Annotated in this window: 110 protein-coding genes, 4 tRNA genes and 1 pseudogene (2 of these 115 cut by a window edge); 27 read left to right on the top strand and 88 right to left on the bottom strand. The window is 70.2% G+C overall.

Translation table 11 applies throughout. The features are described from left to right. Positions 1-459: the 3' portion of a type I pantothenate kinase gene (gene coaA / locus ACGF2V_RS19145; RefSeq protein ID WP_362619258.1), read on the top strand. It extends 537 nt beyond the left edge of the window; the window shows 459 of its 996 coding nt (coding positions 538-996); the start codon falls outside the window, past its left edge; the stop codon is at positions 457-459. A 60-nt stretch (positions 460-519) separates the two neighbouring features. Further along, positions 520-1,473 (top strand): DUF389 domain-containing protein, encoded by a 954-nt coding sequence (locus tag ACGF2V_RS19140; protein ID WP_362619255.1) that lies wholly within the window; start codon positions 520-522, stop codon positions 1,471-1,473. Positions 1,474-1,617: 144 nt separating this feature from the next. On the opposite strand, the gene glmM is transcribed toward ACGF2V_RS19140, so the two are convergent. The 4 genes from glmM to ACGF2V_RS19120 form a co-directional block, all read right to left on the bottom strand. Beyond that, on the bottom strand, positions 1,618-2,976 hold the full coding sequence (gene glmM / locus ACGF2V_RS19135; RefSeq protein WP_362619252.1) for a phosphoglucosamine mutase: 1,359 nt from the start codon (positions 2,974-2,976) through the stop codon (positions 1,618-1,620). Between the two features lie 300 nt (positions 2,977-3,276). Continuing rightward, on the bottom strand, positions 3,277-3,804 hold the full coding sequence (gene rpsI / locus ACGF2V_RS19130) for a 30S ribosomal protein S9 (RefSeq protein ID WP_362619250.1): 528 nt from the start codon (positions 3,802-3,804) through the stop codon (positions 3,277-3,279). Between the two features lie 44 nt (positions 3,805-3,848). Next, on the bottom strand, positions 3,849-4,292 hold the full coding sequence (rplM, locus tag ACGF2V_RS19125) for a 50S ribosomal protein L13 (RefSeq protein WP_362619247.1): 444 nt from the start codon (positions 4,290-4,292) through the stop codon (positions 3,849-3,851). Positions 4,293-4,643: 351 nt separating this feature from the next. After that, positions 4,644-6,263, bottom strand: coding sequence for an ATP-binding cassette domain-containing protein (locus ACGF2V_RS19120; protein ID WP_362619244.1), 1,620 nt, complete (start codon positions 6,261-6,263; stop codon positions 4,644-4,646). Between the two features lie 67 nt (positions 6,264-6,330). Here ACGF2V_RS19120 and ACGF2V_RS19115 point away from each other — a divergent pair, with 67 nt between their 5' ends. Continuing rightward, positions 6,331-7,185: a hypothetical protein gene (locus ACGF2V_RS19115; protein WP_362707129.1), complete on the top strand. Its 855-nt coding sequence runs from the start codon at positions 6,331-6,333 to the stop codon at positions 7,183-7,185. Positions 7,186-7,226: 41 nt separating this feature from the next. On the opposite strand, the gene truA is transcribed toward ACGF2V_RS19115, so the two are convergent. From truA to rpsJ, 31 genes are all read right to left on the bottom strand, one after another. Beyond that, positions 7,227-8,114 carry a tRNA pseudouridine(38-40) synthase TruA gene (gene truA, locus ACGF2V_RS19110; RefSeq protein WP_362707228.1) on the bottom strand — a complete coding sequence of 296 codons (888 nt, stop codon included), beginning with the start codon at positions 8,112-8,114 and terminating at the stop codon, positions 7,227-7,229. 129 nt (positions 8,115-8,243) lie between these two features. Next, on the bottom strand, positions 8,244-8,750 hold the full coding sequence (gene rplQ / locus ACGF2V_RS19105) for a 50S ribosomal protein L17 (RefSeq protein WP_362619240.1): 507 nt from the start codon (positions 8,748-8,750) through the stop codon (positions 8,244-8,246). 167 nt (positions 8,751-8,917) lie between these two features. Further along, positions 8,918-9,940, bottom strand: a complete 1,023-nt coding sequence (locus ACGF2V_RS19100; protein ID WP_073786804.1) for a DNA-directed RNA polymerase subunit alpha — start codon at positions 9,938-9,940, stop codon at positions 8,918-8,920. Between the two features lie 122 nt (positions 9,941-10,062). Continuing rightward, complete coding sequence (gene rpsK / locus ACGF2V_RS19095) at positions 10,063-10,467, bottom strand: 30S ribosomal protein S11 (protein ID WP_125496499.1); 405 nt, start codon at positions 10,465-10,467, stop codon at positions 10,063-10,065. 104 nt (positions 10,468-10,571) lie between these two features. Beyond that, a complete protein-coding gene (gene rpsM / locus ACGF2V_RS19090; RefSeq protein WP_148838713.1) occupies positions 10,572-10,952 on the bottom strand; it encodes a 30S ribosomal protein S13 in 381 nt (126 codons plus the stop codon). 194 nt (positions 10,953-11,146) lie between these two features. Next, positions 11,147-11,260 carry a 50S ribosomal protein L36 gene (rpmJ, locus tag ACGF2V_RS19085; RefSeq protein ID WP_003956441.1) on the bottom strand — a complete coding sequence of 38 codons (114 nt, stop codon included), beginning with the start codon at positions 11,258-11,260 and terminating at the stop codon, positions 11,147-11,149. Positions 11,261-11,320: 60 nt separating this feature from the next. After that, positions 11,321-11,542, bottom strand: coding sequence for a translation initiation factor IF-1 (infA, locus tag ACGF2V_RS19080; RefSeq protein WP_003956442.1), 222 nt, complete (start codon positions 11,540-11,542; stop codon positions 11,321-11,323). A gap of 339 nt (positions 11,543-11,881) precedes the next feature. Beyond that, on the bottom strand, positions 11,882-12,718 hold the full coding sequence (gene map, locus ACGF2V_RS19075; RefSeq protein WP_362619237.1) for a type I methionyl aminopeptidase: 837 nt from the start codon (positions 12,716-12,718) through the stop codon (positions 11,882-11,884). A gap of 130 nt (positions 12,719-12,848) precedes the next feature. After that, the gene (locus tag ACGF2V_RS19070; protein ID WP_362707132.1) at positions 12,849-13,505 is read right to left on the bottom strand and encodes an adenylate kinase; all 657 of its coding nucleotides are present in this window, start codon (positions 13,503-13,505) and stop codon (positions 12,849-12,851) included. Next, positions 13,505-14,824, bottom strand: coding sequence for a preprotein translocase subunit SecY (gene secY / locus ACGF2V_RS19065; RefSeq protein WP_362619233.1), 1,320 nt, complete (start codon positions 14,822-14,824; stop codon positions 13,505-13,507). Before secY ends, ACGF2V_RS19070 begins: the two co-directional genes overlap by 1 nt. 216 nt (positions 14,825-15,040) lie before the next feature. Then, the gene (rplO, locus tag ACGF2V_RS19060) at positions 15,041-15,496 is read right to left on the bottom strand and encodes a 50S ribosomal protein L15 (RefSeq protein WP_362619230.1); all 456 of its coding nucleotides are present in this window, start codon (positions 15,494-15,496) and stop codon (positions 15,041-15,043) included. A 1-nt stretch (position 15,497) separates the two neighbouring features. Next, entirely contained in the window at positions 15,498-15,680 is a 183-nt protein-coding gene (rpmD, locus tag ACGF2V_RS19055) for a 50S ribosomal protein L30 (RefSeq protein WP_055632353.1), read from the bottom strand. Beyond that, positions 15,680-16,285, bottom strand: coding sequence for a 30S ribosomal protein S5 (gene rpsE / locus ACGF2V_RS19050; protein ID WP_073786792.1), 606 nt, complete (start codon positions 16,283-16,285; stop codon positions 15,680-15,682). The genes rpmD and rpsE overlap by 1 nt, the downstream gene beginning before the upstream one ends. Before the next feature lie 47 nt (positions 16,286-16,332). Beyond that, entirely contained in the window at positions 16,333-16,716 is a 384-nt protein-coding gene (rplR, locus tag ACGF2V_RS19045; RefSeq protein WP_335934428.1) for a 50S ribosomal protein L18, read from the bottom strand. A gap of 2 nt (positions 16,717-16,718) precedes the next feature. Beyond that, the gene (rplF, locus tag ACGF2V_RS19040) at positions 16,719-17,258 is read right to left on the bottom strand and encodes a 50S ribosomal protein L6 (protein WP_362619226.1); all 540 of its coding nucleotides are present in this window, start codon (positions 17,256-17,258) and stop codon (positions 16,719-16,721) included. A 21-nt stretch (positions 17,259-17,279) separates the two neighbouring features. Beyond that, positions 17,280-17,678 carry a 30S ribosomal protein S8 gene (rpsH, locus tag ACGF2V_RS19035; protein WP_019888762.1) on the bottom strand — a complete coding sequence of 133 codons (399 nt, stop codon included), beginning with the start codon at positions 17,676-17,678 and terminating at the stop codon, positions 17,280-17,282. Positions 17,679-17,903: 225 nt separating this feature from the next. Further along, positions 17,904-18,089 carry a type Z 30S ribosomal protein S14 gene (locus ACGF2V_RS19030; RefSeq protein WP_003956452.1) on the bottom strand — a complete coding sequence of 62 codons (186 nt, stop codon included), beginning with the start codon at positions 18,087-18,089 and terminating at the stop codon, positions 17,904-17,906. A 2-nt stretch (positions 18,090-18,091) separates the two neighbouring features. Next, positions 18,092-18,649, bottom strand: a complete 558-nt coding sequence (rplE, locus tag ACGF2V_RS19025) for a 50S ribosomal protein L5 (RefSeq protein ID WP_006126888.1) — start codon at positions 18,647-18,649, stop codon at positions 18,092-18,094. Then, positions 18,649-18,972 carry a 50S ribosomal protein L24 gene (gene rplX / locus ACGF2V_RS19020; RefSeq protein ID WP_073786786.1) on the bottom strand — a complete coding sequence of 108 codons (324 nt, stop codon included), beginning with the start codon at positions 18,970-18,972 and terminating at the stop codon, positions 18,649-18,651. Before rplX ends, rplE begins: the two co-directional genes overlap by 1 nt. A gap of 2 nt (positions 18,973-18,974) precedes the next feature. Continuing rightward, on the bottom strand, positions 18,975-19,343 hold the full coding sequence (rplN, locus tag ACGF2V_RS19015; protein ID WP_003966950.1) for a 50S ribosomal protein L14: 369 nt from the start codon (positions 19,341-19,343) through the stop codon (positions 18,975-18,977). 106 nt (positions 19,344-19,449) lie between these two features. After that, positions 19,450-19,734, bottom strand: a complete 285-nt coding sequence (gene rpsQ, locus ACGF2V_RS19010; RefSeq protein ID WP_030977953.1) for a 30S ribosomal protein S17 — start codon at positions 19,732-19,734, stop codon at positions 19,450-19,452. Further along, complete coding sequence (rpmC, locus tag ACGF2V_RS19005; RefSeq protein ID WP_015035581.1) at positions 19,734-19,958, bottom strand: 50S ribosomal protein L29; 225 nt, start codon at positions 19,956-19,958, stop codon at positions 19,734-19,736. The genes rpsQ and rpmC overlap by 1 nt, the downstream gene beginning before the upstream one ends. After that, on the bottom strand, positions 19,958-20,377 hold the full coding sequence (gene rplP, locus ACGF2V_RS19000; RefSeq protein ID WP_362619220.1) for a 50S ribosomal protein L16: 420 nt from the start codon (positions 20,375-20,377) through the stop codon (positions 19,958-19,960). Before rplP ends, rpmC begins: the two co-directional genes overlap by 1 nt. A gap of 5 nt (positions 20,378-20,382) precedes the next feature. Beyond that, positions 20,383-21,219, bottom strand: a complete 837-nt coding sequence (gene rpsC / locus ACGF2V_RS18995; protein ID WP_073786782.1) for a 30S ribosomal protein S3 — start codon at positions 21,217-21,219, stop codon at positions 20,383-20,385. Then, on the bottom strand, positions 21,219-21,566 hold the full coding sequence (gene rplV, locus ACGF2V_RS18990) for a 50S ribosomal protein L22 (protein ID WP_004571827.1): 348 nt from the start codon (positions 21,564-21,566) through the stop codon (positions 21,219-21,221). Before rplV ends, rpsC begins: the two co-directional genes overlap by 1 nt. Before the next feature lie 41 nt (positions 21,567-21,607). Beyond that, entirely contained in the window at positions 21,608-21,889 is a 282-nt protein-coding gene (gene rpsS, locus ACGF2V_RS18985) for a 30S ribosomal protein S19 (RefSeq protein ID WP_283853425.1), read from the bottom strand. Positions 21,890-21,901: 12 nt separating this feature from the next. After that, a complete protein-coding gene (gene rplB, locus ACGF2V_RS18980; RefSeq protein ID WP_073786778.1) occupies positions 21,902-22,738 on the bottom strand; it encodes a 50S ribosomal protein L2 in 837 nt (278 codons plus the stop codon). Positions 22,739-22,778: 40 nt separating this feature from the next. After that, on the bottom strand, positions 22,779-23,102 hold the full coding sequence (gene rplW / locus ACGF2V_RS18975) for a 50S ribosomal protein L23 (RefSeq protein WP_335934456.1): 324 nt from the start codon (positions 23,100-23,102) through the stop codon (positions 22,779-22,781). Beyond that, entirely contained in the window at positions 23,102-23,752 is a 651-nt protein-coding gene (gene rplD / locus ACGF2V_RS18970) for a 50S ribosomal protein L4 (protein ID WP_362619216.1), read from the bottom strand. The genes rplW and rplD overlap by 1 nt, the downstream gene beginning before the upstream one ends. A 7-nt stretch (positions 23,753-23,759) precedes the next feature. After that, positions 23,760-24,404, bottom strand: coding sequence for a 50S ribosomal protein L3 (gene rplC, locus ACGF2V_RS18965; protein ID WP_362619213.1), 645 nt, complete (start codon positions 24,402-24,404; stop codon positions 23,760-23,762). Positions 24,405-24,417: 13 nt separating this feature from the next. Further along, the gene (gene rpsJ / locus ACGF2V_RS18960; protein WP_003948644.1) at positions 24,418-24,726 is read right to left on the bottom strand and encodes a 30S ribosomal protein S10; all 309 of its coding nucleotides are present in this window, start codon (positions 24,724-24,726) and stop codon (positions 24,418-24,420) included. An 825-nt stretch (positions 24,727-25,551) separates the two neighbouring features. On the opposite strand from rpsJ, the gene ACGF2V_RS18955 reads away from it, so the two are divergent. Then, positions 25,552-27,339, top strand: a complete 1,788-nt coding sequence (locus tag ACGF2V_RS18955; protein ID WP_362707136.1) for an RNA ligase family protein — start codon at positions 25,552-25,554, stop codon at positions 27,337-27,339. An 82-nt stretch (positions 27,340-27,421) separates the two neighbouring features. Then, positions 27,422-29,785 carry a poly(A) polymerase gene (locus ACGF2V_RS18950; protein ID WP_362707139.1) on the top strand — a complete coding sequence of 788 codons (2,364 nt, stop codon included), beginning with the start codon at positions 27,422-27,424 and terminating at the stop codon, positions 29,783-29,785. A gap of 177 nt (positions 29,786-29,962) precedes the next feature. Here ACGF2V_RS18950 and ACGF2V_RS18945 read toward each other — a convergent pair whose 3' ends face one another. From ACGF2V_RS18945 to ACGF2V_RS18935, 3 genes are all read right to left on the bottom strand, one after another. Beyond that, positions 29,963-31,861: a LamG-like jellyroll fold domain-containing protein gene (locus ACGF2V_RS18945; protein WP_362619208.1), complete on the bottom strand. Its 1,899-nt coding sequence runs from the start codon at positions 31,859-31,861 to the stop codon at positions 29,963-29,965. Between the two features lie 317 nt (positions 31,862-32,178). Continuing rightward, on the bottom strand, positions 32,179-33,531 hold the full coding sequence (locus ACGF2V_RS18940) for an MFS transporter (RefSeq protein ID WP_362619339.1): 1,353 nt from the start codon (positions 33,529-33,531) through the stop codon (positions 32,179-32,181). Positions 33,532-33,859: 328 nt separating this feature from the next. Beyond that, the gene (locus tag ACGF2V_RS18935) at positions 33,860-34,150 is read right to left on the bottom strand and encodes a Scr1 family TA system antitoxin-like transcriptional regulator (RefSeq protein WP_389044274.1); all 291 of its coding nucleotides are present in this window, start codon (positions 34,148-34,150) and stop codon (positions 33,860-33,862) included. A 582-nt stretch (positions 34,151-34,732) separates the two neighbouring features. Here ACGF2V_RS18935 and ACGF2V_RS18930 point away from each other — a divergent pair. Both ACGF2V_RS18930 and ACGF2V_RS18925 read left to right on the top strand, forming a co-directional pair. Then, entirely contained in the window at positions 34,733-35,743 is a 1,011-nt protein-coding gene (locus ACGF2V_RS18930; protein WP_362707142.1) for a helix-turn-helix domain-containing protein, read from the top strand. Positions 35,744-36,095: 352 nt separating this feature from the next. Then, a complete protein-coding gene (locus ACGF2V_RS18925) occupies positions 36,096-38,297 on the top strand; it encodes a PIG-L family deacetylase (RefSeq protein ID WP_362707232.1) in 2,202 nt (733 codons plus the stop codon). Between the two features lie 199 nt (positions 38,298-38,496). Here ACGF2V_RS18925 and tuf read toward each other — a convergent pair whose 3' ends face one another. The 16 genes from tuf to ACGF2V_RS18845 all read right to left on the bottom strand — a co-directional run bounded on the left by tuf (position 38,497) and on the right by ACGF2V_RS18845 (position 57,833). Continuing rightward, positions 38,497-39,690 (bottom strand): elongation factor Tu, encoded by a 1,194-nt coding sequence (tuf, locus tag ACGF2V_RS18920; protein ID WP_362619203.1) that lies wholly within the window; start codon positions 39,688-39,690, stop codon positions 38,497-38,499. A gap of 160 nt (positions 39,691-39,850) precedes the next feature. Beyond that, complete coding sequence (gene fusA, locus ACGF2V_RS18915; RefSeq protein ID WP_362619200.1) at positions 39,851-41,977, bottom strand: elongation factor G; 2,127 nt, start codon at positions 41,975-41,977, stop codon at positions 39,851-39,853. Positions 41,978-42,015: 38 nt separating this feature from the next. Further along, entirely contained in the window at positions 42,016-42,486 is a 471-nt protein-coding gene (gene rpsG / locus ACGF2V_RS18910) for a 30S ribosomal protein S7 (protein ID WP_072485550.1), read from the bottom strand. A 2-nt stretch (positions 42,487-42,488) separates the two neighbouring features. Beyond that, positions 42,489-42,860, bottom strand: a complete 372-nt coding sequence (gene rpsL, locus ACGF2V_RS18905; protein WP_003948652.1) for a 30S ribosomal protein S12 — start codon at positions 42,858-42,860, stop codon at positions 42,489-42,491. A gap of 302 nt (positions 42,861-43,162) precedes the next feature. Next, positions 43,163-43,498 carry a hypothetical protein gene (locus ACGF2V_RS18900; RefSeq protein WP_362619198.1) on the bottom strand — a complete coding sequence of 112 codons (336 nt, stop codon included), beginning with the start codon at positions 43,496-43,498 and terminating at the stop codon, positions 43,163-43,165. A gap of 126 nt (positions 43,499-43,624) precedes the next feature. Next, complete coding sequence (locus ACGF2V_RS18895) at positions 43,625-44,284, bottom strand: hypothetical protein (RefSeq protein WP_362619196.1); 660 nt, start codon at positions 44,282-44,284, stop codon at positions 43,625-43,627. A gap of 262 nt (positions 44,285-44,546) precedes the next feature. After that, a complete protein-coding gene (locus ACGF2V_RS18890; protein ID WP_362707144.1) occupies positions 44,547-48,461 on the bottom strand; it encodes a DNA-directed RNA polymerase subunit beta' in 3,915 nt (1,304 codons plus the stop codon). A 130-nt stretch (positions 48,462-48,591) separates the two neighbouring features. Then, on the bottom strand, positions 48,592-52,077 hold the full coding sequence (rpoB, locus tag ACGF2V_RS18885; RefSeq protein WP_362619193.1) for a DNA-directed RNA polymerase subunit beta: 3,486 nt from the start codon (positions 52,075-52,077) through the stop codon (positions 48,592-48,594). 601 nt (positions 52,078-52,678) lie between these two features. Next, a complete protein-coding gene (rplL, locus tag ACGF2V_RS18880) occupies positions 52,679-53,065 on the bottom strand; it encodes a 50S ribosomal protein L7/L12 (protein WP_362619190.1) in 387 nt (128 codons plus the stop codon). A gap of 110 nt (positions 53,066-53,175) precedes the next feature. Further along, positions 53,176-53,706, bottom strand: coding sequence for a 50S ribosomal protein L10 (gene rplJ, locus ACGF2V_RS18875; protein ID WP_360112075.1), 531 nt, complete (start codon positions 53,704-53,706; stop codon positions 53,176-53,178). 274 nt (positions 53,707-53,980) lie between these two features. After that, positions 53,981-54,847, bottom strand: coding sequence for a hypothetical protein (locus ACGF2V_RS18870; protein ID WP_362619188.1), 867 nt, complete (start codon positions 54,845-54,847; stop codon positions 53,981-53,983). Between the two features lie 179 nt (positions 54,848-55,026). After that, a complete protein-coding gene (gene rplA, locus ACGF2V_RS18865; protein WP_362619186.1) occupies positions 55,027-55,749 on the bottom strand; it encodes a 50S ribosomal protein L1 in 723 nt (240 codons plus the stop codon). Between the two features lie 81 nt (positions 55,750-55,830). Further along, entirely contained in the window at positions 55,831-56,265 is a 435-nt protein-coding gene (gene rplK, locus ACGF2V_RS18860; RefSeq protein ID WP_073786749.1) for a 50S ribosomal protein L11, read from the bottom strand. A gap of 176 nt (positions 56,266-56,441) precedes the next feature. Further along, a complete protein-coding gene (gene nusG / locus ACGF2V_RS18855) occupies positions 56,442-57,293 on the bottom strand; it encodes a transcription termination/antitermination protein NusG (protein ID WP_362619184.1) in 852 nt (283 codons plus the stop codon). Between the two features lie 73 nt (positions 57,294-57,366). Then, positions 57,367-57,654, bottom strand: coding sequence for a preprotein translocase subunit SecE (gene secE, locus ACGF2V_RS18850; RefSeq protein WP_073786747.1), 288 nt, complete (start codon positions 57,652-57,654; stop codon positions 57,367-57,369). Positions 57,655-57,760: 106 nt separating this feature from the next. After that, positions 57,761-57,833: transfer RNA gene (locus ACGF2V_RS18845), tRNA-Trp, on the bottom strand. A gap of 235 nt (positions 57,834-58,068) precedes the next feature. Between ACGF2V_RS18845 and ACGF2V_RS18840 the strand changes: the two genes are divergently transcribed. Both ACGF2V_RS18840 and ACGF2V_RS18835 read left to right on the top strand, forming a co-directional pair. Beyond that, positions 58,069-59,295 (top strand): pyridoxal phosphate-dependent aminotransferase, encoded by a 1,227-nt coding sequence (locus ACGF2V_RS18840; RefSeq protein WP_362619183.1) that lies wholly within the window; start codon positions 58,069-58,071, stop codon positions 59,293-59,295. A 121-nt stretch (positions 59,296-59,416) separates the two neighbouring features. Beyond that, complete coding sequence (locus ACGF2V_RS18835) at positions 59,417-60,439, top strand: adenosine deaminase (protein WP_362619181.1); 1,023 nt, start codon at positions 59,417-59,419, stop codon at positions 60,437-60,439. A 339-nt stretch (positions 60,440-60,778) separates the two neighbouring features. Here the strand turns inward: ACGF2V_RS18835 and ACGF2V_RS18830 are convergent, their stop codons facing one another. The 7 genes from ACGF2V_RS18830 to ACGF2V_RS18800 all read right to left on the bottom strand — a co-directional run bounded on the left by ACGF2V_RS18830 (position 60,779) and on the right by ACGF2V_RS18800 (position 63,654). Then, the gene (locus ACGF2V_RS18830; protein WP_362619178.1) at positions 60,779-61,834 is read right to left on the bottom strand and encodes a UDP-N-acetylmuramate dehydrogenase; all 1,056 of its coding nucleotides are present in this window, start codon (positions 61,832-61,834) and stop codon (positions 60,779-60,781) included. A 100-nt stretch (positions 61,835-61,934) separates the two neighbouring features. Beyond that, on the bottom strand, positions 61,935-62,168 hold the full coding sequence (locus ACGF2V_RS18825) for a hypothetical protein (RefSeq protein WP_362619176.1): 234 nt from the start codon (positions 62,166-62,168) through the stop codon (positions 61,935-61,937). Between the two features lie 52 nt (positions 62,169-62,220). Next, complete coding sequence (locus ACGF2V_RS18820; RefSeq protein WP_362619174.1) at positions 62,221-62,649, bottom strand: MaoC family dehydratase; 429 nt, start codon at positions 62,647-62,649, stop codon at positions 62,221-62,223. Next, complete coding sequence (locus tag ACGF2V_RS18815; protein WP_362619171.1) at positions 62,649-63,101, bottom strand: MaoC family dehydratase N-terminal domain-containing protein; 453 nt, start codon at positions 63,099-63,101, stop codon at positions 62,649-62,651. The genes ACGF2V_RS18820 and ACGF2V_RS18815 overlap by 1 nt, the downstream gene beginning before the upstream one ends. 109 nt (positions 63,102-63,210) lie before the next feature. Next, entirely contained in the window at positions 63,211-63,375 is a 165-nt protein-coding gene (gene rpmG, locus ACGF2V_RS18810) for a 50S ribosomal protein L33 (RefSeq protein ID WP_003956487.1), read from the bottom strand. A gap of 88 nt (positions 63,376-63,463) precedes the next feature. Continuing rightward, positions 63,464-63,536 (bottom strand) — tRNA-Met (locus tag ACGF2V_RS18805). A 45-nt stretch (positions 63,537-63,581) separates the two neighbouring features. Beyond that, positions 63,582-63,654, bottom strand: a tRNA-Thr gene (locus ACGF2V_RS18800). Positions 63,655-64,180: 526 nt separating this feature from the next. Here ACGF2V_RS18800 and ACGF2V_RS18795 point away from each other — a divergent pair. Both ACGF2V_RS18795 and ACGF2V_RS18790 read left to right on the top strand, forming a co-directional pair. Continuing rightward, positions 64,181-65,479 (top strand): amidohydrolase family protein, encoded by a 1,299-nt coding sequence (locus ACGF2V_RS18795; protein WP_362619168.1) that lies wholly within the window; start codon positions 64,181-64,183, stop codon positions 65,477-65,479. 34 nt (positions 65,480-65,513) lie between these two features. Next, complete coding sequence (locus tag ACGF2V_RS18790; RefSeq protein WP_362707147.1) at positions 65,514-66,170, top strand: SDR family oxidoreductase; 657 nt, start codon at positions 65,514-65,516, stop codon at positions 66,168-66,170. Between the two features lie 182 nt (positions 66,171-66,352). Here the strand turns inward: ACGF2V_RS18790 and ACGF2V_RS18785 are convergent, their stop codons facing one another. Together ACGF2V_RS18785 and ACGF2V_RS18780 are read right to left on the bottom strand one after the other, a co-directional pair. After that, the gene (locus ACGF2V_RS18785) at positions 66,353-66,832 is read right to left on the bottom strand and encodes a DUF523 domain-containing protein (protein ID WP_362707150.1); all 480 of its coding nucleotides are present in this window, start codon (positions 66,830-66,832) and stop codon (positions 66,353-66,355) included. Between the two features lie 91 nt (positions 66,833-66,923). Beyond that, positions 66,924-67,005, bottom strand: a tRNA-Tyr gene (locus ACGF2V_RS18780). Positions 67,006-67,398: 393 nt separating this feature from the next. Here ACGF2V_RS18780 and ACGF2V_RS18775 point away from each other — a divergent pair. The 4 genes from ACGF2V_RS18775 to ACGF2V_RS18760 all read left to right on the top strand — a co-directional run bounded on the left by ACGF2V_RS18775 (position 67,399) and on the right by ACGF2V_RS18760 (position 70,114). Beyond that, positions 67,399-67,887, top strand: coding sequence for a YajQ family cyclic di-GMP-binding protein (locus ACGF2V_RS18775; RefSeq protein ID WP_362619159.1), 489 nt, complete (start codon positions 67,399-67,401; stop codon positions 67,885-67,887). Positions 67,888-68,124: 237 nt separating this feature from the next. Next, positions 68,125-68,769, top strand: coding sequence for a hypothetical protein (locus tag ACGF2V_RS18770; RefSeq protein WP_362707153.1), 645 nt, complete (start codon positions 68,125-68,127; stop codon positions 68,767-68,769). Between the two features lie 135 nt (positions 68,770-68,904). Next, on the top strand, positions 68,905-69,414 hold the full coding sequence (locus ACGF2V_RS18765; protein WP_362707155.1) for a methylated-DNA--[protein]-cysteine S-methyltransferase: 510 nt from the start codon (positions 68,905-68,907) through the stop codon (positions 69,412-69,414). Position 69,415: 1 nt separating this feature from the next. After that, positions 69,416-70,114 carry an alpha-ketoglutarate-dependent dioxygenase AlkB gene (locus ACGF2V_RS18760; RefSeq protein WP_362619153.1) on the top strand — a complete coding sequence of 233 codons (699 nt, stop codon included), beginning with the start codon at positions 69,416-69,418 and terminating at the stop codon, positions 70,112-70,114. On the opposite strand, the gene ACGF2V_RS18755 is transcribed toward ACGF2V_RS18760, so the two are convergent. Then, complete coding sequence (locus ACGF2V_RS18755; protein ID WP_362707158.1) at positions 70,103-70,732, bottom strand: SMI1/KNR4 family protein; 630 nt, start codon at positions 70,730-70,732, stop codon at positions 70,103-70,105. The genes ACGF2V_RS18760 and ACGF2V_RS18755 overlap by 12 nt on opposite strands. Before the next feature lie 98 nt (positions 70,733-70,830). Between ACGF2V_RS18755 and ACGF2V_RS18750 the strand changes: the two genes are divergently transcribed. After that, entirely contained in the window at positions 70,831-71,232 is a 402-nt protein-coding gene (locus tag ACGF2V_RS18750; protein WP_362619148.1) for a YccF domain-containing protein, read from the top strand. 126 nt (positions 71,233-71,358) lie between these two features. On the opposite strand, the gene htpX is transcribed toward ACGF2V_RS18750, so the two are convergent. The 12 genes from htpX to ACGF2V_RS18690 all read right to left on the bottom strand — a co-directional run bounded on the left by htpX (position 71,359) and on the right by ACGF2V_RS18690 (position 83,473). Continuing rightward, on the bottom strand, positions 71,359-72,222 hold the full coding sequence (gene htpX / locus ACGF2V_RS18745) for a zinc metalloprotease HtpX (protein ID WP_362619146.1): 864 nt from the start codon (positions 72,220-72,222) through the stop codon (positions 71,359-71,361). A gap of 329 nt (positions 72,223-72,551) precedes the next feature. Continuing rightward, complete coding sequence (locus ACGF2V_RS18740; protein WP_362707161.1) at positions 72,552-73,010, bottom strand: MscL family protein; 459 nt, start codon at positions 73,008-73,010, stop codon at positions 72,552-72,554. Between the two features lie 97 nt (positions 73,011-73,107). After that, the gene (locus ACGF2V_RS18735) at positions 73,108-74,790 is read right to left on the bottom strand and encodes an NADH-quinone oxidoreductase subunit N (RefSeq protein WP_389044598.1); all 1,683 of its coding nucleotides are present in this window, start codon (positions 74,788-74,790) and stop codon (positions 73,108-73,110) included. Positions 74,791-74,837: 47 nt separating this feature from the next. Further along, a complete protein-coding gene (locus ACGF2V_RS18730) occupies positions 74,838-76,394 on the bottom strand; it encodes an NADH-quinone oxidoreductase subunit M (protein ID WP_362707235.1) in 1,557 nt (518 codons plus the stop codon). A gap of 27 nt (positions 76,395-76,421) precedes the next feature. Then, the gene (locus ACGF2V_RS18725; RefSeq protein ID WP_362619140.1) at positions 76,422-78,422 is read right to left on the bottom strand and encodes an NADH-quinone oxidoreductase subunit L; all 2,001 of its coding nucleotides are present in this window, start codon (positions 78,420-78,422) and stop codon (positions 76,422-76,424) included. Further along, positions 78,419-78,841, bottom strand: a complete 423-nt coding sequence (nuoK, locus tag ACGF2V_RS18720; RefSeq protein ID WP_362619139.1) for an NADH-quinone oxidoreductase subunit NuoK — start codon at positions 78,839-78,841, stop codon at positions 78,419-78,421. The genes ACGF2V_RS18725 and nuoK overlap by 4 nt, the downstream gene beginning before the upstream one ends. Further along, the gene (locus tag ACGF2V_RS18715) at positions 78,841-79,434 is read right to left on the bottom strand and encodes an NADH-quinone oxidoreductase subunit J (protein WP_362619136.1); all 594 of its coding nucleotides are present in this window, start codon (positions 79,432-79,434) and stop codon (positions 78,841-78,843) included. The genes nuoK and ACGF2V_RS18715 overlap by 1 nt, the downstream gene beginning before the upstream one ends. Then, a complete protein-coding gene (locus ACGF2V_RS18710) occupies positions 79,431-80,114 on the bottom strand; it encodes a 4Fe-4S binding protein (RefSeq protein ID WP_362619331.1) in 684 nt (227 codons plus the stop codon). Before ACGF2V_RS18710 ends, ACGF2V_RS18715 begins: the two co-directional genes overlap by 4 nt. Continuing rightward, positions 80,111-81,079, bottom strand: coding sequence for a complex I subunit 1 family protein (locus tag ACGF2V_RS18705; RefSeq protein ID WP_362619134.1), 969 nt, complete (start codon positions 81,077-81,079; stop codon positions 80,111-80,113). The genes ACGF2V_RS18710 and ACGF2V_RS18705 overlap by 4 nt, the downstream gene beginning before the upstream one ends. After that, positions 81,076-82,239 carry an NADH-quinone oxidoreductase subunit C gene (locus ACGF2V_RS18700; RefSeq protein ID WP_362707238.1) on the bottom strand — a complete coding sequence of 388 codons (1,164 nt, stop codon included), beginning with the start codon at positions 82,237-82,239 and terminating at the stop codon, positions 81,076-81,078. Before ACGF2V_RS18700 ends, ACGF2V_RS18705 begins: the two co-directional genes overlap by 4 nt. A gap of 101 nt (positions 82,240-82,340) precedes the next feature. After that, positions 82,341-83,081, bottom strand: a complete 741-nt coding sequence (locus tag ACGF2V_RS18695; protein WP_362707167.1) for an NADH-quinone oxidoreductase subunit B family protein — start codon at positions 83,079-83,081, stop codon at positions 82,341-82,343. Further along, the gene (locus tag ACGF2V_RS18690) at positions 83,072-83,473 is read right to left on the bottom strand and encodes an NADH-quinone oxidoreductase subunit A (RefSeq protein WP_362619128.1); all 402 of its coding nucleotides are present in this window, start codon (positions 83,471-83,473) and stop codon (positions 83,072-83,074) included. The genes ACGF2V_RS18695 and ACGF2V_RS18690 overlap by 10 nt, the downstream gene beginning before the upstream one ends. Before the next feature lie 217 nt (positions 83,474-83,690). Here ACGF2V_RS18690 and ACGF2V_RS18685 point away from each other — a divergent pair, with 217 nt between their 5' ends. The 8 genes from ACGF2V_RS18685 (at position 83,691) to ACGF2V_RS18650 (ending at position 95,745) form a co-directional block, all read left to right on the top strand. Further along, positions 83,691-84,995, top strand: coding sequence for a sensor domain-containing protein (locus ACGF2V_RS18685; RefSeq protein WP_362707169.1), 1,305 nt, complete (start codon positions 83,691-83,693; stop codon positions 84,993-84,995). A gap of 468 nt (positions 84,996-85,463) precedes the next feature. Further along, complete coding sequence (locus ACGF2V_RS18680) at positions 85,464-86,819, top strand: sensor domain-containing protein (RefSeq protein ID WP_362619123.1); 1,356 nt, start codon at positions 85,464-85,466, stop codon at positions 86,817-86,819. Positions 86,820-87,133: 314 nt separating this feature from the next. Then, on the top strand, positions 87,134-87,808 hold the full coding sequence (locus tag ACGF2V_RS18675; protein WP_362619121.1) for a response regulator transcription factor: 675 nt from the start codon (positions 87,134-87,136) through the stop codon (positions 87,806-87,808). Positions 87,809-88,166: 358 nt separating this feature from the next. Continuing rightward, positions 88,167-90,122, top strand: a complete 1,956-nt coding sequence (locus ACGF2V_RS18670) for a 2-oxoacid:acceptor oxidoreductase subunit alpha (RefSeq protein ID WP_362619118.1) — start codon at positions 88,167-88,169, stop codon at positions 90,120-90,122. Continuing rightward, positions 90,115-91,188, top strand: a complete 1,074-nt coding sequence (locus ACGF2V_RS18665; protein ID WP_362619116.1) for a 2-oxoacid:ferredoxin oxidoreductase subunit beta — start codon at positions 90,115-90,117, stop codon at positions 91,186-91,188. The genes ACGF2V_RS18670 and ACGF2V_RS18665 overlap by 8 nt, the downstream gene beginning before the upstream one ends. A 103-nt stretch (positions 91,189-91,291) precedes the next feature. Continuing rightward, positions 91,292-93,262 carry an APC family permease gene (locus ACGF2V_RS18660; protein ID WP_362707171.1) on the top strand — a complete coding sequence of 657 codons (1,971 nt, stop codon included), beginning with the start codon at positions 91,292-91,294 and terminating at the stop codon, positions 93,260-93,262. A gap of 237 nt (positions 93,263-93,499) precedes the next feature. Then, positions 93,500-94,525, top strand: coding sequence for an EamA family transporter RarD (rarD, locus tag ACGF2V_RS18655; protein ID WP_362619111.1), 1,026 nt, complete (start codon positions 93,500-93,502; stop codon positions 94,523-94,525). 623 nt (positions 94,526-95,148) lie between these two features. Then, positions 95,149-95,745, top strand: a complete 597-nt coding sequence (locus ACGF2V_RS18650) for a hypothetical protein (RefSeq protein ID WP_362619109.1) — start codon at positions 95,149-95,151, stop codon at positions 95,743-95,745. A 246-nt stretch (positions 95,746-95,991) separates the two neighbouring features. Here the strand turns inward: ACGF2V_RS18650 and ACGF2V_RS18645 are convergent, their stop codons facing one another. From ACGF2V_RS18645 to ACGF2V_RS18610, 8 genes and pseudogenes are all read right to left on the bottom strand, one after another. After that, positions 95,992-96,603, bottom strand: coding sequence for an ABATE domain-containing protein (locus tag ACGF2V_RS18645; protein WP_362707175.1), 612 nt, complete (start codon positions 96,601-96,603; stop codon positions 95,992-95,994). A gap of 108 nt (positions 96,604-96,711) precedes the next feature. Continuing rightward, on the bottom strand, positions 96,712-97,131 hold the full coding sequence (locus ACGF2V_RS18640; protein WP_362619103.1) for a VOC family protein: 420 nt from the start codon (positions 97,129-97,131) through the stop codon (positions 96,712-96,714). After that, positions 97,124-97,474 (bottom strand): hemerythrin domain-containing protein, encoded by a 351-nt coding sequence (locus ACGF2V_RS18635; protein WP_392912697.1) that lies wholly within the window; start codon positions 97,472-97,474, stop codon positions 97,124-97,126. Before ACGF2V_RS18635 ends, ACGF2V_RS18640 begins: the two co-directional genes overlap by 8 nt. A gap of 220 nt (positions 97,475-97,694) precedes the next feature. Beyond that, positions 97,695-98,273, bottom strand: a pseudogene (locus ACGF2V_RS18630) (TetR/AcrR family transcriptional regulator); the annotation flags it as partial. Between the two features lie 214 nt (positions 98,274-98,487). Further along, positions 98,488-99,426, bottom strand: a complete 939-nt coding sequence (locus ACGF2V_RS18625; RefSeq protein ID WP_362619100.1) for an ABC transporter permease — start codon at positions 99,424-99,426, stop codon at positions 98,488-98,490. Next, the gene (locus tag ACGF2V_RS18620) at positions 99,413-100,378 is read right to left on the bottom strand and encodes an ABC transporter ATP-binding protein (protein WP_362619097.1); all 966 of its coding nucleotides are present in this window, start codon (positions 100,376-100,378) and stop codon (positions 99,413-99,415) included. Before ACGF2V_RS18620 ends, ACGF2V_RS18625 begins: the two co-directional genes overlap by 14 nt. A gap of 169 nt (positions 100,379-100,547) precedes the next feature. Next, entirely contained in the window at positions 100,548-101,846 is a 1,299-nt protein-coding gene (locus ACGF2V_RS18615; RefSeq protein WP_362619094.1) for a DUF2092 domain-containing protein, read from the bottom strand. A 310-nt stretch (positions 101,847-102,156) separates the two neighbouring features. Continuing rightward, positions 102,157-103,164: a polyprenyl synthetase family protein gene (locus ACGF2V_RS18610; protein ID WP_362619092.1), complete on the bottom strand. Its 1,008-nt coding sequence runs from the start codon at positions 103,162-103,164 to the stop codon at positions 102,157-102,159. Between the two features lie 156 nt (positions 103,165-103,320). Between ACGF2V_RS18610 and ACGF2V_RS18605 the strand changes: the two genes are divergently transcribed. The 3 genes from ACGF2V_RS18605 to fahA all read left to right on the top strand — a co-directional run bounded on the left by ACGF2V_RS18605 (position 103,321) and on the right by fahA (position 108,358). After that, on the top strand, positions 103,321-104,820 hold the full coding sequence (locus ACGF2V_RS18605; protein ID WP_362619090.1) for a peptide MFS transporter: 1,500 nt from the start codon (positions 103,321-103,323) through the stop codon (positions 104,818-104,820). Positions 104,821-104,879: 59 nt separating this feature from the next. Continuing rightward, positions 104,880-106,877 (top strand): CocE/NonD family hydrolase, encoded by a 1,998-nt coding sequence (locus ACGF2V_RS18600; protein ID WP_362707179.1) that lies wholly within the window; start codon positions 104,880-104,882, stop codon positions 106,875-106,877. Positions 106,878-107,128: 251 nt separating this feature from the next. After that, complete coding sequence (gene fahA, locus ACGF2V_RS18595) at positions 107,129-108,358, top strand: fumarylacetoacetase (RefSeq protein WP_362707182.1); 1,230 nt, start codon at positions 107,129-107,131, stop codon at positions 108,356-108,358. A gap of 149 nt (positions 108,359-108,507) precedes the next feature. Here the strand turns inward: fahA and recQ are convergent, their stop codons facing one another. The 4 genes from recQ to nuoL form a co-directional block, all read right to left on the bottom strand. Further along, positions 108,508-110,607 (bottom strand): DNA helicase RecQ, encoded by a 2,100-nt coding sequence (gene recQ, locus ACGF2V_RS18590; RefSeq protein ID WP_362707185.1) that lies wholly within the window; start codon positions 110,605-110,607, stop codon positions 108,508-108,510. A 143-nt stretch (positions 110,608-110,750) separates the two neighbouring features. After that, entirely contained in the window at positions 110,751-112,415 is a 1,665-nt protein-coding gene (nuoN, locus tag ACGF2V_RS18585) for an NADH-quinone oxidoreductase subunit NuoN (RefSeq protein ID WP_362619080.1), read from the bottom strand. Then, positions 112,412-113,983 carry an NADH-quinone oxidoreductase subunit M gene (locus tag ACGF2V_RS18580; protein ID WP_362707188.1) on the bottom strand — a complete coding sequence of 524 codons (1,572 nt, stop codon included), beginning with the start codon at positions 113,981-113,983 and terminating at the stop codon, positions 112,412-112,414. Before ACGF2V_RS18580 ends, nuoN begins: the two co-directional genes overlap by 4 nt. 5 nt (positions 113,984-113,988) lie before the next feature. Further along, positions 113,989-114,066, bottom strand: the 3' portion of a protein-coding gene (gene nuoL / locus ACGF2V_RS18575; protein ID WP_362619076.1) for an NADH-quinone oxidoreductase subunit L. 1,818 nt of this gene lie beyond the right edge of the window; the window shows 78 of its 1,896 coding nt (coding positions 1,819-1,896); its start codon lies beyond the right edge, outside the window — the gene reads right to left on this strand; it ends in the stop codon at positions 113,989-113,991.

Below are 114,066 nucleotides of genomic sequence, written 5' to 3'. Positions count from 1 at the left end.
GGCAAGGACGAGGTGACGGCGCCCGTCTACTCGCATCTGATCTACGACATCGTGCCGGGCGAGCGGCTCACCGTGCGCCGTCCCGACATCCTGATCGTGGAGGGGCTGAACGTGCTCCAGCCCGCGCTGCCCGGCAAGGACGGACGGACCAGGGTCGGGCTCGCCGACTACTTCGACTTCAGCGTGTACGTGGACGCCCGCACCGAGGACATCGAGACGTGGTACCTCGACCGGTTCCGCAAACTGCGCGCAACCGCGTTCCAGGACCCGTCCTCGTACTTCCGCAGGTACACCCAGGTCTCCGAGGAGGAGGCCATGACGTACGCGGCGACGACGTGGCGGACCATCAACCGGCCGAATCTCGTGGAGAACGTCGCCCCCACCCGAGGCCGTGCCACCCTGGTGCTGCGCAAAGGGCCGGACCACAAGGTCAGGCGGCTGTCCCTGCGCAAGCTCTGACGGCCCGCCGCCTCCGCCCTCGCCCGCTTCGCCGTCCGCCCTCACCAAGGAGCCCGTCGCGTGCTGCATCTGCGCCTGATCGTCCCGGCCGACCGTACGGACGAGGTGGTGCGCCTGATGGAGGGCACCACCGGTACGGCGCATCTCGTGGTGATGCCCGGGGTGGCCCGTGACCCGGCCGGTGACGTGGTGATGTGCGACGTGGCGCGCGAGGCGGGCGACGACCTGATCGGCGCGCTGCGCGGGCTCCGGATCGACGAACAGGGGTCGATCAGCCTGGAGAACCTCGACCTCTCCCTCTCGGCACACGCCGACAGGGCGGAGAAGGAGGCGCCGGGCGAGGGCGCGGACGCGGTGCTGTGGGAGGAGCTGACGGAGGCGACCCACGAGGAGTCCACGTTCAGCGTGACGTACGTGGCGTTCCTCGCGGTCGCGACGATGCTCGCGGCCTGCGGTGTGATGCTCGACAACGCGATCCTGATCGTGGGCGCCATGGCGGTCGGCCCGGAGTTCGGGCCGCTGGCCGGGATCTCCACGGCCCTGGTGCAGCGCGCCCCGCGGCTCGCACTGCGCTCGCTGTACGCGCTGATCGGCGGCTTCGCCGTCGCGATGGTGGTGACCGCCGGGTTCGTCTGGCTGATGGACGCCCTCGGGCAGTTCACCTACGCGATGATCGAGGCGGACCGGCCCAACACCTCGTTCATCTGGAAGCCGGACCCGATGTCGTTCGTGGTGGCGTTCCTGGCCGGGATCGCCGGGACGCTCTCACTCACGTCGGCGAAGTCCGGGGCGCTGATCGGGGTCGCCATCTCCGTGACGACCGTACCGGCCGCCGCCAACGCGGCGGTGGCGTTCAGCTACGGCGACTACGGCCAGACATGGGGTTCGGCGGCCCAGCTGATGGCGAACCTCGGCGGGATCGTGGTCGCGGGAGCCCTGACACTGCTGGTCCAGAAGGCCCTGTGGGCGGTCCACCGCCGCCGGGCGGGTCGCCCGTCCGGCGGCCGGCACTGAGAACCCGTCGGCCGCGCGCGGTTGACCACGCACACGCCCGACCGGGCACGCCGCACGGTTCACCACGCGCCCGCCCGACCGGGCACGCCGCGCGGCTCGCCGCGCACACACCCGACCGGGCACGGCCTCGTGCCAGGAGAGGGACTATCCCAGCGCCGACTTCACCACATCGGCCAGACGCTCGGCGACCGCCCGCGCCTGCTCGATGTCGGCCGCCTCGACCATGACCCGGACCAGCGGCTCCGTGCCCGACTGGCGCAGCAGGACGCGACCGGAGGAGCCCAGCTCGCGCTCGGCCCCGGCGACGGCGGCGGCGATCTCCGGAGAGGTGCCCACCCGGGACTTGTCCACGTCGGGAACGTTGATCAGCAGCTGCGGCAGCCTCTGCATCACGCCCGCCAGGTCGGCCAGCGTACGACCGGTCGCGGCGACCCGGGCCGCCAGGAGCAGGCCGGTCAGCGTGCCGTCGCCGGTCGTCGCGTGGTCCAGGACGATGACGTGGCCGGACTGCTCGCCGCCCAGGGCGTACCCCTCGGCCTTCATCGACTCCAGCACGTAACGGTCGCCGACGGCTGTCTGGACGAGTTCGATGCCCTCGCGCTCCATGGCCATCTTGAAGCCGAGGTTGGACATGACCGTGCCGACCACGGTGTCCTTGCGCAGCTTCCCGGCCTCGCGCAGGGCGAGGGCGAGCACGGCCAGGATCTGGTCGCCGTCGACCTCCTCGCCCGCGGCGTCCACGGCGAGGCAGCGGTCGGCGTCGCCGTCGTGCGCGATGCCGAAGTCGGCGCCGTGCTCGACGACGGCGGCCTTCAGCAGGTCCAGGTGGGTGGATCCGCAGCCGTCGTTGATGTTCAGGCCGTCCGGGTCGGCACCGATCGTGACGACCTGCGCGCCGGCCCGCGCGAACGCCTCGGGCGAGACCCGTGAGGCCGCGCCGTGCGCCTCGTCGAGCACGACCTTCAGCCCGTCGAGCCGGTTCGGAAGGACGTCGACGAGGTGGTTCACGTAGCGGTCGAAGCCCTCGGCGTAGTCCGTGACCCGGCCCACCCCGGCACCCGTCGGACGCGTCCAGGGCTCACCGGTGCGGTGCTGCTCGTAGACGGCCTCGATCCGGTCCTCCAGCTCGTCGGCGAGCTTGTGCCCGCCGCGGGCGAAGAACTTGATGCCGTTGTCCGGCATGGCGTTGTGGCTGGCGGAGAGCATCACGCCGAGGTCGGCGCCGAGCGCACCGGTCAGATGCGCCACCGCGGGTGTCGGCAGCACTCCGACCCGCAGCACGTCCACGCCCGCGCTGGCGAGCCCGGCGACGACGGCGGCCTCCAGGAACTCACCGGACGCACGCGGGTCACGCCCCACCACGGCTGTCGGCCGATGCCCCTCGAAGGTGCCCGCCTCGGCGAGCACATGCGCCGCAGCGACCGACAGACCGAGCGCGAGCTCGGCCGTCAGGTCCGCATTGGCGACACCGCGCACACCGTCCGTGCCGAAGAGTCGTCCCACTGGTGTCCTCCGAAGATGCTTCGAAACCGCACAACAAACCAAGACAAACCAAAGCAATACAGCCGCCCCCTGCGCACCACACGGTGCCCAGAACGCCGAGCACCGCACGGGGCCGGCATCCGGAGCACCGCGTCGAAACGGCACATGGAGCACGCGGGCCGCAACAGCACCACACCCGCACGCTTAAAAGCGTATGAACGCCTTATGCCGTTATACGCCCGGGGGTGCCAATAAACGAACGCCCCGGCCAGCACGAAGTGTGCCGCCGGGGCGAACGTGTAAAGCAGGCGAGCAGGCGATTTAGCGCTTGCTGTACTGCGGCGCCTTGCGGGCCTTCTTGAGACCGGCCTTCTTGCGCTCGACCGCACGGTCGTCGCGGGAGAGGAAACCGGCCTTCTTCAGCGTCGGGCGGTTGTTGTCGACGTCCGCCTCGTTCAGCGCACGGGCCACGCCGAGGCGCAGGGCACCGGCCTGACCCGAGACGCCGCCGCCCGAGATGCGGGCGATGACGTCGTAGCGGTTGTCGAGCTCGAGCACCTTGAAGGGCTCGTTGACTTCCTGCTGGTGCACCTTGTTGGGGAAGTAGTCCTCAAGGGTGCGACCGTTGATCTTCCACTTGCCGGTGCCCGGAACGATCCGGACGCGGGCGATGGCGTTCTTCCGACGGCCCAGGCCGGCGGCGGGCTGCGGGTCACCGAAGCGGGACGCCAGCGACTCGCTGGTGTACTCGCCCTCGACGGGAACCTCCGACTCGAAGGTGGTCACCTCGGCGAAGATCTCTTCGCCCTCGGTGCCCTCGACAGGGTTCTCAACAGTGGTCTCGGCCACGATTCTCCTCAGATCTTTCTCTTGGTCTTAGGGGGAGGCCGGAACTACTGCGCGACCTGGCTGATCTCGTACGGGACCGGCTGCTGAGCAGCATGCGGGTGCTGGTCGCCCGCGTAGACCTTGAGCTTCGAGAGAACCTGTCGGCCCAGGCTGTTCTTGGGGATCATGCCCTTGATGGCCTTCTCGACGGCCTTCTCGGGGCTCTTCGCGAGCAGCTCGTCGTAACGGACGGAGCGCAGACCGCCCGGGAACCCGGAGTGGCGGTACGCCATCTTCTGGGTCTTCTTGTTGCCGGACAGGTGGACCTTGTCGGCGTTGATGATGATGACGAAGTCGCCCATGTCCATGTGGGGGGCGTAGATCGCCTTGTGCTTGCCGCGGAGGAGATTCGCGGCCGTGGTGGCCAGACGGCCCAGGACGACGTCCTGGGCGTCGATGACGTGCCACTGGCGCGTCACATCTCCGGGCTTGGGGCTGTACGTACGCACGGTCGTAGCCTTCGCTTCTTCAGTGAGTGGGTCCTGACAAGGCCACCCGGCCGATCACACCAGCCCTGGCGGCTCCACGGGGACGCAACCCGAGTGCCTGCCGCTGGTCATCGGCCCGGTGGACCGGCGTAAGGGCCCCTCGCGTGAGAACGACCAAGCCAATACGCATAACAAAGCAGCAGACTACCGTCGCCCCCTGCGCGGGTCAAAATCACCGCCCGGCCCACCGAGGCACACCACCCGCCGGGGAAGCCGCCGAGCCCCGCCGGAGCGCGCCGGCGACGCCCCCGCCCGGCGGGCCCTGCGACGCGCCGCTCACCGCGCAGGCTCTCACCGCGCGAACGGCCCCGCTCAGCGCGCCCGCTCGACCCTCCGCTCGTCCCAGACCGGCTCCTTCGACTCCCGTACGACACCGTCCGAGCCGAACACCAGATACCGGTCGAAGGACTTCGCGAACCACCGGTCGTGCGTGACGGCCAGCACCGTCCCTTCGTACGCCTCCAGACCGTCCTGCAGGGCCTCGGCCGATTCCAGGTCGAGGTTGTCCGTCGGCTCGTCCAGCAGCAGCGCGGTCGTCCCGGCCAGCTCCAGCAGCAGGATCTGGAACCGGGCCTGCTGCCCGCCGGACAGCTTCTCGAACGGCTGGTCGCCCTGCCGTTCCAGCTCGTAGCGGCGCAGCACCGACATCGCCCCGCCCCGGTCCTTGGCGTGCTCCTTCCACAGGATCTCGACGAGCGTGTGCCCCAGCAGCTCCGGGTGCGCGTGGGTCTGCGCGAAGTGCCCCGGCACCACCCGGGCCCCCAGCTTCCACGTCCCCGTGTGCGCCACCGGCTCGCCCGCGAGCAGCCGCAGGAAGTGCGACTTCCCGGAACCGTTCGAACCGAGGACGGCGACCCGTTCCCCGTAGAAGATCTCCAGGTCGAACGGCTTCATCAGCCCGGTCAGCTCCAGCCCCTCGCAGGTCACCGCCCGCACGCCGGTCCGCCCGCCGCGCAGCCGCATCCTGATGTCCTGCTCACGCGGCGGCTCCGGCGGCGGGCCCGCCTCCTCGAACTTCTTGAAACGGGACTGCATCGCCCGGTACCGGGACGCCATGGCGTCGCTGTTCGCCGCCTGCTGCCGCAGCCGCAGGACCAGCGCCTTCAGCCGGGCGTACTCCTCCTCCCAGCGCCGCAGCAGCTCCTCGAACCGGGCGAACCGGTCCTTGCGGGCCTGGTGGTACGTGTCGAAGCCGCCGCCGTGCACCCACACGTCACTGCCCGCCGGGCTCGGCTCCACGCTGACGATCTTCTCGGCGGCGCGGGCGAGCAGTTCGCGGTCGTGGGAGACGAAGAGGACCGTCTTGCGGGTCTCCTTCAGCTTCTCCTCCAGCCAGCGCTTGCCGGGGACGTCGAGATAGTTGTCGGGCTCGTCGAGCAGCAGCACCTCGTCCGGCCCGCGCAGCAGCGCCTCCAGCACCAGCCGCTTCTGCTCCCCGCCGGACAGCGTGCGCACCTCGCGCCACTGCGCCTTCTCGTACGGGACGCCGAGCGCGGCCGTGGTGCACATGTCCCACACCGTCTCGGCCTCGTACCCGCGCGCCTCCGCCCAGTCGCTCAGGGCCTGCGCGTACGCCATCTGCGCGGCCTCGTCGTCGACGGTGAGGATCAGCTCCTCGGCCCGGTCGACGGCCAGGGCGGCCTCCCGGATACGGGGCTGGGCCACGGAGACCAGCAGGTCCCGGACCGTGCGCTCGTCTTGGACCGACCCCACGAACTGCGGCATCACCCCGAGCCCGCCGCTCACCGACACGGAGCCGCCATGCGGCTGGAGCTCCCCGGAGAGCAGCTTCAGCAGCGTGGTCTTCCCCGCGCCGTTGGCGCCGACCAGGGCGACCACGGCCCCGTCCGCCACCCGGAACGAGGCATCACCGAGCAGCACCCGCCCGTCCGGTAGGTAGTACTCCAGGTGGCCCGCTTCGAGATGTCCCATGCGCAGCATTGTCACGGCCCGTGCGGTACCGGCCCAACTGTTTTCGGTTCCGTCTAGGATGCGCCGCATGAGCTATGGGCAAGGGGGGCCCTCCTGGGGGCCCGGAGGCACACCGACTCCGGACTGGGCAGCGCTCGCCGACGCGTCCTCGGCACGGGGTCGCCGCAAGAAGTGGCTGCTGATCGGCGGCGGGGTGCTCGCCACCGCCGCGGTGGGCGCCATCGTGGCCACCGCGGTCGTCACGACGGGCAAGGGCGACAACGGCGCGGGCTCCGGCAAGAACGCGCGCCATCTCCCTGAACCGGCCGACCTGCCCGACGAGACCACCGGCCCGGAGCCGTCCTTCTCCTCGGTGGCCCCGCCGCCCCCGCCGGACCCGAAGGACTACGTGTCCGACGCCGAGAAGGACAAGGCACCGATCACCGTCGACGCGTTCTTCCCCGGCAGGAAGCTGACGATGGGCGATCGCGTCTACGCCAAGGGCGCGACCCATCGCACGGAGAACTGCGCCGCCCCCACCAAGAGCGGACTGGGGCAGGTCCTCACCGCCAACGGCTGCGAACAGGTCATCCGGGCCACCTACGGCAAGGACGGCGTCGCCGTCACCGTCGGCATCGCCGTCTTCCCCACCGAGGCCCGGGCCCGACGGGCGGCCCAGCAGTCCACCGGCGGCATCGCCGCGCTCGGCGGTGCCGGCGTACCGGCCTTCTGCCCCGCCGGCACGGTCTGCCGTCGTACCGCCAACTCCTACGGCCGCTACGCCTACTTCTCCATCAGCGGCTTCACCGACGGCAAGAACGTCACCACGGACGACAAGAACGTCTACGCCACCGGCAACGACCTGACGAACTTCACGTTCCGCCAGATCCACCGCCGCGGCGAACTCCAGGCATCCGCCGCCGCCACCGCCCAGACCGGCTGACGCCCCGGGCCGCCCCGCAGCACCGGCCCGGTGCCCCGGCCTCAGCAGCAGCCCGCGTCGTCCCGGTCGCCGCCGTCGCCGCCGCCCGTCCCGGGGAGCGTGCGCACATTGCGCGCCTCCACGGCTCGGGCGGCCAGCAACGCGTCGGCCGGGTAGGCGACCTCCTCCAGCGTCAGGCCGTGCGGGCGCACCACGTGCACCCCCGGGTTCCGTACCCGCGCCGCCAGCACCCGGGCAGGCCACTCCGGCGCCCGGCGCCCGTCCCCGACGAACAGCGCCGCACCGATCAGCGCCCGCACCATGTTGTGGCAGAACGCGTCGGCCTGCACGGTCGCCGTCAGGATGCCCGACGCCTCGTCCCGTACCCAGCTCAGCTTCTGGAGCGTGCGGATGGTCGTGGCGCCGTCGCGCTTCTTGCAGTACGCCGCGAAGTCGTGCTCGCCGGTCATCCGCGCCGCCGCGTCGTTCATGGCGTCGACGTCCAACGGCCGGTCGTGCCACAGGACATGACCGCGCAACAGCGGATCCACCCCGCCCAGGCGGTCGCAGACCCGGTACGCGTAACGACGCCACAGCGCCGAGAAGCGGGCGTTGAACCCGGGCGGGGCCTCGGCGATCCGCCAGATCCGCACATCGGGCGCCATCCGTCCGGCCATCCGGCGCAGCAGCTTGTCGCCGTGCTCGGCCCACACCTCGTCCGGCAGGTCCACATGGGCGACCTGCCCCCGCGCGTGCACGCCCGCGTCCGTGCGCCCGGCCACGGTCAGGTCGTACGTCCGCACCGAACGAGTCACGGTCCGCAGCGCGTCCTCGATCTCGCCCTGGACGGTCCGCCGCCCGGTCTGCTTCGCCCAGCCGGAGAATTCCTTGCCGTCGTACGCCAGGTCCAGCCGCAGCCGTACGAACCCGGCCTCCACCTCGTCACCCACCGTCACTCACCACAGATCTCTTTCTGCCCGTGCCTACGGAACGGGCCCGCACCGCCCCGAAGGGTGATGCGGGCCCGTCCAGCGGTCTCGGAACGCTCAGGCGTCCTCGGACTCAGGTGTCCCCAGGACTCAGGCGTCCTTGGACTCCGCCTCGGCGGCCTCGGCCGGCTTGGCGTCCTCGACGGCCTCGGCCTCGGCGGCGTCCTTCTTCAGGGCGTCCTCCTTGACCGCACGCTTCGTGGCGGCCTCGGCCTCACCGGTGGCCTGCTGGGCCACGGTCAGCGCCTCGACCAGCTCGATCACGGCCATCGGGGCGTTGTCGCCACGACGGTTGCCGATCTTGGTGATGCGGGTGTAACCACCGGGGCGGTTCTCGTACCGCGGGGCGATCTCGGTGAAGAGCGTGTGGACGACGCTCTTGTCCGTGATCGACTGCAGCACCAGGCGACGGTTGTGGATGTCGCCCTTCTTCGCCTTGGTGATGAAGCGCTCGGCGACCGGACGCAGGCGGCGGGCCTTGGCCTCGGTCGTCGTGATGCGGCCGTGCTCGAACAGCGCCTTCGCGAGGTTGTTCAGAAGCAGCTTCTCGTGCGCGGCGCTGCCACCCAGACGGGCACCCTTGGCGGGCTTCGGCATGGTTCTTCTCCTTGTGTGCTGCACCGGCCGTGTCAGGTACCGGTGTCAGTTCCCCCGTGGCGGACGCCACGCGGGAGATCCGGATCGGGCCCGTCCGACGATGGGGACAGAACCCGAACCCCGGTCCGGGGCGCCCGGAAATCCCGGGCGCCCCGGACGGAGGCGGTTCAGTACTGCTCGGTCTCCGCGAAACCGGCATCCGCGTCGTCGTCGGCGCCGAAGGCGTCGGCGGCGGCGGTCGGGTCGAATCCGGGCGGGCTGTCCTTGAGCGCCAGGCCCATGCCGGCCAGCTTCGCCTTGACCTCGTCGATCGACTTCGCACCGAAGTTGCGGATGTCGAGCAGGTCGGCCTCGGACCGGGCCACCAGCTCGCCCACCGAGTGGATGCCCTCGCGCTTGAGGCAGTTGTACGAGCGGACCGTGAGCTCCAGCTCCTCGATCGGCAGCGCCAGATCGGCGGCGAGCGCGGCGTCCGTCGGGGACGGGCCCATGTCGATGCCCTCGGCGTCGATGTTGAGCTCGCGCGCCAGACCGAACAGCTCGACCAGGGTCTTGCCCGCCGACGCCATGGCGTCACGCGGCCGCATGGCCTGCTTGGTCTCGACGTCGACGATCAGCTTGTCGAAGTCGGTGCGCTGCTCGACACGGGTCGCCTCGACCTTGTAGGTGACCTTGAGCACCGGCGAGTAGATGGAGTCGACCGGGATACGGCCGATCTCCTGGCCCACCTGCTTGTTCTGGACGGCGGAGACATAGCCGCGACCGCGCTCGACGGTCAGCTCCATCTCCAGCTTGCCCTTGCCGTTCAGCGTGGCCAGGACCAGGTCCGGGTTGTGGACCTCGACACCGGCCGGCGGGGCGATGTCCGCGGCGGTGACCAGGCCGGGGCCCTGCTTGCGCAGGTACATCACGACCGGCTCGTCGTGCTCCGAGGAGACGACCAGCTGCTTGATGTTGAGGATGAGGTCGGTCACGTCCTCCTTGACGCCCGGCACGGTGGTGAACTCGTGCAGGACACCGTCGATCCGGATGCTGGTGACGGCGGCACCGGGGATCGAGGAGAGGAGCGTGCGGCGGAGGGAGTTGCCGAGGGTGTAGCCGAAGCCCGGCTCCAGCGGCTCGATCACGAACCGGGAGCGGAACTCGTCAACGACCTCTTCGGTCAGCGACGGACGCTGAGCGATAAGCATGTTGCGTTCCTTCAGTCGTGGGCGCCCACTATTTGACGCCCCCAGGTACTGACAAGGGTACGGGCGGTACGACCCGAAGAGGGCCGTACCGCCCGGACCTGCGGTGCTCTACCGCGCAGAAGTCAGACGCGGCGGCGCTTGGGCGGCCGGCATCCGTTGTGCGGGGTGGGGGTGACGTCCTGGATCGAACCGACCTCCAGGCCGGTGGCCTGGAGCGAACGGATCGCGGTCTCGCGGCCGGAGCCCGGACCCTTGACGAAGACGTCGACCTTGCGCATGCCGTGCTCCTGCGCGCGGCGGGCGGCCGACTCGGCGGCCATCTGCGCGGCGAAGGGGGTGGACTTGCGCGAGCCCTTGAAGCCGACGTGGCCGGCCGAGGCCCAGGAGATCACGTTGCCCGAGGGGTCCGTGATCGAGACGATCGTGTTGTTGAACGTGCTCTTGATGTGCGCGTGGCCGTGAGCGACGTTCTTCTTTTCCTTGCGACGCACCTTCTTGGTTGCGCCCTGACGTCCCTTGGGGGGCATGTCTTGACTCCAGATGGAGAGGGGAGGTGATCGGTCCTACAGCGAAGACCGCTGGTTGCTGCGGGTTCCGGTGGTCCGGACGGCCGCAGTGCGTCCGCTGAGGACTACTTCTTGCCCGGCTTCTTCTTACCGGCGATCGCGCGACGCGGGCCCTTGCGGGTACGAGCGTTCGTGCTGGTGCGCTGGCCGTGGACCGGCAGGCCGCGGCGGTGACGCAGACCCTGGTAGCAGCCGATCTCGACCTTGCGGCGGATGTCGGCCTGGATCTCGCGGCGGAGGTCACCCTCGGTGCGGAGGTTGGCGTCCACGTACTCGCGGATCTTGACCAGGTCCTCTTCCGCCAGGTCGCGAACGCGGGTGTTCGGGTTCACGTCGGTGGCGGCGAGGATCTCCTTGGACCGGGTGCGCCCGATGCCGAAGACGTAGGTGAGGGCGACCTCCACGCGCTTTTCGCGCGGGATGTCAACACCTGAAACGCGTGCCATGCAATGGCTCCAGTTGTCATGTCGGGGGTCTTCCGCAGTGCCGCTCCCGACCGCCGACCCCTCGTCCGAGAGGTGGTACGTCCGGGTCCCCGGCCCCCGCCGGAGGTGTCGTCAGCCGAAGCTTGGACGGACTCTGCGTATGTACGGTGTTACGTGCGTCGCGCGAAGTGCTGCGAGATGCAGGTGGTCGTGCGTCAGCCCTGGCGCTGCTTGTGGCGCAGGTTGTCGCAGATGACCATGACCCGGCCGTGGCGGCGGATCACCTTGCACTTGTCGCAGATCTTCTTGACGCTCGGCTTGACCTTCATGGGATGTCAGGTTCTCCGGGTCAGTGCCATCACCGCGGCGGAGCGCGGTGCGGGCAAGATCTACTTGTAGCGGTAGACGATCCGGCCACGCGTCAGGTCGTACGGAGAGAGCTCCACGACGACCCGGTCATCCGGAAGGATACGGATGTAGTGCATCCGCATCTTGCCGCTGATGTGCGCGAGGACCTTGTGACCGTTCTGGAGCTCCACCTTGAACATGGCGTTCGGGAGGGACTCGATCACGGTGCCCTCAATTTCGATGGCACCTTGCTTCTTGGCCACGCTTCGCCCTTCGAATCGGCTACCTTGATCGGCTTCCCGCATCGGATGTGGATATGTGGACACACGGATGCACGAGAGCCGACGCGTCAGTCTACGCCAGCGAACCCCAAAAGACGAATCCGTCAAGTTTGCCCGGCGGAGTAGATCCTTAGACCTCCGCAAGGCGGTCACATCATCCCGTCGCCCCTGCCCCGTCGCCCCCGAGGAGCCCGACGGATCCGCTCCGGCCGTACGGGGCCGGCTCGGCCGAACGGGTCGGCCCGGGGTCCGGCCTCCCCGCGGCCCTCGCGGGCTCGGCGCCGGACTCCGTCCGTCGGATCCCCTGGGCTGACCCGGGCGTCAGCCCAGGGGATCCGGCGCCGCCTCGATGCCGTACTGGGCCAGCTTCGCCCGCCCGCAGTCGGGGGCGGTCAGGACCAGCGGGCCCTGCTCGGTCAGGGCGATCGAGTGCTCCCAGTGCGAGGACCAGGTGCCGTCCGTCGTGATCACGGTCCAGTCGTCCTGGAGCACCTCGGTCTTCGCCGTGCCGAGCGAGACCATCGGCTCGATCGCCAGGCAGACGCCGGGGACCAGCCGGATACCCTTGCCGCGCCCCCGCGAGACGTAGTTCAGCAGGTGCGGGTCCATGTGCATCTCGGTGCCGATGCCGTGGCCGCCGTAGTCCTCGATGATCCCGTACTTGCCGGTCGCCGGACGGGGCTGGCGGCGGATGTAGGACTCGATCGCCTTCGAGATGTCGACGAGGCGGTTGTTCACCTTCATGGCCGCGATACCGGCCCACATGGACTCCTCGGTCACCCGGGAGAGCTCGACCAGCTCGGGTGCGTGCCCGGTGCCGACGAAGGCGGTGTACGCGGCGTCGCCGTGCCAGCCGTCCACGATCGCGCCGGCGTCGATGGAGATGATGTCGCCGTCCTTGAGGACGGTCTTGTCGTCCGGGATGCCGTGGACGACGACCTCGTTGACCGACGTGCAGATCGTCGCGGGGAAGCCGCCATACCCCAAGAAGTTCGACTTCGCGCCGTGGTCGGCGATCACCTTGCGGGCGGCCCGGTCCAGGTCCGCCGTCGTGGCGCCGGGGACCGCCGCCTCCCGGGTGGCCGCGTGAATGGCAGCGACCACCAGGCCCGCCTCACGCATCTTGGCGATCTGCTCGGGGGTCTTGATCTGCACCATGCTGCGGCGCCTCTCTGCATCGTTGGGTGACGGGTGCGGCGTACTCAACGATACGGCGCACGCAGTCGGCCGCGGCGCCCGAGGACGCCGCGGCCGACTGCACGAGTACTGCTTGTTCAGCTCTTGCTGTTCAGCCCTCGTCGGACTTCAGGGCGTCCATCGCCCGCTCGGTCACGTCCGTGACCTTGCCGAGCGCGGAAATGGTGACCACCAGGTTCTGCGCCCGGTAGTAGTCGATGATCGGCTCGGTCTGCGTGTGGTAGACCTCCAGCCGGGTACGCACCGTCTCCTCGCTGTCGTCGTCGCGCTGGTACAGCTCGCCGCCGCAGACGTCGCAGACGTCCTCGGCCTTCGGCGGGTGGTACGTGACGTGGAAGACGTGCGCACCGTCGTTCCGGCAGATACGGCGGCCTGCGATGCGCTTGACCACCTCGTCCTCGGGGACCTCCAGGTCCAGGACCGCGTCCAGCTTGGTGCCCTCGTCCTTGAGCATGGCGTCGAGGGCCTCGGCCTGGCCCACGTTGCGCGGGAAGCCGTCCAGCAGGAAACCGTTCTCGGCGTCCGGCTGGGACATGCGGTCCTTGGCCATCCCGATGGTGACCTCGTCCGGAACCAACTGTCCCGCGTCCATGTAGGCACGGGCCTGCTTGCCAAGGTCCGTGCCCTGGCTGATGTTGGCGCGGAAGAGATCGCCCGTGGAGATCTGCGGAATCGACAGGTTCTCGGCAAGGTACGCAGCCTGCGTTCCCTTGCCGGCACCGGGCGGCCCGACGAGGACGATTCGCATCAGCGGAGGAACCCTTCGTAATTGCGCTGCTGGAGCTGACTCTCGATCTGCTTCACGGTCTCCAGACCCACACCCACGATGATCAGGATGCTCGTCCCGCCGAACGGGAAGTTCTGATTTGCACCGCCGAAGCCTGCCAACGCCATTGTCGGCACCAGAGCGATCAGGCCCAGATACAGCGAGCCCGGCCAAGTGATCCTGTTGAGCACATAGCTCAGATACTCGGCAGTAGGTCGACCAGCCCGGATACCCGGGATGAAGCCACCATACTTCTTCATGTTGTCGGCGACTTCCTCGGGGTTGAACGAGATCGCCACGTAGAAGAAGGCGAAGAAGACGATCAGGAGGAAGTACGCGGTGATGTAGTACGGGTGGTCGCCGGTGACGAAGTTGTCCCGGATCCAGGTCGCCCAGCCCGCGGTCGAGTTGGAGAACTGCACGATCAGAGCGGGAATGTAGAGCAACGAAGAAGCGAAGATGACGGGGATCACACCCGCCTGGTTCACCTTCAGCGGGATGTACGTCGAGGTGCCGCCATACGACCTGCGGCCGATCATCCGCTTCGCGTACTGCACCGGGATGCGACGCTGGGCCTGCTCGACGAAGACGACGAGCCCGACCATCACGAAACCGATCAGGATGACGGTACCGAACTCGATCCAGCCGTCGGCCAGCTTGCCGCTGGTCTTGATGGCCCACAGGGAGCCCGGGAAGCTGGCGGCGATCGAGATGAACATCAGGATCGACATGCCGTTGCCGATGCCGCGGTCGGTGATGAGCTCACCGAGCCACATCACGGCCGCGGTGCCCGCGGTCATCGTGATCACCATGACGATGGTGGTGAAGATCGACTGGTTCGGCACGATCTGGTCGGCGACCGGGCAGCCGCTGAACAGCGCGCCGCTGGTGGCGGTGGCCACCAGGCCGGTGCCCTGAAGGATGGCGAGCGCGACGGTCAGATAACGCGTGTACTGCGTGATCTTGGCCTGGCCCGACTGACCCTCCTTCTTGAGCGCCTCGAGTCGGGGAATCACCACGGTCAGCAGCTGGAGAATGATGCTGGCCGTAATGTACGGCATGATGCCGAGAGCGAAGATCGTGACCTGCAGCAGCGCGCCGCCGCTGAACATGTTCACCAGGCCGAAGAGGCTGTTGTTGCCCTTACTGGCCTGATCCACACAGATCTGGACATTCTCGTAGCTCACTCCCGGAACCGGGACGTGGGCCCCGAGCCGGTAGACCACGATGATGCCGAGCGTGAAGAGCAGCTTCTTGCGCAGGTCGGGCGTCTTGAACGCCCGGGCGAACGCGGTGAGCACGGTGCCTCCTGCGACCCCCGCGCAATGCGAAGAGGTGACGGTCTTGAGGTTCGACGAATACGAAACAAATCAATGGGTCCCCGGGCCGGGACCCAGGGGTTACCACACAACAACGCACGCCACCTTACCGGCGACCATGCCCCCCTAGGAACGACCAACCGGGGATGCCCCTTATAAGAGGCATCCCCGGTCGGGTGTTCAGGCCATCGAGTCGTCTCAGACGAGCTCGGTGACGGTGCCGCCGGCGGCGGTGATCTTCTCCTTGGCGGAGCCGGAGACGGCGTCGACCGTCACCTGCAGCGCCACGGAGATCTCGCCCTGGCCAAGGACCTTGACGAGGTGGTTGTCACGCACGGCACCCTTGGCGACCAGGTCGGCCACGGTGACCTCGCCACCCTCGGGGTAGAGGGTCGCGAGCCGGTCCAGGTTCACGACCTGGTACTCGGTGCGGAACGGGTTCTTGAAGCCCTTGAGCTTCGGGAGGCGCATGTGGAGGGGCATCTGCCCACCCTCGAAGCGCTCCGGAACCTGGTAGCGGGCCTTGGTGCCCTTGGTGCCACGACCGGCGGTCTTACCCTTGGACGCCTCACCACGACCCACACGGGTCTTGGCGGTCTTGGCGCCCGGGGCGGGCCGGAGGTCATGGGCCTTCAGCGGCTTGTTCTCCGCCATGTCAGTCGACCTCCTCGACCGTCACGAGGTGGCGGACGGTGTGCACCATGCCGCGGAACTCGGGGCGGTCCTCCTTGACGACCACGTCGTTCAGGCGCTTGAGCCCGAGCGAACGCAGGGTCTCGCGGTGGTTCTGCTTGCTGCCGATGTACGACTTCGTCTGCGTGATCTTGAGACGGGCCATCACACACCCGCCCCAGCACGCGCACGGAGCAGGGCGGCGGGGGCGACGTCCTCGAGCGGCAGACCGCGGCGGGCCGCGATCTCCTCGGGACGCTGCAGGCCCTTGAGGGCCGCCACAGTCGCGTGCACGATGTTGATCTGGTTGTCGGAGCCGAGCGACTTCGACAGGATGTCGTGAACGCCGGCGCACTCCAGGACGGCGCGCACCGGACCACCGGCGATCACACCGGTACCGGGGGAAGCCGGCTTGAGCAGGACGACGCCCGCGGCCTTCTCGCCCTGGATCGGGTGCGGGATGGTGCCCTGGATGCGGGGGACCTTGAAGAAGTTCTTCTTGGCCTCCTCGACGCCCTTGGCGATGGCCGCGGGAACTTCCTTGGCCTTGCCGTAGCCGACACCGACGGTGCCGTCACCGTCGCCCACCACGACCAGCGCGGTGAAGCTGAAGCGACGACCACCCTTCACAACCTTGGCGACACGGTTGATCGCGACGACGCGTTCGACGTACGCGGTCTTCTCGGCGGCAGCTGCGCCGCCGTCACGGCCCTTCCGGTCCCGCCGCTCGCCGCCACCGGCACCGCTGCCGCGGCGCTGGGGTCCAGCCATTGGATTTACCTCTCTCTGTTACGTCCGCTGTGCGTAGGAACCGGGGCTCAGAACTTCAGCCCGGCTTCACGGGCGGCGTCAGCCAGAGCGGCAATCCGCCCGGCGTACTGGTTACCGCCGCGGTCGAACACGACGGCCTCGACGCCTGCGGCCTTGGCGCGCTCAGCGACCAGCGCGCCGACCTGCTTGGCCTGGGTGCTCTTGTCGCCCTCGCCACCACGGATGGAGACGTCCAGGGTGGACGCGGACGCGAGCGTGTGACCCGCGACGTCGTCGATGACCTGGGCCACCATGTGGCGGTTGGACCGCGTCACGACCAGACGGGGACGCTCCGGCGTACCCGAGACGTACTTGCGGACACGGATGTGGCGACGCTTGCGGGCGGCGCGCTTGTAGGCGTCGCCCTTGGCGATCTTCACGCCGTATGCCATGGCTACTTACCAGCCTTTCCGACCTTGCGGCGGATGACCTCGCCGGCGTACTTGACGCCCTTCGCCTTGTACGGGTCGGGCTTCCGCAGCTTGCGGATGTTGGCCGCCACCTCGCCGACCTTCTGCTTGTCGATGCCCTCGACCGACAGCTTGGTCGGGGACTCGACCTTGAAGGTGATGCCTTCCGGCGCCTCGACGACGATCGGGTGGCTGTAGCCCAGGGCGAACTCCAGGTTGGAGCCCTTCGCCTGGACGCGGTAACCGACACCGCTGATCTCGAGCGCCTTGCTGTAACCCTGGGTCACACCGGTGATCATGTTCGCCACCAGCGTGCGGGACAGGCCGTGCAGGGCCTTGTTCTGACGCTCGTCGTTCGGGCGGGTGACGTTCACGACGCCGTCCTCACCCTTGGTGACCTCGATCGGCGACGCGACGGTGTGCGTGAGGGTGCCCTTGGGGCCCTTCACGGCGACCGTACGGCCGTCGATGGTGACGTCCACACCGGCGGGAACCTGGATGGGGAGCTTGCCGATTCGCGACATGAGCTTTTCCTCCGTTCCCGACTACCAGACGTAGGCGAGGACTTCCCCACCTACGCCCTTCTTCTGCGCCTGCTGGCCGGTCAGGAGACCGTGGGACGTGGAGATGATCGCCACGCCCAGGCCGCCGAGGACCTTCGGCAGGTTGGTGGACTTTGCGTAGACACGCAGACCCGGCTTGGAGATGCGCTTGATGCCGGCGATCGAACGCTCGCGGTTCGGGCCGAACTTCAGCTCCAGGACGAGGTTCTTGCCGACCTCGGCGTCCTCGACCTTCCAGCCGGTGATGAAGCCCTCCTGCTGGAGGATCTCCGCGATGTGCGACTTGATCTTGCTGTGCGGCATCGACACGGAGTCGTGGTATGCCGAGTTCGCGTTACGCAGACGCGTGAGCATGTCTGCGATCGGATCAGTCATGGTCATGAATTGGCCTTCGGCCTCTCTCGCCGGGGTTTCCTGTATGCGCCATCCCTCTCCCCGCTCAGAGGCGGGACGGGTGCGGTGCGGGGACCTACGGCGTAGTAAGTCGGTCATGGGCGGCAGGCGCCCAACCCCGCAAGCCTACGGCATGCGAGGCGGGGCTCCCGCCGACCAGATGCTTACCGAGAGCTTCCGGGTGATTCCCAACGCCCAGGGGGCGGAGGGTAATTACCAGGAGCTCTTGGTCACGCCCGGCAGCTCGCCGCGGTGAGCCATCTCACGGAGGCACACACGGCACAGGCCGAACTTGCGGTAGACGGAGTGGGGCCGGCCGCAGCGCTGGCACCGCGTGTACGCGCGGACGCCGAACTTCGGCTTGCGGGCGGCCTTAGCGATCAGAGCCTTCTTCGCCACGGTCAGTTCTCCTTGAACGGGAAGCCGAGGTGACGAAGGAGGGCACGACCCTCGTCGTCGTTGGTCGCCGTGGTCACCACGGTGATGTCCATGCCCCGGACCCGGTCGATCTTGTCCTGGTCGATCTCGTGGAACATGACCTGCTCCGTGAGACCGAAGGTGTAGTTGCCACGGCCGTCGAACTGCTTCGGCGACAGACCGCGGAAGTCACGGATACGCGGCAGCGCGAGCGACAGCGTACGGTCCAGGAACTCCCACATCCGGTCACCGCGGAGGGTGACGTGGCAGCCGATCGGCTGACCCTCGCGCAGCTTGAACTGCGCGATGGACTTGCGGGCCTTGGTGACGGCCGGCTTCTGGCCGGTGATCGTGGTGAGGTCGCGCACGGCGCCGTCGATCAGCTTGGAGTCGCGGGCGGCGTCGCCCACACCCATGTTGACCACGATCTTGACCAGGCCGGGAACCTGCATGACGTTCTCGTAGGAGAACTCCTCACGCAGCTTGCCGGCGATTTCCTCGCGGTAGCGCGTCTTGAGACGCGGCGCAGTGGTGGCAGTCATCAGATGTCCTCACCGGTCCGCTTGGCAACGCGGATCTTGTTGCCCTCGTCGTCGAAGCGGTAGCCGACGCGAGTGACGACCTTCTTGCCGTCCTTCTCCACGACCAGCTGCACGTTGCTGACGTGAATCGGGGCCTCGGTGGTGACGATGCCGCCGGTCTGCGAACCGCGAGCCGTCTGACCGGCCTTGGTGTGCTTCTTGACCCGGTTGACACCCTCGACGAGGACACGGTCCTGAGCCGGGTAGGCCACGATGACCTTGCCCTGCTTGCCCTTGTCCTTACCGGTGATGACCTGAACCAGGTCGCCCTTCTTGATCTTCATGCTTACAGCACCTCCGGCGCGAGCGAGATGATCTTCATGAACTTCTTCTCGCGCAGTTCCCGGCCCACCGGGCCGAAGATGCGGGTGCCGCGGGGGTCGCCGTCGTTCTTCAGAATGACGGCGGCGTTCTCGTCGAAGCGGATGTACGAGCCATCCTGACGACGACGCTCCTTGACGGTGCGAACGATGACGGCCTTGACGACGTCACCCTTCTTCACGTTGCCACCGGGGATCGCGTCCTTGACGGTGGCGACGATGACGTCGCCGATGCCCGCGTAGCGGCGACCCGAACCACCGAGAACACGGATGGTGAGGATTTCCTTCGCACCCGTGTTGTCGGCGACGCGAAGTCGCGACTCCTGCTGGATCACGTCTATCTCCTGATCGTCTGCCGGTTCCCGGCGGGGGCCGCCCCGTTTCCGGAGCGGACCCCACCGAGCCTGGCGGAACTTGCCTGAGGGGGATGCCCCTCAGGAATTACTTGGCCTTCTCGAGGATCTCGACGACGCGCCAGCGCTTCGTCGCGGACAGCGGCCGGGTCTCCATGAGGAGGACGCGGTCGCCGACGCCCGCGGCGTTCTGCTCGTCGTGGGCCTTCAGCTTGTTCGTACGGCGGATGACCTTGCCGTACAGAGCGTGCTTCACGCGGTCCTCGACGGCGACGACGACGGTCTTGTCCATCTTGTCGCTGACGACCAGACCCTCACGGGTCTTGCGGAATCCGCGGTCGGTGTTGGTCTCAGTCACAGTCTTCTCGCTCATCAGGCGCTCTCCACCGTCTCGATGCCCAGCTCACGCTCGCGCATCAGGGTGTAGATCCGGGCGATGTCCTTACGGACGGACTTGAGCCGGCCGTGGTTCTCGAGCTGTCCGGTCGCCGCCTGGAAGCGGAGGTTGAACAGCTCTTCCTTGGCCTCGCGGAGCTTGTTGAGCAGCTCCTCGTTGCCCAGCTCGCGCAGCTCGGACGCCTTGGTTCCGGCCGACATCACGCCTCACCTGCCTCGCGCCGAACGATGCGGCACTTCATCGGAAGCTTGTGAGCAGCGCGGGTGAGCGCCTCACGAGCAATCTTCTCGTTCGGGTAGGACAGCTCGAACATCACCCGACCCGGCTTGATGTTCGCGATCCACCACTCGGGAGAACCCTTACCGGAACCCATGCGGGTCTCGGCCGGCTTCTTCGTCAGGGGACGGTCCGGGTAGATGTTGATCCAGACCTTGCCGCCACGCTTGATGTGGCGGGTCATCGCGATACGAGCCGCTTCGATCTGACGGTTCGTCACGTACGCCGGGGTCAGCGCCTGGATGCCGTACTCGCCGAACGCAACCTGCGTGCCACCCTTGGACATACCGCTGCGCTTCGGGTGGTGCTGCTTGCGGTGCTTGACCCTACGGGGGATCAGCATTTCGGTCAGGCCTCCGTTCCGGTGCTCTCAGCAGCCGGAGCGGCAGCGGCGGGAGCCTCGGCCTTGGGGGCCTCGGCCGGGGCCGACTGCTGCTGCGGCTTGCGGCCGCGGCCGCCACGCTCGCCACCGCGACCACGGCCGGCCGGGCGGTCGGCGCCACCACGGGCCGGGCGGTTGCCGGCACGGGCGGCGGCGTTCTCGGCGCGGACCTCGGCGATGTTCTTGACGTCGCCCTTGTAGATCCAGACCTTCACACCGATGCGGCCGAAGGTCGTCTTGGCCTCGAAGAAGCCGTAGTCGACGTTCGCGCGGAGCGTGTGCAGGGGCACACGACCCTCGCGGTAGAACTCCGAGCGGGACATCTCGGCGCCGCCGAGACGGCCACCGCACTGGATCTTGATGCCCTTGGCGCCGGCCTTCATCGAGCTCTGCATGCTCTTGCGCATGGCCCGACGGAAGGAGACGCGGGAGGACAGCTGCTCGGCGACGGCCTGGGCCACCAGCTGGGCGTCCACCTCGGGGTTCTTGACCTCGAGGATGTTCAGCTGGACCTGCTTGCCGGTGAGCTTCTCCAGCTCGCCGCGGATGCGGTCGGCCTCGGCGCCGCGGCGGCCGATGACGATGCCCGGGCGGGCGGTGTGGATGTCAACGCGGACGCGGTCGCGGGTGCGCTCGATCTCCACCTTGGAGATGCCGGCCCGCTCCATGCCCTTCGTCATCATGCGACGAATGGCGACGTCTTCCTTGACGTAGTCCTTGTACAGCTTGTCGGCGTACCAACGGGACTTGAAGTCCGTGGTAATGCCGAGCCGGAACCCGTGCGGGTTTACCTTCTGGCCCATTACCGGGTTCCTTCCTTGCTGCTGACGACCACGGTGATGTGGCTGGTCCGCTTACGGATCCGGTAGGCGCGGCCCTGGGCGCGCGGCCGGAACCGCTTCAGGGTCGGGCCCTCGTCCACGTACGCCTCGCTGATGACCAGCGAAGAGGCGTCGGTGTGGTCGTAGTTGTGTGCGGCGTTGGCGATGGCGCTGTCCAGCACCTTGCCAACCGGCACGCTCGCGGCCTGCGGGGCGAAACGCAGGACCGCCTGAGCCTCCGTGGCGTCCATGCCACGGATGAGGTCCACCACGCGGCGGGCCTTCATGGGCGTGACGCGGATGTACCGCGCCTGGGCCCTGGCTTCCATGGTTGTCCCTTCGGTGTGAGTCATGAGTCGTTCCACCCCGCTTAGCGGCGCTTCGACTTCCGGTCGTCCTTGACGTGGCCGCGGAAGGTGCGAGTCGGCGAGAACTCGCCGAGCTTGTGGCCGACCATCGACTCGGTGACGAACACCGGGACGTGGATCTTGCCGTTGTGCACCGCGATGGTGTGACCCAGCATCGCCGGGACGATCATCGAGCGACGGGACCAGGTCTTGATGACGTTCTTGGTGCCTGCCTCGTTCTGTGCGTCCACCTTCTTGATGAGGTGGCCGTCGACGAAGGGCCCCTTCTTGAGACTGCGCGGCATCTAAACCCGCTCCTAGCGCTTCTTGTTCGTCTTGCGGCGGCGGACGATGTACTTGTTGCTCGCCTTCTTGGGAGAACGAGTACGACCCTCCTTCTGACCCCACGGCGAGACCGGGTGGCGACCACCGGAGGTCTTGCCCTCACCACCACCGTGCGGGTGGTCAACCGGGTTCATCGCGACACCGCGGACGGTCGGGCGCACGCCCTTCCAGCGCATGCGGCCGGCCTTGCCCCAGTTGATGTTCGACTGCTCGGCGTTGCCGACCTCGCCGATCGTGGCGCGGCAGCGGGCGTCGACCAGGCGGATCTCGCCGGACGGCATGCGCAGGTGGGCCATGGAGCCCTCCTTCGCCAGCAGCTGCACGGAGGCACCCGCGGAACGGGCGAACTTCGCGCCGCCGCCGGGCCGCAGCTCGATGGCGTGGATGGTCGTACCGACCGGGATGTTGCGCAGCGCCAGGTTGTTGCCGGGCTTGATGTCGGCGGCGGGGCCGTTCTCGACACGGTCGCCCTGCGACAGGCCACGCGGCGCGATGATGTAGCGCTTCTCGCCGTCCGCGTAGTGCAGGAGCGCGATGCGCGCGGTGCGGTTGGGGTCGTACTCGATGTGCGCGACCTTGGCCGGCACGCCGTCCTTGTCGTGACGACGGAAGTCGATCACGCGGTAGGCGCGCTTGTGGCCACCACCCTGGTGGCGAACGGTCACACGACCGGCGTTGTTACGGCCGCCCTTGTTGTGCAGGGGGCGGACCAGCGACTTCTCCGGCGTGGACCGCGTGATCTCGACAAAGTCGGCGACGCTGGAGCCACGACGGCCCGGGGTCGTCGGCTTGTACTTGCGGATACCCATTTCTCAGTCCTCGTCCGATTCCGGACGATCCAGACCGCCCTCAGGCGGTCGGACCGCCGAAGATGTCGATACGGTCGCCCTCGGCGAGGGTCACGATGGCGCGCTTGGTGTCGGCACGCTTGCCGAAACCGGTGCGGGTGCGCTTGCGCTTGCCCTGCCGGTTGATCGTGTTGACCCCGGTGACCTTGACCGAGAAGACCGCCTCGACGGCCTGCTTGATCTGGGTCTTGTTGGAGCCCGGCGCGACGATGAACGTGTACTTGTTCTCGTCGAGCAGCGCGTAGCTCTTCTCCGACACGACCGGCTTGACGAGGACGTCACGCGGGTCCGTGAAGGTCTTGCTGGTAACGGTCGCCTCGCTCATCAGGCGTCGCTCCCTTCGGTCTCAGCGGTCTGGGGGCCAGACACGAAGGACTCGAGGGCGGCCTGGGTGAAGACCACGTCGTCGGAGACGATCACGTCGTACGTGTTCAGCTGGCCCGGCTCCAGGATGTGCACCTGGGGCAGGTTGCGGGCGGACAGCCACGCGGCCTCGTCAGCGCGGTCGACGACCAGGAGCAGGTTCTTGCGCTCCGTGATCTTGCCGAACAGCGTCCTGGCGGCCTTGGTGGAGACGGCACCCTCGACCACGCCGGTGACGACGTGGATGCGGGAGTGACGGGCCCGGTCCGAGAGGGCACCGCGCAGGGCGGCGGCCTTCATCTTCTTCGGGGTCCGCTGCGAGTAGTCACGCGGCTGCGGGCCGTGGACGACGCCACCGCCGGCGAACTGCGGCGCGCGGGTCGAACCCTGGCGGGCGCGGCCGGTGCCCTTCTGGCGGTACGGCTTCTTGCCACCGCCGCGGACCTCGCCGCGGGTCTTGGTCTTGTGCGTGCCCTGACGGGCAGCTGCCAGCTGTGCGACGACGACCTGGTGGATCAGCGGAACGCTGGTCTTCGCGTCGAAGATCTCCGCGGGGAGCTCGACGGTCCCGGCCTTGTCGCCTGCCGGCGAAAGGATGTCAATGGTGCTCATCGGTTCCTCAAGCCCCCTTGGCCGCGGTACGGACCAGGACGAGGCCGCCGTTCGGACCCGGGACGGCTCCCTTGATGAGGAGCAGGCCCTTCTCCGCGTCAACGGCGTGAACGGTCAGGTTCTGGGTGGTGACGCGCTCGTTGCCCATGCGGCCAGCCATGCGCATGCCCTTGAAGACGCGGCCCGGGGTGGCGCAGCCACCGATCGAACCGGGCATGCGGTGCACGCGGTGGGCACCGTGGGATGCCTTGCCACCACGGAAGTTGTGGCGCTTCATGACACCGGCGAAGCCCTTGCCCTTGCTCTTGCCCGTGACGTCGACCTTCACGCCGGCCTCGAAGACCTCGGCGGTGATCTCCTGGCCGAGCGTGTACTCGGAGGCGTCAGCGGTGCGGAGCTCCACCAGGTGGCGGCGCGGGGTGACGTCGGCCTTGGCGAAGTGGCCCTTGAGGGGCTTGTTCACCTTGCGCGGGTCGATCTCGCCGAAGGCGATCTGGACCGACTCGTAGCCGTCGGTGTCGTTCGTACGGACCTGGGTCACGACGTTCGGGCCGGCCTTGACGACGGTCACCGGAACGACCCGGTTGTTCTCGTCCCAGACCTGCGTCATGCCGAGCTTCTCGCCCAGGATGCCCTTGATGTTCTTAGCCATCTCGCGCGTCACCTCAGAGCTTGATCTCGATGTCGACGCCCGCCGGCAGGTCGAGACGCATCAGCGAGTCAACCGTCTTCGGCGTGGGGTCGAGGATGTCGATGAGGCGCTTGTGCGTGCGCATCTCGAAGTGCTCGCGCGAGTCCTTGTACTTGTGCGGCGACTTGATGACGCAGTACACGTTCTTCTCAGTGGGCAGCGGCACCGGGCCCGCGACCGACGCACCCGTGCGGGTCACCGTCTCGACGATCTTCTTCGCCGAGGAGTCGATGACCTCGTGGTCGTAGGCCTTGAGCCGGATGCGGATCTTCTGTCCCGCCATGGCTACTAGTAGTCCTGTCTCTCGTAACGCTCTGGAACCCGAGGGCTCTGAAACAACTCCGCCTCCGACCCACGCGGTCGGGCGTGTCGCAACCCCTCCACGTGGAATTCCCTGAAGGAATCTCCCGTACCGAGGGGGTGCGGACCCGAGGACCGCGTCGTGCTCCGTGAGGAGCGTCGGGGGTGAACACCCGCCGGGCGCCTGGCCGGTGCCCCACTGACGCTTCCCGGAAGATTCCCGTACGTCCGACCCGCAGGGGGTCGACGAGTACTGTGGGACTCGCTTCCGGTCCTCCCGGCGGGAGGCGCGCAGCATTGACACTCAACCGAGCAACCTGAGCAGTGTGCCATACGGGCCACGGGCCTGGCCAATCGGGCCGCAAATAGTACCCCGCGCGACCGACCGGTCAAACGCGGGCGGGGCGTCGGAGTGGTTCCGGGGTCGGTACGGGAGACGCCCGAGGGGATGTACGACGAGCCGTGCCCCGGGCGCACGGCGGGTGCGCGTGCCGTACGACGTGGCCGCCCCGGGAGCGTTCCGAGCGCACGGTGAGGGCGGCGGCCGGGTCGTACGGTGGGCGTTCCCGAGCGCACGGTGGGGGCGGCGGCCGGGTCGTACGGTGGGCGCCCCGCCCCCGTCGCGCAGGGGTGCCCCGCCCCCGGTCCGCACCTGCCCGTTCCGGCGAAATTCGGTCGATCGCCGCCCCCGCCCGCCCCTACAGTGACCGGCCGGGCGGACCCGCCGCCACACCCGTCGCCGCACCGCACCGCCGTCTCCGCACCGCCGTCGTTTCCGCCGCACCCGCCGTCACCAGGGGCTCTCGTCATGCGTACGCACTATCCGCGCACCGCGCACCTGCCCTGGTCCCCCGGGGCCACCTCGGACGACGTACGGATCGGGGACCTCTCCGGACTGGCCGGCCGCGAGGTCGTCGTGACCGAGAAGCTGGACGGCGAGAACACCACGCTCTACACCGACGGTCTGCACGCCCGCTCCCTCGATTCCGCCCACCACCCCTCGCGGGGCTGGGTGAAGGCGCTCCAGGGCCGGATCGGTTCGCGCATCCCCGTGGGATGGCGGGTGTGCGGCGAGAACATGTTCGCCCGCCACTCCATCCCGTACGCCGGTCTGGAGAGCTGGTTCTACGGTTTCTCCGTCTGGGACGGGGAACGCTGCCTGGGCTGGGACCGGACAGTGGCGTTCCTCCGCGACCTGGGGATACCGGTGCCGCCCGTGCTGTGGCGCGGAGTGTTCGACGCCCGCGCCGAGAAGGCCCTGCGGGCGCTGAGGCCGGACACCGGGCGGCAGGAGGGCTACGTCGTACGACCCGCCGACGGTTTCGACGCGGCGGACTTCGGGCGCCTGGTGGCGAAGTGGGTGCGGCCCGGGCACGTACGGACCGACACGCACTGGATGCACGCCGCCGTGGTGGAGAACGGGCTCGGTCCGGCGGCGGCCCTCTGGGCCGTACGGTCCGGCGCGCCCGTCGACGCGGCGGCACTGGCCGAGGCGTCGGGGGCGCCGGGTGAGGTGTCGGACGCGCCGGGCGAGGCGTCGGGGGCGTCCGCGTGGGACGCCGGGGCCGTCGTGCGGGACGCGGTTCGCGGGTCGGACGCGGGGGACGGCGCGGGCGCCGGTTCCGGACCGGATGCCGAGGCCGCCGTCGCGACGGCCGACGCGCTCGACGCGCTGGGCCGCACCGGCGACGACCGGCTGACCGGCGTCCTGGCCGCGTTGCTGCGCCGGAGGCGGCGCACGGAACTGGCGCCCGCGCTGGCACGGACCGTGGGCATGCCGGTGGCCCGCCGCGTCGCCGACCTCGTCGGACTGCACCCCTCGCTGCACCGCCCCTACCCGGACGAGGAACGCCGCACCGGCCTGGCCCGGATGTCGCTCGCCGCCGACCTGGAGGTGCTGCACGCGCTGGCCGCCGCCGTCGCGGGGAGCGACGAGGAGCGCGAGCAGGTGGAGTGGTCGGCGCTGCACGCGCAGGACGTACGGGAACCGGCCGGGCTGGGCGAGGCGTTCGCGGACCTGGCGCCGGTGGCCGCCGACCGCTGCCGGGCGCAGGCCCGCGAGGCGTACGCACTGGGCCGGATCAGCACCGTCGAGGAGGCGGTCGCCGCGACCTGGCGGTGGCGCGGCGGGGACTTCCCGCGCCTGGTCCAGTTGGTCGGCCCGTCGGGCGGCGGCAAGAGTACCTTCGCCCGGAGCCTGCCGGACGTGGACACGTATGTGTCCCTCGACGACCTGCGCGGGGCCCGGGGCCCGCGCGCCGACCAGCGGGCCAACGGGGAGGTGCTGCGCGAGGGCCTGGACCGGCTGGACGCCGCGCTCGCGGCGGGCGGCACGGTCGTCTGGGACGCCACCTCGCTCAACGCGCACCAGCGTTCCCTGGTGCACGCGGTGGCCCGGCGGCGGGACGCGCTGGTCACCCACGCCGTGACCGTGGTCGAGGAGGCGGAGCTGGTCCGCCGCAACGGGCGGCGCGCCCACCCGGTGCCGCCGCAGGTGCTGGCCTCGCAGCTGCGCCGGTACGTGCCCCCGTACCCGGGTCAGGCGCACCGCACCTGGTACGTCGGCGCGAGCGGGACGGTGGAGGACCGGGCGTAGTCGTGTATGGGCGCCTCGGCGTATCGGCGGACGCCCGGACAGCAGGGAGAAGGAAAGGGAGAAGGAAGGGGACGGGGCACGGATGCGTACCAGCGAGGAGATCTACCACCGGGTCCGCTGGGACGCCCGGTTCGATCCGGCGCGCTTCGTGATGGGCGTGGCGCAGCGCGGGAGGGCGCCGAAGCGGGTGCCGCTCCCCCGGTTCACGCCGGGCGGCGAGATCCCCTGGCACCGGGTGCTGTTCATCGAGGCGGACGGCGAGGTGGTGTGGGACCGGGCGGCGGGCGTGGACCGGATCGACGCGACGGAGGCCGGGCGGGTCCGCGCCCCGCGGCGGCTGCCGTCCCCGTACTTCACCTCGCGGGCCCCGCACGCGTTCTGCGCGTCCCGGGGTGCCTGGGCGCCGGTGGAGGGGGACATGCCGTCCCGAGGCGTCCGGACACCGGTGAAGGAAGACGTGCCGCCGCTCCCCGCGTCCGCCGGCCCCCTCCTGACGGTGCTGACCTGGAACACCCTCTGGGACCGCTACGACAGCGACCGCATCGACACCGCCCGGCGCAGGCCGTTGCTGCTGGAGGCCCTGCGCGCGTCGGACGCGGATGTCATCGCGCTCCAGGAGGCCGAACCCGCCCTGCTCGCCCTGCTGTTGGACGCTCCCTGGGTCCGCGAGGGGTACACGTTCTGGGCCGATCCGGGTGGCCGGGACGTCGCCGACTGCGGCCTGCTGCTGCTCAGCAGGCTCCCCGTGCGGGAGGCAGGGCTGCACGAGCTGGGCCCGCACAAGGCGGTCGCCGCCGTCGTGGTGGAGAGTGCGGCGGGGCCGGTCACGGTCGCGGTCACCCATCTCAGCAGCGACCACTCGCCGAACGGCGCGGACCGCCGGGACGCCGAACTGGCCGATATCGCAACCGGGTTGGCGGCCGTCGAGGGCGAGGTGCTGCTGCTCGGCGACTTCAACGACGACGGGGACACACCGCAGGAGCGGCTGGGGATGACGGACGCCTGGAGCCGGGTGCACGGCGCGGCGGACCGGACGCCGACGTTCGACCCGTCGGTCAATACGCTGGCCGCCGTCTCCTCCTTGTCGGGCCGGGCGTCCCGGCTGGACCGGGTGCTGGTCCGCGCTGAGGGCTGGCGGCCGGTGTCGGCGGTGCTGCTGGGCGACGTGCCGACGCCGGACGGGCTGTACGTCTCGGACCACTTCGGGGTGCGGGTGGAACTGACGCCCCGGACCGTGCAGGACGAGGAGCGTTCAGCGGCTGACGAGGCCGACGAGCCGGTCGACGAGGAACGGCCGACCGACGAGGCGTCGGCGGTCGACGAAGCGCGGGCGGCCGAGCTGGTCCGGCGGGTGGCGGCCGGCCTGCCGGATGCCCGGGTCCACCTGGTGGGCTCGCGGCGGATGGGCTGCGCGCTGCCCGGCGCGGACGTGGACCTGGTGGCGGCCCTGCCGGGTGGCGGCGACGCGGCGGGCGACGGGCGCCTGCCCGGCGTACGCGAACGGCTGGTGGCGGCCCTGCCGGACGCCGTCGACGTGCGCGAGGTGACCGGCGCCCGGGTGCCGGGGCTGCGCTTCGGCGTCGGCGGTCTGCGGGTGGATCTGGTGACCGTCCCGACCGGGTCCCTTCCTCCGGCCGAGGCGGTGGACCGCCGCACCGAACTGGGCGAGGCGGCGGCCAGGGCGCTCAGCGCGGTGAGCGACGCGGACGCGGTGCTCGCGGCGGCTCACCCGCACCGGGCGGCGTTCGCCGGGCTGGCCCGGGAGGTCAAGGCGTGGGCGCGGGCACGCGGCCTGGACTCGGCCCCGTGCGGCGGGCTGCCGGGCCTGGCCTGGTCCGTTCTCGCGGCGCGTACCGCGCACGAGTCGGGCGAGCTGCCGCCGCTCCCCCTGCTCCGGCACTTCTTCGCGACCTGGGCGGTTTGGGACTGGGACCACCCGGTCGGCGTCGGGCAGGTCAAGGGGGGCACAGGCGCTGTTCAGCAGCCGCTGACCGTGCTGACCCCGACCGCCCCCGTACGTTCCTGCACCACCCAGGTCTCGGCGGCGGCCCGCGACCTCGTCACCGAAGAGCTGTTCCGCGCCTGGGAGGTCCTGGAGTCCGTCCCCGACAGCGGCCCCGTGCCGCGCGCCCTGCTCCGCGCCCTGCCGCCCCTGCGCCAACGGCACACCGCCTGGGCGCTCGTCTCCGTCCGGCGGGGCGAGGACGAGGGCCGCTTCCGGGGCCGGATCCTGGCCCTGCTGGCCGCCCTCGCCAAGGCGGGCGCTTTGGACGCCCACGCCTGGCCGCGCCCGTACGACACCGACGCGTCCCATGTGCGGTACGCGATCGGCCTCGGCCACACCCCGCCCGACGCGACCCGCCTGGCGGAGATCGGCGGCGAGCTGCTGCGCGGCCTGCCCGGGGCCCACCTCACCCGCGCGAACGAGGCGCCGGCTCTGCGGTAGGAAGCACCCGGCGAGGCGCCGACTCCCCGGTAGGAAGCACGGCGGGCGGACCCCGCACCAGGACCACTCGGTCCGGTCGGCCCCGCCCAGCCGTCCCGGCCACCACCGCCCCCGCCCGGAACGCGGATCCGGGCGGGGCGGCTGGGCGGGGCGGGCCTGCGGACGTGGCCCTGCCACTCAGGCGATCATGAAGCTCTTCACGGGCAGCGCCCGTCCGACGATCCGGACGTCGCCGAGCCAGCCGCGCATCAACTGGTCGAGCTTGCCCCCGTACTCATAGGCGCCGAGCAGCCACGGCAGGCCCGCGGTGGCGAGACCGGTGGCGCGGGTGGCCGGGTTCCGGGCGACGACGCAACCGTCGATGTACATCGTCGTGTGCCTCGTGTCGTTGACGACGGCGACGTGCCACCACCGCTCCCGCAGCAGTTCATGGCTCCAGTTGGTGATGCCTCCCGGCTGGTTCAGCGGCGCCGCCGCCCACTGCATTCCGGGGCCGTCCGACACGGAGAGGGTGGCGACGGGCTCCTCCAGGTCGCCGGAGGTCTTGCCCGCCGCCGCGAGCGTGCCCCGGCGGCCGAGCACGCCGCTCCAGGCGTTGCGTCCGGCGTCCCAGTCGGCGGGCAGACGGAGGAACGCCTCGATGGTGTAGCCGGACCTGAAGGTCATGGCGTTGAGCGGTGCGTTGTCCTCCGTACGCAGATACGCGCCCCGCAGCGGTGACTTCGAGCCGTCGAAATAGAGGCTGCCGTGGCCGGGCTGGTCGGGGTGGTGGCCGCTGGACCAGCGCAGCGCGTCGGGCGCACTGCCGGGGACGGCTTCGCGCACCAGGTCGTTGCTGTGCCCCGACAGGTCGGTGACGCGCAGCGCGGCCGCGGCGGCGGAGCCGTCCGGGTGCGACGGGGAGTCGAAGCGCCAGTACGCAACGGTGCCCGGTATCAGCATCCGCTCGGCCGGACGGGGGCCGCGCGCGGGCACGGGCGCGAAGCCCGAGAACCGCTTCTCGAAGTCGACGGGAACGGCGAACCGGTCCTGCGGGCCGGTCAGCTCGACCTCACCGCGCTCCAGTTCGTTGAGCTTCTCGCCCGCGCGGCCCAGGATCCACGGGGAGATCGTCTCCACGTCGATGGTGTTCCTGGCCAGGTCGAAGCGGTAGAGGCGGATCATCGCGCTACCGCCGTAGTACCGGTTCTGGTAGTTGGTGATGTGCAGATGGACGTCGTTGCCCGCCGCGTTCTTGCGGGTGGTGCGCCCGGCGGGCCAGTAGTGCCCGTTGAGGGTGAGGAAGATCTGGTCGTTCCCGGCGATCAGCTCGTCCCACAGATGCTTTCCGTGGCTGGAGAACTCGGCCTCGTCGCCGTCCGCGTTCGCGTACACCAGCTCGTGGGTGGTGAGGATGACCGGGGTGTGCGGGTGCTGGGCGATGACCTTCTTCGCCCAGGCGAGGCCGGCCGCCGACGGCCGCCAGTCCAGCGCCAGCACCAACCACTCGCGCCCGGCGGCCCGGAACAGGTGGTACGTGTTGTAGCCGTCCGAGGTCGCGCCGCCGAACGTCGGCAGGCGCCGCATCCGCTGCGGACCGAAGGTGTCCAGGTACGGAGTGCGGCCGCGCTGGTCGTCGGTGGACGACTTGATGTCGTGGTTGCCCGCGACGACGCTGTAACCGACCTTCCGCCGGTCGAGCAGTTCGAACGCCTTGCCGATCGCGCTGAACTCGGCCGCCTGACCGCTCTCGGTGAGATCTCCCAGGTGGGAGAGGAAGACGATGTTCTCGTCGCGCCCGTGGTCGAGTACGTAACGCAACGACGCCTCGACCGGTGCCTTGTTGATGCTCGCCCCGTCGAAGAGGTACTGGGTGTCCGGCATGACGACGAACGTGAACCTGGGGCTCTCGACGTCGGGCCGCCGAGCGGCCCCGACGGCGCCGGAGCTCTGCGGGGACCGGGCGGCGGCAGGACCGGCGGACGCGAGCCCGGTGGTCGCGGCGGCGCCCCCGGTCAGTGCGGTGGCCCGCAGGAACGTACGACGGCTGGCGCCGGGCAGGAGCGGGCCGTCGGGCTGGTGGAGCGGGCTGCACATGGATGTCTCCGCGAAGGACGAGCGTCGGTGATCGTCCGCAAGCTATCCGCGCGCGAGGGACGAACCAGACCTCACAGGCGTCACTCGGACGAAGACTCCATGAACTGCGTCCCGTAGGTCTCGGCGCCGGGCCGCGCGATGAGCAGCCGCCTCCCGCTTGGGCAGAACGGCTTGGAACTGGTCCCACAACGGGTCGGTGAGGGATGAGCGCAGGACGGGCAGACGACCTTCGCTCGGCTGCGGCGGGCGTTGACCAGCACGTCCCGACGGGGTGCGCCGCCCTGGCAGTCAGGGCGGCACACCCCGTCGGGCGAGGGTCACCCGGACTGTTCCTGCGGGTTTGCTGCGGGAGCCGGCACGGACATGCGCCAGGCCACGACCGCACCGGTCACGAGCCCCACGGCGGCCAGCAGGGTGGCGACCAGGAACGGATCGAGGGAGTGCAGGGTCGGAGCGAACCCGATCCCGACGCAGACCGCCACCCCGGTCGCACCGCCCAGCTGGTCAGCCGCGCGCTGGACGCCCGAGGCGATCCCGGCGTCGTCCTCGGTGATGCCGCTGACTGCGATGTACTGCAGTCCCACGATGCCGAACCCCATCCCAGCCGCGATCAGGAGCATGGCCGGGATCATCGCCACCCCGCCCGCCTGCAGGGCCGAGACGAGCGCGATCGTGGCCATCGCGACCGCGGTGAGCCCGATGCCGGCAAGCACACACGCGCGTGCTCCCCAGCGGCCCAGCAGACGAGGCACGAGCAGGGAGAACACGATCAGCGAGACCGCCAGAGGCAGCATCATCAGGCCCGCGCCCAGCGGGCCGATGTCCAATCGGTCCTGCAGGTAGAAGGTGAACAGCAGGAACGAGGTCGACAACCCCCCGCTCAGCAGCATCGTGGTCAGGTTGGCCGCCACACGCGTGCGGTGGGCGAAGAAGTGCAGCGGCAGCAGCGGGTTGCGCGAGCGTGCCTCGACACGCACGAACCCGGCCCCGGCGGCCACCGCCCCGGCCAGCGCCCCCGGGGCCACCCATGCGGGCATTCCGGGTTCACCGGCCTCGACCACGCCGAAGGTGAACAGCAGCGGGCAGGCGGTCAGCAGCAACGCGCCGGGAAGGTCCAGCGGCGGGGCGTCCTTGGCCACGGGCCGGTCACCCTCGACCAGGAAGACGGCTGCCAGCAGCACGACCAGGATGAACGGAACCGAGACCAGGAAGATCCACCGCCACCCCAGGTGGGCGGTGATGATTCCGGACAGGACGAATCCGAGCACGAGACCGCAGCTGGCCACCGCCGCCCACACGCTCAGGGCCCGCGACCGACGCGGTCCTTCGGGAAACATCAGGACGATGGTGGCCATCGCGGCAGGCAGCGCGATGGCCTCACCGACGCCCTGCAGCAAGCGCGCGACCACCAGCAGCTCAAAAGTGGGGGTCAGGGCTGCCAGCAGGGACGCGGCGCCGAACAGGCCGGTGCCGAGCAGCAGCACGCGCCGCCGCCCGAGCAGGTCGCCCAGTCGGCCACCGAGCATCAGGCTCCCGCCACCGGCGACCGTGTACCCGACCACGATCCAGGTCAGAGCGTGACTGTCGATGTCGAAGTCGGCGCCGATCGAGGGCAGGGCGATGTTGACCACGGTCACGTCGACCGCGATGAAGAACTGCAGCATGGACACCGCGCACAGCACCAGCCATGCGCGTGCAGGGGACGGGCTGTGCCCGCGTGAAGAAAGGATGCCTGAGAACATCAGGTGCTCCGTTGCTCAGAGGAAGCTCTGAGCAGCACGAACGTGCCGCTCCGGTCTGATCACGAAGCGGCTGGACGTCCAGGAAGAGTGTGTGAGTCGAACGCCCCGCCGCTAGCGGAACGTCCTGGTCACTGCGGCGCAAGCGGCCGCGCACGAAGCAGCAGACATGCCGTGAACGCTACCAGGGAGGAGACACCCGGGTCAGGCACCTGCCTACCGTCGCATGCCTTCACTCGTAGGCCCGTTCGCCAGAGTTTCAACGCGGTCGAAGATCGAGCGTCGTGCCATGCGTGCGGCCACCCACACGCTCCAACTCGTCCGCCGTGTAGGCGGGAAGCCACGATGCGAACAGGGCCCGCATGTGCTCCTCGGTCTGCAAGAGGCCGTTGACGTTGTGGTTGTGGTAAGCCTCCAGCTCAACGGCTGTCGTCTGGCGGCCGACGGCGGTGACCACGGCCGGCCCCGAGATGTCGTCGGGATCGACGTCCCAGCCCGGCTCGTCCGCCCCGGTGTCCCCACGTTCCGTACCGGCCTCGTCCACGCTCATCCGTGCCCCGCTTCCGACGCGCTCACCGTTCTCGACCCAACCCCTGGTGCCCCGGCACGTCACCCCGGACAGCCGGGACAACACTGGGCGGGCCCTGGACAACCCCGTACGCATGGGGCTCATTGCTCTTCACAGTACGCACACCCTGCTTCGCCGAGAGACGTGACGCAAGAAGTCACCCGAACCGAACATTCCGCTCGCACCCGGGAGTTCACCGTTCTGTTCTCCCGCACCCGTCGAGGCGCCAGGCTCGTCCGTCCCCCGCAAGGCGATCCGGGCCGAAATCGACCTGGTACCGCGACCGGTCCACCGGGTCGCGGAAACCCGCGACCCGGTGAGCCGCGTCGCCGCGCTCCACGACGCACAAGGCTTTAAGAACCTGGGGAAAACACCCTCCCCACCCAAACCCGACCCCCGTCCCGCACTCATCACTCGCGCGGGTGACACAGGGCAACTGGGCTGGATTTCAGGCAGGTTTGCTGGCTTATGCTCGCCGCGACAACCGCAGACATGCGACGGCCCCCGACGAGATTCCACCGTCTCAGCCGGGGGCCTGACCACCGAGGAAGAAGAGCCTTCCTGATGGATACCCCGCAGGTTACCGCGCCCCCGTGCGCCCCGTCTCCCGTCCCCGGAGACACGGCACCGTCGTCCGGCGTCATCCACGTCAACTTCCGGCATGCCGCGGGCTACACCGTCATCGGCAACCACCTCACCCAGCACCGCGGCCTCTCCCTCACCGCGATCGGTCTCGCCGCCCACATCCAGTCGCTCCCCGCCGGAGCCAGGATCGGCATCAAGCACCTCGCCGAACGCTTCCCCGAGAGCGAGACCCGCATCGCCGCCGCCCTGCGTGAGCTCGAAGCCCACGGCTACCTCCACCGCAGCCGCGTACGCCTCGCCGACGGCCGCATCGTCACCCGCACCGTCTCGTACAACCAGCCCGGCGCCACCACCCACCCCACCACGGCCCCTCGGCCCCGGACCGCTCCCGGCAAGCCGGCCCCACGGCCCGCGCCCACACCAGCGCCCACGCCTCCACCCCCACCGGCACCCGCGCCCGAACCGCACCCCGGCCCCTCCCCTTCCCCCTCCTCCTCCCCCGCCCCCGCAACACCCCCGGCCCCCGCACCGCAGCCGCATCCCGCCCCCACCGCGCGCACCACACCGCCTCCGCCGCTCCCCCAGCCGCAGGAGTTCACGCCGGAGCTTCAGCGCGCGGCCACCGCGCTCCTCGCCGACCTCCGCCGCCACGCACCCGGGCTCACCCTCTCCGAGAGCGATATCGCCGCCCTCGCCCCCGGCGTCGTCACCTGGCTCGAACGCGGCGCCCACCCCGACACCATCCGCCACGCCCTCACCACCGGCCTCCCCCACCCCCTGAAGCACCCGGCCAGGCTCCTCCGCCACCGGATCACCACACTCCTGCCACCCCCGCTCCCTGGCGCCGCAGAGCTCACCCCGCCCCACCACAGCGTCGCCGTCACCCCACTCCAGAACTGCGACACCTGCGACCGCGCCTTCCGCGCCGCCGACCCCGGTCACTGCCGCGCCTGCCGCGCCGAACAGGCAGCCCCGCACAAAGCAGCCTGACGGACCCGACGGCCGCTCCGCCCTCAACGAGGGCCGTGGCGCCGCACTGCGGCACCGCTCTCAGCCGAGCGGCCGGTCGTTCCGCGTGTCCAGGATCGACCACCGTTCGGTGCCCCCCGGGCCCCGGCCCGTACCCCGTCCGCCCGCCCGTACCCCGTCCGATGGTGCGGACCAGGCAACCCTCCCCCGTCGATCTCCGTCTATCCCCCCGCAGCAGCGGCTCGCCCCCTCCCCGCCGCGGTCTGCGCGGGCATCGGTTACGCAGCACAGGGTCGCCCGGCCGCTCGCTGCGGGGGAACGGACGGAGCACGGTGTGACGGATCGACCCGCGCCGCGCGCATCCCGCACGGGAATGCCGCGCCGCACGCTGCTGACGGCGACCGCCGCCGCGACGGGTTCGGTCGCCCTCGCCGCGTGCACGGCCCCCGCGCCGCCCCGCCGCCAGGACCCCGCCGCGAACCCGCTGCCCGGTCTGCCGATCAGCGCCTCGCGACGGGCCCTGATGATGCAGGTCCTCGCCCATCCGGACGACGACCTGTACTTCATGAACCCGGACACCCAGCAGGCGTTCCGCGACGGAACGCCCCTGGTGTGCGTGTACCTGACCGGAGGCGAAGCGGGCGGCGTCAACCGGATGCCCGGCCGGCCGCTTCCCTCCCCCGACAAGGCCGCGTACTCCTCCGCCCGGCACCAGGGGCTCCGCCAGGCGTACGCGACCCTGCTCGGCCTCGACCGGTTCACGGACTGGCAGGAGTCCGTCATCGACCTCCACGGTGGCCACCGAGCCGAGATCAACCGGCTCGCGCACGACGGCCGCAGCGTCGAGCTGATCCATATCAGCACCGCCATGCACACCACGTACGGACGGCTCGGGCTGCCCAGTCTCTGGCAGGACCGGCGCCTCGTGCTGCCCACCGTCGTCGCCGACGGCTCGCCGCTGCGGCAGGCCGGTTCGTACACCTACGACGGTCTGATCGACGTCCTGGTGGGGCTGTTCGACCAGTACCGGCCGACCGTCGTGCACACCCTGGACCCAGATCCCGACATCCAGCACAGCAGCGAGGCCGAGCGGCGCCGGGACAGCGAGCAGAAGGGCTACTCCGACCACCCCGACCACACCGCGGCCGCGCTGTTCACCTGGACGGCGCTGATCCGCTGGGTGGCGCGTGCCACCCGGGACGGCGGCGAGGTGCCCGGCTTCGTCACCACCGCCTACCGCGCGTACTACAACCGGCACTGGCCCAAGAACCTGCCGCCCGCCGTGCTCGCGGAGAAGGCCGCCCTCCTGGTGCCGTACGGCGGTTCGCCCGACTGGGACTGCGGCAACCCGGCCGGATGCGGCGACTACAACGTGGGCGGCGACCGGCCGCTCACCAACCGGAAGGGCTGGGTGCGCTCCACCCACTACCGCTACCCGGGCCCCCGGCCCGTCCTCGGCACCGAACCGGACGGCCGGCTCGTCGCGTACGGGGTGCTGGGGCTGCGGGCGGTCCGCTGGCGCGAGAGCGCTCCGGGCAGCGGGGTGTGGGACGCACCGGACGACCTCGGCGGCGGCCCGCTCGCCCCGGTGCTCGGCGGCGCGGCCCTGCCGGACGGGCGACAACTGCTCTTCGGGCTGCGGTTCGCCGCGCTCGGCGGGCACGGGGCGGACAACGAGCGCGAGATCGTCGTACTCGAACAGCGCTCCCCCGGCGGCGCCTTCCGCGCCTGGGAGGGGCTGGGCAACCCGGAGCACGGCCAGGACGCGGGCCGCCGGATCGGCGTCCCGGTCGCGGTCACCGCGCCCGACGGACGGGTCCATCTTTTCGTGCGGAACGCGGAGAAAGGTCTCAGCACCCGGGTACGGGACACGGACGGTCGGTGGAGCGGCTGGCGGGACATGGGCGGCGGCGAGGTCCAGGACGGCCTGAGCACCGTGGTGGACGCCGCCGACCGCGTCCACGTCTTCGCGGCGGGCCGGTTCGCGGTGCACCACTGGACGCAGGAGACCCCCGAGGACCCGGTCACCGCGCACACCCAGATCAGCGGGGTACCGGTCCCGGGCGACGGCCCGGCCGCGCTGACGGCCCCGGACGGGGCCATCGACCTCTCCTACCGCGCGGCGGCGAAGGCCGCGCTGACCACCGTACGGACCGGCGAGGTGCCGGACGAGAGCGACCCCCACGACCAAGGCCCGATCACCGACGACCACAGCGGCAACATCGACGACGCCGACCCGCTCACCGACGACCACAGCGGCAACATCGACGACGCCGAGCCGGTCATCGGCGACCGCGCCCGCGGCATCGACGACAACGGCAACGGCCGCGTCATCGACGGCCGACCCGGCTTCACCGGCTACGGCCCGGTGACCGCGGCCGGCCCGGCGCACTCCCCCGTCCTGCTCGGCCGCACCGAAAAGGGCCTGGTCCAGCTCCGTACACCCCGCGGCCTCTCCGTACGGACGCGCGGCCTCCCGCCCCTCGACGCCCCGGCCCTGCACCTCGGGCCGGACGCCCGCCCGGTGGTCGTGGCCCTGGGCGTCGACGCCCACCCCTGGCTCTGGCGCCCCTGACCGGCAAAACGGCGAACGCGCACACATCGCACCCGGCCGAACCCCACGAACAGCCCGTACGCACCGAAGAACCCCGTCGCGCCGAAGAAACCCCCCGCACACACCGAAAGGCCCCGGTCCACCGCGAACGCGGCGGGCCGGGGCCCTTCTTGGTGCTCTGTGCGGAGCAACCAGGTCAGACAGTCACGTACGCAGGTACTTACTTGACGATCTTGGTGACCTGGCCGGCGCCCACGGTCCGGCCACCCTCACGGATGGCGAACTTCAGGCCCTCCTCCATGGCGACCGGCTGGATCAGCTGGACCGACATGACGGTGTTGTCGCCCGGCATGACCATCTCGGTGCCCTCGGGGAGGGTCACGACGCCGGTCACGTCCGTGGTACGGAAGTAGAACTGCGGGCGGTAGTTGTTGAAGAACGGGGTGTGGCGGCCACCCTCGTCCTTCGACAGGATGTAGGCCTGGGCCTCGAAGTCGGTGTGCGGCGTGACCGAACCCGGCTTGATGATGACCTGGCCGCGCTCGACGTCCTCGCGCTTGATGCCACGGAGGAGCAGACCGACGTTCTCACCGGCCTGGCCCTCGTCGAGGAGCTTGCGGAACATCTCGATGCCGGTGACCGTGGTGGTGGTCTTCTCCGGACGGATACCGACGATGTCGACGGTCTCGTTGACCTTGAGGACACCACGCTCGATACGACCGGTGACGACGGTGCCACGGCCGGTGATCGTGAAGACGTCCTCGATCGGCATCAGGAACGGCTTGTCGACGTCGCGCTCGGGCTGCGGGATCGCCTCGTCGACGGCCTTCATCAGGTCGAGGACGGACTGGCCCCACTCCTTGTCGCCCTCAAGGGCCTTGAGCGCGGAGACCTTGACGACCGGAACGTCGTCGCCCGGGAACTCGTACTCGGAGAGGAGCTCACGGACCTCGAGCTCGACGAGCTCCAGGATCTCCTCGTCGTCCACCATGTCGGCCTTGTTCAGGGCGACGACGATGTACGGAACGCCGACCTGGCGGGCCAGGAGCACGTGCTCCTTGGTCTGCGGCATCGGGCCGTCGGTGGCGGCGACCACGAGGATGGCGCCGTCCATCTGCGCGGCACCGGTGATCATGTTCTTGATGTAGTCGGCGTGACCCGGGCAGTCGACGTGCGCGTAGTGACGCTGCTCCGTCTGGTACTCGACGTGCGCGATGGAGATGGTGATACCGCGCTGGCGCTCCTCAGGAGCCTTGTCGATCTGGTCGAAGGCCGAGGCCTCGTTCAGGTCCGGGTACGCGTCGTGCAGCACCTTGGTAATGGCGGCCGTGAGGGTCGTCTTACCGTGGTCGATGTGACCGATGGTGCCGATGTTGACGTGCGGCTTAGTCCGCTCGAACTTCGCCTTCGCCACTGGGTCCTCCTGTGGAGTGGTTCTGTACGCCTTGCTTCATCGGCGCCAGGTGATCTTTGCTGGGATGCCGGGGCCGGAGGCATCCGACACGTCGCTCGTGCTCCGCGTCGGATGCCCCACCAGGCTCCGGTGACAAGCCTAAAGCGTGAGCTCGGGAGAGTTACTCGCCCTTGGCCTTCGCGATGATCTCCTCGGCGACGTTCCGCGGAACCTCGGCGTAGGAGTCGAACTGCATCGAGTAGCTTGCGCGACCCGAGGTCTTGCTGCGGAGGTCTCCGACGTAGCCGAACATCTCCGAAAGGGGCACGAGGCCCTTCACGACGCGAGCGCCGCTGCGCTCCTCCATGGCCTGGATCTGGCCACGGCGGGAGTTGATGTCGCCGATGACATCGCCCATGTAGTCCTCGGGCGTGGTGACCTCGACGGCCATCATCGGTTCGAGGAGCACGGGGGACGCCTTGCGCGCGGCCTCCTTGAAGGCCTGCGAACCGGCGATCTTGAAGGCCAGCTCGGAGGAGTCGACCTCGTGGTAGGCACCGTCGAGAAGAATGACGCGGACGCCCGTCATCTCGTAGCCGGCCAGGATGCCGAACTGCATGGCTTCCTGCGCACCCGCGTCCACCGAGGGGATGTACTCCTTGGGGATGCGGCCACCGGTGACCTTGTTGACGAACTCGTACGAGGACTCGCCGCCCTCGATGGGCTCGATCGCGATCTGCACCTTGGCGAACTGACCGGTACCACCGGTCTGCTTCTTGTGGGTGTAGTCGACGCGCTCGACGGCCTTGCGGATCGTCTCGCGGTACGCGACCTGCGGCTTGCCGACGTTCGCCTCGACGCGGAACTCGCGCTTCATGCGGTCGACGAGCACTTCGAGGTGCAGCTCGCCCATACCACCGATGATGGTCTGGCCGGTCTCCTCGTCGGAGTGCACCTGGAAGGACGGGTCCTCCTCGGAGAGGCGCTGGATGGCGACACCCAGCTTCTCCTGGTCGCCCTTGGACTTGGGCTCGATGGCGACCTGGATGACCGGCGCCGGGAAGTCCATGGACTCCAGGATCACCGGCGACTTGTCGTCGCAGAGCGTCTCACCGGTGGTGGTCTGCTTCAGGCCCATGACGGCGATGATGTCGCCGGCGCCCACCGAGTCGATCTCCTCACGCTTGTTCGCGTGCATGCGGTAGATCTTCCCGATGCGCTCCTTCTTGCCCTTGACGGAGTTCAGCACCGAGGTGCCGGAATCCAGGCGGCCCGAGTAGACCCGGACGAAGGTGAGCTTGCCGAGGTGCGGGTCGCTCATGATCTTGAACGCCAGCGCCGCGAGCGGCTCGTCGTCGGACGGCTTGCGCTTGACGACGACCTCGGGGTCCTTGACGTCGTGGCCCTCGATGGCCTCGACGTCCAGGGGGGAGGGCAGGAAGCGCACGACGGCGTCGAGCAGGGGCTGGACACCCTTGTTCTTGAACGCGGTGCCGCAGAACACCGGGGTGACGGTCGTCTCGCCGCCCTTGCCGGAGTTGATCGTGATGCGACGGATCGCGGCGTAGAGCTGCTCCGCGGTGGGCTCCTGGCCCTCCAGGTACAGCTCCATGATCTCTTCGTCGTTCTCCGCGACCGACTCGAGGAGCTTGCCGCGCCACTCGTCGGCGGCCTCGGCCAGCTCGGCCGGGATGTCGACGACGTTGTACGCCTCGCCCTTGGTCGCTTCCGCGGGGTAGACGAACGCCTTCATCGTCACGAGGTCGACGACACCCGTGAAGTCGGCCTCGGCACCGATCGGGAGCTGCATCACGATCGGGGTCGCGCCGAGGCGGTCCGTGATCATGCCGACGCAGCGCAGGAAGTCGGCGCCGGTGCGGTCGAGCTTGTTGACGAAGCAGATGCGCGGAACGCCGTAGCGGTCCGCCTGACGCCACACGGTCTCGGACTGCGGCTCGACGCCCGCCACACCGTCGAACACGGTGACGGCGCCGTCGAGGACGCGGAGCGAACGCTCCACCTCGACGGTGAAGTCGACGTGGCCCGGGGTGTCGATGATGTTGATGGTGTGGTCAACATCCTCGAGCGGCCAGTGGCAGGTCGTCGCGGCGGACGTGATGGTGATGCCGCGCTCCTGCTCCTGCTCCATCCAGTCCATCGTGGCGGAGCCCTCGTGGGTCTCGCCGATCTTGTACGAAACGCCGGTGTAGAACAGGATCCGCTCGGTGGTGGTCGTCTTGCCCGCGTCGATGTGGGCCATGATCCCGATGTTGCGGACCTTGGCCAGGTCAAGCGAAGTGGTGGCCATAAGGCTCAGTCTTCTCTCGGTCTCGATGTGGGTAGCGACTACCAGCGGTAGTGCGCGAAGGCCTTGTTGGACTCGGCCATCTTGTGGGTGTCCTCACGCTTCTTGACTGCGGCGCCAAGACCGTTGGACGCGTCGAGCAGCTCGTTCATGAGGCGCTCGGTCATGGTCTTCTCGCGGCGGGCGCGGGAGTAACCCACGAGCCAGCGCAGCGCGAGCGTGGAGGCACGGCCGGGCTTGACCTCGATCGGCACCTGGTAGGTGGCACCACCGACGCGGCGGGACTTGACCTCCAGCGACGGCTTGACGTTCTCGAGCGCGCGCTTCAGCGTGATGACCGGGTCGTTGCCGGTCTTCTCGCGGAGGCCCTCCATGGCGCCGTACACGATCCGCTCAGCGGTGGAACGCTTGCCGTCGAGCAGGATCTTGTTGATCAGCGAGGTGACAAGAGGAGAGTTGTAGACCGGGTCGATGATGACCGGGCGCTTCGGGGCGGGGCCCTTACGAGGCATTCTTACTTCTCCTTCTTGGCGCCGTAGCGGCTGCGGGCCTGCTTGCGGTTCTTGACACCCTGGGTGTCGAGCGAGCCGCGGATGATCTTGTAGCGAACACCCGGCAGGTCCTTCACACGGCCACCACGCACGAGCACGATGGAGTGCTCCTGCAGGTTGTGTCCCTCACCCGGGATGTAGGCCGTGACCTCGATACCGGAGGTCAGACGCACACGCGCGACCTTACGGAGCGCCGAGTTCGGCTTCTTCGGGGTGGTCGTGAACACACGCGTGCAGACGCCGCGGCGCTGAGGCGAACCCTCGAGTGCGGGCGTCTTGTTCTTTTCGACCTTGTCCTGCCGGCCCTTGCGGACCAGCTGCTGGATCGTAGGCACTACTTCTCCGGTTTCTGTGTGCCGTTCGTCAAACTAACCTGGAACGTCACCGACCCACGCGGTCGGGTGTGTCGAATCCTGCAGGCCACTGCCGCAAGGCAGGACGGGCGCAGATTGCGGCGGCCGTAGAGGAACTCACCATGCGGCTGAAGACACGCACACGAGTCCAGGCACACCCCAGGCACAAGGTATGAGCGTACCTACCTCGTCGACTCCGGTCAAAACAAATGCGTCTCGCACGGACACGCCGGGGCTTTTCTCACCCTTGAACCCGAGTTCACGCTCTCCTCGAAAGGCGCCGATCACCCGGCTCGGCCGTCTTGCGCCTGGTTCAGCCCATTCCGCTCGAGGTGGCTCCGAATCAGCAGGAGATCGTCCCGGTCCTTCTGCCGCGTGGATCTTCCCTTCCAGGCGAGAACATCCAGAAGGGGGCAGAACGGTATCCCGCAGATGAATTCCGCTCTCTCGATGAGAGAGTCCGGGTCGGACGAACCGGGCAGCCAGGAGTCGAAGAATTCCAGGGTTCCGCCGAAGAGTCGCACCATGCGGCCGTGCCCGGACGGCGCCGGGCCCGGTTCGGCCAAATCGGCGACGGCCTTCCATGCCGCCCCTCTCGCCACGATGTCCAGGTCGCCCACGTTCCGTCTGATCCCATGGGCCAGGAGTGGTCCGCTCCCCGCGACGACATAATCCCGGTGCGCCAGCCCGAGGGACAACAGCCTCCGGACGAGTGGGTGCTCGGTGAGGTGCAAGTGCCTCTCCTTCTAGAGGACGGACAGTCCCACTGCTGAACGAGCGGCCATTCCCATCACCAAGGACGCGATGACGCTGGCCAGTGTACCGATGAGGAAGTATTCGGAGGCGTGTTTGCCGTGGTCGTTCGTGGGGACCCGCGCCAGTGACTTGGCGGCGAGCACAAGAGCCGCGGCTTCGGGCTGGCCGGCGGCGATGAAGACGAAGAGAAGCCCGCGCTCCAGCAAGCCGATGTTCTTGCTTCCGCTCATGAAATCCAGGGCCTTGGTCTTCTCCGGGCCATCCGGCATCGACTCGACCTCCGCGCGTACCGGGGCCGTGGCCGCCCTGCTCAGAGCCCCGCCACCGAACACCGCCAGGAGAAGGGCGGACAGAAAGATCGCCGGCCGGTCGCTGAGCAGGAACTCCCCGCTCAGCGTGGCCGTCTTACTGCCGGCCGTCCACAGCGCCAGAACCGCGGCGAGGGCCATGAGGACCGCACCGACCCGCCTCGCGGCCATCGAGGTGCCACTGCTCAGGGGCAGAGTCAGCGAGAAACCCGGCGACCACGCCCCGGCCGAGTGGTGCATGAGAGCCGAACCACCCGCGAGCAGTACGGCGATCGCGAAGGCCCACCACGCCTTCGCCTCGTCCATGTACGGAGCGATGACGTACGCGCCGTACAACGTCACGAAGGAGACGGTCAGCCACGGGCGGGTGCGTTGCCATCCCGTCCCCCACGGCATCGATAACGCCGCCGACAATCCGAAGAACACCCGTTCCGTTTCCATACTCGCCCCCCAAAGCCGGCCCACAGGACCTGTTGATCGAATCCGGGACTTTACCGCGCCGACCGCGCACGGAACGCGGTTTCACCGAACCCCCGAACCCCCCACGGCACGCCGAAGGGCGGCCACCCCACGGGGTGACCGCCCTTCGGTTCGGACGTACGCCTTACTGGTTGTACGGACCGTAGTCGTAGTCCTCCAGCGGAACGGCCTGGCCGGAGCCCGTGCCGAACGGCGAGTAGTCGATGTCGTCGTAGCCGACCGCCGAGTACATCGCGGCCTTGGCCTCCTCGGTCGGCTCGACCCGGATGTTGCGGTAACGGGACAGGCCCGTACCGGCCGGGATGAGCTTACCGATGATGACGTTCTCCTTGAGGCCGATGAGGCTGTCGGACTTGGCGTTGATCGCCGCGTCCGTCAGCACTCGGGTCGTCTCCTGGAAGGAGGCGGCCGACAGCCAGGACTCCGTCGCCAGCGAGGCCTTGGTGATACCCATCAGCTGCGGACGGCCGGAGGCGGGGTGACCGCCCTCGGTGACCACACGACGGTTCTCGGTCTCGAACTTCGAGCGCTCGACGAGCTCGCCCGGCAGCAGCTCCGCGTCGCCGGACTCGATGATCGTCACGCGGCGCAGCATCTGCCGGATGATGATCTCGATGTGCTTGTCGTGGATCGACACACCCTGCGAGTTGTAGACCTTCTGGACCTCGCCGACCAGGTGGACCTGGACCGCGCGCTGGCCGAGGATGCGCAGCACGTCGTGCGGGTTGGTGGCCCCCACGGTGAGCTTCTGGCCCACCTCGACGTGGTCGCCCTCGCCCACCAGGAGACGGGCACGCTTGGAGATCGGGTAGGCCGTCTCGTCGCTGCCGTCGTCCGGGGTGACGACGATCTTCTTGGTCTTCTCGGTCTCCTCGATGCGGACGCGGCCGGCCGCCTCCGAGATCGGGGCGACACCCTTGGGCGTACGGGCCTCGAAGAGCTCGACGACACGCGGCAGACCCTGGGTGATGTCGTCACCGGCCACACCACCGGTGTGGAAGGTGCGCATCGTCAGCTGGGTACCGGGCTCACCGATGGACTGGGCGGCGATGATGCCGACCGCCTCACCGATGTCGACCAGCTTGCCGGTGGCGAGCGAGCGTCCGTAGCAGAAGGCACAGGTGCCGACCGCGGACTCGCAGGTCAGGACCGAGCGGGTCTTGACCGTCTCGACGCCGGCGGCGACCAGTTGGTCGATCAGGACGTCACCGAGGTCGACGTTGGCCGGCGCGATGACCTTGCCGTCGACGACGACGTCCTCGGCGAGCATGCGGGCGTAGACCGAGGTCTCGACGTCCTCCGTCTTGCGGAGCACGCCGTCGGCGCCCTTCTCGGCGATCCGCAGCTTCAGGCCGCGGTCGGTGCCGCAGTCCTCCTCGCGGATGATCACGTCCTGCGAGACGTCCACCAGACGACGGGTCAGGTAACCCGAGTCGGCGGTACGCAGGGCGGTGTCCGCCAGACCCTTACGGGCACCGTGCGTGGAGATGAAGTACTCCAGCACGGACAGGCCCTCGCGGAAGGACGCCTTGATGGGACGCGGGATCGTCTCGTTCTTCGCGTTCGACACCAGACCGCGCATACCGGCGATCTGCCTCATCTGCATCATGTTTCCTCGGGCACCCGAGTCGACCATCATGAAGATGGGGTTGGTCTTGGGGAAGTTCTCGTTCATGGCCTCGGCGACCTCGTTGGTCGCCTTGGTCCAGATCGCGATGAGTTCCTGCGTGCGCTCGTCCTTGGTGATCAGACCGCGCTCGTACTGCTTCTGGACCTTCTCGTCCTGCGCCTCGTAGCCCGCGACGATCGCCTTCTTGGCCTCGGGGACCACGACGTCGGAGATGGCCACGGTGACACCGGAACGGGTCGCCCAGTAGAAGCCGGCCGCCTTCAGGTTGTCGAGCGTCGCCGCCACGATGACCTTGGGGTAGCGCTCGGCGAGGTCGTTGACGATCTCGGAGAGCTGCTTCTTTCCGACCGAGTAGTCGACGAACGGGTAGTCCTCGGGCAGCAGCTCGTTGAAGAGCGCGCGGCCCAGGGACGTACGCAGCCGGAACGAGTCGCCCTGCTGGTACGGCCGCTCCCCTACGCCGTCGGCCCCTTCCTCGGCGACCGGCGGCACCCAGCCGCGCGGCGGGATGGTGCCCACCGGGAAGCGGATGTCGACCTTCGCCTGGAGCGACAGCTCGCGGGCGTCGAAGGCCATGATCGCCTCGGCCGTGGAACCGAAGGAACGGCCCTGTCCGATGACGTCGCGCTCCTCCTCGTCCGTGGTGAGGAAGAACAGGCCCAGCACCATGTCCTGGGTCGGCATGGTGACCGGACGGCCGTCGGCCGGCTTGAGGATGTTGTTCGAGGACAGCATCAGGATGCGGGCCTCGGCCTGCGCCTCCGCGGAGAGCGGCAGGTGGACGGCCATCTGGTCACCGTCGAAGTCCGCGTTGAACGCGGTGCAGACGAGCGGGTGGATCTGGATGGCCTTGCCCTCGACCAGCTGCGGCTCGAATGCCTGGATGCCGAGGCGGTGCAGCGTGGGCGCACGGTTCAGCAGCACCGGGTGCTCGGCGATGACCTCTTCGAGGACGTCGTACACCACGGTGCGGCCGCGCTCGACCATGCGCTTGGCCGACTTGATGTTCTGCGCGTGGTTCAGGTCGACCAGGCGCTTCATCACGAACGGCTTGAAGAGCTCCAGCGCCATGGCCTTCGGCAGACCGCACTGGTGCAGCTTCAGCTGCGGACCGACGACGATCACGGAACGCGCCGAGTAGTCGACACGCTTGCCGAGCAGGTTCTGACGGAAACGACCCTGCTTCCCCTTCAGCATGTCGCTGAGGGACTTCAGCGGGCGGTTGCCGGGGCCCGTCACCGGGCGGCCGCGACGGCCGTTGTCGAAGAGGGCGTCAACGGCCTCCTGAAGCATGCGCTTCTCGTTGTTGACGATGATCTCCGGGGCACCGAGGTCCAGGAGCCGCTTCAGACGGTTGTTGCGGTTGATCACACGGCGGTACAGGTCGTTCAGGTCGGAGGTCGCGAAGCGGCCACCGTCCAGCTGCACCATCGGACGCAGGTCCGGCGGGATGACCGGCACGCAGTCGAGCACCATGCCCTTGGGCTTGTTGCTGGTCTGCAGGAACGCGGAGACGACCTTGAGGCGCTTGAGCGCGCGGGTCTTCTTCTGGCCCTTGCCGGTACGGATGATCTCGCGGAGCTTCTCGGCCTCCTCCTCCAGGTCGAAGGACTCGAGGCGCTTTTGCAGGGCGGCGGCGCCCATGCAGCCGTCGAAGTACGTGCCGAAGCGGTCACGCAGCTCGCGGTAGAGCAGCTCGTCGCCCTCCAGGTCCTGGACCTTGAGGTTCTTGAAGCGGTTCCACACCTCGTCGAGGCGGTCGATCTCGCGCTGCGCGCGGTCGCGCAGCTGCTTCATCTCGCGCTCGGCGCCTTCGCGCACCTTGCGGCGCACGTCGGCCTTGGCGCCCTCGGCCTCCAGCTCGGCCAGGTCGGTCTCGAGCTTCTTGGCGCGGGCCTCCAGGTCGGCGTCGCGGCGGTTCTCGATCTGCTGGCGCTCGACGGAGACGTGCGCCTCCAGCGAGGGCAGGTCGCGGGTTCGGCGCTCCTCGTCCACGTACGTGATCATGTACGCGGCGAAGTAGATGACCTTCTCCAGGTCCTTCGGCGCCAGGTCGAGCAGGTAGCCCAGGCGCGACGGGACGCCCTTGAAGTACCAGATGTGGGTGACGGGAGCGGCGAGCTCGATGTGGCCCATGCGCTCGCGGCGCACCTTGGCACGCGTGACCTCGACGCCACAGCGCTCACAGATGATGCCCTTGAAGCGGACACGCTTGTACTTGCCGCAGTAGCACTCCCAGTCCCGGGTCGGACCGAAGATCTTCTCGCAGAAGAGTCCGTCCTTTTCGGGCTTGAGCGTGCGGTAGTTGATGGTCTCCGGCTTCTTCACTTCGCCGTGCGACCAGGTCCGGATGTCGTCCGCGGTGGCGAGGCCGATCCGCAGCTCGTCGAAGAAGTTGACGTCGAGCACTTGTCGTCAATCCCTCTTTCGGGGGTTCGAGCCCCCTCGCGTCAGGCGAGAAATATGGGGCACTTCAGCAATGGTCTGAACGGGTCCGGGGAGAGCCGGCCGGATCACGAGGATCCGGCCGGCCAACCCGTCAGACCTCTTCGACGCTGCTCGGCTCGCGCCGGGACAGGTCGATACCGAGCTCCTCCGCCGCGCGGAAGACGTCCTCGTCCGTGTCGCGCATCTCGATGGACATGCCGTCGGAGGACAGCACCTCCACGTTGAGGCAGAGCGACTGCATTTCCTTGATGAGCACCTTGAAGGACTCGGGGATGCCGGGCTCGGGGATGTTCTCGCCCTTGACGATGGCCTCGTAGACCTTCACGCGGCCGGTCACGTCGTCGGACTTGATCGTCAGGAGCTCCTGGAGGGCGTATGCGGCGCCGTATGCCTCAAGGGCCCACACCTCCATCTCACCGAAGCGCTGACCACCGAACTGCGCCTTACCACCCAGCGGCTGCTGGGTGATCATCGAGTACGGACCCGTCGAACGCGCGTGCAGCTTGTCGTCGACGAGGTGGTGCAGCTTAAGGATGTACATGTAGCCGACCGAGACCGGGTCCGGGAACGGCTCGCCGGAGCGGCCGTCGAACAGCTTGGCCTTGCCGGAGGCCCGCACCAGGCGGTCGCCGTCGCGGTTCGGGATCGTGGCGTCGAAAAGACCGGAGATCTCGTCCTCGCGCGCGCCGTCGAAGACGGGGGTGGCGACGTTGGTGCCGGGGGCGACCCGGTCGGCGCCGATGGACTGCAGGCGCTTGGCCCACTCGTCACCGAGGCCGGAGACGTCCCAGCCGCGGCTGGCGAGCCAGCCGAGGTGGATCTCCAGGACCTGTCCCGGGTTCATTCGGGACGGGACACCCAGCGGGTTGAGGATGATGTCGACGGGGGTGCCGTCCTCCAGGAACGGCATGTCCTCGATCGGCAGGATCTTCGAGATGACGCCCTTGTTGCCGTGACGGCCGGCGAGCTTGTCACCGTCGGTGATCTTGCGCTTCTGCGCGACGTAGACGCGGACCAGCTGGTTCACGCCGGGCGGCAGTTCGTCGCCCTCCTCGCGGTCGAAGACGCGGACGCCGATGACCTTGCCGATCTCGCCGTGCGGGACCTTCAGCGAGGTGTCGCGGACCTCGCGCGCCTTCTCACCGAAGATCGCGCGGAGCAGGCGCTCCTCGGGGGTCAGCTCGGTCTCACCCTTGGGCGTGACCTTGCCGACGAGGATGTCACCGGCGACGACCTCGGCGCCGATGCGGATGATGCCGCGCTCGTCGAGGTCGGCGAGGACCTCCTCGGAGACGTTCGGGATGTCCCGGGTGATCTCCTCGGGGCCGAGCTTGGTGTCACGGGCGTCGACCTCGTGCTCCTCGATGTGGATCGAGGAGAGGACGTCGTCCTGCACGAGGCGCTGCGACAGGATGATCGCGTCCTCGTAGTTGTGACCCTCCCACGGCATGAACGCCACCAGCAGGTTCTTGCCGAGGGCCATCTCGCCGTTCTCGGTGGCCGGACCGTCGGCGAGGACCTGGTCGGCGACGACCCGGTCACCCTCGGAGACGATGACCTTCTGGTTGACCGAGGTGCCCTGGTTGGAGCGCATGAACTTGGCGATGCGGTACGTGGTGTACGTGCCGTCGTCGTTCGTCACGGTGATGTAGTCCGCGGAGACCTCCTGGACCACACCGTCCTTCTCGGCCTTCAGCACGTCACCGGCGTCGGTGGCGCAGCGGTACTCCATGCCGGTGCCGACGAGCGGCGCCTCGGACTTGATGAGCGGCACCGCCTGCCGCATCATGTTCGCCCCCATGAGGGCGCGGTTGGCGTCGTCGTGCTCCAGGAAGGGGATCATCGCGGTGGCGACGGACACCATCTGGCGCGGGGAGACGTCCATGTAGTCGACGTCCGCGGCGGAGACGTAGTCGACCTCGCCGCCGCGGCGGCGGACCAGGACGCGGGGCTCGACGAAGCGCAGCTCCTCGGAGAGCGGCGCGTTCGCCTGGGCGATGACGAAGCGGTCCTCCTCGTCGGCGGTGATGTAGTCGACCTCGTCGGTGACCTGGCCGTCGACGACCTTGCGGTACGGCGTCTCGATGAAGCCGAACGCGTTGACGCGGCCGTACGAGGCGAGCGAACCGATCAGACCGATGTTCGGGCCTTCAGGGGTCTCGATCGGGCACATGCGTCCGTAGTGGGACGGGTGCACGTCACGGACCTCGAAGCCGGCCCGCTCACGGGAGAGACCACCCGGGCCGAGCGCGGACAGACGACGCTTGTGCGTCAGCCCGGACAGCGGGTTGTTCTGGTCCATGAACTGGGACAGCTGGCTGGTGCCGAAGAACTCCTTGATGGAGGCGACGACCGGCCGGATGTTGATCAGGGTCTGGGGCGTGATCGCCTCGACGTCCTGGGTGGTCATGCGCTCGCGCACGACGCGCTCCATACGGGCGAGACCCGTGCGGACCTGGTTCTGGATGAGCTCGCCGACGTTGCGCAGGCGGCGGTTGCCGAAGTGGTCGATGTCGTCGGTCTCGACGACGATCGGGCGGCCGGACTCGCCGACCGTCTCGGTCTCACCGGCGTGCAGCTGGACCAGGTACTTGATGGTCGCGATGACGTCGTCGGTGGTGAGCACGCCGGCGTCCAGGGGCTCGTCGGCGCCGAGCTTCTTGTTGACCTTGTAGCGGCCGACCTTCGCGAGGTCGTAGCGCTTGGGGTTGAAGTAGAGGTTCTCCAGCAGCGTCTGGGCGGCCTCGCGCGTGGGCGGCTCGCCCGGACGGAGCTTGCGGTAGATGTCGAGCAGCGCGTCGTCCTGGCCCTGGGTGTGGTCCTTCTCCAGGGTGGCGCGCATGGACTCGTACTCGCCGAACTCCTGCAGGATCTGCTCGGTGGTCCAGCCGAGCGCCTTCAGCAGCACGGTGACGGACTGCTTGCGCTTGCGGTCGATACGGACACCGACCATGTCGCGCTTGTCGATCTCCATCTCCAGCCAGGCACCCCGGGACGGGATGATCTTGGCGGAGAAGATGTCCTTGTCGGACGTCTTGTCGATGGACGAGTCGAAGTAGACGCCCGGCGAACGGACCAGCTGCGACACGACGACACGCTCGGTGCCGTTGATGACGAAGGTGCCCTTGTTCGTCATGAGCGGGAAGTCGCCCATGAAGACCGTCTGGGACTTGATCTCACCGGTCTCGTTGTTGGTGAACTCCGCCGTGACGAAGAGCGGGGCGGCGTACGTGAAGTCGCGCTCCTTGCACTCGTCGATCGAGTTCTTCGGGGGCTCGAAGCGGTGGTCGCGGAACGTCAGCGACATCGACCCGGAGAAGTCCTCGATCGGGGAGATCTCCTCGAAGATTTCCTCCAGTCCGGACTTGGTGGGGACGTCTTGTCCACTGTCCAGAGCAGCCTCGACGCGAGCCTTCCAGGCGGCATTGCCGAGAAGCCAGTCGAAGCTCTCGGTCTGCAGCGCGAGGAGGTTCGGAACCTCGAGGGGCTCCTTGATCTTTGCAAAGGAGATGCGCAGCGGGGCAGTGCTGGCACCGTTGTTCGTATTCGCGGTCGAGGCGTTGCGCGAGGCGGCCAAGAGGGGGTCCTTCCGAGGGCTCGGACTCACTACGCGCGTACCGGTCCCAAGCTGGACGCCAAGACGGTCGGTTCCTGACTCCGGCCGGAAAGGCCAGGTCAGAGACGTGTGATCGCCGGTGCTCAAGCGTGGGCATGCCCCTGGTGACGGGCAGAGGGCAGCTAACAGGCAGCGCAAAGGGACAGTGTAGCCAAACGGCACACTGATGTCCAGTGAGGGTTCTCAGAGACCCACGTTGCTCGCACCAGTTGTTCTCAACACCTATTGGTCCCGCGCGTGCTGCGCTCTTCTTTACTGCCCACTTCGGCCACGATCCATGCCTCGGATTCGGATCGATGTGCTGACGCGTCCTGAGAATCGCGCGCCGCGTCCGGTTCGTCAAGGCCCCTTGCCGGGGGCCGCACAGCGGCAGCCTGCCGAGGCCGGACAGCCGTCCCCCGAGAGGCAACGGCGATGATCACCATACTCGTCGCCGCAGGAAGAGCAAGGCAGCGGTGCCGGGTACGCCGAAGGGCGACCACCTCGATGGGTGATCGCCCTTCGTCACGCGGCCCCGTGCCCTACGGCACGGGCGGTGAAAGGAGTCGGCCGACTCCTGAGGTCACTTGACCTCGACAGCGGCGCCGGCGCCCTTGAGGGCCTCGGCAGCCTTGTCGGCGGCCTCCTTGTTGACCTTCTCGAGGACCGGCTTCGGGGTGCCGTCGACGAGGTCCTTGGCCTCCTTCAGGCCCAGGGAGGTCAGCTCGCGCACGACCTTGATGACCTGGATCTTCTTGTCGCCGGCGCCCGTGAGGATGACGTCGAACTCGTCCTTCTCCTCGACAGCGGCCTCGCCGCCACCGGCGACACCGCCGGCGACGACGACCGGCGCGGCAGCGGCGGCGGTGACGTCGAACTTCTCCTCGAAGGCCTTCACGAACTCGGAGAGCTCGATGAGGGTCATCTCCTCGAACTGCGCGAGCAGGTCTTCCTGGCTGAGCTTCGCCATGATGGCGTCCTTCCACTAATTCGGCTGGTGCCGGATGTACATGTGAGGCGGGCGTACGGGCCCGCTACGACCGCCGCCCCATCGGGGCCGCGATCACTGCGCGAGCCGAATTACTCGGCACCGCCCTGCTCGGCCTGCTTGGCGCGCAGCGCGTCCACGGTGCGGACGAGCTTCGACGGCAGAGCCTGGAAGAGCGAAGCAGCCTGGGACTGCTTGCCCTTGAAGGCACCGGCCAGCTTGCTGAGCAGAACCTCGCGGGACTCGAGGTCCGCGAGCTTCTTGATCTCGTCGGCGGACAGCGCCTTGCCGTCAAGGACACCGCCCTTGATGACGAGGTTGGGGTTGTCCTTGGCGAAGTCACGAAGACCCTTCGCCGACTCCACCGGGTCACCGGTGATGAAGGCAACCGCCGTCGGACCCGCGAAAAGGTCGTCGAGCGAGTCGATCCCGGCCTCGTTGGCCGCAATCTTGGTCAGCGTGTTCTTCACCACGGCGTACTGGGCGTTCTCACCGAGCGAACGGCGCAGCTGCTTGAGCTGGGCCACGGTGAGACCCCGGTACTCGGTCAGCACGGCGGCGTTCGAGCTGCGGAACTGGTCCGTCAGCTCGGCTACCGCGGCAGCCTTGTCGGGCCTTGCCATGAGCGTCGGCCTCCTTCCGGGTGATGAGGACCGCTCAGAAGGGGCCGGGAAAGACGAACGCCCCGGCGCAGGCGCCAGGGCGTAGCTCGACCGAAAAAATCCGGGAGCTCTCCACAGTCACCTGCGCAGGTCGCCCGTACTCGACGGATCCTTCGGTCACCGTTCCCCACTACGAGGGCACAGCAACGACCAGCGGTCTTTGGCTTCTGTGAGAGAGTACGCGACCGGTGTCGCGCCGGGCAAATCCGTCCGTTCCCGCGACGGTACCGGTGCTTCAGCCCGTGGGGGCGCCGGCCTTCTGCTGCTGCTTCATGAGGTCGGTGAACTTGACCGTGTCACCTGCCGACGGCTTCTCCACGGAGACCTTCGTGCCGTAGTCGCTGTAGTGGATGGTCGAGTTCATCTCGCCGGTCTTCATCTTGGCGCGCTCGGTCTTCTTGACCAGCAGGTCGTTCTCGTCCACCCATATGTCGACCTGCTCCGTGGTGATCCCCACCTCGTCCAGCTGCTTCTTCAGCTCGGCGAGCTGGGCGGCGTCGAGCGCCGAGTTCTTCTCGGTCAGCTCGGCGACGTCGAGCGTGCCGGAGTAGTGCGTCGCACGAACCCCGCGCACGTCCTCCTCGCCGACCTTCTTCACATCACCGGAGGCCAGCAGGGACTGCACCGCCTGGGTGGGTGTGGCGTTCTGCATCTGCTGCTTCATCGCCTCGCCGGAGGCACCCGCGAGCTCGGCGAGGTCGGCGTACTCGTAGCTGATCCAGCGCTTGCCGCCGGACTGCTGGGCGAAGCCGTCGCCCATGTTCACGGCGTAGCCGTCCTTGTAGTAGCGGGCCTCCATCGTGCCGCTGCCACCGGTCTGCTTCATGGCGTCCGCCATGCTGCCGCCGGTGTAGGTGATCTGCATGGTGCCCGTCAGACCGTCGGACCAGTCGACGGCGCCGGTCTGCTTCATGGACATGATGGTGCCCATCTCCGTGGTCCCCTCGATCTTCGCCGAGTCCACGCCACCGGTCTTCTTCTGCACCTGACGCAGCGCGGCGACCGGGTCGAATTTCTCGGCGCCGCTGCAGGACGTGACGGACGTCAGCGCCGCCGCCACCGCCACCGCCAGGCCAACGCGTCGCACAGTACTGGTCCTCATGGCCGTTTCCACCCCTCGTTCGACTCTCGGACCCTCACGCTAACGCACAGGTCTGACACAGCCCGCTCATGCGTACGGACACCTCGTGGGTACGGGTACGAGGACGGGCCCCGCACCTGAAGAGGTTGCGGGGCCCGTCGATGTCACACGTGACGCGGCGTACTGCCGAGCGCGGGGGCTCAGACGGCGGCCGGGTCCTCCTCGACGAGGAGGTTGCGGGTGCGGTTGGCGTCCAGCGGGATGCCGGGGCCCATCGTGGTGGCCAGGGTGGCCTTCTTGATGTAGCGGCCCTTGGCGGCGGACGGCTTCAGACGGAGGATCTCCTCCAGCGCCGCACCGTAGTTCTCCACCAGCTTGGTCTCGTCGAAGGAGACCTTGCCGATGATGAAGTGGAGGTTCGCGTGCTTGTCGACACGGAACTCGATCTTGCCGCCCTTGATGTCGGTGACAGCCTTGGCGACATCAGGGGTGACGGTGCCGGTCTTCGGGTTCGGCATCAGACCACGCGGACCGAGCACGCGGCCGAGGCGGCCGACCTTGCCCATGAGGTCCGGGGTGGCGACGACGGCGTCGAAGTCCAGACGGCCCTTCGCCACCTCGTCGATGAGCTCGTCGGCGCCGACGATGTCGGCGCCCGCGGCTTCCGCGGCCGCAGCACGGTCACCGGTCGCGAAGACCAGGACCCGGGCGGTCTTGCCGGTGCCGTGCGGGAGGTTCACGGTGCCGCGGACCATCTGATCGGCCTTGCGCGGGTCGACGCCCAGGCGGAGGGCGACCTCGACGGTGCCGTCGAACTTGACGGAGGCGGTCTCCTTGGCGAGACGGACGGCCTCGAGCGGCGCGTAGTTGCGCGACCGGTCGACCTTGGCGTCCGCAGCGCGGAGGTTCTTGCTGCGCTTCACTTCTGCTCCTGTGTGCTCAGGGTGTGGAGTCGTGGTGCGGGCCAGCGCTCGGCCCTACCACTGCGTACGTGAGGGGCTGGGTCAGCCTTCGACCGTGATGCCCATGGAACGGGCGGTGCCTTCGATGATCTTCGACGCGGCGTCGAGGTCGTTGGCGTTCAGGTCGGGGAGCTTCGTCGTGGCGATCTCGCGGACCTGGGCGGCCGTCAGCTTGGCGACCTTGGTCTTGTGCGGCTCGCCGGAGCCCTTCTCCACACCCGCGGCCTTGAGGATCAGCTTCGCGGCCGGCGGAGTCTTGGTGACGAAGGTGAAGGAACGGTCCTCGTAGACCGTGATCTCCACCGGCACGACCATGCCACGCTGCGACTCGGTCGCGGCGTTGTAGGCCTTGCAGAACTCCATGATGTTGACGCCGTGCTGGCCGAGCGCGGGGCCGACCGGCGGGGCCGGGTTGGCCGCACCGGCGTTGATCTGGAGCTTGATAAGCCCCGTGACCTTCTTCTTCTTGGGAGGCATTGCTCTCTCCGGGTCCTAGTGAGAGTGTTCCGCCACCGTCCGGTCATCCGGACGGAGGCATACCGCGCAACGATAACGGGTATGGCTGCGCGACCAAAAACCGAGCAGGTCAGACCGGCGACGAAACCGGCCCGACCTGCTCGGTAGGCATGTATCCAGAGATCTACCGAAAACCGTCAGTTCTTCTGGATCTGGTCGAAGCTGAGCTCGACCGGGGTCTCGCGGCCGAAGATCTCGACGAGGCCCTTGACCTTCTTCGAGTCGGCGTTGATCTCGTTGATCGTCGCCTGCAGCGTGGCGAACGGTCCGTCGGTGACGGTGACCGAGTCGCCCACTTCGAAGTCGAGCACCTGCACCTCGACCTTGCGGGCCGGCGCCGGCTTGCCCTCGGCCTCAGCGGCCTCGCGGGCGGCCTTCTCCTCCGCCTCCGGGGCGAGCATCTTGACGATCTCGTCCAGGGTCAGCGGGTACGGGTCGTAGGCGTTGCCCACGAAACCGGTGACACCGGGGGTGTTGCGGACGACGCCCCAGGACTCGTTCGTCAGGTCCATGCGGACCAGCACGTAGCCCGGGAGCTTGTTCTGGCGGACGTTCTTGCGCTCGCCGTTCTTGATCTGGACGATCTCTTCCTCGGGCACCTCGGCCTGGTAGATGAAGTCCTCGACGTTCAGCGAGACGGCGCGCTGCTCCAGGTTGGCCTTCACGCGCTTCTCGTAACCGGCGTACGTGTGGATGACGTACCACTCGCCGGGCAGGCCGCGCAGTTCCTCGCGCAGGGCTGCGACGGCGTCGACCGGAGCGGCCTCCTCGGCGTCGCTCTCGTCGTTCTCGGGATCCGCGTCGGCTGCGGCGTCGTCCTCGATGTGCAGGGCGGCCTGCTCGGCGGGCTCCCCTGCGGCGGCGTCGGCAGCTTCGGCCTGGTCCGGCTCCTCGGCGTCCGCCGCCTCGACGATGTCGAGCTCGTCCTCGGCGGACTCGAAGGCGCCCGCCGTCGGCTCGACGGCGTCGTTCAGGTTCGGGTCAGACACGGTGGCTGCTTCTTCCTGGCTACATATGGGTGGAACATGCGAAAGGGGCGCCCATGAGGCGCCCTCCGCGGGATCAGCCGAAGACGTACTTGATGACCCGCTGGAAACCGAAGTCGATCACGGTCACGAGGCCGATCATGACGACGACGAAGGCGATCACCACGGTGGTGTAAGTCGTCAGCTGGGAACGGGTCGGCCAGACGACCTTGCGCAACTCGGCGATGATCTGGCGGTAGAACAGGGCGAGGCGACCCAGGGGGCCCTTCTTACCGCGCTTGCCGCCCTTCCGGGTCTTCTTCTTCGACTCGGGTACTTCATCCTCGGCATCAGGCATGTCGATGGAGCCCACGGCGTCCGTCACGCTTCTCACCTGATTCCGGGTCGTGGCCGTGCCGCGCCCGGTGGAGCCGCACGGCGGTGCATTGAAGTACGTACATGCGCACACTTCCTGGCGAAGAAGTGTGTAGCAGGGCCGGAGGGACTTGAACCCCCAACCGCTGGTTTTGGAGACCAGTGCTCTACCAATTGAGCTACGACCCTTTGTGGTTTCCACCAACCTACCGCATCTTCCCGGGTGCTCCGGGAGGGGAAGCGATGTGGTTGGTGAAGGCCAACGACAGGTGAGTGTACGTGCTCGGCGGCCCGGCGTCGAACAGATAGCCCGCGACGTCTCCCGCCGCATGGCGTCCGCGGCCCGTCCGGATGCCGCCAAGGTCCCGTCCGCTCCCTGAACACCGCGCGCCGCCGGGCCCGGCGGTCTGGAACCATGGAGGCCATGAGCGCTGCAACTTCTCCGTCCGAGCGCCGGGTCTCCGCCCGAGTCGGCGCGATCTCCGAGTCCGCCACCCTCGCCGTCGACGCCAAGGCCAAGGCCCTCAAGGCCGCCGGCCGTCCGGTGATCGGCTTCGGCGCCGGTGAGCCCGACTTCCCGACCCCCGGCTACATCGTCGAGGCAGCCGTCGAGGCATGCCGCAACCCGAAGTACCACCGCTACACCCCGGCGGGCGGGCTTCCCGAACTCAAGGCCGCGATCGCGGAGAAGACGCTGCGCGACTCCGGCTACGAGGTCGACGCCTCCCAGGTCCTGGTGACCAACGGCGGCAAGCAGGCCATCTACGAGGCGTTCGCCGCGATCCTCGACCCGGGCGACGAGGTCATCGTCCCGGCCCCGTACTGGACCACCTACCCCGAGTCGATCCGGCTGGCCGGCGGCGTCCCGGTGGAGGTCGTGGCAGACGAGACCACCGGCTACCGGGTCTCCGTGGAGCAGCTGGAGGCGGCGCGCACGGAGAAGACCAAGGTCCTCCTCTTCGTGTCGCCCTCCAACCCGACCGGCGCCGTGTACAGCGAGGCCGAGGCCGAGGCGATCGGCCGCTGGGCCGTCGAGCACGGCCTGTGGGTGCTGACCGACGAGATCTACGAGCACCTGGTCTACGGCGACGCCACGTTCACCTCGCTTCCGACGATCGTGCCCGAGCTGCGCGACAAGTGCGTCGTGGTCAACGGTGTCGCCAAGACGTATGCGATGACCGGCTGGCGGGTGGGCTGGCTCATCGGCCCGAAGGACGTCGTCAAGGCCGCGACCAACCTCCAGTCGCACGCCACGTCCAACGTCTCCAACGTCGCCCAGGTGGCCGCGCTGGCCGCCGTCTCCGGGGACCTGGACGCGGTCGCCGAGATGCGCACCGCCTTCGACCGGCGCCGCCGGACCATCGTGCGGATGCTCAACGAGATCGACGGCGTGCTGTGCCCCGAGCCCGAGGGCGCTTTCTACGCCTACCCCTCGGTGAAGGAGCTGCTCGGCAAGGAGATCCGCGGCAGGCGCCCGGCCACCTCGGTCGAGCTGGCGGCGCTCATCCTGGACGAGGCCGAGGTCGCGGTCGTGCCGGGCGAGGCGTTCGGCACGCCGGGCTATCTGCGCCTCTCGTACGCCCTGGGCGACGACGACCTCGTCGAGGGCGTCTCGCGACTCCAGAAGCTCCTGGCGGAGGCCAAGGCGTAGCAGCGCTGGAATTCCCTCGCCGACCCCCGGCCCCGGCCGGGGGTCGGCGATTTGTTCGTGCGCCATCCCGGATGGGGAAAGCGGCTACCGCCGGACCCCGCGCGTGCGGCAAGATCCTGGAATGGAGCGTGACGTACGGCTGTTGCCCAAGGCCCACCTGCACCTGCATTTCACCGGGTCCATGCGGCCCACGACCCTGCTCGAACTCGCCGACAAGTACGGCGTGCGCCTGCCGGAGGCCCTGACCGGAGGCGAACCGCCCCGGCTGCGGGCCACGGACGAACGCGGCTGGTTCCGCTTCCAGCGGCTCTACGACATCGCCCGCTCCTGCCTGAGAGCCCCCGAGGACATCCAGCGGCTGGTGCGCGAGACGGCCCAGGAGGACGTCGCCGACGGTTCCGGCTGGCTGGAGATACAGGTCGACCCCACCTCGTACGCCCCGCTGCTGGGAGGGCTGATCCCGGCGATCGAGATCATCCTGGACGCGGTGGACGCCGCCTCGCGCGGGACCGGTCTGCCGATGCGGGTGGTGATCGCGGCGAACCGTATGAAGCACCCGCTGGACGCCCGGACCCTGGCCCGGCTCGCGGTGCGGTACGCGGACCGGGGCGTGGTGGGCTTCGGCCTCTCCAACGACGAGCGCCGGGGCATGGCCCGGGACTTCGACCGGGCCTTCGCCATCGCCCGGGACGGCGGTCTGCTGGCCGCCCCGCACGGCGGTGAGCTGTCGGGCCCCGCCAGCGTGCGGGACTGCCTGGACGACCTGGACGCCTCCCGGATCGGGCACGGCGTCCGGGCCGCCGAGGACCCGCGGCTGCTGCGCCGACTGGCGGAGAGCGGGGTGACCTGCGAGGTGTGCCCGGCGTCGAACGTGGCGCTGGGCGTCTACGAGAAGCCCGCCGATGTCCCCCTGCGCACTCTGTTCGATGCCGGGGTGCCGATGGCGCTGGGCGCGGACGACCCGCTGCTCTTCGGTTCCCGGCTGGCCGCCCAGTACGACCTCGTACGGCACCACCACGCGTTCACCGACGAGGAGCTCGCGGAGCTGGCCCGGCAGTCCGTACGCGGCTCCGCCGCACCGGCCCCGGTGCGCGCGGAGCTGCTGGCGGGCATCGACGACTGGCTGGCGCAGCCCGTCGGCTGAGCCGCGGTCCGCGTCGGCCCGGATCCGTCCGCCTCCGCCCGATCGGGTACCGGACGGTCGGCGGCGGTCCGCGCGGCGGCGCCAGACCGCCTCACGGCCGATGCGGCCTATGCGACGCCCACGCCGGCCGACGACCGGGTCGCGGTGAGGCAGGACGTGGGCGCGGCGCACTGAAGGGTCCCGCCGGGCGGTGGCGTGCCAAGAGGCGTGCGGCCTGGCGTACTGGCGTGCGCCCGAGGCGCCGCCGGGCGGTGGCGTGCGGGACTGGTGCACGTCCGGGAGCGCCGCCGGCCGCCGACCATCCGTCGTACGCGCCCTACAGGCTCACGTGTCCGCGTCCTACAGGCTCACGCCGACCGTGACGGGCTCGTTGACGAGCGTGACGCCGAACGCCTCGTGGACGCCGGCGACGACCTCGCGTGCGAGTGCGAGAAGGTCCTCGGTGGTGGCGCCGCCCCGGTTGGTGAGCGCGAGGGTGTGCTTGGTGGAGATACGGGCCGGTCCGGTGCCGTACCCCTTGGTGAAACCGGCCCTGTCGATGAGCCAGGCCGCGGAGGTCTTGGTGCGCCCCCCGTCCGCGGGGAAGGCGGGGGGCGTCACGTCGGGGCCGAGCCGGTCCCTGACGCGGGCGAGGAACGCCTCGTACTGGGCCGCTTCCAGGATCGGGTTGGTGAAGAAGGAACCCGCCGACCAGGAGTCGTGGTCCTCGGGGTCCAGGACCATGCCCTTGCCTGCGCGGAGCTTGAGCACGGTTTCGCGAGCGGCCGAGGCGGGCACGCGCTCGCCCTGTTCGACACCCATGGCGCGGGCTGTCTCGGCGTATTTCAGGGGCGCGGACAGACCGCCCGCGTCCTCCAGCTCGAAACGGATACGGAGCACCACGAAGCGGTCGGGTTCGGCCTTGAAACGGCTGTGCCGGTACGAGAACGCGCATTCTGCGTTGGAGAGGGTGACCGTTTCGCGGGCCTGCCGGTCGTAGGCCACGACCTCCGTGATCGTGGAGGCCACCTCCTGGCCGTAGGCGCCGACGTTCTGGATCGGCGTCGCCCCGGCGGAGCCCGGGATTCCGGCCAGGCACTCGATGCCTGCGAGACCCGCCTCGACGGTACGGGCGACAGCGTCCGTCCAGACCTCTCCGGCGGCCAGCTCCAGCGTGGAGCCGTCCAGGGCGAAGCCCTCGGTCGCGATGCGCAGGGCGGTGCCGTCGAAGCCCTTGTCGCCGATGACCAGGTTGCTGCCGCCGCCGATGACGAGGAGCGGGGTACCGGTGTCGTCGGCCTCGCGCACGGCCTCGATCACCTCGGCGTCGGTCGTCGCCGTGAGGAGGCGGGTGGCGGGACCGCCGAGACGGAAGGTGGTCAGGGGGGCGAGGGGGGCGTCGTGGAGTTCCAGCACGGGGACAAGAGTACGGTCCGTGGTCCCACCGCTCGGGCGGGGCCACGGACCGGGGCGCCGGGAAGGGGCTGTGTCCACCTGTGCGGGACGCGAGGGCCGCTCAGGCGGCGACGAGGACGCGCTCCCCCGCCGTCCCGTCCGCCGCCCGGCTCTCCGGCGCCGGGGCGCTGCCGCGGCCCGGGACCAGCAGGGCGACGAGGGCGGCCGGGGCCACCGCTCCGGCGCCGAGCCACAGCGCCGGGACGGTGCCGTCCGTGAAGAGGAGAAGACCGTGGCGAGCACGGTCGGTGCCCCGCGCCGGCCGGCGTACGCCGGGAGACGCGGCGAGGGGCACCGCCCCCCAGGACGGTGCCCCTCGCGCGCTCGCCGGTCCGCGCTCGCCGGTCTCAGGCGAGCTGCACCACGGCCCGGGCCATGCCCAGCACCTTCTTGCCCTCGCTCATGGCCGTCAGGTCCACCCGCACCCGCTTGTCGTCGAGCAGGGCGGCCACCTTGGCGCCGACCTCGATCAGGGCGCCCTCGTCGTCGTTCGGCACGACGACCGGTTTGGTGAACCGCACCCCGTACTCGACGACCGCACCGGGGTCGCCCACCCAGTCCGTGACTACACGGATCGCCTCGGCCATGGTGAACATGCCGTGCGCGATCACGTCCGGCAGTCCGACCTCGCGGGCGAACTTCTCGTTCCAGTGAATCGGGTTGAAGTCCCCGGAAGCGCCCGCGTACTGCACCAGCGTCGCCCGGGTCACCGGGAAGGACCGCGTCGGCAGCTCCGTGCCGACCTCGACCGACTCGTATCCGATCTTCGCCGTCATCACGCCTCCTCGGCGGCTCGCGCCACCAGCTTCGTCCACGCGGTCACCACGTGTTCACCCGACGCGTCGTGGACCTCGCCGCGGATGTCCAGGACGTCGTTGCCCGCCAGGGACTTGATGCCCTCGATCGTCGAGGTGACCGTCAGCCGGTCCCCCGCCCGCACGGGGCGCGTGTAGGCGAACTTCTGGTCGCCGTGCACCACGCGGCTGTAGTCCAGACCCAACTGCGGGTCCTGTACCACCTGCCCGGCGGCCTTGAAGGTGATCGAGAAGACGAACGTCGGCGGCGCGATCACATCGCTGTGGCCGAGTGCTTGGGCGGCCTCGGGGTCGGCGTACACCGGATTCGTGTCGCCCACCGCCTCGGCGAACTCGCGGATCTTCTCGCGGCCGACCTCGTACGGCGGGGTGGGCGGATAGGTCCGCCCCACGAAGGACTGGTCGAGCGCCATGAGCTCGCTACCTCCTGATGAAAGGTGAAAAGGGCCGAAACAACAGACAGCCCCAATACAACGACACGAGGCCGCCCCCATCGGGGACGGCCTCGTGTACGAGCCTGATTCAGCGCGTTTCGCGGTGCGCGGTGTGCGAGTTGCAGCGCGGGCAGTGCTTCTTCATCTCAAGACGGTCCGGGTTGTTGCGCCGGTTCTTCTTGGTGATGTAATTCCGCTCCTTGCACTCCACGCAGGCCAGCGTGATCTTCGGGCGGACGTCGGTGGCAGCCACGTGAGTGCTCCTTGACGGACGGATGGACGGATGAACGCAAAAAAGAGTAGCCGATCGAAGGACCGACCCCGCAATCGGCTACCGTGGGTAGCGGTGACCGGACTTGAACCGGTGACACAGCGATTATGAGCCGCTTGCTCTACCGACTGAGCTACACCGCTTTGATGAAGGGTCCCCCCGCCGAAGCGGGGATTCCCGATCACCAGAGCCCCAATGCGGAATCGAACCGCAGACCTTCTCCTTACCATGGAGACGCTCTACCGACTGAGCTATTGGGGCGAGCGAGGAAGACATTACACGCTCGGTCGCCGGTTGCCCAAATCGGTTTGGGGGCCTCGCTCCCGGCGGCCGGTCCGCCCGCCCGTCATCCGCCTCGCTCCCGCTTGCCGGCCGCCTGATCAGCGCCTCGACCATCACACAGGCCACGGCCGTTCCACCCGGACCCGCACGAAGCAGCGGCCACCGCCGCCCCTTTCCCAGCAGCGCCGCCCCCCTTTTCCCGCGGCCCGGACAATGCCTCGCCGCCCCATGGGCCACGGTGTTCGCCCCAGCTCACCTCTGGCGGCCACCGCCGTCCCGGACGCCCGCCCGCGGCCCGGACGCCTTCGGAGCCACACCGGTACGACTATTTCGCTCCTCCTCGAACCGGACCGAACACGCCCCTAGGCTCGACTCACTCTGCGTGATCTTCCGCGCCTTTCCAGTCGCCCTCTCCCCTCCCTCTCACCCCTTCTTCCTTCCTTTCCGTCACCACCCTTCGCACCCCTCGCACCCCCCGCCAGGGACTTCCCGTTCCAGGAGCGCGATGCCCGACAGCCACCCGCGGCCGTCCGACGACCACGCCGACGACCCTGCCGACGCGTCCGGCGGACCCGATACCGCCACGACCGCCGAGACGAACCCCCTGGTGCTCTGCGGCGCCCGCCTCACCGACGGCCGCGTCGTGGACGTGCGGCTCGGTGGCGGACGCATCGAGGCCGTCGGCACCGCGGGCAGTCTGGCCGCCCCCGGCGCCCGGGTGGACCTGCGAGGCCATCTGCTCCTCCCGGCTCCCGTGGAACCCCACGCCCACAGCGACACCGCGCTCACCGCCGACGGCACGGGCCCCGGCATCCCGGGCCCCGTATCGCACCGACCCCAGGACATCCAACGCCGGGCCACCGAGGCCGCGCTGCTGCAGCTCGGCCACGGCACCACCGCGCTGCGCGCGCACGTATGGATCGGCTCGGTCCAGGGTCTCGCCTCGCTCGACGCCGTTCTCCGGGCCCGGGACTCGCTGCGCGGGCTCGTCGAACTCGCACCGGTGGCCGTGCCCCGGCTGCTCACCGGCGTCGCGGGCGCCGACAACCTGGCCATGCTGCGCGACGCGGTGAAGACGGGGGCGTGCGCGGTCGGCGGCTGCCCCGACCTCGACCCGGACCCGGCGGGCTACGCGGAGGCCGTGCTGGAGATCGCCGCCGAGTACGGCTGCCCCGTCGACCTGCACACGGACGGTGACGACCCGGCTCGGCTCGGGCGGCTGGCCGCCGTGGCGGGCGGAGTACGGTCCGGGGTCTCCGTCGGCCCGTGCGCCGGTCTGGCCCGGCTCCCCTCACAGTCCGCGACCCGGGCCGCCGATCAGCTCGCCGCGGCCGGGGTGACGGTGATCTGCCTCCCGCAGGGCGGCTGTTGCGGGGTGGAGGGCCGGGGCACCGCGCCCGTGGGGCTGTTGCGCGCGGCCGGGGTACGGATCGCGGCGGGCAGCGGGGCGCTGCGGGACGTCACGAACCCGGTGGGCCGCGGGGACCCGCTGGAGGCCGCGTATCTGCTGGCCTCGCAGAGCGGGCTGGGGCCCGACGAGGCGTACCGGGCGGTCTCCTCGGCTGCCAGGAAGGCGATGGGTCTGCCCGAGGTCCGGGTCGAGGCGGGGTTTCCGGCCGAGCTGCTCGCCGTGCGCGGGGAACAGCTCTCAGGCGTGCTGTCGCTCGCGTACAGCCGGATCGTGGTGCACCGCGGCCGGGTGGTGGCACGGACGAGCGCCGTGCGCGAGTACTGCGACTCGGAGACCGTCGTCGCCCTCGGCCTGCCGCGCCAGGGCCGTCCGGATCCGTTCGGCTGGCCCTGAGCACGGCGGCCCACAGCGGCGTACGGTCGGAAGCATGCGCATTGTCATCGCAGGTGGACATGGCCAGATCGCGCTGCGGCTGGAGCGGCTGCTCGCCGCGCAGAGGTACGAGGCGGTCGGCATCATCCGTGATCCGGAACAGGGCGCGGACCTCCGGGCGGCGGGCGCCGAACCGGTCGTCCTGGACCTGGAGTCGGCCTCCGTGGACGACGTGGCGGCGGTGCTGCGCGGGGCCGACGCGGCGGTCTTCGCGGCCGGCGCGGGCCCGGACAGCGGCGCGGCGCGCAAGGAGACGGTGGACCGCGGCGCGGCGGTGCTGCTCGCTGACGCGGCCGAGCGGGCGGGTGTACGGCGCCTGGTCGTGGTCTCGTCGATGGGCGCCGACCCCGATCGTCCGGGCGACGAGGTCTTCGACGCGTACTTGCGGGCGAAGGGAGCCGCAGACGCGTACGTGCGCTCCAGGACCGCGCTGGACTGGACGATCCTGCGCCCGGGCATGCTGACGAACGACGCGGGCACGGGGATGGTCCATCTGGCTGTCTCGACCGGCCGTGGACCGGTGCCGCGCGACGACGTGGCGGCGGCGCTGCTGGAGCTGCTGGAGACTCCGGCGACGGCGGGGCTGACGCTGGAACTCGTCTCGGGACACGTGCCGGTGGCGGTCGCGATCAAGGACGTGGCGGGAAACTGAGCCCGGCACCAGCGGGGTGCCGGCCCTGCGGCCACGTACGGTGCCCGCGCCGCCCAGGCGTCGGAAACGACCACGTGTGGCTCCGGGCCGCGCGGATCGGCGTCGGCCACGTACAGCTCTGCGCCCCGCGGATCGGAGACGATCACGTGCGGCGCCCGGCGCCTCGCGGGTCGGTGACGCCCTCAGTCGCGCGGGGCCGGGCGGACCGTGATGCCGTTGCGCTCCAGCAGGGCGGCGGTGACGCCGTCGCCCTCACGGAGCTCTCCCGTGAACGTGCCGTCGTAGACCGTGCCGCGCCCGCAGGAGGGGCTGCGGCTCATCAGCAGCGCCTCGGCGCATCCTGACCCGCGCGCGGCCTGCAGCGCGCGCTGCGCGCCGTCCACGAACTCCCGCGTCACGTCGCGCCCGGTGTCGTCGACGACGCGGGCGCGGCCGTCCAGGACGTCGTGGCCGTCGCCGCCGACGATCTCCGCGGGGCGGCGCGGGGTGGGCAGTCCGGCGGCCACCTCCGGGCAGAAGGACACGGGCCGGCGCTCCCCAATGGCCTCGGTCACCGCGTCGGACGCCTTGCCTTGGCCGTCGAAGCGGCACGGCACACCGCGCAGACAGGCGCTGACCAGTACAGGTGCGGACGCAGGTACGGGTACGGGTGCAAGTTTCATGATCACGACCTTCGCGGCAGACCCGGGGCGCAGGCCGGCGGGCCACGGAAACGAAGAAGGCCCCTGTTCTGTGAACAGGGGCCTTTTCCTGTGGCGGCGCCAGGATTCGAACCTGGGAAGGCTGAGCCGGCAGATTTACAGTCTGCTCCCTTTGGCCGCTCGGGCACACCGCCTGGGATTGCTGCCCTTGAGACCGCTTTTTGGCGGCGCTCCCTGGCAACGACGTAAACGATACCCGATGCCCGGGGGTGCTCCGCCACCGGATTGATCAGCGGCTCGATCGGTGCGGATGGCCAAGGGCTGTCCCTGATCCGTGACGGATCAGCATGCGGCGTCGGATGCGGTGCGTCGCAAGCCGGAGAGGCGTCCGCGTCCCGGATGTGTGCGGATGTTCCGACAACGCGGCGAGGTAGCCGCGGCTGTCGTCGCGCACCCGCCGGGGATCAGGGGACAGCCCTTAGGCTTTGACCGGCGGGGGGCGGGGCCGGGAGGCCCGCGACCACCCCCGTACACACCTCGTTTTCCAGCACGTTTTCCAGCACCCCCGATCCAAGGAGCCACACGTCATGGCCGACTCCAGTTTCGACATCGTCTCGAAAGTCGAGCGGCAGGAGGTCGACAACGCCCTCAACCAGGCCGCCAAGGAAATTTCGCAGCGTTACGACTTCAAGGGCACCGACGCCTCGATCGCCTGGTCCGGCGAGAAGATCCTGATGTCGGCGAACGGCGAGGAGCGGGTCAAGGCGATCCTCGACATCTTCCAGTCCAAGCTGATCAAGCGCGGCATCTCGCTGAAGGCGCTGGACGCGGGCGAGCCGCAGTTGTCCGGCAAGGAGTACAAGATCACTGCCTCGATCCAGGAGGGCATCTCCCAGGAGAACGCCAAGAAGGTGGCGAAGATCATCCGCGACGAGGGTCCGAAGGGCGTCAAGGCTCAGGTCCAGGGCGACGAGCTGCGGGTCAGCTCGAAGAGCCGGGACGACCTCCAGGCGGTCCAGGCCCTGCTGAAGGGCAAGGACCTCGACTTCGCGATCCAGTTCGTGAACTACCGCTAGAGCTTCGTGAACCGCCGCTGGTTGCAGTGCCCATCCCGGCACTGGAGCAGGACCCCTGCCTCCGAAAGCACCGGCTTCCGGCGTCGGTCTTCGGCCGGGGAGTGCGCGTCGCGGCGCGGCGCGGAGGACTCCAGGCCCCGCCCCCTCGGCGCGCGCTCCCCGGCGTTCGTCATGCGCCCGTTCGGCCGTTCGGCCGTTCGGGCACATCGCGAACCGGGCGTATGCCAGGCTGGGGAAGTGTCCTCCGAGTCCGCCCTCCCCGATGTCTGGCACACCCCGGCCGAGCCGACGCCGTTCGAGGGCGGTGAGGTCTTCCTGGGGGCCGATGCCGGGTCGGTGCTGGACTTCTGGCGCTACGCGATGCCCGATCTGCGGGCCAACACGACCCGGGGCCTGCTCGCGGAGTTCCTGGTCCACCGCGCGGTCGGCGCCGAGCAGCGCAACGCGGAGTGGGAGAGCTTCGACGTGCTGGCACCGGACGGGCTCAGGATCGAGGTCAAGACCAGCGCCTACCTCCAGGCGTGGGGGCAGCGCCGGCTGTCCGAGATCCGCTTCTCCCGGCTGCGCGGGCGGACCTGGACCCCCGAGGGCGGCGGTGCCACGGAACAGTCCTACAACGCCGACGTCTACGTCTTCGCGCTCCACACCGCGCGCACCCACGCCGCGTACGACCCGCTCGACATCGGCCAGTGGCGCTTCCACGTCGCCTCCCGGGCACTCGTGGAGGACACCGGGCAGGCCAGCCTGGGCCTGGCCTCCGTACGGAGGCTCTGCGGCGAGCCCGTCGGCTACGGGGGGCTCGCTGAGCGCATCACGGCCTGTGGCCGGTCACGGCCCGCGCCCGGCACGCTCGACGTCCCGACCACTCGTCGGCCCGGCTGACCGCCGCCTCCAGCGCTGTCCACCCCGGGCGTGATGTCCGAATACCGCCGGTCGCGGGGCGGCCGGGGACGCAGACTGGTGGGTGCCGGGCGGTGATCCTGTCGCCCGGCGCGACGGGCGCGGAGAGGACGAGCCATGACCATGTACGCGACGGTCGACAGCCCGCTGGGTGAACTGCTGTTGGTCGGCGAGGGGGCCGCCGACGTGGCCGGAGGGGTCGCGCTCGCCTCGCTCTCCCTGCCCGGCCAGAAGGGCGCCGCCGTCGTCCGGGACGACTGGGTGCGCGCGCCGGACGTCTTCGACGGGATCGCCGCACAGCTGCGGGAGTACTTCTCGGGGCGGCTGACCCGTTTCGACATCGCGTACGCCGCCGGCGCGGGCACGGACTTCCAGCGCCGGGTGTGGGCCGTGCTCGACACCGTCCCGTACGGGGAGACCGTCTCGTACGGGCAGGTCGCCGAGCGGGTCGGAGCGTCCGGGGCGGGAGTGCGGGCCGTGGGCACGGCGATCGGACGCAATCCGCTGCTGGTCGTGCGGCCGTGCCATCGGGTGATCGGCGCGGACGGGGCCCTGCGCGGCTACGCGGGCGGCCCGGAACGCAAGGAACGGCTGCTGAGGCTGGAAGGCGCTGCGGCGGTGCGCTGACGTGTCCGGACTCTTTCCCAGACCGCGGGCCGTCGTCGCGCCCGGGGCCGTGCATGTGCCGGAGTGGCTGTCGCCCGCGCGTCGGCGGGAGCTGGTGGCCGCCTGCCGGGAGTGGGCGCGCGGGCCGGTGCCGCTGCGGCACACGGTGCTGCCGGGCGGCGGTGTGATGTCGGTGCGGACGGTCTGCCTGGGCTGGCACTGGCAGCCGTACCGCTACTCGCGCACGGCCGACGACGTGAACGGCGCGCGGGTCGCCGCGTTCCCCGACTGGCTCGCGGAGCTGGGCCGGGAGGCGCTGGTGGCGGCGTACGGGGACGAGAGCCCGGCGCGGACGTACGCGCCGGACGCCGCCCTCGTCAATTTCTACGACGACGCGGCGCGGATGGGCATGCACCAGGACAAGGAGGAAAGGTCCGGTGCCCCGGTGGTGTCGCTCAGCATCGGCGCCACCTGCGTCTTCCGGTTCGGGAACACGGAGAACCGGGGAAAGCCCTGCACGGACGTGGAGTTGGCCTCCGGCGACCTGTTCGTCTTCGGCGGACCGTCGCGCTTCGCCTTCCACGGCGTACCGAGGATCGTCCCCGGGACGGCCGATCCCGCGTCGGGGCTGACTCATGGCCGCCTCAACCTGACCCTCCGCGAGACGGGACTCGGCCCCCTCGGTGCTCCCGGGCGATCCCGACGGTCCTCACGGTCCTGACGGTCCTGACGGTCCGGGTGAGCCGGGTGAGCCGGGTGGTCCGGGGGCGTCGACGGCCGCGGGGCATACGCGGGCGCCGAAGTCGGGCCAGGGTTCCATGTCGGCTTCCTCGTCCTCCGACTCCTCGCAGTGCCACGCGGTGCCGTCCAGCCAGGCGTGCAGCCACTGGGCGAGATCGGGCTTGTCCACGTACCAGGCGCGCTCCGGCTCGTCGGCGTTCGGTTCGAAGAGCAGGACCGTGGTGCGCTCGCTGCGGCAGTCCACGCAGGAGTACATCCCGCAGCCCAGGCTGCATATCGGCAGCACGCCCTCCGGCCACGGCCACTCCCCCTCCTCCGCCTCCTGGCGGAGTGCGAGGTACCGCGCGACGGCCGACTCCTCCCCGTCCGGCGTCCGGTCGCCGATCAGCGGCAGGAAGCCGTACGCGGGCCCGAAGCCGCCGTTGGCCGTCCGGGTGTACAGCGCGGTCAGCAGGGGCGGCAGGGGGAAGCCCAGGGCGGCCTCGGCCCGTTCGACGCCCTCGGCGGACAGGGGCGCCGGGAGCGGGCGCGCCGCCCGGCGCGGCCCGGTGCGCGCGGTCTCGTCCACGGTCGCCAGCAACCGCTCGGTGTCCTTCATGCGTTCATGGTGAATGACGGCACTGACAATCGGCCGGAACGGCGGTCCACGCAACGGGGGCGGCGCTGCCGGGCGAAACGCGTGGAAGGCTGGGAAGCATGAAGCTGCTGCAACTGATCCTGAACGTCCTGTGGGTGGTCTTCTGCGGGTTCTGGATGGCCCTCGGATATCTGGTGGCCGCGATCATCTGCTTCGTGCTCATCGTGACGATCCCGTTCGGCATCGCGTCCCTGAGGATCGCGGGCTACGTCCTGTGGCCGTTCGGGCGGACGACCGTGGAGCGGCCCGACGCCGGGGCGCCCTCGTTCGTCGGCAACGTCGTCTGGCTCGTCTTCGCCGGGTGGTGGCTGGCGCTCGGGCACCTGCTGACCAGCATCCCGCTGTTCGTGTCGATCATCGGCATCCCGTTCGGCTGGGCGAACCTGAAGCTGATCCCGCTCTCCCTCATGCCGCTGGGGCGCGAGGTGGTCCCGACCGACGAGAGGTTCGGAGCGCGATAAGCGGTCGGGGCGCGACAAGCGGTCAGCCGGCGCAACAAGCGGTCGGGGCGCGACAAGCGGCCCGCACGGAAACCCCCGCACGGGGTGACTCGTGCGGGGGGGACCGGTGCGCGGGGCGAGAGGTCTCTACGGGCGGCGGCCCGCCATCTGCTCCAAGCGGGCGATGCGCTCCGCCATCGGCGGGTGCGTCGAGAACATCTTGGCCATGCCCTGACCGGGGCGGAAGGGGTTCGCGATCATCATGTGGCTCGCGGCCTCGATCCTCGGCTCGGGAGGCAGCGGAAGCTGCTTCGTGCCCGCGTCGAGCTTCCGCAGGGCAGCGGCGAGGGCCAGCGGGTCGCCGGTGAGCTGGGCTCCCGAGGCGTCGGCCTCGTACTCGCGGGAGCGGCTCACGGCCAGCTGGATGACGGAGGCGGCGAGCGGGCCGAGGATCATGATCAGCAGCATGCCGAAGATGCCGGGGCCCTCGTCGTCGTTGGACCGGCCGACCGGGACCAGCCAGGCGAAGTTGACCAGGAACATGACGACGGAGGCGAGCGCCCCGGCGACGGACGCGATCAGGATGTCGCGGTTGTAGACGTGGCTCAGCTCGTGCCCGAGGACGCCGCGCAGCTCTCTCTCGTCGAGGATCTGGAGGATTCCCTCGGTGCAGCAGACCGCCGCGTTGCGAGGGTTGCGGCCGGTGGCGAAGGCGTTGGGGGCCTGGGTCGGGGAGATGTAGAGCCGGGGCATGGGCTGCCGGGCGGCCGTCGAGAGCTCACGGACCATGCGGTACAGCCCCGGGGCCTCGAACTCGCTGACGGGGCGGGCCCGCATGGCCTTCAGCGCCAGCTTGTCGCTGTTCCAGTACGCGTAGGCGTTGGTGCCGACGGCCACGAGAAGCGCGATGATCAGGCCCGTACGTCCGAAGAAGCTTCCGATGACGATGATGAGCGCGGACAGACCGCCGAGAAGTACGGCGGTCTTCAGCCCGTTGTGCCGGCGGTGCACGGTACGCCCTCCAAGTGGTGCGGCAGGGGGACCCTTTGCTCGGTGGTCTCCACTTCCCCAGTGGAGCCTCCCGTACGGGTCAACGCCAGGCGGGGTGAGCTAGTTCCCTTGCCCGTACCGCCGCCGGGCGGGGCCGGTCCGGGCCGCACCGTCCGGGCGGGCCCTGCGCCGTACGGGTGGCGGGGCCGTGCGCACCCCGTCGTCCGTGTCCGTAACATGCCCCGTCGTCCGTGTCCGTGGCGTGGCCCGTCGTCCGTACCGCACCCGTGTCCGTACCGTGCCCCGGCAAGATCCGTGCCGTGCCCGGGTGGGATCCGTGCCGGGGTGGGTCAGCGCTGGGCGGGGAGCCCGGCGACCGCGAGGGCCTGGGGGTCCGGCTCGACCTCGCTGGTGCAGTGGGCGCAGCGGGAGGCGACGGCCGGGATCTCGGTGTAGCAGCGCGGGCAGTCGCGCATGGCGGCCTTGATGTCGACCTTCTCGTCGGCCTTGGAGAAACGGTTCTGGACCTTCGCCATGGGCACGACGACGCCGAAGTAGAGCACCGCCGCGGTGATCAGGAAGGCGATGGCGGCGGCCAGGAACTTCCCGTACGGGAAGACCGTGCCCTCGATCGCGAACTCCGCGGAGCTGAAGTCGCCGACCGAACCGGTGGCGAGACCGATCAGCGGGGTGATGAACGCGGTGCTGAACCCGGTGACGACGGCGGTGAACGCGGATCCGACGGCCAGACCGATGGCCATGGAAATGATGTTTCCGCGCAGGATGAAGTCCTTGAACCCGTTCAGCACTGCTCTTGCTCCCTCTGGGACCTGGTGTGGTGTCGCGATGTGCGGCGATAGACCTTGCCCTGCAGGGACCGTCCCGGGCAAACCGATCTTGGGCAGGTCAGAAGAGACTGACGGCGGCGAATTCCAGGATGGTCTGCGGGGCGCCGGAGAGCACGATGCCCGCGACGGCGGTGACGGCGATCGCGAGGGTGACGGGGACCGGGGCGAGGTGTCTCGTGGGGGCGGGTGCGACCGGGATCGCGGTCTGTGGCTCCCCGGCGGGCCGATCCGGGACCTCCTCCGGGGTCCGCTCCGGGACCTCGTCCGGGGCGCGGAAGAGCGCCGCCGTCCACCGCAGGTAGTAGTACAGCGCGATCACCACGTTGACGGCCATGACGACCGCGAGCCAGCCGAGTCCCGCGTCGACGGCTGCGGAGAAGACCGTGACCTTGGCGAAGAGGCCGATGATGCCGGGCGGCAGTCCGGCGAGGCAGAGCAGGAAGAAGGCCAGTGCGAGGGCGGTGAGGGGGCGATCGGCGTAGAGGCCACGGTAGTCCGAGAGCCGGTTCCCGGGGCGGGTACGGGCGACGAGCGCGGCGACCGCGAACGCGCCGAGGTTCACGACGGCGTACATGAGGGCGTACGCGACGGTGGAGCCGATGTGCCGGTCGCTGGCGTACGCGGCGGCGGCGATCGGCACCAGGAGGTAGCCGGCCTGGCCGACGGAGGACCAGGCGAGCAGGCGTACGGCGCTGCGGGCGCGGGCGGCGTTCTGGCGCAGGGCGGCGACGTTGCCGACGGTCATGGTGAGCGCGGCGAGGACGGCGAGGGCCGGCCCCCAGACGTCGGCGTAGGCCGGGAACCCGATCACGGTGACGAGGATGAGGCCGGAGAAACCGGCTGCCTTGCCGACGACCGAGAGATAGGCGGCGACCGGCAGGGGGGCGCCGACGTATGTGTCAGGGACCCAGAAGTGGAAGGGCGCGGCAGCCGTCTTGAACGCGAAGCCGACGAGGGTGAGGACGACGCCCGCCTCGGCCAGGGTGCCGAGCTGCCCCGGTACGTCGTCGAGCCGGGTGGCCAGTTCCGTGAGATGGAGGGTGCCGGTGGCCGCGTACACGAAGCTGACGCCGAGGAGCATGACGGCGGTGGCGACGACGGAGGAGAGGAAGAACTTCAGCGCGGCCTCGGAGGACCGGCGGTCGCCGCGCTTCAGACCGACGAGGGCGAAGGCGGGCAGCGAGGCGACTTCGAGGGCGATGACGAGGGTGGCGAGGTCGCGGGCGGCGGGCAGCAGCACGGCGCCGGACGCGGAGGACAGCAGCAGGAACCAGAACTCGCCGGCCGGGAGCCTGCGGGTGTCGTCGAGCGAGAGCAGGGCGGTGAGCAGGGCGGCGACGAGGACGAGGGCCTGGATGACGAGGGCGAAGTGGTCGGCGGTGTAGCTGCAGGCGCCGGTGACGCCGGTGCCGGTGGCGGCCGGGGTGAGGCAGAAGGTGGAACGGTCGCCGTCGCGCAGCGGGAGGAGGAGGGCGAGTGCGGCGACGAGTCCGGCGAGGGTGATCAGGCCGAGGAGCGGCTTGCGTTCCCTGGGCAGGAAGAGGTCGGCGACGAGGACGATCAGGGCGGCGGCCGCGACGACGGCGGGAGGCGCGATCGCGAGCCAGTCGACGGACTGGACGAAGCTGGTGGCGCTGTCGGCGGCCGTGCTGACGAGACCGCTGCCGCCGTGGGTCGCGGCGACGAAGCCGGTGGCGCTGTCCGCGGCCGTGGTGACGTGGGCGGTGGCGGCGTCGGGCACGGCGGTGACGACACCCGGGGTGACGCTCGGGGCGACGGCGGCTGTGGTCACGACTTGCCTCCTGCGAGGAGCTTTTGCACGGCGGGGTCGGTGAGGCCGAGGAGGACGGCGGGCCACAGGCCGGCGAGGACGGTGAGGGCGACGAGCGGGGTCCAGGTGGCGAACTCGTACCCCTGGACGTCGGCGAGTCGCGGTTCCTCCCGCGTCCCACCGGTCTCGCCCATGCAGACGCGGCGTACGACGATCAGCATGTACGCGGCGGTGAGCAGGGTGCCGAACGCGGCGATCGCCATGAAGGTGAGGAAGGCGGGGCGGCTGAGTCCGTCGGCGGGGTCGAAGGACCCGAACAGGGCGAGCATCTCGCCCCAGAACCCGGCGAGGCCGGGCAGGCCGAGGGAGGCGATCGCGGCGAAGGCGAGGAGGCCGCCGAGGCGGGGCGCCCGGCCGTAGAGCGCGGCCCCGGTCGCGCCGGAGAGGGTGTCGAGGTCGGCGGTGCCGTACCGGTCCTTGACGGCGCCGACGAGGAAGAACAGCAGGCCGGTGATGAGGCCGTGGGCGATGTTGGCGAAGAGCGCACCGTTGACGCCGGTGGGGGTCATGCTCGCGATGCCGAGGAGCACGAAGCCCATGTGGCCGACGGAGGAGTACGCGATCAGGCGCTTGAGGTCGCCCTTGGATCCGGGGCGGGCCAGCGCCAGGCAGGCGAGGGATCCGTAGACGATGCCGACCACCGCGAAGGCGGCGAGGTAGGGCGCGAAGGTGTGCATGCCGTCGGGGGCGGCGGGGAGCAGGATGCGGACGAGCCCGTACGTGCCCATCTTCAGCAGGACACCCGCGAGCAGCACCGAGCCGACGGTCGGGGCGGCGGTGTGGGCGTCGGGGAGCCAGCTGTGCAGCGGCCACATCGGGGTCTTCACGGCGAGCCCGATCCCGATCGCCAGAACGGCGATGACCTGCACGGACGTGGTGAGCCCACGGCCGTTGTCAGTGGCGAGTGCCACCATGTCGAAGGTGCCGCTCTTCAGCCCGATGAGGAGCAGGCCCAGCAGCATGATCACCGAGCCGAGGAGGGTGTAGAGGATGAACTTCCAGGCGGCGGCCTGCCTGCCCGCACCGCCCCAGCGGGCGATCAGGAAGTACATGGGGATGAGCACCATCTCGAACGCCAGGAAGAACAGCACCAGGTCGAGGACGGCGAAGGTCGCGAGGGTGCCGGATTCCAGGGCGAGGACGAGAGCGACGAACGCCTTCGGGGAGGGGCCCGCAGGCATCTTGAAGTAGCTGTACAGGGCGCAGAGGAAGGTCAGCAGCGCGGTCAGTACGAGGAGGGGGAGCGAGATGCCGTCGATGCCCAGGTGGATGCGGACGTCGAGCGCCGGGATCCAGCTGATGTCGGTCGTCGCCTGCATCTTCGACGGGTGGTCGTGGTCGAAGCCCGCGACGAGGAGGAGCGTGGCGGCGAGGACCGCCCCGGTGACGGTCACACCGTGGCGGAGCACGGCCTGGTCGGGGCCGGTGCCCTTCAGCCCGGGCGGGGCGGGCAGCAGGGCGGCCACGGCGCCGACGAGCGGGGCGAGGACGACGAACGCGAGAAGGAACTGCATCACGGATTCACTGATATCGATCACGGCTCACGACCCGGCGTTGGCGTTGGCGAAGACGATGGCGGCGATCGCCAGGACCAGGGAACCGGCGAGCAGTGCGCTGAGGTAGGTCTGCACGTTGCCCGTCTGGGAGCGGCGGACGGCGGCGCCGAGCCAGCGCGCTCCGGTACCGGAGCCGCGTACGTAGGTGTCGACGACCTCGCGGTCCAGGAAGCGGACCAGGTCGGCGGCGGCCCGGACGGGACGGACGAACAGCGCCGCGTACAGGCGGTCGAGGTGGAAGCCGGTGGCGGCGTGGCGGTGGAGCGGGCCGAGCAGGAGGCGGCCCGGGTCGGCCGGGTCGGGGGCGTCCCCGGCGGTGCCGTAGGCGGCGGTGTGCGCGGTCAACGCCTCCGCCTCGACGAGGGCGGGTTCGGCGTCGGGGTGGGGGGCGACGGTGCCGACGGCGGTACGGGCGGCGAGTGCCGAGGTGTGGCGCCAGGCGCCGTAGGTGACGAGGCCGCCGACGAGTCCGATGCCCGTGGAGAGGACGGCGGTGGTGAGGGAGGGGGTGAGGCCGTGGTCGTCGAACCAGTCGCCGATCGCGCCGACGGTCAGCCCGAAGGCGATGGTGGGAACGGCGAGGATCCACAGGACGGTGGTCATCGCGACGGGCTGGCGGCCGTGGTCCGGGGCCTCGGCGCCGCGGCCACGGAAGGCGAGGAGCCAGAGGCGGGTGGCGTACGCGGCGGTGAGGGCGGCGGTGAGCAGTCCGGCGACGAGGACGGTCCAGCCGGCGGCGGACGGGGCGACGTGCCGGTCCCCGAGCGCGGTGTGCTCGGCGGCGACGAGGACGGCTTCCTTGGAGAAGAAGCCGGAGAACGGCGGGATGGCGGCGAGCGCGAGCAGGGCGACGGTCATCGTCCAGTAGGCGTCCGGGATGCGCTTCGCCAGGCCGCCCATGCGGGACATGGCGGCCAGTGAGTTGGTCCCGGCGGCGTGGATGACGACGCCCGCCGCGAGGAAGAGGACGGCCTTGAACGCGCCGTGCGAGAGGAGGTGGAAGACGGCGGCACCGCGGTCGCCGACGGCCAGGGCGCCGGCCATGTAGCCGAGCTGTCCGATGGTCGAGTAGGCGAGGACGCGCTTGATGTCGTCCTGGGCGAGGGCGGAGAGGGCGGACCCGGTCATCGTGACCGCGGCCATGACGGCGAGGACGACGAGCGCCGCGCCGGACTGGGCGAAGACGGGGAGGAGCCGGGCCACGAAGTAGACGCCGGCGGCGACCATCGTCGCGGCGTGGATCAGCGCGGAGACGGGAGTGGGGCCGGCCATCGCGTCGGGCAGCCAGGTGTGGAGGGGGAACTGCGCGGACTTCCCGGCCACGCCCGCGAGGAGCAGCAGGGCGATGAGCGTGGGGTGGTCGAGGCCGCCGTTCGCGACGGCGCCCAGGATGCGGGTGATGCGGAACGAGCCGGTGTCGGCGGCGAGCGCGAACAGCCCGATCAGGAAGGGGACGTCGCCGAGTTTGGTGACCAGGAACGCCTTGAGGGAGGCGGCGCGGGCCTCGGGCGTCTCCCAGTAGTGGCCGACGAGGAAGTACGAGCAGATGCCCATGATCTCCCAGCCGACCAGGAGCACCATCAGGTCGCCGGAGTAGACGACGAGGAGCATCGCGGAGGTGAAGAGGGAGACGAGAGCGGTGTACGAGGGGTAGCGGGGGTCGTCGCGGAGGTAAGCGGTCGAGTAGATCTGCACGCAGGTCGCGACGAGCCCGACCAGGACGGCGACCAGGACCGCGAAGCCGTCGAGGTGCAGGGCGAGGTCGATCGGCACGGACCCGGTGGGGGTGAGCCGGGTCGCCGCGTCGACGGCCGGCCCGCCGCCCTGGCGCGCGGCGACGACGACGGCGAGCAGGAAGGCGGTGAGCGTGGGCAGTACGGCGAGGGGGCGTACGAAGCCGGGGGCGATGCGTCCGGTGAGCAGACCGCCCGCGGCGCCCAGGAACGGAAGGAGGGGGACGAGGACGGCGAGGGTCGTGGTGGTCACGGGGTGGCCCCTGCCTTCTGTGCCTTCCCTGCCGGAGCAGTGGCCTGGTCTGCGGTGTCGTGGTTCCCGTCGGTGCCGGGGGGCGGCTCGTCGGGGAGCGTCTCGGCGGCGTCGGTCTCGGCGGTGTCACGGAGGCGGTCGATGTCCGAGGTGCCCCGGTTGCGGTACACGGCGAGGACGATGGCCAGGCCGATGCCGATCTCCGCCGCCGCGACGGCGATGGTGAAGAGGGTGAGGGCCTGTCCGGCGTGGAGGGTGTCGCGGAGCCAGACGTCGAAGGCGACCAGGTTGAGGTTGACGGCGTTGAGCATCAGCTCGACGGACATCAGGACCAGGATCGCGTTGCGGCGGGCGAGCACCCCGTACAGCCCGGTGCAGAAGAGGAGGACGGCGAGCACGGCGGGGTAGGCGAGGTGCATCAGCTCTGCTCCTTACCGCGCTTGCGGGACAGGACGACCGCACCGACAAGGGCGGCGAGCAGCAGGACGGAGAGCGCCTCGAACGGCAGCACCCAGTGCCGGAAGAGGGAAGCGCCGGTCGCTTCCGTAGAGCCCCCGACCGGTCCGTCGAGGTCGATCCAGGTGGTACGGAAGGCGTCGACGACGACCCAGACGAGCGTGCCCGCGGCGGCGACCGCGACGCCGAGCGCCACCCAGCGGTTGCCGGAGTCGGCGTCCGGGGAGCGGCCGATGGGGGCCTTGGTGAGCATCAGCCCGAAGAGGAGGAGGACGACCACGGAGCCGACGTAGATCAGCACCTGTACCCAGGCGATGAACTCGGCGGTGAGCAGGAGGTACTCGACGGCGAGTCCGCCGAGCGCCACGACGAGCCACAGGGCGGCGTGCACCAGTTGCCTGGTCGTGACGGTGACGAGGGCGGCGCCGAAAGTGGCGAGACCGACGAGCACGAACGCGATCTCGATCCCGGTCGGGGAGAGGAAGCCGGAGGGTGCGGAAGGGAGGGACTGGGCGGCCCCGGCGGCGGACTGGGCCGCGATGGCTGCGAGTGTCACGCCTCTCCCTCTGCTTCCTTCGGTTGCTTCTGTTCCTGCTGCTGGTGCTGCTGTTGCTGCTGGTCCTTGTGGGTGCGCCGGGTCTCGGTGGGCTGCTGGGCCTCGGTGGCACGCCGGGTCTCGGTGGCCTGTTGTGCCTCCTGTGCCTCCTTGGCGCGCTGGGCCTGAAGCTTCTCCGCCGTCTTGCGGGCGGCGGCCATCTCCTTCGGCTCCTCGGCCCCCGGATCGAGCGCGGGCGGCTCAGGCACCGTCCACATCCACTCGCGGAGCTTGTCGCGCTCGTGGGTGAGTTCGAGGATGTCCGTCTCGGCGTACTCGAACTCCGGCGACCAGAACAGGGCGTCGAAGGGGCACACCTCGATGCAGATGCCGCAGTACATGCAGAGCGAGAAGTCGATCGCGAAGCGGTCGAGGACGTTGCGGCTCCGCTCGCGTCCGCCCGGGGCGGCGGCCGGCACCGTCTCCTTGTGCGAGTCGATGTAGATGCACCAGTCCGGGCACTCACGGGCGCAGAGCATGCAGACCGTGCAGTTCTCCTCGAACAGCGCGATGACGCCACGGGACCGGGGCGGCAGTTCGGGCTGGACATCCGGGTACTGCGCGGTGACGTTCTTCCGTGTCATTGTCCGCAGGGTGACGGCCAGGCCCTTGGCCAGGCCGGAGCCGGGAACGGCCATCAGTTGATCGCCACCTTCACGATGCCGGTGAGCGCGATCTGCGCGAGAGCGAGCGGGATGAGCGTGGTCCAGGCGAGCTTCTGGAGCTGATCCTCGCGGAGCCGGGGATAGGTCACCCGCAGCCAGATGACGACGAAGGCGAGGATCGCGGTCTTGAGGAGCGTCCAGACCCAGCCGAGTCCGTCGGCGCCGAACGGGCCGTGCCAGCCGCCGAGGAAGAGGACGGTGGTCAGTCCGCACAGCACGACGATGCCCGCGTACTCGGCGAGCAGGAACAGCGCGAAGCGCAGCCCGGTGTACTCGGTGTACGCGCCGAAGATGATCTCCGAGTCGGCGACCGGCATGTCGAAGGGCGGGCGCTGGAGCTCGGCGAGCCCCGCCACGAAGAAGACCAGCGCGCCGGTGATCTGCCAGGGCAGCCACCACCACTCGAAGGCGTCGAGGATGCCCGGGAGCGAGACGGTCCCGGCGGCCATCGCGACGGAGGCGGCGGCGAGCAGCATCGGCAGTTCGTACGCGAGCAGCTGGGCGGCTGTGCGCAGTCCGCCGAGAAGGGAGAACTTGTTGGCCGAGGCCCAGCCCGCCATCAGCGAGCCGAGCACGCCGACGCCCATCACGGCGAGCACGAAGAAGATGCCCGCGTCGACGACCTGCCCGACCGCGCCCTCAGCGGGGCCGATCGGGAGGGCGACGAGGACCAGGAGGTACGGGAGCAGCGCGACGGCCGGTGCGAGCTGGAAGACGCGGCGGTCGGCGTCGGCCGGTACGACGTCCTCCTTCTGCGCGAACTTCACGCCGTCCGCGACGAGCTGCGCCCAGCCGTGGAAGCCACCCGCGTACATGGGTCCGAGGCGGCCCTGCATATGGGCCATCACCTTGTGCTCGGTCTGCCCCACGACGAGCGGGAGGACCATGAACGCGACGAAGACGATGGCGAGACGGAGGGCGACGTCGAGTACGTCGTTCACGCGGTATCGCCTCCGTCGGGACGGTCGGGGGTTTCGGGCGGGGTGGAGTCGGGCGACTCGGCGGAAGCCGGCGACGTGGTGAGGTCGGGCTCGGCAACGTTCGGCGACGCGGCGGAGTCCGGAGACGCGGCGGAGTCCGGACCGGGGGTGCTCCCAGGGGTGCCGCTCTCCGGGGCGGTCCCGGGTGCGTCGAAGGCCGGGCGGGCGTGGTGCCAGGGCGCGTCGCCGCTCTCGACCCTCGGCGGTGGGCCGGACGGCGCTCCCGTGGCTGCCGGGCCGGTCGAAACCGAGTCGGCCGAGGCCGGGCCGGTCGAAGCCGAGGCCGAGCCGGTCGTCGGCGGCTTCGGGGCCGTGTCCCGGGCAGGCGTCGTGGGTGCGGCCGGTCCGGTGCCCGGCTCGGCGGCGGCCTGCCGTTGGCTGGCGGAACCCTGGGAGGCGCTGCGCGTGCGGCGCGGGCGTGCGGGGGGCGCGGCCTCTGCGGCCTCGGTCGACGTCGCCGTCGGCCGGCTGCTGGCCGAGCCCTCGCTCGCGCTGCGGGTGCGCCGTACCGCACGGTCGCCCGCCGCACGCGGGGTGCGGGCGGGGCGGGACGGGGCGGGCGGGAGCTGGCCCTTCAGCGGGCCCCACTCGTTCGGGTCGGGGACGCCGGGCGGCAGCATCGTGCGCCGCTTCGGGCCGCCGTGCTCCGACTCGCCCGGTTCCTTCGCGCCCGGCCACGCCTTGGCGACGCGGGCCGCCAGAACGAAGTCCTTGCGCAGCGGGTGACCCTCGAACCCCTCGGGCAGCAGCAGCGGCACCAGATGGGGGTGGCCCTCGAAGCCGATGCCGAACATCTCGTGCGTCTCGCGCTCGTGCCAGGCGGCGCCCGCGTAGACGTGGACGGCCGTGGGGAGCGACGCGGCTTCGTGCGGAACGGTCGTACGGACGAGGAGGCGCCGGACCGCGCCCTGTGCCAGGGCCGCGACATGGGCGCACACCCGGAAGCCGGTGCCCGGCTCGTCGACCGCGCTCAGCCAGTCGAAGTAGGTGCAGCCCAACCGGTCGCGGGCCGTTTCGAGGGCGGCGGTCCAGGAGCGCGCGGGCACGTCGACGGTCAGCAGGTCGTATGCGAACTCGGCCGTCGCGCCCTCGCCGAAGAGTTCGGCGGCGGCGTCCGGCAGCCGGTCGTAGTCGGTGGAGTCGTGCGCGTCCCGCTCGTGGGGCGCACGCTCCTCGCCACCTTCGCGGTTCGCGCGGTCGCGGTGGTTTTCCGTTCCTCCCGTCACTTCCGCTCCTCCCCCGGTACCGGTGGGGCGGTGACCAGGCCGCTGCGCAGCGCGGCGGTGGAGGGGCGGGCGCCGCCCGTTGCGTACCGCTCGCCCAGCGACTCGCGGGCGATCTTCTCCTGGAGCTTGAGGATGCCCTGGAGCAGTGCCTCGGGTCGGGGCGGGCAGCCGGGGACGTAGACGTCGACCGGAATGATCTGATCGACCCCCTTCGTCACGGAGTACGAGTCCCAGTACGGGCCGCCGCAGTTGGAGCAGGCGCCGAAGGAGATGACGTACTTGGGCTCGGGCATCTGCTCGTACAGCCGCTTCACGGCCGGGGCCATCTTGTCCGTCACCGTGCCGGAGACAATCATGAGGTCGGCCTGGCGGGGGCCCGGGGCGAACGGGATCACGCCGAGCCGGATGAAGTCGTGCCGGGCCATGGAGGCGGCGATGAACTCGATGGCGCAGCAGGCGAGCCCGAAGTTGAAGACCCACAGGCTGTAGCGGCGACCCCAGTTCAGGACCACCTTCATCGGCTCGGGCGCGAGACGGGACAGGACACCGAGCCGCCTGGGCTCGGGCAGGAACGTGGGGACGGGCTGCGGTTCGGTCGTCCCCGCCCCGTGCCCCGCCCCACCTGCCGAGAGGTCGCCCGTCCCGGAGTGCGGTTCGGTACCCGTCCCGGGCGCCGGTTGCGTTCCCGGACCCGCTCCGGGCCGGTGCTCGGGGGGCGGCGGGCTCGTCACGTCCATTCGAGGACGCCCTTCTTCCATGCGTAGAGCAGTCCTACGGCCAGGAAGCCGAGGAAGATGAACATCTCCACCAGGGTCGTCGCCCCGTATCCGGGAGCGGCGAACACAGTCGCCCAGGGAAACAGGAAGATCGAATCGACGGCGAAGACCACGTAAAGGAAGGCATACACGTAATAACGAACCTGGGTATGTGCCCATCCTTCACCCACCGGGTCCACGCCGCACTCGTACGTCAGGAGCTTTTCCGGGGTGGGCACCACGGGGCGCAGCAGGCGCCCGGCACCGAACGCGACGGCGACGAACAGTACGCCGATCACGGCCAGCATTCCGACCACCGCGTAGCCGTGGAAGTAGTCCGACGCGAGAACGGTCGGCTCCCGCAGGTCCGCCACGTCCGTCCCCTCGCTCCCTCGATCGATCCGTTCGGCGATGCTGTACGCAGTCGCGCGCAGTTGTACGCACGGGAGTCTAGGCCCTGTTAAAGAGACGGTAAGCAGCCGCGTCGGACGAGGGTGAGCAACCGCGTCGGACAACGGGTGGGGTTATCCCCACTTCACGCCACCCAGGAACCCCATGGCATGCGCGGCCCCGGCCCGGCAGGCTGGGGGCATGACCATGAGCCCCCTTGTGCCCGCCGACGACGTGCCACCGCCCGCCCGCTTCGCTCTCGACCGGTGGACGTGGAAGGAAATCGCCCACCTCCTGGCGAACCTTCCCATGGCCGTGGCCGGATTTCTCTACGCGGTGCTCATGGTCGGGGTCGGTGTGGGGCTCTCGGTCACGGTGATCGGGCTGCCGCTGCTCGCCGCCGGTCTGCACGGGGCGCGACTGGTCGGCAGGGCCGAGCGGGCCCGGGCGCGGGCGATGCTCGCAGTGCGCGTCGACGAGCCCAGCCCGATGGTGCTGTCCCGCACGGAACAGGGGTTCTTCCCCTGGCTGTGGTCGAGCCTGAAGGATCCGGTGGGCTGGCGGGCGGTGCTGTACTCCTTCATCCGGCTGCCGTGGGGGGTGCTCACCTTCTGTGTGGCGTGTGTCAGCTTCTTCGTGCTGTGGCCGGTGCTCCCTTTCATCGCGCGGTTCCTCACCAATGCCGACCGGATGATGGCGCGCGGGCTCCTCTCGCCCTCGGACGAGCTGGAGCGGCGGATCGCGGAGCTGGAGTCGGACCGGGGGGTGGTCGTGGACACCGCCGCCGCCGACCTGCGCCGCATCGAACGCGACCTCCACGACGGCGCACAGGCCCGCCTCGTCGCCCTCGCCATGGACCTCGGCCTCGCCAAGGAAAAACTCACCCACGATCCCGAGGCCGCCGCCCGCATGGTCGACGAAGCCCACGGCGAGGTGAAGACCGCCCTCCAAGAACTCCGCGACCTCGCCCGCGGCATCCACCCCGCCGTCCTCACCGACCGAGGACTCGACGCCGCACTCTCCTCCATCGCCTCCCGCTGCACCGTCCCCGTCACCGTCTCGGTGGATCTGCCCGCGCGCCCGGCGGCGGCGATCGAGGGCATCGCGTATTTCACCGTGTCGGAGCTGTTGCAGAACGTCAGCAAGCACAGCGCGGCCCGCTCGGCCTCCGTGGACGTGTGGCGCGCCGAGAACCGGCTCATGCTCCAGGTCACCGACGACGGCCGCGGCGGGGCGCGGCTGGACGGCGGGACGGGCATGGCCGGGCTGGCCGAGCGGCTGGGCGCCGTCGACGGGCTGTTCGTCCTCGACTCGCCGGCGGGCGGCCCCACGACGGTCACCGCGGAACTGCCCTGGCGAAACCGGGAAGGCGAAGGGGGCCGGGGCGGTCAGGGTCGGGATCGGGGCCGGGGCCCGGACAGCCGCCAGGAGCCGGGCGGGCGCCGGGGCCGGGCCGGGCGCCGGCGCGGCCAAAGCAGCGCGGCAGCATCGGCCGAGCGGGCCTGAACGCGCCTGAACACGCTTGAACAAGCGCGAACAAGCGCGAACAAGCCCAAGCAGCCCGAACAAGCGCGAATGCGGCAAAACGCTCCGGACCCTCTCGGTGCGCCCGCGATCGGCGGCCATGGCGCGGAGGACCGGTCACGACGGGGCCGGTCCTCGGCGCCGTCGTGACCGACGCCCCTGCGGGGTGGGGAAAACCCCCGGGCGAAGAGGGATACCGCCCTCATGGTGGGCGGGCTCACGGCCCAGCACCCTTGGAGTACGGCCAAGAGAACGACTACGGCTGCGAGAACCCAGGCCCATGGGCGCCTGCGCCGCCCGACGGACCATCCCGATCCGCCACGGCGGTCCGCCGACCGGACCGCCCCGGCGAACCGCAGGCCCAGCCCCGGACCGCGGGTCGCCGAGCAGAACGACCAGACCGCAGACCGCAGACCGCCGAGCAGAACGAGAAGAAACGGACACCAGCCCATGGCCACGGCATACGGACCTGACTCCCGGGACCACCAGCGGTCCGGAGCCGGATTCGGGGATCACGCCCCGGTGCGGCACTTCCTGCCCGCGGGGCTGCGCGCACCCTTCGAGGGCAGGACCCTGCGGGAACTCGGTCACCTGTCGCTGAGCCTGTTGATCAGCCCGGTCCTGTTCGCCTTCGCGATCAGTCTGACGGCCCTGGGCCTCGGGACGTTGATCACCTTCCTCGGGGTGCCGATCCTGGCCGGCGCGCTGGCCATGTGCCGGGGCTTCGGCGCGTTCGAGCGGGTCCGGGCGCGCGGGCTGCTGCATCTGGACGTCGCGGACCCGGAGCCGGTACGCGGCAGGACCGGCGGCCTGATGTCCTGGATGGGAGCTGTCCTCAAGAGCGGGGCGTCCTGGCGCCACCTGCTCTACATGGTGCTGCACTTCCCCTGGGCAATCTTCGCCGGCGTGGTCTCGCTGACGTTCTGGGTGACCGGGTGGGCCGTCTTCACCTACCCGCTGTGGCAGTGGGCGTTCCCGATGTACGCAGGGACCGGGGGCATCCAGCTGTACGGCGACGACCACCACCGGGTCTACCTCGACTCCCCCTTCGAGCTGGCCGCGACCAGCGTGTGCGGTCTGGTGCTCGTCCTGTTCACGCCGTGGCTCATCCGGGGTCTGGCGACCGTGGACCGGCTGATGGTGGCGGGGCTGCTCGGTCCGTCCCGGTTGGCCACGCGCGTCAGCGAGCTGGAGTCGGACCGGGGGGTGGTCGTGGACACCGCCGCCGCCGACCTGCGCCGCATCGAACGCGACCTCCACGACGGCGCACAGGCCCGCCTCGTCGCCCTCGCCATGGACCTCGGCCTCGCCAAGGAAAAACTCACCCACGATCCCGAGGCCGCCGCCCGCATGGTCGACGAAGCCCACGGCGAGGTGAAGACCGCCCTCCAAGAACTCCGCGACCTCGCCCGCGGCATCCACCCCGCCGTCCTCACCGACCGAGGACTCGACGCCGCACTCTCCTCCATCGCCTCCCGCTGCACCGTCCCCGTCACCGTCTCGGTGGATCTGCCCGCGCGCCCGGCGGCGGCGATCGAGGGCATCGCGTATTTCACCGTGTCGGAGCTGTTGCAGAACGTCAGCAAGCACAGCGCGGCCCGCTCGGCCTCCGTGGACGTGTGGCGGGCCGGGAACCGGCTCATGCTCCAGGTCACCGACGACGGCCGCGGCGGCGCCGATCCGTCCTCGGGCACCGGGCTCGCCGGGCTGGCCGAGCGGCTGGGCGCGGTGGACGGGGTGCTGGTCGTGGACTCGCCGCCGGGCGGCCCGACGCGGATCACGGCCGAGCTGCCCTGGCGTGGCTGAGACCGGAGCGGCCTGCGTACGAAGAGCCCATGGCGCAACGCCCACCGCGCCACGGGCCTTCGTACGCCGAGCCCCCGCGCACGCCTTCCGTATCCCGTGCTTCCGCCCCACGGCCTTCGCATCCCGTGTGCCCGTCCGCGTCCAGGCTCGAAATCAAGCCTGGACGGCGGCCGGGCACACGAATCCGTGAGTACGGCGAATACTGGGATGCTGAACGCCGTACGAACCGGGCCGCGAACAGCGCGGAGTCGGCAGACGGCACGGAACCGGCAGATGGTGCGCGGGACCGGCGAGCTGTGGGGGAACAGGAAGTCATGGTGGAGGACAGGGTGCGGGTGGTCATCGCCGAGGATTCGGTGCTGCTCCGTGAAGGGCTCACCCGGCTGCTGACCGATCTCGGGCACGAGGTCGTCGCGGGTGTGGGCGACGCCGAGGCACTGATCAAGACGGTGCACGATCTGGCCGGTCAGGACGCGCTGCCCGACGTGGTGGTCGCCGACGTACGGATGCCGCCGACCCACACCGACGAGGGGGTCCGCGCGGCCGTGCGGCTGCGCAAGGAATACCCCGGGGTCGGGGTCCTGGTCCTTTCGCAGTATGTGGAGGAGCGGTACGCGACCGAGCTGCTGGCCGGTTCCAGCCGAGGTGTCGGCTATCTGCTGAAGGACCGCGTCGCCGAGGTCCGCGAGTTCGTGGACGCGGTGGTCCGGGTGGCGCGGGGCGGCACGGCGCTGGACCCGGAGGTGGTGGCGCAGTTGCTGGGCCGCAGCCGCAAGCAGGACGTCCTGGCCGGACTGACGCCGCGCGAGCGCGAGGTGCTCGGTCTGATGGCCGAGGGGCGGACGAACTCCGCGGTGGCCAGGCAGCTCGTGGTGAGCGACGGGGCCGTGGAGAAGCACGTCAGCAACATCTTCCTGAAGCTGGGCCTGTCCCCCAGTGAGGGGGATCACCGCCGGGTGCTGGCCGTGCTGACCTATCTGAACTCCTGAAGAGCTGACAGTCTGTCAGATATCCGATGGACCGGCCGGGACTCGCCGCCCCGGGGACGGCGATCCCGCCGGCGAGGTCCCGCACGCTCCCGCCGACGGGGCCCCGCAAACCCCGTCGGCGGGGCCGTGCAAGCGAAGCGCCGACGACGGTCCTACAACCAAAGAACGAACGCACAGCATCTTCATCGAACGACTTGGGGGGATCACGAAACATGACGAACCGGTACGGAACCGCGTCTCATGACCATGTCCACCATGCGACCGGTCCAGGGAAGGCGACCCTTACCGACGTAAGGTGGGCTTCGGGACCGTCGGCGGGCAGGCCGGTCCCGAGCCGCCGTGAGGGAGGTCCAGTTCAGTGACCAGCCAGGTCAGTAGCCCAGCCGGACAGGCCGATGAGGCCGGCGAGGCGCTCGTCGGGGAGCCGTATGCCCCCCGTTCCGGGCACGCGGGCGCCGGGGACAAGGAAGTCCGTCGTCTCGACCGCGTGATCATCCGGTTCGCGGGTGACTCGGGTGACGGCATGCAGCTCACGGGTGACCGTTTCACGTCGGAGACGGCGTCGTTCGGGAACGATCTGTCGACGCTGCCGAACTTCCCCGCCGAGATCCGGGCCCCCGCCGGGACCCTGCCAGGCGTCTCGTCGTTCCAGCTCCACTTCGCCGACCACGACATCCTCACCCCCGGCGACGCCCCGAACGTGCTCGTCGCGATGAACCCCGCCGCGCTGAAGGCGAACATCGGCGACGTGCCGCGCGGCGCGGAGATCATCGTGAACACCGACGAGTTCACCAAGCGCCCCATGGCGAAGGTCGGCTACGACAGCAACCCCCTGGAGGACGGCTCCCTGGACGCCTACAGCGTCCACCCCGTCCCCCTGACCACGCTCACGATCGAGGCGCTGAAGGAATTCGGCCTGTCCCGCAAGGAGGCCGAGCGCTCGAAGAACATGTTCGCGCTGGGTCTGCTGTCGTGGATGTATCACCGGCCCACCGAGAACACCGAGGCGTTCCTGCGGGCGAAGTTCGCGAAGAAGCCGCAGATCGCCGAGGCGAACGTGGCCGCGTTCCGGGCGGGGTGGAACTTCGGCGAGACCACGGAGGACTTCGCCGTCTCCTACGAGGTCGCACCCGCCACCCAGGCGTTCCCGGCGGGCACGTACCGCAACATCTCGGGGAACCTGGCGCTGTCCTACGGGCTGATCGCCGCGTCCCGGCAGGCGGACCTGCCCCTGTACCTGGGGTCGTATCCGATCACTCCGGCCTCGGACATCCTGCACGAACTCAGCAAGCACAAGAATTTCGGTGTGCGCACGTTCCAGGCCGAGGACGAGATCGCCGGGATCGGTGCGGCCCTCGGTGCCGCGTTCGGCGGTTCCCTCGCGGTGACGACCACCTCCGGGCCGGGCGTGGCGTTGAAGTCGGAGACGATCGGCCTGGCGGTGTCCCTGGAGCTGCCGCTGGTGATCGTGGACATCCAGCGGGGCGGTCCGTCGACGGGTCTGCCGACCAAGACGGAGCAGGCGGACCTGCTGCAGGCGATGTACGGGCGCAACGGTGAGGCCCCGGTGCCGGTCGTGGCCCCGCGTACTCCGGCGGACTGCTTCGACGCCGCCCTGGACGCGGCCCGGATCGCCCTGAGCTACCGCACCCCCGTCTTCCTCCTCTCCGACGGCTACCTCGCCAACGGCTCCGAACCGTGGAAGATCCCCGAGCCCGACGAGCTGCCCGACCTGCGTGTCCGGTTCGCGACCGGCCCCAACCACACCCTGGCCGACGGCACCGAGGTGTTCTGGCCCTACAAGCGCGACCCCGAGACACTGGCCCGGCCCTGGGCGGTGCCCGGCACCCCGGGACTCGAGCACCGCATCGGCGGCATCGAGAAGCAGGACGGCACCGGCAACATCTCCTACGACCCGGCCAACCACGACCACATGGTCCGCACCCGCCAGGCCAAGATCGCGGGCATCCAGGTCCCCGACCTGGAGGTCGACGACCCCGACAGCGCGCGCACGCTGGTGCTGGGCTGGGGCTCCACCTACGGCCCCGTCACCGCGGCCGTCCGCCGCCTGCGCGCCGAGGGGCACCCCATCGCCCGGGCCCATCTGCGTCACCTCAACCCCTTCCCCGCCAACCTCGGCGAGGTCCTGGCCCGCTACGAGAAGGTGATCGTGCCGGAGATGAACCTCGGCCAGCTCGCCACCCTCATCCGGGCCACGTACCTCGTCGACGCCCGCAGCCACACCCAGGTCAACGGAATGCCGTTCAAGGCCGAACAGCTCGCGACGGCCCTCAAGGAGGCCATCGATGCCTGACACCAACCCCCTCCTCCAGCTGGTGCCCAGGGCCGAGGCCAAGCAGTCCATGAAGGACTTCAAGTCGGACCAGGAAGTCCGCTGGTGCCCCGGCTGCGGCGACTACGCCGTCCTTGCCGCCGTCCAGGGCTTCATGCCCGAACTCGGCCTGGCCAAGGAGAACATCGTCTTCGTCTCCGGCATCGGCTGCTCCTCCCGCTTCCCGTACTACATGAACACCTACGGGATGCACTCCATCCACGGCCGCGCCCCCGCCATCGCCACCGGCCTGGCCACCTCCCGCCGCGACCTGTCCGTCTGGGTCGTCACCGGTGACGGCGACGCCCTCTCCATCGGCGGCAACCACCTCATCCACGCCCTGCGCCGCAACGTCAACCTGAAGATCCTGCTGTTCAACAACCGCATCTACGGGTTGACCAAGGGCCAGTACTCCCCCACCTCCGAAACCGGCAAGATCACCAAATCCACCCCCATGGGCTCCCTCGACACCCCGTTCAACCCGGTGTCCCTGGCCCTGGGCGCGGAGGCGTCCTTCGTCGCCCGCACCATCGACTCGGACCGCAAGCACCTCACCAGCGTCCTGCGCGCCGCCGCGGACCACCCCGGCACCGCCCTGGTGGAGATCTACCAGAACTGCAACATCTTCAACGACGGCGCCTTCGAGGCCCTCAAGGACAAGGACCGCGCCCAGGACGCCGTGATCCGCCTCGAACACGGGCAGCCGATCCGCTTCGGCGCGCCGGACCAGGACGGACTCGGGTCCAAGGGCGTCGTCCGCGACCCCGCCACCGGCGACCTGGACATCGTCGCGGTCACCGACGACAACCAGGACCGGATCCTGATCCACGACGCCCACGCCGCATCCCCCACCACCGCCTTCGCGCTCTCCCGCCTCGCCGACCCGGACACCCTCCACCAGACCCCCATCGGCGTCCTGCGCAGCGTCGACCGGCCCGTCTACGACACACAGATGGCCGAACAACTCGACACCGCCGTCGAACAGAACGGCAAGGGCGATCTCGCCACCCTCCTCGCGGGCAACGACACCTGGACCGTCGCCGGCTGACGAGCGGCCACCGAGCGTCCGCGACCGCCGGACGGGCTGAAATCGAGGCCCGTCCGGCGTTTGCGTACCGGTGGACGGCCGTCCGGACCACCACCATGTGGCCATGGCCCTGGACCGTCCCGTGCACGAGCGTGCCGCGTACCGCGTCAAGCGGCTCCTGCTCGGCCGCGCGCTCACCACCGAGCGCATCAGCGAGGAGAAACTGAACAACCGGACGGCGCTCGGCGTGCTCGCCTCCGACTGCATCAGCTCGTCCGCGTACGGCTCGGAGGAGATGCTCCGGGTCCTCGTGCCGGTCGTCGGCGCGGCCGCGTTCACCCTGCTCATGCCGGTGACCGGTGCGATCCTGTTCGTCCTGCTGCTACTGACGCTCTGCTACAGCGATGTCGTGATGATCTACACCCGGGCGGGCGGTTCGTACGTCGTCGCGCGGGAGAACTTCGGGCCGGACGTGGCACAGATCGCCGCCGTGGCCCTGCTCGTCGACTACATCGTCACCGTCGCCGTGCAGGTCTCGGCCGGCACCAACGCCCTGATCTCGCTCGCCCATCTGGTCGGCAACGGCTTCACGGGCCTCGACCACCTCCAACTGCCGGTGTCCGTCGCCGTGATCGTGATCCTGGCGTACGGGAATCTGCGCGGGGTCCGGGAGGCGGGCCGTGCCTTCGCGCTGCCCGCCTACCTCTTCATGGCGGCGGTCGGCCTGGTCCTGCTGGTCGGGGCGGTGCGCGGGCTCACGGGCGAGCTGCCGCACGCCGATCTGCGGGCCGAGGGAGTGGTCCCGGTCGGCACCCCGGGCGACGGCTGGCTGTACGGGACCTCGCTCTTCATCGTGCTGCGCTCGTTCGCGAACGGGGGTTCGTCGCTGACCGGGCTCGAAGCGATCTCCAACGGCATCTCCACGTTCCGCCAGCCACAGGGCCGCAACGCCCGCCGCACCCTGATCGCCATGAGCCTGATCCTGGGCGTCCTCGTGCTGGGGGTGTCCACGATGGCGCACTTCACCCATGCCGTGCCGTACGTGGACGGCACACCGACCGTCATCGCGCAGGAGGCCCATCTGGCGTTCGGAGGCGGCCCGCTCGGCACGGCCGGGCTGGTCTTCGTGCAGCTGGCGACCGCGCTGGTGCTGTACACCGGCGCCAACACCCCGTTCACCGGTTTCCCGTACCTCGCCAGTTTCGTCGCCGCGGACCGGTTCCTGCCCCGGCAGCTGACCCGGCGCGGGCACCGGCTGGCGTTCTCCAACGGCATCATCGCGCTGGCCGTGGTCTCGCTGGCACTGCTGCTGGTGACCGGTGCCAGCGTGGACCGGCTGGTGGCGCTGTACGCGATCGGCGTGTTCACCGCGTTCACCATGGCCGGGTCCGGGCTCACCGCGTACCACCTGCGCCGCCGCGAGCCGTACCGGCGGCTGAAGATCGCCGTCAACGCGCTGGCCGCGGGCGTCTCGGCCGCCGTGGTGCTGATCTTCGCGGTCACCAAGTTCACCGAGGGCGCCTGGCTGGTCGTGGTGGTCTTCCCGCTGGGGGTGTGGGCGCTGATGCGGATCAACCGCGAGTACCGGCGCGAGACGGCCGCGTTGCAGCACTCCCGGGCCCCCGGGAGTGACCGGGCGCGGTTCCGCCGCCATCTGGTCTTCGTCCTCGTCGAGACGCTGGACCTGGCGACGCTGAAGGCCCTGCGGTACGCCCATGAGCTGCGGCCGGACGAGATCCGGGCGGTGCACTTCGCGATCGACGAGGCGTACGGTCGGCGGCTGGCCGACCGGTGGGGCACCACGGCCGCCACCTCCGTGCCGCTGGAGCTGGTGGCGTGCCCGGACCGGCGGCTGCGACACGCGATGATGCAGCTCGCCTCCCGCACCACGCAGGAGGGGGACACCTGGCTGACGGTGCTGGTGCCCCGGCGGACGTACCGCAACGTGCTGGGCAAGCTGCTGCACCGAGGCACGGGCGAGCAGATGGCGAAGACCCTGGCGCGGCTGCCGCACGTGGCGGTGACGATCCTGCCGTTCGACGTCTCGCGGGCGCTGCGACAGTTGGAGGAGGGGCACGCACCGCAGCCGGACTGAGAGGGGTTGCGAGCTGCTGCCGGTTTGCTGCACCGAAGTGAGTCGTAGTGAGCGGGAGTGCGTACGGACGCCTCGGCGAGCGGCGTCGCCGGGGCGCAGCCCTCACCCACCAGGCGGGCAGCCCTGTGTCATAGCCGTATCGTCATACGGTCATGACACAGGGCGTCCGACGGCGATACCGTCGTGCAGATCGACGCAGCGCCCGACCCAGACATGCCGGGAGGAGCCGTGAGGTCGGTGGGGTCCATAGGGTCCACGGGGTCCACGAGGGGAACGAACGAACAACGCGCCGGACTGCTGTCCGGCATCGGCGCCTACGGACTGTGGGGCCTCGTCCCGCTGTTCTGGCCGCTGCTGAAACCCGCGGGCGCGATCGAGATCCTCGCCCACCGCATGGTCTGGTCCCTCGGGGTCGTCGGCGTCGCTCTGCTGGTGCTGCGCCGCTGGTCCTGGCTCGGCGCACTGGTGCGCCAGCCGCGAAAGCTCGGCCTGATCACGGCAGCGGCTGCCGTGATCACGGTCAACTGGGGCCTTTACATCTGGGCCGTGAACGAGGGCCACGTCGTCGAGGCGTCGCTGGGCTACTTCATCAATCCGCTGGTCACCATCGCCATGGGCGTCCTGCTGCTCGGCGAACGGTTGCGCCCGGCACAGTGGGTGGCGGTGGGTACGGGCACCGCGGCGGTGCTGGTCCTGGCGATCGGGTACGGACGGCCGCCGTGGATCTCGTTGACGCTGGCGTTCTCCTTCGCGACGTACGGCCTGGTGAAGAAGAAGGTCGCCATGGGCGGACTCGAATCGCTCACCGCCGAGACCGCCGTGCTGTTCCTGCCCGCCCTCGGCTATCTGCTGTGGCTCGGCGCGCGGGGCGAGTCGACGTTCGGCTCCGAGGGCCTCGGCCACACGGCACTGCTGGCCGCGACCGGTGTCGTCACGGCCACCCCGCTCGTCCTGTTCGGGGCGGCGGCGATCCGCGTACCGCTGTCCACGCTGGGCCTGTTGCAGTACCTGGCGCCGGTGTTCCAGTTCGTGCTGGGCATCCTGTACTTCCATGAGGAGATGCCGCCGGAGCGATGGGCCGGGTTCGCCCTGGTCTGGCTGGCCCTCATCCTTCTGACGTGGGACGCGTTCCGGACGGCGCGCCGGACGAGGGCCGAGGCGGCACGGACCCTGGCGGCGCGGACGGCGACGCAGACTTCCCCGTCGGCAGCGCTGCCGTCCGGGGACTCCGCTTCACCCCCCACCACGACCCCGGCACCGTGATCGGCGCGGCCGGAACGGCGGACGAACCCGCGAACAGACGGACACGGGTTCGGCGCCGCTGCCGATGCGCAAGTACCGTAACGGGCTGCCGGTCACCGACACGGATCCGTTCGAGTCATTGCGCCCCGCGCCGGACGCCCCGTAGGACCGTCCATGGCTGATCGCCCAGTGGCGGCTGGAGGAGATCCTTCGCGACCGCCTGCGGAGTACGGAGTCCGCGTGGAACTCGGTTGGGAGGCAGTCGGGTTGACGCAGCACGCCGACTCGGTGGCCGTCGAGCTCGCCGACGGCCGCAGCACCCGATCGCGCCCGCCGGGACGACCGGGCCGTCGGTGACTAGTGCCGCGGCAGGCAAGGTTTGCCCGTCAAGGAGCACGTCCGGTGCGTGCTCTCGGTGTGCCGGCCGGAAGCCCTCGTACTGGACCGTACTTGGGTTTTCGGCCGGTGCGGCGAGAGAGCGTGCCGGGCGTCGCGACGGGGCGAACGTTGCCTGATGCGGTACTACCTGGACCGCGTCGTCGGCACCGGACCGGCCGCCTGACGTACGGCATTCAGGCGGGCTTGGGACGTGTCACGGTGAGGCATCGATGAACTACCACCCGTTTATATTCTTCTGACATGCCATGAGCCGATCCACGCGCATGTCCGGGGCCGTCCGCGTGCTCCTGCGTACCGTCATCGCGACCCTGTCCACGCTGTCGTTCCTCGTCGGCCAAGCCTCGCCCACGGCGCACGCGGCCGACGGCGCGGAACGCGCGCGTCCGTCCGGCTCCGGACCTGCCGGTCCGGGGTTCCGCCTCCAGGACGGCCGTTCGCACCATGCCCGGACCCCGGAGAACCGAACGGCTTCCCCGGCAACCGGTTCCCCACGCGTACCCGCGCCTGCACGCGCCCCCGCGCTCGCGTCCGCACCCATGTCCACGCCCGCGCTCGTCGCCGATCCCGCGCGCCCCCTCCTCGGCCTGGTGTACGCCGACGGCCCGATGAGCATCGGCGTGCGCGCGTCGGGCGCCGGGGAGGCCCCGCGAAGCTCCGGGGGCCCGAACGCTCCGGCATCCGTGGCCATGGACGGGGGCCACCTGACGCTGAGCGCGTCGGGCGCCGGTCACCCCGGACTCTCCCGTGCGGGTCTCGCGTTCACCGCGACCGGCCTCCTGGCCGTCGCCTGGGCCGTCGGGGGCGGCGGCCCCCGCACGATGCGACGCGGCGCCCGGCACTGAGCGGTGCCCCGACGAGGGCCGGGTGCGGGGACGGTCGGCCGGAAGATGCTGCCCGGATCGCCGGCTCGACCGGCCCGGGCCGGTCGAGCCGGGTCGCCCGCCTGCCTGCCCGTCCGTCCCGCCTGTCTGCCTTCCCGCGCCTGCCCGTCCGTCCCCGCCTGCCCGCGCCCGTCCGCCCGTCCGCCCGTCCGCCCGTCCGCCCGGTGAGCCGTACCACTCGGCCGGGTACGGCGCCGACGCGGCCCGTCAGCCGGGGGTGGCGTGCCGGGCGCGGTGGGCCCGCACCTTGTGGAGGTTTCCGCAGCGTTCCATCGCGCACCAGCGCCGCCTGCCCGGGCGCGAGGTGTCGACAAAGATCAACGCGCAGCGGTCCGAACCGCATTCGCGGACGCGGTCGGCGTACGGGCCGGTGAACAGTTCCACGGCGTCCCGTGCCACGGTCGACAGCAGGGCCGTTCCGGTCGCGCCCGGGGCCCACGCGAAGGCGCCGGACGCGGTGTCGACGCGAGGGACGAGCGGTGGTTCGGCCGCCGCCGCGTTCACCGTGTCGAGCGCGCCCGGGTCGAGCGGGCGGCCGTGCGCGCGGGCGCCCGCCAGCTCCCACAGAGCGGCGCGCAGCGCGTGCGCCCGGCGCAGTTCCCCCGCGCTCACCTCCGGCGACAGCCCGCCCGGCAGTCGGCATGCGTCCGCCCAGCGCGCCAGGTCGGCCGGGGTGTGCAGCACCTCGTACGCCGTGTACCGCGCGTGCCCGCCGGTGGGCAGCAGCTCCAGGCACAGGGCGCCGGGATCGAAGCGGTAGGGACGGCCCTCCGGGGTATGGAGAATCAGTCCCGGGGGCTCCTGCGCGGACTCGGTCATGTAACCAGAATAAGCGGTTTCCGCGCGTGTGGGCGGTATCGCCAATGCCCGGCTCCGGGGCGCGGCGGGGCCTGCACCCGGACATCGGCCCCCGGCCCCGGCCCCGGTTCAGTCCGACGCCACGTCCTGGGGGTACCAGCGCAGCTCCACCATGTTGCCGTCCGGGTCCTGGACGTACACCGACTGCGCCGTGCCCCGGGCACCGGAGCGGCTGACCGGGCCCTCCAGCACGGTGAAGGTGCCCGAGTCGATGACCTCCCGCCAGTCCAACGGCTCGACGACCAGGCAGAAGTGGTCGACATTCGACTCGGAGCGCGGCCGATCCACCAGATCGATGATCATCGTCGGGCTGACCCGCACCGACGGGAACGGGAATTCACCGGCCCGCCACTCGTCCACGTTCATCGGTTCCAGGCCGAGCGGGCCGCAGTAGAACCCCAGCGACCGCTCGACGTCCCGCACATTGAGCACCAGATGATCGAAGTCCTTGACTCTTACTCGCACGGCACAACCTCTCAGTTCAGCCATTGACATGTGGTTCGGTCGGTTCGCTCGGGGGAGCCACGGTGTCCGCGGAGTCTCCCGAAGCCGCAGGGTCCGCGGGCGCCGGGGCGTGCGGAGGCCACGGGACCTCGGCCAGCAGGGGCAGGAGCCGCTCCTCCTCGTCGTCCAGATGCGCGTTCAGCTCCACGGACATCCTCTCCAGCTCCGTACGGCAGCGCGCGGGATCCGCGACGCCGACGCCGGCGAGCAGCGCCACCAACTCGTCCTGACCGCGCGCGATCGCACGGTGTTCCTCGGCCAGCCGGGCGAACGTGCCGGTCAGGTGCGGATGGTGGCAGGCGATTCCGGGGAACAGGGTTGGGCCCACCGCCCGGCCGACGCCGCCTGCCACTCCCCGCGCAGCGTCCGCCCGCCGGCCCGCGGTCCTACCGGATCGCGCGGTCCGCCCGCCCGCTCTCCGTGCTCGGGCCACGCGCTCCTCTCGCCCCGGGCACTCCCGGCGGCCCCAGCACCCTGGAGACCTCCGGCACCTCAGAAAGCCCCGACACCCCGGGGACCACCGGCGCCCCGGACGCTTCCGGCGCCTGCGCACCCAACGCCCGCAGCACCTGCGTGACCAGAGCCGCGATCGTCGCCTCGTCCGGCACCGGCTTGCGCAGCACATAGCGGTAGTACACCGGCCCGTACAGCATCTCCACCGCCAGCGGCAGATCGGCCCCGGTCGGGATCTGGCCCCGCTCCTGGGCACGTCGCAGGTGTGCGACCGCTTCCTCGAAGCAGGGGTCGACCAGCTTCGTCCTGACCGTCTCCGCCAGGGCGTCGTCGTGATGGACCTCGGAAAGTATCCCGGCGTACGCGGGACCGAAGGGCGGCGTGGACAGCAACCGCACCATGCCCAGCAGGTTCGCCCGCAGGTCGGCAGCGATGTCCCCGGTGTCGACGAACGGCGTGGTGCCGACCAGGGCGTCGGTGAACGCCTCCAGGATCACCGCACTCTTCGCGGGCCACCAGCGATAGATCGTCTTCTTGCTGACACCCGCTCTCGCCGCGATCGCCTCGATGGTGACACGGCCGTACCCCTTCTCCGTGCACAGTTCGAGCGCGGCTTCCAGGGTCGCCCTTCGTGATCTCTCGCTGCGGCGCAGTGAACTCGGCGATGTGATCATTCGGTGAGCATAGGTGCGTCCGCACCCGTCCTTGTTGACAGCCCGTCGCCACAAGTCGAACAATGCTGAAGCGGAAACGGAACGTGCCGTGTCGCATCGTTCCCGCTGTTCGCACCGTTCGTGCCGCGACGAGCCGATCGGGGGACGGCTCGCCCGGCCGACGGTGCGAGGGTGGTGTTTCCTACCCCGTGGCCCGAGGTCGGCGCACCGTGTGTCAGGACGTGATGTCCTTCGCTGTGAAACGGGCCCAGGCCGCCGAGCCGAACACCACCGCGTACAAGCCCTGAAGGCCCAGGTTCTTGACCAGCTCGTCCCAGTAGACGGGCGCGCGCAGCAGATCGGCGTACGACATCCAGTAGTGCGGGAAGAGATACGGATGGATGCCGCTCAACTGCGGGATCGTGTCCACGATCTGCACGGTGATCAGCAGACCCACGGTCGTGGCCATGGCCGCGATCCCGCTTGAGGTGAGGGTCGACACGAACACTCCGAGCGCCGCGAAGCCGATCAGCGACGCCGCGACCGCCAACGCGATCAGACCCGCCCTCAGCAACCCCTCGCCGAAGCCGACCCGGGTCCCCGAGATGGTGGTGACGTCGCCAACGGGGAAGAGCAGGGCACCCGTCGCGAGCGCCGAAAGCGCCACGACCAGGGTCGCGACCAGGCAGAAAGCGAGGACGGAGGCGTACTTGGTCAGCAGCAGACGGGTCCGGCCCGCCGGGGCGACCAACAGATAGCGCAGCGTGCCCGCGCCCGCCTCCCCGGCGATCGAGTCGCCCGCGACGACGCCGACGGCCATCGGCAGGAAGACGGGGAGCGTCACGGCGAGGGCCGCGAAGACCAGGAAGAGGCCGTTGTTGGTGACCTGGGAGAGGAACGCGGGGCCTGCCGCGCCGTCACCCGGCCCGGGTGAGGAACCGTGGCCGGTCTCGATCCGCACCGCGATCCCGATCAGTACGGGAACGGCGGCCAGCACACCGAGCAGCGCCAGGGTGCGCCATCGGAAAAAGGTGATGGTGAGTTCGGAACGGAGGAGTCCGAACGTCCACAGCCGCCTGCGCGCCCCTCCCGCCGCGTTCACGCCGTCCGCCCCGCTCGTCGTGCCCGCCGCGCCCGCGCCCGCGCGTACGGTTCCGGTTTCAGCCCGCGACATCGAATCCCTCTCCGGTGAGTGCGACGAAGGCGTCCTCCAGCGACGCCCGTTCGACGCCGAAGGACCGCACGCGCACGCCGGCACGCACCAGCGCCGCGTTGAGGTCCGCGAGTTCGACGTCGCCCGGTGGCGCGTCGGCGCTCACCCGCTCGCCGTCGACCGTGACGCCGGTGAGGGCCCGCTCCTTCAGGACGCGGGCGGCCTCGTCCGGGTCCGGGGTCGTGACGGCCAGCCGGCCCCGGGCGCCCGCCGCCAGTTCCGCGACCGGGCCCTGTATGACCAGCCGGCCGCCGGCCATCACCGCGGCGTGCGTGCAGACCTGCTCGATCTCGTCGAGGAGATGGGAGGAGAGGAAGACGGTGGTGCCGTCCGCCGCCAGCTCCCGGACCAGGGTGCGGATCTCGCGCATGCCCTGCGGGTCCAGGCCGTTGGTCGGCTCGTCGAGGACGAGCAGACGGCGCGGCCGGAGCAGGGCGGCCGCGAGACCGAGGCGCTGCTTCATGCCGAGCGAGTACGCCCTGGCCTTCTTCCCGGCTGCCGGGGCCAGTCCGACCCGGTCCAGGGCCTGCCCGACCCGGGCGCGGCGGGTGCGCGGATCGGCGGTCGGGTCGGCGGAGTCGTAGCGCAGCAGATTGTCCCGGCCGCTCAGGAAGCCGTACAGCGCGGGCCCTTCGATCAGCGCCCCGACCTGCGGAAGCACTGCACGGGCCGCACCCGGCATGGCCCGGCCGAGCACCTGGGCCGTGCCGGACGTCGGCTCGATCAGGCCCATCAGCATCCGGATCGTCGTGGTCTTGCCGGAGCCGTTCGGGCCGAGGAAGCCGAAGACGCTGCCCGCGGGGACGACGAGGTCGAGGCCGTCGACGGCGGGCCTGCCGCCTCCGTAGCGCTTGGTGAGGCGCCGCGTCTCGATGACCGGGCCCGGCTCGGGCACGTTTCCGGGCTCTGTCATGCGTGCTCCCTCGGTCGGGCCGGCCGACTCCGGCGGACCGGGTCCGGACGGACCTGGATGTGCGGGCGGGCGGACCCGGGTGTACGGACGGACCCGCCCCGCCGTACGAAGAGTACGACGGGGCGGGTGAACGACCACGGAGACGCAACAGCGATCCGCGGCCCGGGCGTCAGGAGGCGCTGTTGGCCGCCCCGACCAGGGTGTCCGGCGTGACGGCGCCGACGTACACCTTGCCGTTCTCGGTCATCAGCGCGTTGACCAGGCGGGTCTTGAAGACCGTGCCCGTGCCGAACTTGCCGGAGACCTGGTCGCCCAGCGCGTCCAGGAACTGCTGCGCCTCGGGCGGCATGTCGTCGCCCGACGCCTTCGAGGGAAGGCCGGCGCCGCCGGGAACGGTGATCTCGGCGATCGCGTTCCAGCCCTCACCGATGACCTTCGGCTCCTTGAACCCCTCTGCGCCCTTGCCCTGGGCGCCCTTCTCCCCGGCGCCCGGTACCCCGGCGCCCGGGAAGAGGCCGAGCCCCTGGGGCCCGTCGGCCTTCCGCTGCGCCTTCACGTCGTCCGCCTCGGTCACCTCGGCGCCCTTGGGCGGGGTGAACGTGAACGAGGAGGCGGCCGGCTTGGCGAAGTCGACCTGGGTGAACCCGGCGTCGACGACGGCCTTGCCCCCGCCGCTCGGCAGCAGGGTGAACTTGAGCGGCACGCCGTTCTTCGCGTCGACCGCGACCGTGACCGAGCCGACCGTGGAACCGCTCTGCTTCGGCTTGACGACCAGCTTGTACGCGTCCCGCCCGGCGATCCGTGCCGTGCCGTCGACCGTCACCGAGGTGGTGGCGTCGGCCGCCTTCAGGACCTCCTCGGCAAGCGCCTTCGGCGTGGTCGGCATGGCGGACCCGGGAGCCGGGGCCTGACGCCCGTGCTCTCCCGCCGCGCCGTTACCGTCCGCCGCCCCGCGCTTCCCCTCGGCGTGGTACGCCTGGTTGCTGCCGCTGTCGTACGCCCAGACCTCGTCGCCGTTGCGGATCAGGCTGTACTCGGCCGCGTTCTCCAGGATGGAGATCCGCTGCCGGTCGGGGCCGTCGGCGGCGATCCGCAGGGTGTGCGTGCCGGACGCCAGCTCCGTCAGCTTCGCCTGCGGGTCGGCGCTCGAACCGCCCTCGCCGCCGTCGGGACCGCCCTGGGCGAAGGAGCCGGCCAGGCCGCCGAGCGACGGAAGACCGAGGTCCGTGCTGATCCTCACCGTGCCGGAGAGCTGCTGGGTGTCCGAAGCGGCGATCTTCTCGATGAGCTGCTGTGCGGTGATCTTGGGCAGATCGGGGTCGCCGGTGCTCGCGAGTGCGGGGACGAGCCCGATCGTCGCGGCCGCCACCCCCGCCACCGCGACGGGGACGATGTAACGTGCCGCCTTGCGGCGGACGGCGGTGCGCCCGGCCCCGCTCTCGGTCGCAGCGTTGTCGTTCGGTGCCATGTGTGCCCTACCTCCGTGGTCGGCGGCTTCCGTCCGGATGCACGCGTCCACTCCGAGCCGCCATTCTCACCCGATTCGTTCAGGAGTGGATGTACTCCATCCGACCAAACCGGCGGCGCGAAGGCGTCAGCCCGGGGAAGCAACTCCGCCTACCTCTTCGGTATGACACGGCTCGCGCCCGCCCTACCCGACCCGTAGGGGCTGCATATGGCCAAAGGCATACCGGACAGACGCCTGCGGGCGCGCACCTCCGGCGCCCGGCCCACGACACCGTGCGCCGGCGCTCAGCCCGCGCGACGCACCACGGCGCTCAGCCCGCGCGGTGCACCACCGCGTCGCACATCTCCTCCAGCGCGGCCTTCGCGTAGCAGTCGGGCAGCGGGGCCAGCGTCCGGCGCGCCTCCTCCGCGTAGCGGACGGTGTCCCGCCGGGCCTGCTCCAGGGCCGGATGGGCGCGCAGCCTGCGCAGCGCCTCGGCGTGGCGGGCGTCGTCCGCGAGGCCGCCGTCGAGGAGCTCGACCAGCTCCACGTCCTCCGGCCTGCCCTCGGCCGCCGCCTGGGCCCGCAGGCGGAGCACCGGCAGGGTGGGGATGCCCTCGCGCAGGTCGGTACCGGGGGTCTTGCCGGACTCGTGGGAGTCGGAGGCGATGTCGAGCACATCGTCGGCGAGCTGGAAGGCGACGCCGAGCCGCTCGCCGTACTGGGTGAGGATGTCGACGGTCGACTCGTCCGCACCGGCCATCAGCGCGCCGAACCGGCAGGCCACGGCGATCAGCGAGCCGGTCTTGCCGCGCATCACGTCCAGGTAGTGCTCCACCGGGTCGCGGCCGTCCGGGCCCGCGGTCTCCAGGATCTGGCCGGTGACCAGCCGCTCGAACGCCTCCCCCTGGATGCGCACGGCCTCCGGTCCGAGGTCGGCCAGTATGCGCGAGGCACGGGCGAAGAGGAAGTCGCCGGTCAGCACGGCCACCGAATTGCCCCAGCGGCTGTTGGCGCTGTCGACGCCCCGCCGCACGTCCGCCTCGTCCATCACGTCGTCGTGGTAGAGCGTCGCGAGATGGGTCAGCTCCACGACGACTGCTGCCGGCACCACACCCGGCGCGTCCGGCTCACCGAACTGGGCGGCGAGCATGGCCAGCAGTGGCCGGAAACGCTTGCCCCCCGCGCGTACGAGATGCTGCGCGGCCTCCGTGATGAAGGGGACGCCGCTCTTGGTGGCATCGAGCAGCCCGGACTCGACAGCAGCCAAACCGGCCTGGACATCGGCCTCAAGAGCGCGGTCCCGCACGCTCAGTCCGAACGGCCCGACGACGGTCACGAGGGGATCTCCTGTCTGCTGACGATCACACGGAATGTCGATGTGTCGCTGCCATCACTCAACTCAGCGTATCCGGTCCGCTTTGGATCACCGTGGGCGGCTTCCCGCCACCGCCGGTATGTTCGGGATCAATTCATACGATCAGGAGTGCTCCTTTTGTCTCGCACGACAACCGATACCGAACCGACGCAGTCCCCGCCCGCCGACGACCATGCCTTTTTCGGCCAACCACGGGGGCTGATGACGCTCTCCGGCCTGGAGGTCTGGGAGCGGTTCTCGTTCCTGGGCATGCAGGCGATCCTGGTCCTGTACTTCGCGGACACCGTCGCCCGGGGCGGCATGGGCATGGAGGCGGGCACGGCGGCGTCCGTCTCGGCCGCCTACGGAACCCTCGTCTACCTGGTCTCCGTGGCCGGCGGCTGGCTCGCCGACCGGATCCTCGGCTCGTACCGGGCCGTGCTGTACGGCGGGATCCTCATCGCCTGCGGGCATTACGCCATGGCGGTGCCCTCCGACGCCATGACGTGGACCGGCCTCGGTCTGATCAGCGCCGGGACGGGCCTGCTGAAGCCCAATGTGGCGTCCATGGTCGGAACGCTGTACCGCACCGACGACGAGCGCCGCGACGCCGGATTCGCCCTGTACTACATGGCCATCAACATCGGCGCGTTCCTCGGCCCGCTGGTCACCGGCTGGCTCGGCGACCACGCGAGCTGGCACTGGGGGTTCTCCGCCGCCGCCGTGGGCATGACGCTCGGCCTGATCCAGTACGTACTGGGTCGGCGTCACCTGAACGGCCGAAAGGACGGCGCCGAATTCGCGCTGGCGCCGCACGCCATGCGGCGCGCCGTACGGCTGATCGTGACCGGTGCGGTCGTCGTCGCCGTCCTCGCCACCGCGCTGGCCCTGGCGGGGTGGCTCACCATGGGCCGGTTCGTCGATGTGCTCACCCTCGCCTCGGTGATCGCCCCGGTCGTGTACTTCGTGGTGATGTTCCGCAGCCCGCGGGTCACCGCCGAGGAACGCGGCAGGCTGCGCCCGTACGTGGTGCTGTTCCTGGCCTCCGTGGTCTTCAACTTCATCCTCTTCCAGGCGTACTCGACGATGATGCTGCTCGCGTCGACCAACGCCCGCACCGAGATCCTCGGCTTCCACTTCCCGGCCGGCTGGTACGCCTCCGCGCTCGGCGCGTTCGAGGTCGCGCTCGCGCCGGTGGTCGCCGCCGTCTGGGCCCGGATGGGCCCGCGCCAGCCGCACGCCTCCAACAAGATCGCGATCGCGACGATCCTTGGCGGGCTGTCCTTCCTGCTGATGGTGCTGCCGACGTCCGGGCACTCCGGCGACACGTACCGGATGGCCGCCTGGTGGATCGTCGGCTCGTACCTGCTGCTCGGGCTCGGCGACATCCTGCTGGAGACCTCCGGCATGTCGGCGACCACCAAACTCGCGCCCAAGGCGTTCTCCGGCCAGACGATGGCGCTCTGGTTCCTCTCGCTGGCCCTCGCCAACGGCATCCAGGCCCAGGTCGTGAAGCTGTACGGCGAGGTCTCCACCCCCGCCTACTTCGGTGTCAACGGCGCGATCGCGGTGGTGGGCGGCGTGGCCGTCATCGCCGCCGCCCCCTGGCTCAGGCGCACCATGCACCCCGTCCGCTGACCACGCGCGGCCCGTCCACCGACGCACCACGCACACGCCCCGTCGACCGAGGTACCGCCATGCGCATCCGCACCACGTTCCCGTATGACACGACCCGTGAGGACGTCCGCATCCCACTGCCGGACGGCACCCTGCTGTACGCCCGGATCTGGCGGCCGGTCACCGACGAACCGGTCCCGGCGCTCCTCGAATACCTGCCGTACCGGCTGAGCGACTGGACGGCCCCGCGCGACTGGCAGCGCCACCCCTGGTACGCGGGCCACGGCTACGCCTCCGTCCGGGTGGACGTGCGCGGCCACGGCAACAGCGAGGGGATGCCGGGCGACGAGTACGACGCGACGGAGCTGGCCGACGGCGTCGCCGTCGTCCACTGGCTGGCCCGGCAGGAGTGGTGCTCCGGCCGGGTCGGCATGTTCGGCATCTCCTGGGGCGGGTTCAACTCGCTCCAGATCGCCGCGCTGGCCCCCGAGCCGCTGAAGGCGGTCGTCACGGTCTGCTCGACCGACGACCGCTACGACAACGACGTCCACTACATGGGCGGCTCCGTCCTCGGCGTCGACATGCACGCCTGGGCGGCCACCATGCTGGCCTTCGTCTGCCGCCCCCCGGACCCGGCGCAGGTCGGCGAGGGCTGGAAGGACATGTGGCTGAAGCGGCTGGAGGGCGTCGAGCCGTTCATCCACACCTGGCTGGCGCACCAGACCCGCGACGACTACTGGCGGCACGGCAGCGTCTGCGAGGACTACTCCGCGATCCAGGCCCCCGTCCTCGCGGTGGGAGGCTGGCACGACCCGTACCGCGACACCGTCCTGCGCCTCGTCGAGCACCTGCCGCCGGACCGGGTGCGCGGACTGATCGGCCCCTGGTCGCACCAGTACCCGGACCGGGGGCTGCCGCCGGGCCCGGCGATCGGCTTCCTCCAGGAGACGCTGCGCTGGTGGGACCAGCACCTGAAGGGCGAGGACACCGGCGTCATGGCCGAGCCGCTGCTGCGGTCCTGGATCAGCGAGTCGCACCGGCCCGCCACCACGTACGAGACGCTGCCCGGCCGCTGGGTCGCGGACGGCGTCTGGCCGTCCCCGAACGTGTCGACCGTCGCGTACGCCCTCCGGGGCGGTCCGCGGATCGTCGACTCGTCGCAGCGCACCGGCCTGGACGCGGGACGGTTCTTCCCGTTCGGCAACGACGCCGACCTGCCGCCGGACCAGCGCGACGAGGACGCCGCGTCGGTGTGCTTCGAGTTCCCGGTCGAGGACGCCCCGATCGAGATCCTGGGCCGGCCGCGGGTGAGGCTGCGCCTGCGCATGGACGCGCCGCGCGGGCAGGCGGTCGCCCGGCTCTGCGACGTGGCACCGGACGGCTCCTCCACCCTGGTCACCCGCGGCGCGCTCAACCTCTCCGCCCGGCACGGCCGCGACCGGGCGGTGGACTGGCCGGTGGGCGCGACCGAGGACGTGGTCTTCGAACTGAACGGCATCGGGCACACCTTCCCGCCCGGCCACCGGATCAGGCTCGCGGTCTCCTCCGCGTACTGGCCGTGGATCTGGCCGCAGCCGGGGTCGGTGGGCTTCACCCTGGACGCCGACGACAGCTTCCTCGAACTGCCCGTGCGCCGGCACACCGAGGACCCGGAGATCCGGTTCGAGGAACCGGAACAGGCCCCGCCGCTCGGCGTCGTCCACCCGGTGCCGCTCGACGGACAACAGCGTCCCGAGCGCCTGGTGGTGCGCGACGTCGCCAAGGGTGAGTGGCGGCTGGAGGTCGACCCGCGCTACGGCGGCACCCGCGTCTACCCGGACGGCCTGGAATTCACCGAGGACGCCCTGGAGACCTACACGGTCCAGGAGGACGACCCGCTCTCGGCGCGCACCCGTTCCGACTGGTCGATCCGGCTGCACCGGCCGGAGATGGCCTGGGACGTGCGGATCGAGACCCGTTCCGAGATCAGCGCGGACGCCACCGACTTCATCACGTCCGACGAGGTGGTGTGCCGGGACGGCGGCGAGGTCGTCTTCCACCGCACCTGGGAGAAGCGGATCCCGCGCACGGCCGGCTGAGCCCGGGTCCCGGCCGCGCACGGGCCCGCCGCCGAGAGGTTCCGCCGTACCCCGTACGCCCCGGGGCGCGGCGGAACTTTCCGGTTCTCGCGGACAGTTGGGGCACGCCCGGGGCACTCCCACGGGCGGCGGCGCCGACGTGACGACCCGGGGGCGGCAGGGAGTGGATCAGGGCGGCGCGAGCCCGCCCCTTATCGGCCCCCAGGTCGTAACGTGTCCCCCAAGCGACCTGGAAAGCGAGGCGGCAACACATGCCCGAGCAGAGCAGTCCGCTCGACCTGGCCGAAGGCGACCCCTTCGGCCCGCACAACCTTCCGTACGGTGTGTTCTCCACCCCCGGCCACCCCGAGGACCGCCGGGTCGGCGTCCGCATCGGCGACCACGTGCTGGACGCCGGGGCCGCCGCGCACGCGCTCGGCTCGCCCTACGCGCGGCTCCTCGCCCAGCCGGACCTGACCGCCCTGCTGGCCGCGGGCCGCACCGCCTGGCGGGACGTCCGGCGGGCCCTGACCGCATGGGTGACGGTCCCGGCGCACCGCCCGGACATCGAACCGCTGCTGCACCCCGTCGAGTCCGTCACGCTGCACCTCCCCTACCAGGTCGCGGACTACGTCGACTTCTACGCGAGCGAGCATCACGCCACCAACGTCGGGAAGATCTTCCGGCCGAACGGCGAAGCGCTGACGCCCAACTGGAAGCACCTCCCGATCGGTTACCACGGCCGGTCCGGCACCGTCGTGGTCTCCGGAACGGACGTGGTGCGCCCGTCCGGCCAGCGCAAGGCTCCCGCCGACGCGGCCCCGGTCTTCGGCCCCTCCGTCAAGCTGGACATCGAGGCCGAGGTCGGGTTCGTCGTCGGCGTCGGCTCCGAGCAGGGCCGCCCGGTCCCGCTCGGCGACTTCCGCGAGCACGTCTTCGGGCTCTCGCTGCTCAACGACTGGTCGGCGCGCGACATCCAGGCGTGGGAGTACGTCCCGCTCGGCCCGTTCCTCGGCAAGTCCTTCGCCACCTCCGTGTCGGCGTGGGTGACCCCGCTGGAGGCCCTGGAGGCGGCCTGGACCGCGCCCCCCGCCCGGGACTTCCCGCTGCTCCCCTATCTGGAGGACGGCGGCGAGGAGCAGGACGGCGGGCTGGACCTGCGGATCTCCGTCGCGATCAACGGACAGACCGTCGCCGAGCCGCCGTTCACCACCATGTACTGGACCCCGGCCCAGATGCTGGCCCACATGACGGTGAACGGCGCGTCGCTGCGCACCGGCGACCTGTACGGCTCCGGCACGGTCAGCGGCGCCGAGCCGGACCAGCGTGGTTCGCTCCTGGAGCTGACCTGGAACGGCCGCGACCCGCTGGACCTCGCCGACGGCAAGCGGACGTTCCTGGAGGACGGCGACACGGTCACGATGACGGCCTGGGCCCCGGGACCGGACGGCACCCGGGTGGGCCTGGGCGAGGTGACGGGGCGGATCGTGCCGTCGGTGTGACACCTGCTGGTGGACGGCCGCGCCCCTGACAGGGGCGCGGCCGTCCATGGCACTCCGTCCCCTTCCCGGTCGATCTCGACCTCACCGCGATCACCCCGCGCCGCCGGGCGGCGGCCCCGCAGTAACCCCGGCGCCACCGCCCGCCCGGCTCACTCGTACTCGGGCGGCGGCTCCTCGTCCCAGTCGAATCCCGGGTCGTCGTCGTGCGCGGCCGGGGCCGCCGAGGTCGAAGCGGTGCGCGCGGGAGCGGCCGGAGCCGGGGCGGGTGCGGCCGGGGCGACCGGCGCAGCGGCGGGCGTGGCCGTGCTCGGCCCCGTCGCGGGTCCCGCCTCCGTCGCCGGGTCGACCTGCGCAAACGCGTCCTGCCGCGGCGCCGCCGCGTCCGTGAACTCGGCCAGCACCTCCAGCACCCCCTCCCCGTACGTCGCCAGCTTCTTCTCGCCCAGGCCGCTGATGCCACCCAGCGCGGCCACCGACTCCGGCCGCACCGTCGCGATCTCGCGCAGCGTCGCGTCGTGGAAGATGACGTACGCCGGAACGCCCTGCTCCTTCGCCCGGGTACCGCGCCAGGCCCGCAGCGCCTCGAAGACGGGGACGGCCTCCGGCGCCAGCTCGGCGGTGGCCTGCGAGGACTTCGCCTTGCGTTCGCCCTTCGCGGAGCCGGAACGCGAGGCGGGCTTCGCGGCCTCCTTGCGCAGCGGCACCTTCCGCTGCCCGGCGAGCACCGCCCCGCTCTCCTCCGTCAGCACCAGCGTGCCGTATTCGCCCTCGACGGCGATCAGCCCCTGGGCCAGCAACTGCCTTACGACGCCCCGCCATTCGGCCTCGGACAGATCGCCGCCGATACCGAAGACCGAGAGCTGGTCGTGGTCGAACTGGATGACCTTCGCGGTCTTGCGGCCGAGCAGGATGTCGGTGATCTGGCCCGCGCCGAACTTCTGCCCGCGCTCCCGCTTCAGCCGTACCACCGTCGACAGCAGCTTCTGCGCGGCCACCGTGCCGTCCCAGGTCTCGGGCGGGGTGAGGCAGGTGTCGCAGCTGCCGCAGGTCGCGGCGGTGGGCTCCTGGCCGAAGTACCGCAGCAATTGGCCGCGACGGCACTGGGCCGTCTCGCACAGGGCCAGCATCGCGTCGAGGTGGGAGGCGGCGCGGCGGCGGAACGCCTCGTCGCCCTCCCCGCTCTGGATGAGCTTGCGCTGCTGGACGACGTCCTGGAGCCCGTACGCCATCCACGCCGTGGACGGCAGCCCGTCACGGCCCGCGCGGCCGGTCTCCTGGTAGTAGCCCTCGACCGACTTCGGCAGATCGAGGTGGGCGACGAAACGGACGTCCGGCTTGTCGATGCCCATGCCGAAGGCGATGGTCGCGACGACGACCAGTCCCTCCTCGCGCAGGAACCGGGACTGGTGCGCGGCGCGCGTGCCCGCGTCCAGACCGGCGTGGTACGGAACGGCCTCGATGCCGTTGCGGCACAGGTAATCGGCGGTCTTCTCGGTCGCGTTGCGCGACAGGCAGTAGACGATGCCCGCGTCCCCGGCGTGCTCCTCCTTGAGGAAGGAGAGCAGCTGCTTCTTCGGATCGGCCTTGGGCACGATCCGGTACTGGATGTTGGGCCGGTCGAAGCTGGCGACGAAGTGCTTGGCGTCGGGCATGCCCAGACGCCGGGTGATCTCCTCGTGCGTGGCGTTCGTCGCGGTGGCCGTCAGGGCGATGCGCGGTACGTCGGGCCAGCGCTCCCCGAGGACCGACAGGGCCAGGTAGTCGGGGCGGAAGTCGTGGCCCCACTGGGCGACGCAGTGTGCCTCGTCGATCGCGAAGACGGAGATCTCGCCTCGCGCGAGCAGGCCCAGCGTGGAGTCCAGCCGGAGGCGCTCCGGGGCCAGGTAGAGCACGTCCAGCTCGCCCGCGAGGAACTGCGCCTCCATGGAGCGGCGCTCGTCGAAGTCCTGCGTGGAGTTGATGAAGCCGGCCCGCACACCGAGCGCCCGCAACGCGTCGACCTGGTCCTGCATCAGGGCGATCAGCGGCGAGACGACCACGCCCGTACCCGACCTGACCAGGGCCGGGATCTGGTAGCACAGGGACTTCCCGCCACCGGTCGGCATGAGCACGACGGCGTCGCCGCCCGCCACCACGTGGTCGACGACGGCTTCCTGCTCGCCGCGGAACGCCTCGTACCCGAACACGCGGTGCAGGGTCCGCCGTGCTTCGCTCTCGGTCACATCCATGGTCCCGCCCGTCGTGCTCATCCGCTGGCCCCCGGCGCCGTACGTGCCGTACCGCCACCGCTCCCTGCCACGATAGGCGCCGCGTACGACAACGCCGGACGGGCTTGACTTCCCAGGCCCGTCCGGCGCCGCCTCGGCCGGGGTGCCGGCCGCGCGCGTGTGCGCTACCTCACGAAGACCCCCGCCTGGCCCGCCAGGTCCAGGAAGTACTGCGGGGCCAGGCCCAGCACCAGTGTGACCGCGACACCGACCGCGATCGTCGTGATCGTCAGCGGGGACGGGACGGCGACCGTCGGGCCGTCCGCCTTCGGCTCGCTGAAGAACATCAGCACGATGACCCGGATGTAGAAGAACGCGGCAATCGCCGACGAGATCACACCGACCACGACCAGACCGGTCGCGCCCCCGTCCGCCGCCGCCTTGAAGACGGCGAACTTCCCGGAGAACCCGGAGGTGAGCGGGATACCGGCGAAGGCCAGCAGGAACACCGCGAAGACCGCGGCGACCAGCGGGGAGCGCCGTCCCAGCCCCGCCCACTTGGACAGATGCGTCGCCTCGCCGCCCGCGTCGCGCACCAGGGTGACGACGGCGAACGCGCCGACCGTCACGAAGGAGTAGGCGCCCAGGTAGAAGAGGACGGACGAGACGCCGTCCGGGGTGGCCGCGATGACACCGGCGAGGATGAACCCGGCGTGCGCGATCGAGGAGTAGGCGAGCAGCCGCTTGATGTCGGTCTGGGTGATGGCGACGATCGCACCGCCCAGCATCGTGACGATCGCGACGGCCCACATGACCGGCTGCCAGTCCCAGGTGAGGCCCGGCAGCGCCACATACAGCAGACGCAGCAGCGCGCCGAACGCGGCGACCTTCGTGGCAGCGGCCATGAACCCGGTGACCGGGGTCGGCGCTCCCTGGTAGACGTCCGGGGTCCACATGTGGAACGGAACGGCGCCGACCTTGAAGAGCAGACCGGTCAGGATCATCGCCCCGCCGATCAGCAGCAGTGCGTCGTTGCCCATGGTGGCGGCGAGCGCCGGGTCGACCTTCGTGACGGAGCCGTCGACCACGCTCGCGATCTCGGCGTACGAGACGGAGCCCGCGTACCCGTAGAGCAGGGCGATCCCGAACAGCAGGAAAGCCGACGAGAAGGCGCCGAGCAGGAAGTACTTCACCGCCGCCTCCTGCGACATCAGCCGCTTGCGGCGGGCGACGGCGCACAGCAGGTAGAGCGGGAGGGAGAAGACCTCCAGGGCCACGAAGAGCGTCAGCAGGTCGTTGGCCGCCGGGAAGACCAGCATGCCCGCCACCGAGAAGAGGAGCAGCGGGAAGACCTCGGTGGTGGTGAACCCGGCCCTGACCGCGGCCTTCTCGCTGTCGCTGCCGGGGACCGAAGCGGCCTGGGCGGCGAAGGAGTCGACCAGGTTGCCGTGCGAGGCGGGGTCGAGCCGGCGCTCGGCGAAGGTGAAGACGGCGACCAGCGCGGTCAGCAGGATGGTGCCCTGCAGGAACAGCGTCGGGCCGTCGATCGCGAGGGCGCCCATCGCCACGATGCCCGCCTTCGTCGTACCGTGTCCCCCGGCCGCGAGGCCGATGATCGCGGCGAACGAGGCGGCGAGGGCGACGACGGTCAGGAAGACCTGCGTGTAGTGGCGGGACCGGCGCGGCACGAACGCCTCGACGAGCACGCCGACGACGGCCGCGCCGATCACGATGAGCACCGGCATGAGCTGGGTGTACTCGATGACGGGTGCCTGGAACTTCTCGCCAGGGGCGGCCGAGGTCATCCCGCCCGCCGTCGCCCACAGGCTGTGGACAGCTGTTGCGCTCACTTGGCGGCCTCCACCTCAGGCTGGGGGTCCTTCTTCTGGACGTCCGACATGGTGTGCTGCACCGCCGGGTTGACGATCTCGGTCAGCGGCTTGGGGTAGACCCCCAGGAACAGCAGCAGCGCGATCAGCGGCAGGACCACCGCCATCTCCCGGACCTTGAGGTCCGCCATGCCCTTGACCTCCGCCTTCACCGGGCCGGTCATCGTCCGCTGGTAGAGGACGAGGACGTAGAGCGCGGCGAGCACGATGCCGATCGTGGCGACGACGCCCGCCGCCGGATACGCGCTGAACGTGCCGACCAGGACCAGGAACTCGCTGACGAACGGGGCGAACCCGGGCAGCGACAGGGTGGCGAGAGAGCCGATCAGGAACGTGCCGGCCAGGACCGGCGCCACCTTCTGCACCCCGCCGTAGTCGGCGATGAGCCGCGAACCGCGCCGGGTGATCAGGAATCCCGCCACCAGCATCAGCGCGGCGGTCGAGATCCCGTGGTTGACCATGTAGAGCGTGGCGCCGGACTGGCCCTGGCTGGTCATCGCGAAGATGCCCAGGATGATGAAGCCGAAGTGCGAGATGGACGCGTAGGCGATCAGCCGCTTGATGTCGCGCTGGCCGACGGCGAGCAGCGCCCCGTACACGATGCTGATCAGGGCCAGTACGACGATCACCGGTGTCGCCCACTTGCTGGCCTCCGGGAAGAGCTGGAGGCAGAAGCGGAGCATCGCGAACGTGCCGACCTTGTCGACGACCGCGGTGATCAGGACGGCGACCGGGGCGGTCGCCTCGCCCATCGCGTTGGGCAGCCAGGTGTGCAGCGGCCACAGCGGGGCCTTCACCGCGAAGGCGAAGAAGAAACCGAGGAACAGCCAGCGCTCCGTGCTCGTCGCCATGGAGAACGAGCCGCCGGCACGGGCCTCGGCGATCTCGGAGAGCGAGAACGTCCCCGCGACCACGTAGAGCCCGATCACGGCGGCCAGCATGATGAGCCCGCCGGCCAGGTTGTAGAGGAGGAACTTCACCGCCGCGTACGAGCGCTGCGCCGCCGCGTTCTCGTCGCTGCCCGCGTGTGCCCGGTCCCCGAAGCCGCCGATGAGGAAGTACATCGGGATGAGCATGGCTTCGAAGAGGATGTAGAAGAGGAAGACGTCGGTGGCCTCGAAGGAGAGGATCACCATCGCCTCGACCATCAGGATCAGGGCGAAGAAGCCCTGGGTGGGCCGCCAGCGCGAGGACTTCGTCTCCAGGGGGTCGGCGTCGTGCCAGCCCGCCAGGACGATGAAGGGGATGAGCAGGGCGGTGAGCGCGATGAGCGTCACTCCGATGCCGTCCACGCCCAGTTCGTACCGGACGCCGAAGTCCTTGATCCAGGCGTGCGATTCGGTGAGCTGGTAGCGGGCGCCGCCGGGCTCGAACCGGGCGAGCGCGACGCCCGCCAGGACGAGCGTGGCCAGCGAGAACACCAGCGCCGTCCATTTGGCGGCGGTACGCCGGGCGGCCGGGACGGCGGCGGTGGCGATCGCGCCGACCGCCGGGAGCGCCGCCGTCGCTGTCAGGAGGGGAAAGGACATGGTGATCAGACCGCCCTCATCAGCAGGGTCGCGGCGATGAGGATCGCCGTACCGCCGAACATCGAGACCGCGTAGGAGCGGGC

Origin of the sequence: Streptomyces sp. NPDC047982 (assembly GCF_043204165.1) — a bacterium.
In the GTDB taxonomy this organism is placed as follows: Bacteria; Actinomycetota; Actinomycetes; order Streptomycetales; family Streptomycetaceae; genus Streptomyces.
Note: the sequence above shows the minus strand (reverse complement) of the source record. Positions and strands in the feature narration are given on the sequence as shown.

Coding starts and splice junctions, on each gene's coding strand:
- ACGF2V_RS19115 (WP_362707129.1), top strand. CDS start 6,331: ATGAGCTATGGGCAAGGGGGGCCCTCCTGGGGGCCCGGAGGCACACCG.
- ACGF2V_RS18795 (WP_362619168.1), top strand. CDS start 64,181: ATGCCCGACAGCCACCCGCGGCCGTCCGACGACCACGCCGACGACCCT.
- ACGF2V_RS18820 (WP_362619174.1), bottom strand. CDS start 62,649: ATGACGGCGAAGATCGGATACGAGTCGGTCGAGGTCGGCACGGAGCTG.
- ACGF2V_RS19070 (WP_362707132.1), bottom strand. CDS start 13,505: ATGCGAATCGTCCTCGTCGGGCCGCCCGGTGCCGGCAAGGGAACGCAG.
- ACGF2V_RS18620 (WP_362619097.1), bottom strand. CDS start 100,378: ATGACAGAGCCCGGAAACGTGCCCGAGCCGGGCCCGGTCATCGAGACG.
- rpsE (WP_073786792.1), bottom strand. CDS start 16,285: ATGGCTGGACCCCAGCGCCGCGGCAGCGGTGCCGGTGGCGGCGAGCGG.
- ACGF2V_RS18675 (WP_362619121.1), top strand. CDS start 87,134: ATGGTGGAGGACAGGGTGCGGGTGGTCATCGCCGAGGATTCGGTGCTG.
- ACGF2V_RS18815 (WP_362619171.1), bottom strand. CDS start 63,101: ATGGCGCTCGACCAGTCCTTCGTGGGGCGGACCTATCCGCCCACCCCG.
- ACGF2V_RS18835 (WP_362619181.1), top strand. CDS start 59,417: ATGGAGCGTGACGTACGGCTGTTGCCCAAGGCCCACCTGCACCTGCAT.
- ACGF2V_RS18730 (WP_362707235.1), bottom strand. CDS start 76,394: ATGCAGTTCCTTCTCGCGTTCGTCGTCCTCGCCCCGCTCGTCGGCGCC.
- ACGF2V_RS18650 (WP_362619109.1), top strand. CDS start 95,149: ATGAGCCGATCCACGCGCATGTCCGGGGCCGTCCGCGTGCTCCTGCGT.
- ACGF2V_RS18645 (WP_362707175.1), bottom strand. CDS start 96,603: ATGACCGAGTCCGCGCAGGAGCCCCCGGGACTGATTCTCCATACCCCG.
- rplW (WP_335934456.1), bottom strand. CDS start 23,102: ATGAGCGAGGCGACCGTTACCAGCAAGACCTTCACGGACCCGCGTGAC.
- rpsK (WP_125496499.1), bottom strand. CDS start 10,467: ATGCCCCCCAAGGGACGTCAGGGCGCAACCAAGAAGGTGCGTCGCAAG.
- rpsM (WP_148838713.1), bottom strand. CDS start 10,952: ATGGCACGCGTTTCAGGTGTTGACATCCCGCGCGAAAAGCGCGTGGAG.
- ACGF2V_RS18765 (WP_362707155.1), top strand. CDS start 68,905: ATGACCATGTACGCGACGGTCGACAGCCCGCTGGGTGAACTGCTGTTG.
- ACGF2V_RS18950 (WP_362707139.1), top strand. CDS start 27,422: ATGCGTACCAGCGAGGAGATCTACCACCGGGTCCGCTGGGACGCCCGG.
- ACGF2V_RS18955 (WP_362707136.1), top strand. CDS start 25,552: ATGCGTACGCACTATCCGCGCACCGCGCACCTGCCCTGGTCCCCCGGG.
- ACGF2V_RS18640 (WP_362619103.1), bottom strand. CDS start 97,131: ATGGCTGAACTGAGAGGTTGTGCCGTGCGAGTAAGAGTCAAGGACTTC.
- recQ (WP_362707185.1), bottom strand. CDS start 110,607: ATGAGCACGACGGGCGGGACCATGGATGTGACCGAGAGCGAAGCACGG.
- rplX (WP_073786786.1), bottom strand. CDS start 18,972: ATGAAGATCAAGAAGGGCGACCTGGTTCAGGTCATCACCGGTAAGGAC.
- rplC (WP_362619213.1), bottom strand. CDS start 24,404: ATGGCTAAGAACATCAAGGGCATCCTGGGCGAGAAGCTCGGCATGACG.
- ACGF2V_RS18755 (WP_362707158.1), bottom strand. CDS start 70,732: ATGAAGGACACCGAGCGGTTGCTGGCGACCGTGGACGAGACCGCGCGC.
- rpmC (WP_015035581.1), bottom strand. CDS start 19,958: ATGTCGGCCGGAACCAAGGCGTCCGAGCTGCGCGAGCTGGGCAACGAG.
- rplE (WP_006126888.1), bottom strand. CDS start 18,649: ATGACTGCCACCACTGCGCCGCGTCTCAAGACGCGCTACCGCGAGGAA.
- ACGF2V_RS18925 (WP_362707232.1), top strand. CDS start 36,096: ATGCCGCGCCGCACGCTGCTGACGGCGACCGCCGCCGCGACGGGTTCG.
- ACGF2V_RS18840 (WP_362619183.1), top strand. CDS start 58,069: ATGAGCGCTGCAACTTCTCCGTCCGAGCGCCGGGTCTCCGCCCGAGTC.
- ACGF2V_RS18680 (WP_362619123.1), top strand. CDS start 85,464: ATGGCCACGGCATACGGACCTGACTCCCGGGACCACCAGCGGTCCGGA.
- rpsG (WP_072485550.1), bottom strand. CDS start 42,486: ATGCCTCGTAAGGGCCCCGCCCCGAAGCGCCCGGTCATCATCGACCCG.
- ACGF2V_RS19100 (WP_073786804.1), bottom strand. CDS start 9,940: ATGCTTATCGCTCAGCGTCCGTCGCTGACCGAAGAGGTCGTTGACGAG.
- ACGF2V_RS18665 (WP_362619116.1), top strand. CDS start 90,115: ATGCCTGACACCAACCCCCTCCTCCAGCTGGTGCCCAGGGCCGAGGCC.
- rpmD (WP_055632353.1), bottom strand. CDS start 15,680: ATGGCCCGTCTCAAGATCACGCAGACGAAGTCGTACATCGGCAGCAAG.
- rplQ (WP_362619240.1), bottom strand. CDS start 8,750: ATGCCGAAGCCCGCCAAGGGTGCCCGTCTGGGTGGCAGCGCCGCGCAC.
- rpmJ (WP_003956441.1), bottom strand. CDS start 11,260: ATGAAGGTCAAGCCGAGCGTCAAGAAGATCTGCGACAAGTGCAAGGTG.
- fusA (WP_362619200.1), bottom strand. CDS start 41,977: ATGGCCACCACTTCGCTTGACCTGGCCAAGGTCCGCAACATCGGGATC.
- rplJ (WP_360112075.1), bottom strand. CDS start 53,706: ATGGCAAGGCCCGACAAGGCTGCCGCGGTAGCCGAGCTGACGGACCAG.
- rplB (WP_073786778.1), bottom strand. CDS start 22,738: ATGGGTATCCGCAAGTACAAGCCGACGACCCCGGGCCGTCGTGGCTCC.
- ACGF2V_RS18660 (WP_362707171.1), top strand. CDS start 91,292: ATGGCCCTGGACCGTCCCGTGCACGAGCGTGCCGCGTACCGCGTCAAG.
- rplD (WP_362619216.1), bottom strand. CDS start 23,752: ATGAGCACCATTGACATCCTTTCGCCGGCAGGCGACAAGGCCGGGACC.
- ACGF2V_RS18580 (WP_362707188.1), bottom strand. CDS start 113,983: ATGTCCTTTCCCCTCCTGACAGCGACGGCGGCGCTCCCGGCGGTCGGC.
- rpsS (WP_283853425.1), bottom strand. CDS start 21,889: ATGCCGCGCAGTCTCAAGAAGGGGCCCTTCGTCGACGGCCACCTCATC.
- ACGF2V_RS18935 (WP_389044274.1), bottom strand. CDS start 34,150: ATGAGCGTGGACGAGGCCGGTACGGAACGTGGGGACACCGGGGCGGAC.
- rplP (WP_362619220.1), bottom strand. CDS start 20,377: ATGCTGATCCCCCGTAGGGTCAAGCACCGCAAGCAGCACCACCCGAAG.
- rplV (WP_004571827.1), bottom strand. CDS start 21,566: ATGGAAGCCAGGGCCCAGGCGCGGTACATCCGCGTCACGCCCATGAAG.
- rplR (WP_335934428.1), bottom strand. CDS start 16,716: ATGGCATACGGCGTGAAGATCGCCAAGGGCGACGCCTACAAGCGCGCC.
- rplF (WP_362619226.1), bottom strand. CDS start 17,258: ATGTCGCGAATCGGCAAGCTCCCCATCCAGGTTCCCGCCGGTGTGGAC.
- ACGF2V_RS18790 (WP_362707147.1), top strand. CDS start 65,514: ATGCGCATTGTCATCGCAGGTGGACATGGCCAGATCGCGCTGCGGCTG.
- ACGF2V_RS19120 (WP_362619244.1), bottom strand. CDS start 6,263: ATGGGACATCTCGAAGCGGGCCACCTGGAGTACTACCTACCGGACGGG.
- ACGF2V_RS18625 (WP_362619100.1), bottom strand. CDS start 99,426: ATGTCGCGGGCTGAAACCGGAACCGTACGCGCGGGCGCGGGCGCGGCG.
- ACGF2V_RS18785 (WP_362707150.1), bottom strand. CDS start 66,832: ATGAAACTTGCACCCGTACCCGTACCTGCGTCCGCACCTGTACTGGTC.
- ACGF2V_RS18750 (WP_362619148.1), top strand. CDS start 70,831: ATGAAGCTGCTGCAACTGATCCTGAACGTCCTGTGGGTGGTCTTCTGC.
- rpsC (WP_073786782.1), bottom strand. CDS start 21,219: ATGGGCCAGAAGGTAAACCCGCACGGGTTCCGGCTCGGCATTACCACG.
- ACGF2V_RS18945 (WP_362619208.1), bottom strand. CDS start 31,861: ATGTGCAGCCCGCTCCACCAGCCCGACGGCCCGCTCCTGCCCGGCGCC.
- rplK (WP_073786749.1), bottom strand. CDS start 56,265: ATGCCTCCCAAGAAGAAGAAGGTCACGGGGCTTATCAAGCTCCAGATC.
- rplO (WP_362619230.1), bottom strand. CDS start 15,496: ATGGCGGAGAACAAGCCGCTGAAGGCCCATGACCTCCGGCCCGCCCCG.
- nuoK (WP_362619139.1), bottom strand. CDS start 78,841: ATGCACCTCGCCTACCCCGCCGTGCTCGCCGTCCTCCTCTTCTGCACC.
- rpsQ (WP_030977953.1), bottom strand. CDS start 19,734: ATGAGCGAGAAGACTGTGACTGAGACCAACACCGACCGCGGATTCCGC.
- ACGF2V_RS18870 (WP_362619188.1), bottom strand. CDS start 54,847: ATGAGGACCAGTACTGTGCGACGCGTTGGCCTGGCGGTGGCGGTGGCG.
- ACGF2V_RS18930 (WP_362707142.1), top strand. CDS start 34,733: ATGGATACCCCGCAGGTTACCGCGCCCCCGTGCGCCCCGTCTCCCGTC.
- ACGF2V_RS18615 (WP_362619094.1), bottom strand. CDS start 101,846: ATGGCACCGAACGACAACGCTGCGACCGAGAGCGGGGCCGGGCGCACC.
- ACGF2V_RS18600 (WP_362707179.1), top strand. CDS start 104,880: ATGCGCATCCGCACCACGTTCCCGTATGACACGACCCGTGAGGACGTC.
- rpsJ (WP_003948644.1), bottom strand. CDS start 24,726: ATGGCGGGACAGAAGATCCGCATCCGGCTCAAGGCCTACGACCACGAG.
- ACGF2V_RS18685 (WP_362707169.1), top strand. CDS start 83,691: ATGACCATGAGCCCCCTTGTGCCCGCCGACGACGTGCCACCGCCCGCC.
- map (WP_362619237.1), bottom strand. CDS start 12,718: ATGGTGCAGATCAAGACCCCCGAGCAGATCGCCAAGATGCGTGAGGCG.
- fahA (WP_362707182.1), top strand. CDS start 107,129: ATGCCCGAGCAGAGCAGTCCGCTCGACCTGGCCGAAGGCGACCCCTTC.
- rpsH (WP_019888762.1), bottom strand. CDS start 17,678: ATGACCATGACTGATCCGATCGCAGACATGCTCACGCGTCTGCGTAAC.
- rplL (WP_362619190.1), bottom strand. CDS start 53,065: ATGGCGAAGCTCAGCCAGGAAGACCTGCTCGCGCAGTTCGAGGAGATG.
- ACGF2V_RS18695 (WP_362707167.1), bottom strand. CDS start 83,081: ATGGACGTGACGAGCCCGCCGCCCCCCGAGCACCGGCCCGGAGCGGGT.
- ACGF2V_RS18775 (WP_362619159.1), top strand. CDS start 67,399: ATGGCCGACTCCAGTTTCGACATCGTCTCGAAAGTCGAGCGGCAGGAG.